82 protein-coding genes are annotated in these 89,176 nt (G+C 37.7%); 36 read left to right on the forward strand and 46 right to left on the reverse strand.

Features of this window, described 5'->3' with window-relative positions:
* Positions 1-288: 288 nt before the first annotated feature.
* The 3 genes from I6F47_RS18310 (at position 289) to I6F47_RS18320 (ending at position 1,872) form a co-directional block, all read left to right on the forward strand.
* A complete protein-coding gene (locus tag I6F47_RS18310; RefSeq protein ID WP_039487800.1) occupies positions 289-804 on the forward strand; it encodes a hypothetical protein in 516 nt (171 codons plus the stop codon).
* Positions 805-967: 163 nt separating this feature from the next.
* Positions 968-1,348, forward strand: a complete 381-nt coding sequence (locus I6F47_RS18315; protein ID WP_197184318.1) for a hypothetical protein — start codon at positions 968-970, stop codon at positions 1,346-1,348.
* Between the two features lie 101 nt (positions 1,349-1,449).
* On the forward strand, positions 1,450-1,872 hold the full coding sequence (locus I6F47_RS18320) for a retropepsin-like aspartic protease (RefSeq protein WP_197184319.1): 423 nt from the start codon (positions 1,450-1,452) through the stop codon (positions 1,870-1,872).
* 116 nt (positions 1,873-1,988) lie between these two features.
* On the opposite strand, the gene I6F47_RS18325 is transcribed toward I6F47_RS18320, so the two are convergent.
* Positions 1,989-3,023 (reverse strand): methionine synthase, encoded by a 1,035-nt coding sequence (locus I6F47_RS18325; protein WP_165721868.1) that lies wholly within the window; start codon positions 3,021-3,023, stop codon positions 1,989-1,991.
* A 78-nt stretch (positions 3,024-3,101) separates the two neighbouring features.
* Positions 3,102-4,079, reverse strand: a complete 978-nt coding sequence (locus I6F47_RS18330) for a DUF1852 domain-containing protein (protein WP_165721869.1) — start codon at positions 4,077-4,079, stop codon at positions 3,102-3,104.
* Positions 4,080-4,701: 622 nt separating this feature from the next.
* Between I6F47_RS18330 and I6F47_RS18335 the strand changes: the two genes are divergently transcribed.
* From I6F47_RS18335 to I6F47_RS18365, 7 genes are all read left to right on the forward strand, one after another.
* Complete coding sequence (locus tag I6F47_RS18335; protein ID WP_165721870.1) at positions 4,702-5,451, forward strand: ATP-binding protein; 750 nt, start codon at positions 4,702-4,704, stop codon at positions 5,449-5,451.
* Between the two features lie 135 nt (positions 5,452-5,586).
* Positions 5,587-6,600: a DUF5924 family protein gene (locus tag I6F47_RS18340; protein ID WP_165721871.1), complete on the forward strand. Its 1,014-nt coding sequence runs from the start codon at positions 5,587-5,589 to the stop codon at positions 6,598-6,600.
* A gap of 72 nt (positions 6,601-6,672) precedes the next feature.
* Entirely contained in the window at positions 6,673-6,909 is a 237-nt protein-coding gene (locus tag I6F47_RS18345) for a hypothetical protein (RefSeq protein ID WP_165721872.1), read from the forward strand.
* Positions 6,910-7,302: 393 nt separating this feature from the next.
* Positions 7,303-8,106 carry a hypothetical protein gene (locus tag I6F47_RS18350; protein ID WP_165721873.1) on the forward strand — a complete coding sequence of 268 codons (804 nt, stop codon included), beginning with the start codon at positions 7,303-7,305 and terminating at the stop codon, positions 8,104-8,106.
* Between the two features lie 143 nt (positions 8,107-8,249).
* On the forward strand, positions 8,250-8,909 hold the full coding sequence (locus I6F47_RS18355) for an NADPH-dependent FMN reductase (protein WP_007377135.1): 660 nt from the start codon (positions 8,250-8,252) through the stop codon (positions 8,907-8,909).
* A gap of 267 nt (positions 8,910-9,176) precedes the next feature.
* On the forward strand, positions 9,177-9,626 hold the full coding sequence (locus I6F47_RS18360) for a hypothetical protein (RefSeq protein WP_165721874.1): 450 nt from the start codon (positions 9,177-9,179) through the stop codon (positions 9,624-9,626).
* A 198-nt stretch (positions 9,627-9,824) separates the two neighbouring features.
* A complete protein-coding gene (locus I6F47_RS18365; RefSeq protein WP_165721875.1) occupies positions 9,825-11,642 on the forward strand; it encodes a protein kinase domain-containing protein in 1,818 nt (605 codons plus the stop codon).
* Between the two features lie 112 nt (positions 11,643-11,754).
* On the opposite strand, the gene I6F47_RS18370 is transcribed toward I6F47_RS18365, so the two are convergent.
* Together I6F47_RS18370 and I6F47_RS18375 are read right to left on the reverse strand one after the other, a co-directional pair.
* Positions 11,755-12,279 (reverse strand): hypothetical protein, encoded by a 525-nt coding sequence (locus I6F47_RS18370; protein WP_165721876.1) that lies wholly within the window; start codon positions 12,277-12,279, stop codon positions 11,755-11,757.
* 13 nt (positions 12,280-12,292) lie between these two features.
* Complete coding sequence (locus I6F47_RS18375; protein WP_197184320.1) at positions 12,293-13,300, reverse strand: YHYH protein; 1,008 nt, start codon at positions 13,298-13,300, stop codon at positions 12,293-12,295.
* 206 nt (positions 13,301-13,506) lie between these two features.
* Between I6F47_RS18375 and I6F47_RS18380 the strand changes: the two genes are divergently transcribed.
* Positions 13,507-13,938: a DUF3859 domain-containing protein gene (locus I6F47_RS18380; RefSeq protein WP_007582762.1), complete on the forward strand. Its 432-nt coding sequence runs from the start codon at positions 13,507-13,509 to the stop codon at positions 13,936-13,938.
* Positions 13,939-14,040: 102 nt separating this feature from the next.
* Here I6F47_RS18380 and I6F47_RS18385 read toward each other — a convergent pair whose 3' ends face one another.
* Positions 14,041-14,457 carry a VF530 family DNA-binding protein gene (locus I6F47_RS18385; RefSeq protein WP_007582761.1) on the reverse strand — a complete coding sequence of 139 codons (417 nt, stop codon included), beginning with the start codon at positions 14,455-14,457 and terminating at the stop codon, positions 14,041-14,043.
* Between the two features lie 194 nt (positions 14,458-14,651).
* Between I6F47_RS18385 and I6F47_RS18390 the strand changes: the two genes are divergently transcribed.
* On the forward strand, positions 14,652-15,218 hold the full coding sequence (locus I6F47_RS18390; protein WP_024593630.1) for a hypothetical protein: 567 nt from the start codon (positions 14,652-14,654) through the stop codon (positions 15,216-15,218).
* A gap of 43 nt (positions 15,219-15,261) precedes the next feature.
* Here I6F47_RS18390 and acuI read toward each other — a convergent pair whose 3' ends face one another.
* Both acuI and acuR read right to left on the reverse strand, forming a co-directional pair.
* A complete protein-coding gene (gene acuI, locus I6F47_RS18395) occupies positions 15,262-16,254 on the reverse strand; it encodes an acrylyl-CoA reductase (NADPH) (protein WP_197184321.1) in 993 nt (330 codons plus the stop codon).
* A 49-nt stretch (positions 16,255-16,303) separates the two neighbouring features.
* A complete protein-coding gene (gene acuR / locus I6F47_RS18400; protein ID WP_197184322.1) occupies positions 16,304-16,939 on the reverse strand; it encodes an acrylate utilization transcriptional regulator AcuR in 636 nt (211 codons plus the stop codon).
* 409 nt (positions 16,940-17,348) lie between these two features.
* On the opposite strand from acuR, the gene rmf reads away from it, so the two are divergent.
* On the forward strand, positions 17,349-17,519 hold the full coding sequence (rmf, locus tag I6F47_RS18405) for a ribosome modulation factor (RefSeq protein ID WP_002960897.1): 171 nt from the start codon (positions 17,349-17,351) through the stop codon (positions 17,517-17,519).
* A 67-nt stretch (positions 17,520-17,586) separates the two neighbouring features.
* Here rmf and fabA read toward each other — a convergent pair whose 3' ends face one another.
* Complete coding sequence (fabA, locus tag I6F47_RS18410) at positions 17,587-18,102, reverse strand: bifunctional 3-hydroxydecanoyl-ACP dehydratase/trans-2-decenoyl-ACP isomerase (RefSeq protein ID WP_007582756.1); 516 nt, start codon at positions 18,100-18,102, stop codon at positions 17,587-17,589.
* 203 nt (positions 18,103-18,305) lie between these two features.
* Between fabA and I6F47_RS18415 the strand changes: the two genes are divergently transcribed.
* From I6F47_RS18415 to I6F47_RS18425, 3 genes are read left to right on the forward strand one after another with little or no spacing between them, the layout of a single operon-like run.
* Complete coding sequence (locus tag I6F47_RS18415) at positions 18,306-19,163, forward strand: 6-carboxytetrahydropterin synthase (RefSeq protein WP_007582754.1); 858 nt, start codon at positions 18,306-18,308, stop codon at positions 19,161-19,163.
* Entirely contained in the window at positions 19,156-19,974 is an 819-nt protein-coding gene (locus I6F47_RS18420; RefSeq protein ID WP_024606894.1) for a M23 family metallopeptidase, read from the forward strand. The genes I6F47_RS18415 and I6F47_RS18420 overlap by 8 nt, the downstream gene beginning before the upstream one ends.
* A 5-nt stretch (positions 19,975-19,979) precedes the next feature.
* On the forward strand, positions 19,980-20,411 hold the full coding sequence (locus I6F47_RS18425; RefSeq protein WP_007582749.1) for an acyl-CoA thioesterase: 432 nt from the start codon (positions 19,980-19,982) through the stop codon (positions 20,409-20,411).
* Between the two features lie 273 nt (positions 20,412-20,684).
* Here I6F47_RS18425 and I6F47_RS18430 read toward each other — a convergent pair whose 3' ends face one another.
* The 5 genes from I6F47_RS18430 to I6F47_RS18450 are packed head-to-tail and all read right to left on the reverse strand — an operon-like array spanning position 20,685 to position 26,281.
* On the reverse strand, positions 20,685-22,007 hold the full coding sequence (locus I6F47_RS18430; protein ID WP_010552808.1) for a Na+/H+ antiporter family protein: 1,323 nt from the start codon (positions 22,005-22,007) through the stop codon (positions 20,685-20,687).
* A gap of 8 nt (positions 22,008-22,015) precedes the next feature.
* The gene (locus I6F47_RS18435) at positions 22,016-23,986 is read right to left on the reverse strand and encodes a transglutaminase family protein (protein WP_197184323.1); all 1,971 of its coding nucleotides are present in this window, start codon (positions 23,984-23,986) and stop codon (positions 22,016-22,018) included.
* Positions 23,986-24,972, reverse strand: a complete 987-nt coding sequence (locus I6F47_RS18440) for a DUF58 domain-containing protein (RefSeq protein WP_197103551.1) — start codon at positions 24,970-24,972, stop codon at positions 23,986-23,988. The genes I6F47_RS18435 and I6F47_RS18440 overlap by 1 nt, the downstream gene beginning before the upstream one ends.
* Positions 24,973-24,978: 6 nt before the next feature.
* Positions 24,979-25,884, reverse strand: a complete 906-nt coding sequence (locus tag I6F47_RS18445; RefSeq protein WP_197184324.1) for an AAA family ATPase — start codon at positions 25,882-25,884, stop codon at positions 24,979-24,981.
* Between the two features lie 13 nt (positions 25,885-25,897).
* On the reverse strand, positions 25,898-26,281 hold the full coding sequence (locus I6F47_RS18450) for a response regulator (RefSeq protein ID WP_007582739.1): 384 nt from the start codon (positions 26,279-26,281) through the stop codon (positions 25,898-25,900).
* Positions 26,282-26,810: 529 nt separating this feature from the next.
* Here I6F47_RS18450 and I6F47_RS18455 point away from each other — a divergent pair.
* The 7 genes from I6F47_RS18455 to I6F47_RS18485 all read left to right on the forward strand — a co-directional run bounded on the left by I6F47_RS18455 (position 26,811) and on the right by I6F47_RS18485 (position 34,715).
* Complete coding sequence (locus tag I6F47_RS18455) at positions 26,811-28,139, forward strand: hypothetical protein (RefSeq protein ID WP_197184325.1); 1,329 nt, start codon at positions 26,811-26,813, stop codon at positions 28,137-28,139.
* Between the two features lie 152 nt (positions 28,140-28,291).
* Entirely contained in the window at positions 28,292-29,596 is a 1,305-nt protein-coding gene (locus I6F47_RS18460; protein ID WP_197184326.1) for an ABC transporter substrate-binding protein, read from the forward strand.
* 146 nt (positions 29,597-29,742) lie between these two features.
* On the forward strand, positions 29,743-30,615 hold the full coding sequence (locus I6F47_RS18465) for a carbohydrate ABC transporter permease (protein WP_002960879.1): 873 nt from the start codon (positions 29,743-29,745) through the stop codon (positions 30,613-30,615).
* Positions 30,616-30,617: 2 nt separating this feature from the next.
* On the forward strand, positions 30,618-31,448 hold the full coding sequence (locus tag I6F47_RS18470; protein WP_197184327.1) for a carbohydrate ABC transporter permease: 831 nt from the start codon (positions 30,618-30,620) through the stop codon (positions 31,446-31,448).
* A 10-nt stretch (positions 31,449-31,458) separates the two neighbouring features.
* The gene (locus tag I6F47_RS18475) at positions 31,459-32,460 is read left to right on the forward strand and encodes an ABC transporter ATP-binding protein (RefSeq protein ID WP_197184328.1); all 1,002 of its coding nucleotides are present in this window, start codon (positions 31,459-31,461) and stop codon (positions 32,458-32,460) included.
* Between the two features lie 248 nt (positions 32,461-32,708).
* Positions 32,709-33,668 (forward strand): sugar-binding transcriptional regulator, encoded by a 960-nt coding sequence (locus I6F47_RS18480; protein WP_002960874.1) that lies wholly within the window; start codon positions 32,709-32,711, stop codon positions 33,666-33,668.
* A gap of 264 nt (positions 33,669-33,932) precedes the next feature.
* The gene (locus I6F47_RS18485) at positions 33,933-34,715 is read left to right on the forward strand and encodes a hypothetical protein (RefSeq protein WP_169043645.1); all 783 of its coding nucleotides are present in this window, start codon (positions 33,933-33,935) and stop codon (positions 34,713-34,715) included.
* 535 nt (positions 34,716-35,250) lie between these two features.
* Here I6F47_RS18485 and I6F47_RS18490 read toward each other — a convergent pair.
* The 14 genes from I6F47_RS18490 to I6F47_RS18555 form a co-directional block, all read right to left on the reverse strand.
* Positions 35,251-36,075: an alpha/beta fold hydrolase gene (locus I6F47_RS18490; protein WP_197184329.1), complete on the reverse strand. Its 825-nt coding sequence runs from the start codon at positions 36,073-36,075 to the stop codon at positions 35,251-35,253.
* A 460-nt stretch (positions 36,076-36,535) separates the two neighbouring features.
* Positions 36,536-36,961 (reverse strand): response regulator, encoded by a 426-nt coding sequence (locus I6F47_RS18495; RefSeq protein WP_024589369.1) that lies wholly within the window; start codon positions 36,959-36,961, stop codon positions 36,536-36,538.
* Between the two features lie 37 nt (positions 36,962-36,998).
* The gene (locus I6F47_RS18500; RefSeq protein ID WP_197184330.1) at positions 36,999-39,869 is read right to left on the reverse strand and encodes an ATP-binding response regulator; all 2,871 of its coding nucleotides are present in this window, start codon (positions 39,867-39,869) and stop codon (positions 36,999-37,001) included.
* Positions 39,866-41,032, reverse strand: coding sequence for a hypothetical protein (locus tag I6F47_RS18505; RefSeq protein WP_024589371.1), 1,167 nt, complete (start codon positions 41,030-41,032; stop codon positions 39,866-39,868). Before I6F47_RS18505 ends, I6F47_RS18500 begins: the two co-directional genes overlap by 4 nt.
* A 9-nt stretch (positions 41,033-41,041) precedes the next feature.
* On the reverse strand, positions 41,042-41,857 hold the full coding sequence (locus tag I6F47_RS18510; protein WP_197184331.1) for a type II secretion system F family protein: 816 nt from the start codon (positions 41,855-41,857) through the stop codon (positions 41,042-41,044).
* Positions 41,854-42,729 (reverse strand): type II secretion system F family protein, encoded by an 876-nt coding sequence (locus I6F47_RS18515; protein ID WP_024589373.1) that lies wholly within the window; start codon positions 42,727-42,729, stop codon positions 41,854-41,856. Before I6F47_RS18515 ends, I6F47_RS18510 begins: the two co-directional genes overlap by 4 nt.
* A complete protein-coding gene (locus I6F47_RS18520) occupies positions 42,722-44,020 on the reverse strand; it encodes a CpaF family protein (RefSeq protein ID WP_197184332.1) in 1,299 nt (432 codons plus the stop codon). The genes I6F47_RS18515 and I6F47_RS18520 overlap by 8 nt, the downstream gene beginning before the upstream one ends.
* A 6-nt stretch (positions 44,021-44,026) precedes the next feature.
* Positions 44,027-44,794 (reverse strand): hypothetical protein, encoded by a 768-nt coding sequence (locus tag I6F47_RS18525; RefSeq protein WP_007586678.1) that lies wholly within the window; start codon positions 44,792-44,794, stop codon positions 44,027-44,029.
* 97 nt (positions 44,795-44,891) lie between these two features.
* Positions 44,892-45,281 carry a hypothetical protein gene (locus I6F47_RS18530; RefSeq protein WP_010552792.1) on the reverse strand — a complete coding sequence of 130 codons (390 nt, stop codon included), beginning with the start codon at positions 45,279-45,281 and terminating at the stop codon, positions 44,892-44,894.
* 372 nt (positions 45,282-45,653) lie between these two features.
* Entirely contained in the window at positions 45,654-46,331 is a 678-nt protein-coding gene (locus tag I6F47_RS18535) for a tetratricopeptide repeat protein (protein ID WP_024609062.1), read from the reverse strand.
* A complete protein-coding gene (locus I6F47_RS18540; protein ID WP_197184333.1) occupies positions 46,328-48,247 on the reverse strand; it encodes a pilus assembly protein N-terminal domain-containing protein in 1,920 nt (639 codons plus the stop codon). Before I6F47_RS18540 ends, I6F47_RS18535 begins: the two co-directional genes overlap by 4 nt.
* 212 nt (positions 48,248-48,459) lie before the next feature.
* Positions 48,460-49,032, reverse strand: a complete 573-nt coding sequence (locus tag I6F47_RS18545; RefSeq protein WP_007586685.1) for a tRNA-(ms[2]io[6]A)-hydroxylase — start codon at positions 49,030-49,032, stop codon at positions 48,460-48,462.
* A 47-nt stretch (positions 49,033-49,079) separates the two neighbouring features.
* Positions 49,080-49,712: a sulfotransferase gene (locus I6F47_RS18550; protein WP_024609060.1), complete on the reverse strand. Its 633-nt coding sequence runs from the start codon at positions 49,710-49,712 to the stop codon at positions 49,080-49,082.
* A gap of 14 nt (positions 49,713-49,726) precedes the next feature.
* Entirely contained in the window at positions 49,727-50,098 is a 372-nt protein-coding gene (locus tag I6F47_RS18555) for an MAPEG family protein (protein ID WP_024609059.1), read from the reverse strand.
* 153 nt (positions 50,099-50,251) lie between these two features.
* On the opposite strand from I6F47_RS18555, the gene I6F47_RS18560 reads away from it, so the two are divergent.
* A complete protein-coding gene (locus tag I6F47_RS18560) occupies positions 50,252-51,598 on the forward strand; it encodes a DUF2254 domain-containing protein (protein ID WP_010552788.1) in 1,347 nt (448 codons plus the stop codon).
* A gap of 134 nt (positions 51,599-51,732) precedes the next feature.
* Here the strand turns inward: I6F47_RS18560 and I6F47_RS18565 are convergent, their stop codons facing one another.
* From I6F47_RS18565 to ggt, 3 genes are all read right to left on the reverse strand, one after another.
* Entirely contained in the window at positions 51,733-52,458 is a 726-nt protein-coding gene (locus tag I6F47_RS18565; protein WP_024589382.1) for an SIMPL domain-containing protein, read from the reverse strand.
* A gap of 154 nt (positions 52,459-52,612) precedes the next feature.
* Complete coding sequence (locus I6F47_RS18570; RefSeq protein ID WP_024589383.1) at positions 52,613-54,307, reverse strand: NAD-dependent malic enzyme; 1,695 nt, start codon at positions 54,305-54,307, stop codon at positions 52,613-52,615.
* Positions 54,308-54,449: 142 nt separating this feature from the next.
* A complete protein-coding gene (gene ggt, locus I6F47_RS18575) occupies positions 54,450-56,228 on the reverse strand; it encodes a gamma-glutamyltransferase (RefSeq protein ID WP_197184334.1) in 1,779 nt (592 codons plus the stop codon).
* 97 nt (positions 56,229-56,325) lie between these two features.
* Here ggt and rrtA point away from each other — a divergent pair, with 97 nt between their 5' ends.
* Positions 56,326-56,934 (forward strand): rhombosortase, encoded by a 609-nt coding sequence (rrtA, locus tag I6F47_RS18580; protein ID WP_197184335.1) that lies wholly within the window; start codon positions 56,326-56,328, stop codon positions 56,932-56,934.
* Between the two features lie 84 nt (positions 56,935-57,018).
* Here the strand turns inward: rrtA and I6F47_RS18585 are convergent, their stop codons facing one another.
* From I6F47_RS18585 to I6F47_RS18605, 5 genes are all read right to left on the reverse strand, one after another.
* On the reverse strand, positions 57,019-59,523 hold the full coding sequence (locus I6F47_RS18585; RefSeq protein ID WP_197184336.1) for a S9 family peptidase: 2,505 nt from the start codon (positions 59,521-59,523) through the stop codon (positions 57,019-57,021).
* A gap of 132 nt (positions 59,524-59,655) precedes the next feature.
* Positions 59,656-60,831, reverse strand: coding sequence for an endonuclease/exonuclease/phosphatase family protein (locus I6F47_RS18590; protein WP_197173959.1), 1,176 nt, complete (start codon positions 60,829-60,831; stop codon positions 59,656-59,658).
* Between the two features lie 122 nt (positions 60,832-60,953).
* Positions 60,954-62,102: a 5-(carboxyamino)imidazole ribonucleotide synthase gene (locus I6F47_RS18595; protein ID WP_165721898.1), complete on the reverse strand. Its 1,149-nt coding sequence runs from the start codon at positions 62,100-62,102 to the stop codon at positions 60,954-60,956.
* Positions 62,103-62,104: 2 nt separating this feature from the next.
* On the reverse strand, positions 62,105-62,587 hold the full coding sequence (gene purE / locus I6F47_RS18600) for a 5-(carboxyamino)imidazole ribonucleotide mutase (protein ID WP_002962540.1): 483 nt from the start codon (positions 62,585-62,587) through the stop codon (positions 62,105-62,107).
* Positions 62,588-62,748: 161 nt separating this feature from the next.
* Complete coding sequence (locus I6F47_RS18605; protein ID WP_076915491.1) at positions 62,749-64,338, reverse strand: ABC-F family ATPase; 1,590 nt, start codon at positions 64,336-64,338, stop codon at positions 62,749-62,751.
* Between the two features lie 639 nt (positions 64,339-64,977).
* Between I6F47_RS18605 and I6F47_RS18610 the strand changes: the two genes are divergently transcribed.
* Positions 64,978-66,186: a porin gene (locus I6F47_RS18610; protein WP_197184337.1), complete on the forward strand. Its 1,209-nt coding sequence runs from the start codon at positions 64,978-64,980 to the stop codon at positions 66,184-66,186.
* A gap of 90 nt (positions 66,187-66,276) precedes the next feature.
* Here the strand turns inward: I6F47_RS18610 and I6F47_RS18615 are convergent, their stop codons facing one another.
* Positions 66,277-67,188 carry a LysR family transcriptional regulator gene (locus I6F47_RS18615; RefSeq protein ID WP_197184338.1) on the reverse strand — a complete coding sequence of 304 codons (912 nt, stop codon included), beginning with the start codon at positions 67,186-67,188 and terminating at the stop codon, positions 66,277-66,279.
* Positions 67,189-67,294: 106 nt separating this feature from the next.
* Here I6F47_RS18615 and I6F47_RS18620 point away from each other — a divergent pair, with 106 nt between their 5' ends.
* Positions 67,295-68,467 (forward strand): MFS transporter, encoded by a 1,173-nt coding sequence (locus I6F47_RS18620; RefSeq protein ID WP_197184339.1) that lies wholly within the window; start codon positions 67,295-67,297, stop codon positions 68,465-68,467.
* A gap of 23 nt (positions 68,468-68,490) precedes the next feature.
* The gene (locus tag I6F47_RS18625) at positions 68,491-69,630 is read left to right on the forward strand and encodes an MFS transporter (RefSeq protein WP_197184340.1); all 1,140 of its coding nucleotides are present in this window, start codon (positions 68,491-68,493) and stop codon (positions 69,628-69,630) included.
* A 512-nt stretch (positions 69,631-70,142) separates the two neighbouring features.
* Here the strand turns inward: I6F47_RS18625 and I6F47_RS18630 are convergent.
* The 3 genes from I6F47_RS18630 to I6F47_RS18640 form a co-directional block, all read right to left on the reverse strand.
* Positions 70,143-71,024: an alpha/beta hydrolase gene (locus I6F47_RS18630; RefSeq protein WP_197184341.1), complete on the reverse strand. Its 882-nt coding sequence runs from the start codon at positions 71,022-71,024 to the stop codon at positions 70,143-70,145.
* A gap of 30 nt (positions 71,025-71,054) precedes the next feature.
* Positions 71,055-71,666: a MarC family protein gene (locus I6F47_RS18635; protein ID WP_010552776.1), complete on the reverse strand. Its 612-nt coding sequence runs from the start codon at positions 71,664-71,666 to the stop codon at positions 71,055-71,057.
* 167 nt (positions 71,667-71,833) lie between these two features.
* Positions 71,834-72,316, reverse strand: a complete 483-nt coding sequence (locus I6F47_RS18640; RefSeq protein ID WP_197184342.1) for a GNAT family N-acetyltransferase — start codon at positions 72,314-72,316, stop codon at positions 71,834-71,836.
* 107 nt (positions 72,317-72,423) lie between these two features.
* Between I6F47_RS18640 and I6F47_RS18645 the strand changes: the two genes are divergently transcribed.
* Positions 72,424-72,624: a hypothetical protein gene (locus I6F47_RS18645; protein ID WP_007586727.1), complete on the forward strand. Its 201-nt coding sequence runs from the start codon at positions 72,424-72,426 to the stop codon at positions 72,622-72,624.
* A 58-nt stretch (positions 72,625-72,682) separates the two neighbouring features.
* On the opposite strand, the gene I6F47_RS18650 is transcribed toward I6F47_RS18645, so the two are convergent.
* Positions 72,683-72,877, reverse strand: coding sequence for a CPXCG motif-containing cysteine-rich protein (locus I6F47_RS18650; protein ID WP_169060935.1), 195 nt, complete (start codon positions 72,875-72,877; stop codon positions 72,683-72,685).
* 287 nt (positions 72,878-73,164) lie between these two features.
* Here I6F47_RS18650 and msrA point away from each other — a divergent pair, with 287 nt between their 5' ends.
* Together msrA and I6F47_RS18660 are read left to right on the forward strand one after the other, a co-directional pair.
* On the forward strand, positions 73,165-73,764 hold the full coding sequence (gene msrA, locus I6F47_RS18655) for a peptide-methionine (S)-S-oxide reductase MsrA (protein WP_166379321.1): 600 nt from the start codon (positions 73,165-73,167) through the stop codon (positions 73,762-73,764).
* A gap of 226 nt (positions 73,765-73,990) precedes the next feature.
* A complete protein-coding gene (locus I6F47_RS18660; RefSeq protein WP_197184343.1) occupies positions 73,991-74,905 on the forward strand; it encodes a 2OG-Fe(II) oxygenase family protein in 915 nt (304 codons plus the stop codon).
* 132 nt (positions 74,906-75,037) lie between these two features.
* On the opposite strand, the gene I6F47_RS18665 is transcribed toward I6F47_RS18660, so the two are convergent.
* The 4 genes from I6F47_RS18665 to I6F47_RS18680 are packed head-to-tail and all read right to left on the reverse strand — an operon-like array spanning position 75,038 to position 80,648.
* Positions 75,038-77,149 carry a TonB-dependent siderophore receptor gene (locus tag I6F47_RS18665; protein ID WP_197184344.1) on the reverse strand — a complete coding sequence of 704 codons (2,112 nt, stop codon included), beginning with the start codon at positions 77,147-77,149 and terminating at the stop codon, positions 75,038-75,040.
* A gap of 15 nt (positions 77,150-77,164) precedes the next feature.
* The gene (locus I6F47_RS18670; RefSeq protein WP_197184345.1) at positions 77,165-78,487 is read right to left on the reverse strand and encodes a DUF3526 domain-containing protein; all 1,323 of its coding nucleotides are present in this window, start codon (positions 78,485-78,487) and stop codon (positions 77,165-77,167) included.
* Positions 78,484-79,932: an ABC transporter permease gene (locus I6F47_RS18675; RefSeq protein ID WP_197184346.1), complete on the reverse strand. Its 1,449-nt coding sequence runs from the start codon at positions 79,930-79,932 to the stop codon at positions 78,484-78,486. The genes I6F47_RS18670 and I6F47_RS18675 overlap by 4 nt, the downstream gene beginning before the upstream one ends.
* Positions 79,932-80,648: an ABC transporter ATP-binding protein gene (locus I6F47_RS18680; protein WP_231609257.1), complete on the reverse strand. Its 717-nt coding sequence runs from the start codon at positions 80,646-80,648 to the stop codon at positions 79,932-79,934. Before I6F47_RS18680 ends, I6F47_RS18675 begins: the two co-directional genes overlap by 1 nt.
* Positions 80,649-81,107: 459 nt before the next feature.
* On the opposite strand from I6F47_RS18680, the gene I6F47_RS18685 reads away from it, so the two are divergent.
* From I6F47_RS18685 to I6F47_RS18705, 5 genes are all read left to right on the forward strand, one after another.
* Positions 81,108-82,370, forward strand: a complete 1,263-nt coding sequence (locus I6F47_RS18685) for a hypothetical protein (RefSeq protein WP_197184348.1) — start codon at positions 81,108-81,110, stop codon at positions 82,368-82,370.
* Between the two features lie 2 nt (positions 82,371-82,372).
* Positions 82,373-82,819 carry a hypothetical protein gene (locus I6F47_RS18690; protein WP_024593760.1) on the forward strand — a complete coding sequence of 149 codons (447 nt, stop codon included), beginning with the start codon at positions 82,373-82,375 and terminating at the stop codon, positions 82,817-82,819.
* A complete protein-coding gene (locus I6F47_RS18695) occupies positions 82,806-84,434 on the forward strand; it encodes a sensor domain-containing diguanylate cyclase (protein ID WP_197184349.1) in 1,629 nt (542 codons plus the stop codon). Before I6F47_RS18690 ends, I6F47_RS18695 begins: the two co-directional genes overlap by 14 nt.
* Positions 84,435-84,596: 162 nt before the next feature.
* On the forward strand, positions 84,597-85,298 hold the full coding sequence (locus I6F47_RS18700; RefSeq protein WP_197184350.1) for a metal-dependent hydrolase: 702 nt from the start codon (positions 84,597-84,599) through the stop codon (positions 85,296-85,298).
* Positions 85,299-85,647: 349 nt separating this feature from the next.
* Positions 85,648-86,250, forward strand: a complete 603-nt coding sequence (locus I6F47_RS18705) for a hypothetical protein (protein WP_024598370.1) — start codon at positions 85,648-85,650, stop codon at positions 86,248-86,250.
* Positions 86,251-87,474: 1,224 nt separating this feature from the next.
* Here I6F47_RS18705 and I6F47_RS18710 read toward each other — a convergent pair.
* Positions 87,475-88,518 carry a transposase gene (locus I6F47_RS18710; RefSeq protein ID WP_197184351.1) on the reverse strand — a complete coding sequence of 348 codons (1,044 nt, stop codon included), beginning with the start codon at positions 88,516-88,518 and terminating at the stop codon, positions 87,475-87,477.
* An 82-nt stretch (positions 88,519-88,600) separates the two neighbouring features.
* On the reverse strand, positions 88,601-88,864 hold the full coding sequence (locus I6F47_RS18715) for a hypothetical protein (RefSeq protein ID WP_231609255.1): 264 nt from the start codon (positions 88,862-88,864) through the stop codon (positions 88,601-88,603).
* Positions 88,865-89,176 lie beyond the last annotated feature (312 nt).

Below are 89,176 nucleotides of genomic sequence, written 5' to 3' on the forward strand. Positions count from 1 at the left end.
ATTCAGTAAACATTAAAACTGCAATTATGTAGTTATTATCATGCGTGTAATTCAGGTTTTAACGTGCTAATGACTTATTTAATGGATGAAATAAAAGTAACCCAATATTAAAAGATAAATTCTCAACCTAAAAGTGAATAGCCAGATTAAAAATAGAGTGGCTGTCTTGTTTAGTTTTATAAAAGATAAATTTTGAATCTGAAGAGCTAATTTTGTGGCACAGTTTTGTTTGTTCAATTAAAGTGTCTGTCTGGTTTGGTCGGTATTAATCGATCCCTTGGAGGGGTAATGGAAGCAATAACAATTACGAGTGTTTTTAGTGCGGTAGTCGGTGCATTAACAGGTAGTCTTGGGGCTGCACTCCTGGGAGCGGGTATTGGTGCAGGGCTTTCTGCAACTTTAATAGTTATCCATGAAACTAATCGTGAAAGAAAAAATAGAGCTCTTGATCTGATACAAGAATACAGTTCTCCGGATTACATTCAGATTCGTAATGATGCAAGTAAAGCACTTAAAAAGTCGATGCTAGAAATTGAAAGCCCATCTTGGGATAGTCTTTACCGAAAACTATCTACGGAAGAGTGGCAAAAAATATCTAAAATTGAACATTTCTATAAAAAGTTAAATTTTATGGTAGATATTAAAGAGGCGGATTCTAGATATTTAGCAAAATATTTTGAAGTTGAATTTTGGCATTGGCAAGCAAGGTATTTTAGTCGGATTAATATTGAATCTGGTGAGCCTGAAATGGTATTTCAAGCTCTTGCGGATGCTTTCGAAAACCCTAATAATAAAAAGACTTAGGGAAATAATAAAAGCGTATCCCCATTCTTAAATAAACTAGACAACCATTCTAAATTTTATGAAAACACTAATAGATTGAAGCAAAATAGGAACTCAGCTATGGTTTGTTTATTAATAAAAACAAATAAAAACGAGTTAATCAGCTGGCTCGTTAGGTAATTCAATGAATACTGCCATCGATGAAGTCACAAATAATTACCAAGACTGGAGCTTAGACAAATTATCGTATGTTGATGGGTTACTAACACTGAACCTTAAAACTTATATAAAAGACGATGATCCCGTAAGGTTTATGGTTGTGTTTACAAATACCGTTTTATTCGAAACTTATGATGAAAGTAGCCATTTTCATGACTATCATCAAAACCGTGATTCGGGCGTCATTGGCGTATATTCTGATTCAAGCTTATTGGAGTATGCTCAAACTAAAACGAATACTTTCAGTTTAAACAACAATAAGCTGTTTCATTATTCTGTAATGACTACAAATGAAATTATTCATGTTTTAACAAATATTGAGCCTCAGGTGATAAACGTTACCTAACAACACGCCTTGAGATGGGCGACTAGTAAAATTTGGCTATTAATTGTGGGAAGCTGAAAATAGTAAGTAAGATTTTAAAAACTTTATAACAAGGAACGTATATGAATTTATCTGAAGGCAAAACTGTAATTGAGTTTGAAATATCAGAAACAGGCCACCAAATTGTTGAAGCTAAAATTAACGGTAAATTGTTACGTTTTATTTTAGATACTGGCGCTGGAACATCTGTTTTAGACAGGGGATGCCTAAGTGAGCTAGGCATTGAAGAGACACTAAATGTTGAGAATGCAGCAGGCTTGGGCACTTCTGATCACGCAATGGGGGATGTAGAGGTTCATTCAATAGAGTTTGGAAATGCCTTGTTTGAAAGTCCTGGCTTTGTGTCACTTAATCTTGACCATGTACAGGTGGCGGGTGGTGAAAAGGGAGTACATGGCTTGTTAGGCTCTCCTTTTTTTACTCAATACCAAGCAGTTATCGATTTTTCAAAAAATAGGTTAGAGCTTTTTAATAAAAAAAATTAAATATCTAACCTAAACTTTGTTAGTAGATTTTAACTAACGCACCATGTTTATGAATTTTACTATGGCATGGTGCGACAGCTGTTATTGTTTACAATTTGTATTTTAAAGCTACTTTTCTAATTCTCTTCTAGTAATTCTTTTCTTATAATTTCTGCCCCTGCGCTCAAGGCATTTAATTTGCCGTTAGCTATATGGTGAGGTAGTGGAGCCATGCCGCAGTTTGTACATGGGTAGAGTTTGTCGGCATCTACAAATTGGAGTGCTTTACGTAGCGTATTAGCTACTTCTTCTGGCGTTTCGATAGTATGATTTGCTACATCAATAGCGCCTACCATTACTTTTTTACCGCGAATGAGTTCTAGTAAATCCATTGGTACATGTGAGTTATGGCACTCTAATGAGATAATATTGATATTAGATTGCTGAAGCTTAGGGAATGCTTCTTCGTACTGGCGCCATTCGCTTCCTAGTGTTTTTTTCCAATCTGTATTGGCTTTAATGCCGTAGCCATAGCAAATATGCACGGCGGTTTCGCATTTGAGCCCTTCAATTGCGCGCTCTAAACAGGCAATTCCCCAGTCGTTTACTTCATCAAAAAATACATTAAACGCGGGCTCGTCAAATTGAATAATATCAACGCCTGCGGCTTCTAACTCTTTTGCTTCTTGATTGAGAATTATGGCAAATTCCCACGCTAGTTTTTCGCGGCTTTTATAATGGTCATCGTAAAGCGTGTCAATCATTGTCATTGGGCCTGGCAATGCCCATTTTATTGGTTGCTTGGTTTGCTTGCGTAAAAACTTGGCGTCTTCAACAAACACAGACTTTTGACGGCTAACAGGGCCCACAACGGTAGGTACACTTGCGTCGTATCGGTCACGAATTTTTACTGTTTTGCGCTTTTCAAAATCAACGCCATTTAGGTGCTCTATAAATGTAGTTACAAAATGCTGCCTTGTTTGCTCGCCATCGCTAACAATATCAATGCCTGCTTGTTGCTGGTCGAATAATGACAAGCGTAGGGCGTCGTGTTTGCCTTGAGTTAATTCATCACCTTGTAATTTCCAAGGTGACCAAAGTGTTTCTGGCTCTGCAAGCCATAAAGGCTTAGGTAAACTGCCAGCGGTAGATGTAGGTAGTAATTTTTTCATAATAAATAATGCCGTATATTTTAGTTAATTATTAAACGTAGCGTTAAGCGCGTTATTACTGGTTGTTACTATTAGTTGTTATGACAGATAGCGAGTAGAGAATTGCTCAAGAACCGTTTGGTACGGCTTGATAAAATGCTCTTGTGCAAACTTGCCTTGCTCATTCGCTAACTTGCCGCGCTCTTCTCGGTCATACACAATTTGCGTTAGTGAGTGATCCAAGTTTTTTAAGTTTGGTTTATATGATTTACCCGCTGTTGCATTGGCATTATAAATTTCTGGTCTGTAGATTTTTTGAAACGTTTCCATCGTACTAATGGTGCTTATAAGCTCAAGATTGCTGTAATCATTAAGTAAATCACCAAAGAAAAACAATGCTAAAGGCGCGGCGCTATTTTGTGGCATAAAATAACGTACCTGTAAGCCCATTTTTTTGAAGTATTGCTCAGTTAAAGACGATTCATTTGGTTCGTATTCAACGCCAAGTACCGGGTGCTGGTTTTCGGTGCGGTTGTAGGTTTTGTTATCTGACACACTTAGGCATATAACCGGTGGTTTTTTAAAGTTTTGTTTGTATGTATCCGAATTTACGAATGACTGAAATAGCTTGCCATGTAAAACCCCAAAGTCATCTGGAATGCTAAATTGAGGCTTGCCTTTATTGTGCTCTTGTAGGAGAACGCTAAAATCGTAGTCGCGTACATACGATGAAAAGTTGTTTCCTACAATGCCTTCAATACGCTTATTAGTTTTATGGTCAACAATATTTGTTTTTAATATTTCGATAGAGGGGAAGCTTTCGCCGCCATCTTCAATACCTATTTCAACAGAGATAATTTCAAGCTCAACAGCATAACGCTCACCTTTGGTGTTATCCCAGTGGGCTAGGGCATTAAAACGGTTGTTAATCATGTTTAAGGCGTTACGTAAGTTTGCTTTGCGGTACTCACCTCTGGCTAAATTAGCAAAGTTGGTTGTGATACGCGTATTAGTTGATGGATGATAATTTTCGTCGAGTGAAACGCTCTTAATATTAAATGTAAAATCTTTTTTCATCGTGTTTATATCCAATTTTATAATTTAAACCTGATTGATGCTCTGCGCTCTATTAGCCTTGCAACTTACTTAGCTGGCTTAGCTGGTTTAGGTATTCAGCAGCTTTAAGTTGTTAGTAATAGTGTTTAGCGCTAAGGGATGAGTAATTTATACGTTGATTGGTATATGAAGAAAAACGGTTTAATTTCACATAAAACATGAGTCATATTCATTAATCACTATTGTTAGATTCGATTACGTAGCAATTGGCGAGAAAAAGGCATAAATCGGTAAAAATAAAGGATGGATGTTTAGCCGTTTAGACTTCCTTGTCGTTGGTGTGTACTTTATTCATGTTGAACATGAGGAATATTCAAATAGTTTTTTTGTAGCTATATCAGTATGTTAGTTAAGTTTTTAGCATATTGCGTCGCTGTTTATAATAAATGTCGTCACGGGTAAGTTCCATCTAGCTATATAAGTAGATACCTTAGCTAATCTAATCTCAAAAGATAAACCGACTTTTCTGAGTACGTATATAAATGCTTGTAAATTAATAAAAGGCTATAAACCATATTAATGGCAATGCCAGTGCGTTAAGTAAGTTATACTCGTTTTTCATCACCTCACCTATTGAGTATTCGTGGATATCAAAGGCACTTGTATTGCATCAACTATTGATGAGCATGGCCCTGTTTATGTATATGAAACAAAAAAGAATCTTATTCTCAGCTTTGACGGAAAAATTTATCAAAGCTGTATTAAATTAAATAATATTAACGGGTTAAGCTTAGCTTATACGCAAGCTATGATGGCTGCGCTTTTTTTTATTCCGCACTTAAAAACCGCGATGATAATGGGACTTGGGGCGGGCTCTATAGCAAAAAGTCTTTATCATGCGTTTCCTGCACTGACTATACATACCGTTGAATACCGCAAAGCCGTTGCTGATATGGCTATAAAATATTTTGAAGTCCCTGTGTCAGAACGTTTGTTTATTCATATTGATGATGCGGCAAACTACATGAAAAAAACGCAGATAAAAACGGACGTTATTTTTTCTGATTTATATAGCTCAGAAGGGATGGAGTCAGATCAGGTGCAATCATCCTACTTACGTGATTGTAAAAATGCGCTCACTTTAGATGGTGTTTTAGTACTTAATATTTGCCATACCAAAATTGGGCAAAGGGAAGTGTTTGATCAACTACTTGAGAAAGAATTTGCAGGAAAGGTTCTTAGTTTTATTATTGAAGGCGGTAATAAAATTGTGTTCGCTTTTAACAATAAAATGCCTGCACTTAGTGAAGACGAATTACTTGCTAAGGCTCACGCGTTACAAAAATTAATAAACGTACCAATGACGCGCTATGCCGGGCTTTTATTTAATTAAAATGGTTAGTTTGATTTACTGGTAAATGACGCGTTTGAATCCATCCATCTATCTGTTGTTCATTTAAACTTAGTTAAACTAATCATACTCTGAATAAAAATAATAAAGTACGAACCCGTACGGAAACACTCATACATGGATTACTGTAAAAATATAATCGCTAAATTTATAAGCGCGATGCAAAAGCGGCCTGGATTATTGGCTGTGTTGGCGTTTTTGTCGGGCGTTGCTAGCTTTGCACTTGTAGACAGAAAAGAGTCTTTTTCGCAATTTATTGCGATATTTTTACTTATTAGTTGGTTGTGGCTAATTATTGATAATTGGCTGCGTGATAAAGTAGAAGAAAAGTTTGGTGTAGCGGTATCGCCTAATGTAATGCGTTTTGCGCTACAAATGGTGCAGCAAGAAAGCCTATTTTTTGCGTTGCCATTTTTTTTAGCGGTTACGCAGTGGAATCATCCTCAAGCAATTTTTACTTCCCTTATTGCTTTGTGTGCAGTTATATCGGTTATCGATCCCTTTTATTATAAAAAACTTGCTAGAAACCGCACGCTATTTAGCGTGTTTCATAACTTTGCTTTATTTGTTGTTTTGCTTGTTACGTTACCTATTTTGTTAAACCTTACAACGAGCCAAAGTTTAGCTGCCGCACTTGTAACTGCTGTAGTGGTTACTCTTCCGAGTTTAAACAATTTAATGCCTAATGCTCGCTGGTGGCGTTTTCCTATTCTTGTATTGATTTTATGTGCTTTAAGCACAGCAGTGTGGCAATTAAGAAGCTATGTGCCTCCTGCAGCACTGCGATTAACCGATATTACGTTAGCTCATGAAGTTGATTTACAGCATAAAAAGCCAGTAGGGAGTATTAAACATTTAGATTCTTATACGCTGCACCATCAAGGTTTATATAGTTGGACTGCTGTTAAAGCACCAAGAGGCTTAAACGAAAAAATATTTCATGTGTGGCTTCATAATAAAAAAGAAGTTGATCGGATCACGTTAAATATAAACGGTGGGAGAGAACTAGGTTATAGAGCGTGGACACACAAAGTAAATTTCCCTAGTGACTCTGTTGGTAAGTGGCAAGTAAAAGTAGTCACCGAATCAGGTCAGTTAATAGGTTTAACGAAATTTACTGTTACACCTTAATTAACTTAGCTGGCTGTATTTTAAACACATAGCTGATATAGTTTTTGCATTCCAAACTAATGGACATAGTTAATGAGTATTGCATTTGATATTTTTATTTGGCTAATAGTTGATACTGGTTTGAGCTTTTTATTTTACTCGACCGGCTGGCTGCTATTAAAAGTGGTAACGTTTGGGCAGTATAAAAGCGAGTTTAAGGATTTTGCATCTTATAAAGCGAGTAAAGCTAGAAGAGTCGACTTAATCTTCTTACTCGGTTTTTGTTTTTATGTTGCACTCTTTGCCGTTATGGCTTATTTAAGTCACTAAACTGGCCAACAAATTAGGTTAATAATTTTAAGAATAATAAGCAGCTTAATGAGTTATTGCTGCTTATAGTTTTCCCCTTTACCGCACTTTTTTACACTTCCTTCTTATACTTTTCCTGTTTTTGCAATAGGGAACACCTCACCGTGAGTACTATAACTATCATTTTACTATTAAATTAAGTACCTGCTAGAGCATTGCTCGGTGCGTATATAGCTTTGGTTTGTTGGTTGAAATCCGAGCTAATTGCAACTTGTAGTTTATGGGTAATACTTAGTAAATACTTCAAATCTAATAAATAAAACAATATATATGCATCCATTTATTGCGCTAACACGTTTTATAACAATACTATGCGCCACTTTTTACCATTTATGATGGTTTTGGACTTAATAAATGACTCACTATTTAAAATATGTATTTGTTATTACGACTCTAGCGGGAGTAAATACAGCTTACGCACAAGCAAAAACACAAGAGCACTATCAAGAGCTTGAAGTGGGCGTAGGCGGAAATATTAAGCATACCAATACTGACGTAAATTACAAAAATAAAGAGTTTGATTTACATATTCACCCATTATGGGAAAGCCGATATGTAACCGAAGGTCGGGATAACCTTGCCGGTAATGGTATTGCATCAATTGCTACTGAGTTTAATTATAAAAACTTTGCGGTGATCCCTTGGGCCGCAAAAGGTATTAGTAGTGATTATTCAGAGCTTAATTTAAATGCCATTTATACCGCTCACTTATCTGAGCGAGTAGAGATGTATGTAGGTTATAACTATATTAAAGCTCGCGAAGATGGCATTGATGCTCACGATAATGAGCTAAGCCTCGACTTTGCTTATCTCTATGCAGACGATATTCAGTTGTTAAGTAGTGTTTATCATTCATTTGATGCCAGCGGTACATTTTTGGAGTTGGCAGTAAAAAAAGATTTTTATATTAACGATTTATTATCAGTAGATATTCAATCAGGCGTGGGGTTTAACGCGGGGTATGTTAGTGATGGGCACAACGGAGTAAACAACGTTAAGTTTACTGCAAACTTGTCGTATCAGCTTTTTAATCAGTTAGCCTTATACACATATACAAGCTATAGCATTGCAGTTAATAAAGATGAAAAACGCTTTGTAGGTGACGAGACACTTCGAAATATATTTTGGGGTGGTGTAGGGCTAAGTTATCAATACTAGGGCGTGTTTGCTTTTCGAGGGTGAGTTTACAGCTTTTAAATTATTCGTATGTTTTGAATCAATAAACCATGCGTATGTGTAATACACAATAACTAAAAAATGTTAGTGTTTAGCTATCGTTTAAACACAGTTGAGAATTACATATGAAGTTTTTAGTATTTTTAGGCACAGTACGCGATAGTACACCACCAAAGCCAGCTCGCTTAGGTTTAAGGGTTTCTAGGGCTTGTATAGAATGCTTAACAGAGCATTTTGGCGATCATGAGTTTGAGCTAATTGATGCGTTGGATTTTCCTAGCGAAAACGTATTTAAACCACATTTTGCATACGCTAAAAGTAATGCACCTACAGAGCTCACTCTTTTAGCTGATAAAATTAAAGCCGCAGATGGTTATATAATGATTAGTCCTGAGTACAATCACAGCATGAGTCCAGCCCTCGCTGACTTACTTAATCATTTTGGTAGCTCACTATTTTCGTATAAACCAAGTGCAATAGTAACTTACTCAGCAGGACAGTGGGGTGGCGTAAGAGCGGCCATTAGCATGCGTACTTTTTTATCTGAACTTGGCTGTTTACCGGTATCGGCGATGATCCACGTGCCAAAAGCGCAAGATGTGTTTAGTGAGGATGGCAAACCTGTTGCAGGAGAGAGTCAATCATCGTGGTTTAATTATTTCTCACGTACGTTTGGCCAACTAATATGGTGGGCGCAGGCTGCTAAAGAGCATACCGAGGTGGTTGACCCGCAAAGTTTGCTAAAAAGCTTTAAAACAGATCCTTCTCAGCGCAATGCGCCTTAATACCCGCTAACTAATTGTTTGGATTGATTATAGAAACATGGCTGCATATAGTGGTATCATTAACGCTACATATTTTTAATAATGCATAATACCAATTCGCAATAATAGTTAATCAATTTAAGGGATTAAATCGCTAACTGCATTAAAAGTTTCTGATATAGAACAGCTCAATAACGAAATTTTTGCTTTGTTATCGACACGATTTTCTTGTTTCAAAATAGATTACTGAATTATGCGAATTGGTGTAAGAAACAAGGAAATTGTGTCTTGAAATATCTAGCCTTACTAAGTGTGCTAACGCTTAGTGCATGTAGTTCTGTTCCCCATAAAATTGAAATGAGCCAAAGTACGGCTGCAAATATGAACCTTATCGCTTTAACTGAGCAAAGTGCACCAAAGGGTGTTGCTGGTACTTATCAGTTTCATATTAAAGCGGCGGGAGCTCAGGGTAGTTGGTTGTATTTAAATACCGAAACTGATTATCGCGACAGGCGTTCTATTACGGTATCAATACAGCCTAATGTGGTAGCAGAGCTTCAAAGTAAATACGGGCAACCAGCAGACACCTTTTTTATTGATAAAACAATAGAAGTAACAGGCGAAGCTAAACGAGTAACTATCGATTTTATGAGCCGTGGTAGAGCTACTAATAAATATTATTATCAAACGCACATAGATGTGTCATTACTTAAGCAGCTTCGTGTTATTGAAAGTTAGCAAAAAGCAATGCACTGTATTTATATACAGTGCATTGCAAAAGCTTACTGTGAGCTTTAACGTTTACACTTAAATTTACTGTTCTGGCGCTACTTTAGCGCTGTTTTATTCAACGATTTCAAAACTCTTATTTAACCTATTGTAATCTCATTACATAAAACTAATAATTGGTTAGTTTTATAAGTTTGAGTACCTGTATTGAAAGCCAAAGAAATCCGCAATTTTTATATCAACGAAGAGCAATCTGTTTATTTGCTTTCGCACCGCGATGCTAAAAAACACCGCCAGTGGCTTAATATTTGTATTAAGCAGCTAACACTGCTGGGCTACAAAAACGTTGAAATGATTGGTTCAGGTGCTTTTGGTTTTGTGTTTGCAGGTGATGACGATAACGGCTTACCTTGGGTATTTAAGTTTTCGCGTATTACGCTTGCCCAAAGTGTACGCGACCGCCTAGAAGACGAAGCGTATATGCTTTCGCAAATTAATAACCCCTTAGTGCCTACCTTTTATGCTTTTGAGCGAATTAAAAAACAAGGGATTTTAATGATGGCGCGCGCCATTGGAGAGGACCTTGAAAAAGTATCGCTTAAAACAGGGCGCTTTAGTGCCGCGCAAATAATGGCGCTAGCTGTTAGGTTACGTAATGTATTAATTGATTTACGTAGTCACAAAAACGGCGTTAGCCCACAACCTATAGTGCATGGCGATATAAAACCTTCAAACCTTGTTTGGGATGCAAACACTAATGCGCTTTCGTTAGTGGATTGGGGCAGCTCTGTGTATGCACAGCTCGATAGTGATGGTAACCCTGTTGCGAGTAACTTTATGGATTTAATGTCGGGCGATTTAAGTACAACTAATGCGCGTATGGGCGATGTGTACTTTATTGGTGAAGCGCAAATGTCGGGGGAGCAATCATCCCCACGATTTGACGAACAAGGTGTAGCCGCTACGTTGTATGCGCTAGCGTCGGCGCAATCGTGTCGCTTTGGTGCACAAGCCATCCCTGCAAGCAGCTTAGGGCTCCCAAAAGAGCTGGCTAAAGTGATTGATGGCATGCTTTCTAAAAGTAAGGCACAACGTGATGGTGCCGGTGATTACTTTATGCGTAATATTACAACTATGGCTAAAGCGTATTTACCTGAGCTTGATAAAAAACAAAAAAAAGCAGATATTCCTTTTTGGTATGGCAAGGCCGAGCAACCCGACACGGTTGTATATAGTTCACGAAAACAGTTTTTACGCCAGGCCGATCATAATCAGCAATTACTAGATATAAACGACGCGCAACTTGACCGTTATTATAAAGAGTTTTTGTTTGATACCGGCGATAACGAAAAAGCATTTTTAGCATCAATAAGCCGATTAGCTAAATACCCTGTTGTTGGTGGGCTTAGTTTTCATTGGAAGGATGAGTCGATGTTTGTTGAATCGTCTTTAATTATGCATGACGAATCATTGGGTGATGCCTTTAGTGATGCGATTAATAACACGGTGATGCTTGCGCAAGCGATTAATCAAAAAGGGTTATTTAAGTGTTGTTTGTTTGATGCCCGTAAAACCATTCAGCTAGAGCGAGATGGCACGGGTGCATTTAAGTTTGATAGCCTACCAGAGCTTGAATACGAAGTAGTCAGCATGAAGGCAAACGACATAACTCGCCCGCATTCATACTTTGAAGACGGTAAAGACCCTGATGAGCAACTACAGCTACCTAAAAAAGTTATTAAGTGCGTATTTGAGCTTAACCAAATTCATCATACGGGGTGTATTATTTTTGAAGCACTGCCCGACAGAATGAAGATTCACCATTACTACCGCTTACTCGATTCGAGTAAAGAGGTTGAGTTTAAACGCCTTCTTAATAAACTAATGCAATACGCGGTAAATATTACGGACGTTGGTGTTGCGGGCTTTATGAAACTCCCATATAAAAACACCCGTGAGTTTAGTTTATGTGAGCAGCAAGAAGAGCATTACTTTCCTAAAAACCCCAAGCTTGTACCTTTATAGAAAGAGCCCTTCACTAAAGAGTATTAAATAAGAAGTAAAATATAAAAAAGAGCATAAGTTTGTTTAACTTGTACTCTTTGTCACTTAATTATTAGGTAAGTATTACTAATTATTAAAACACCTTACTAAAGGGCGACGTTGGTGTTAGCTCAAATTGATGAGTTAGCTTTTGCGTTTTATTAGTCGCTGTTATTTGATAATGCTGCTTGTGCTCATTGTTACTAAATAGCTTAACGTTAAAGTTAACTTTGGTTAATTTACTGGGCAAAGAGTAGCGCCCAGTAATGGTTACTTGGTCTATATTGTCGCTTTTATGTGTATGCGACGCTTCTGGGTTTAGTAAAAGTCCGTCAATAGTAAATTTATACTGATGATCTGCTAAATAAACGTTCTTTTTAACTCGCTTACTTATTTGTTTTTTATGAGCATTAAACTCAACTATTGATACTTTGCCATCCTTATCTTCATCAACCCCTTTAAAAGCCGACATAGGGATTGAAAGCACAATAAACACGTTATTATCAACAAAATTCAGCGTACCGTGATCTGCAACCATTAAATGCGCGTTTGCTAAATTTGGCATAATCAACAAACCCAAAGTAGTCATACTCAGTAGACCTCTTTTTATATAAGGCATAGCTTACTCCTAACTAAACTTCGCCTTTAACACAGCGTTGAAAAAACGGGTAAGTGTCTGTTGCGTAGTAGTGGTATATCCCATCAGGAAACTCAGGCGTTACACCAACGCGGCCATTACATTCATCTAAATCACCAGAGCCTGCTACGTATTCCCAATCTTGTGCAAATGTACCTAATGGGTATATATCGGTAGAAGGGCGGTTTGCGCTTACGGTTGTTATGTGTTGGTAGCTACCGGTCATTGCGGTTAGGGCTGAAGTTGCATCACTTGAGTCTGAATAGCCGTAACGTGCATATATAGGAAAGCCATCTGCTGCCCAGCCTATTAGAGTCATAGTGGTGCTATTGCCACCTCGCATTGCTACAAAGCCTTCTGGCATACCATGATAGTGATATGTGCCATCGGGTTGTACATGTGCATTGTTGTCGTCTGTTCCAAAACTAAACGTGTCTTGGCTTAGGGCTTCTATATTCCAGTTGCCGCTGTTGTCGCCTAAATCGCAATCGGTGCCAGAATCATCACAACTTCCGCCTGTGCCTGCGTCTATTTTAATGCCATTAAGTACAACGCCTATCATTCCACGAGGACCACCAAGCATAGTTGCTTGTGTTGTTTCTATAGGCTCAAGTGTGTAGCTTTCATTTACTGATTGTTCAGAAATAGTATTTGGGTTATCAGCATTAGGGAATGTACCTACTTCGTGATCGGGTATGCCATTAGCTGCTAAGTCGCGTGTAGTTCCTGTGCATGACCAATCTGCAGCGCTGGTGGCTTGTACTGACTCTGACTCGTTATATTCACTGTAGCTATATTCACAAAGTACACTTTGGGTTGAACTGCTGGTACCTGTGCCATTATCTGTGGAGGTTTGTGATGAGCTTTCTGTAGTTTCTGAGCTATCAGCTATGCCTTCTCCACCTCCACATGCAACTAACGATGAAACAATTAAAGCAAGAGAAGTGAGCTTTAAAGCATTTATCCTATTTCGATTTTTATTATTAAGTGCGTATTGTTTCATTGCTGCCTACCTGATCAATTAAGTTACTCTAACAATAATCAGCAATTGTGCAAATAGTGTGTAAACAATGATGACAAATTAGCAATTATGTAAATAGGCGGAGTATTAAAGCTAAGTTGAGATTTAACTTTATGAGATTGTGTTTTATTTTAAAATTTCAAAAAGTTAAACTAATGCCAAAATAGCTAACATAAAAGGCTACCTTAATGGCTAAAACAAAACCTGTAGTGACGTTACAAAGTCACGGTATTTACTCTAAGTGGGATAGTGAAAGTAAAGCGTTGCCACAAATAGAGCAATTTACAACAAATGTAATAGCTGAGGTAGATATTGAGTTTGGCTTAATCGTAAATATCAAAAAAGGTAAAGGCGAAAAGCTTCATTATTGTATTTACCATCCTGATATTCCAGGTAGTAACGGTGATGTGATGGATCCTTTTGAAGGCGATGTATACGTTAAAAACAGTGATTGGAACTTTTATTTAGGCGATACGCTTTGGCTGCCAATAGAAAATAAATTGGGTGATTGGCGAATGACGATTGAATTAAATGGAAAAATCATTGCTGATAAAACTTTTAATGTGGCATTAGAGGCAGAGCGCACCGAAACAGATTTTTGGAAAAACCGAGGGTACTAATTGTTATTTATTGGCTATGTAAGGCGGATATAATTGAAGTTAATGAGAAAATAGTCGAAGAGCTATTTATAAACAGCTCTTCAACCTTAAATTAGTAAGTTTTTAGTTACCCCAAGGGTTACTAGAATTAGAACGCTGCTTACGATCGCGAGCACGTTGCTTAGATTCTTTTTTCTCTACAATACGTTTAGCATCAACAAAACTAAGTTCACACGGCTCACCCGGTTTATGATCAGCTGGGATCACACGATCTCGTGGTGGTAGTTCGTATTGAACATCATCAGGCTTAGGTAAGTTTTTAAGGCGGTAAAGGTAAAAGTTATCTACTTTTTCTTGTGCCCATTGTGTTTTACGTAAAAATTTAACCGCAGACTTAACATCAGGATTATTTTTAAAGCAGTTAAGTTGTAAATAAGCGTGTAGGAGTTCCCACCCGTATTGTTCAACCAGCTCTTCAACCACTTGTTCTAATTTTACGCCTTGCAGTGGGTTATTACTGAAAAGTTCTTGGTTGCTCATAGGTGTTGCCTCATTATTAAAATTCAAATTGCATTATAAGTTTTATCTATAAGTTTTGATACTCTAAAATCTACACATACAATGAATTGAAAGATAAAATTTACACGTGTTTAAATAATCGGTAATATTAAAAAGCTTTATAAAATACGGCAAGATGCCAATTTATAGTATTAAAGATTAAGGAATATTACGAAATGGGACTTTTTAATAAGATCAAAACTCAAGCAAGCACTATTGGCTCAAATATTAGTGACTCTACATCAAAACTAAGTAGTGATATTGCTACTTCAGCAAAAGAAAACGCAAAACTTTCAGCGATTCGTTCAGAAATCACTTCAATCGAAGGTCAGCTTAATATTGGTTACAAAGATATTGGTAAAAAATATGTTGAGAACCTTTTAGCTAACCAAGGTGAAAATGTTGAAGTTGCTTTACAAGAGCCTTTATCAAGAATAGAACCTCTTTTAGAGAAAAAGATTGAGCTTGAAGATGAAGCCATTGAAATCGAAAAGAAAATAAAAGATCAAATTATAATTCAAGAAAAAGCAATTTTTCAAAAAGAATATGATCAAGAAAAAGAGAAGTTAGAAAAAGCAGTAAAACTTGATGTTTTATCTAAAGAAGAAATGGAAGAAAAGTTAGCTAAAGCACGTTTAAAACTAGATAACTTTGACAACATTCGCAAGCTTAAAAAGCAAGAAGAAATGGGTTTGATTACTAAAACAGAATTAGCTGAAAAATTAGCTGCATTCGGTGCCTAGTTAAACGTTTAAGCCACATATTACTATGTGGCTTATTATTTAATTAACTTTGGCAATTAACTACAACACGACCACGAATTTTACCTTCCATAAGTTGCTCTGCGTTATCGATTACGTGTTCGAGTGATATTTCTGTCGAAATTTTATCTAAATAATCGGCGCTTACTAATTTAGCTAAACGATCCCATGCTTCAATTCTGTCGGCTTTAGGGCGCATTACGCTATCAATTCCTATAAGAGATACACCACGTAATATAAAGGGTGCCACCGATGCTGGTAAATCCATACCTTGTGCAAGTCCGCAGGCGGTTACTACGCCACCATATTTTAATGATGCACAAATATTGGCAAGTGTATGGCTACCTACTGAATCTATTGCCGCTGCAAATCGCTCTTTTTGCAAAGGCTTACCCGGGTTTGAAAGCTCATTTCGGTCAATTATTTGTGAAGCGCCTAACTCTTTTAAATACTCACTTTGATCTAATCGACCCGTTGCCGCTGTTACGTTAAACCCAAGTTGGTTTAATAAATAAATAGCAAAGCTGCCTACGCCACCATTGGCACCTGTTACCAGTATTTCGCCAGATTCAGGCGTAATACCTTGTTTTTGAAGCGCTATAACACTTAGCATGGCGGTATAACCGGCTGTACCTATTTGCATCGCTTGCTTTGGTGAAATACCAGTAGGTAAGGGGATTAACCAATCGCTATTAAGTGCTGCTTTTTGAGCAAGCCCGCCCCAATGTTTTTCACCTACACCAAAGCCATTTAATATTACGTTATCGCCGTTTTTAAATTCATCGCTGGTGGAATTTGTAACCGTACCCACTAAATCAATACCTGGCACCATAGGAAAACTGCGTACAACGTGGCCTTTGCCAGTAATTGCTAAACCATCTTTATAGTTAAGTGTGCTGTATAGCACGTCGATAGATACGTTTTCGTTTGGTAAATCACTATTTTCGATAGTTGATAATGAAGCGCTATAGTTATTATCTTCTTTATTAATAACAATGGCTTTAATTGGGTTACTCATGGGATATCCTTTTAGACCGATCGTCTTTTAATTGGTAAATAAAAACGCATTAGGTTAATAATGCGCGTAAAAACATTTCTGTATACAAAGTAAGTGGAGTATTTGATTTTGTGAGCTTGGCGCGCATAACAGCACCTTCCCAACCAATCCAAAAGTACTCACTCATCAATTTTGTATTTACATGGCTTGCAATAGTGCCTTGTTGCTTAGCTTGGTTTAAGCAAACCTCTACATAGTTTTGCCAAGCTGTGTAGCTTTGCATTAATCTGGTTTTAAACTCATCACTTAAATGGTTAAGCTCTTGATTTAAGTTACCGACTAAACAGCCACGTTTGTAATCGTATTTTTTCATCCCTTTAATTGCGCTTTGAGTAAAATTAACGATTCGCTCAAGTGGGGGGACATCTTCTTGCTGTAGGTAATGGGTAAGCTTGGCAATAAAATAACTGTCGTATGCATCAACTAACGCAATACCGTAGGCTTCTTTACTTTTAAAGTAATGATAAAAAGAGCCTTTAGGTACAGCCGCTTTTTTTAAAATAGTATCGAGCCCCGTGGCGCTAAAACCAAATTCAGTTAGGGTTTCTAGGCCCGTGCGAATAAGTAACGCTTTTGTATCGGCGTTTTCTCTGGCTATTTTAGGTGGGCGACCACGGCGTATTGGTGTTGATGTGTTTTTGTTCATGAACTCATATTAGACCGATCGACTTTAAATAATCAAGTATAAATTTAAATTGTTTAAAAATAGTTCAAATTTAGGAGCGGGCTACTAATTTAAGATTAATGAAATAAAAGCGTCACGATTACATTTTTGTTTGGAACTTAGTCAATATTAGTCGGTCACAATTAAAGCACACAAGTGCTTTTTAGCGATTATTAAATCGCCAATTTGTTATTACGAACCGGTCAAATTAAATGTTGTATGACCACTTACTTTTTTAAATGTTAATTCATTTTTGCATCAGCAGCTTAGTTAAAGTCAAACAATTTAATTGCTTTTACAATTTGAATTTTACATTTTTATTAACTATTCATTAAATGTAGATTTCACTAATGCTACACAATATATAAATAAAAAGGTGAGGATATTACCGATGAAGAGACAGAAAAGAGATCGTTTAGAAAGAGCTCATTCTCAAGGTTTTAAAGCAGGTTTAGCAGGTCGCTCAAAAGAGCTATGCCCTTATCAACAAGTAGATCCAAAATCAGAGTGGTTAGGAGGTTGGCGTGAAGCGATTGAAAACCGCAACATGTACAAAACCTAAAATCAATAATCGAATTTAAGCAAAAAGGCCTCCAAATTGGAGGCCTTTTTGTTTGTGCGTTTAAAAATTAAAATGCACTAGTGTCTTGGAACAAGCCCACTTTTAAATCTTTTGCTTCGTAGATTACTCGGCCATCTACTTCTACAGTGCCATCGGCAACGCCCATAAACAATTTACGTTTAATTACGCGTTTCATTACAAGACGGTAAGTTACTTTTTTATTAGTTGGTAAAATTTGGCCAGTAAATTTAACTTCACCCACACCTAGCGCACGACCAAGACCAGGGCCACCAGACCAACCTAAGTAAAAGCCAACTAGTTGCCACATAGCATCTAATCCTAAACAACCTGGCATTACTGGGTCGCCTTTAAAATGGCAATCGAAAAACCACAGGCTAGGGTCAATATCAAGCTCAGCAACAATTTCGCCTTTACCATGAATTCCGCCATCAGCAGTAATAGAGGTAATGCGGTCCATCATTAACATGTTGTCACTTGGTAAACGGCAGTTGCCTTCACCAAACATTTCACCTTGACCACACAGGATCAAATCTTCTTTTGTATAGCTATTTTTAGGTTCCATAACACTTATCTTCGCTTAGAAATTGCCAAGTACTTTAGCGTACACTTGTACGCTAAACAACTCGGAGCAGTTAAAAAATCAAAATATTGCACATAAAATCACCAATCAATCAGCGCGATTGGTTTTTGCACTATAAAACCGCGCAATTACAATCAGAAATCATTATAATTAGCGCTGTCTTATAACCAGTCTAAAGGAAGTTTATGATCCTTTTTGTTAACTCACTAACTGTGATTGATTTTTCTTACTTATGTAACAAACGCGGCGCCGTTGGCGAGAGCTGGATTGTTGATTTAACTTTGCACGGTAAACTTAACGAAGAGTCTATGGTTTTAGACTTTGGTTTAGTTAAAAAGCAAATTAAAGGCATTATAGATGAGTGTATTGATCACCGATTAGCAATTCCTACGGGCCTTAATGGCACTGTATCTGAATTTGACGAGCATAAAACACTCGACTGTACATTTGGTGAAAACAACCACTTAGCTATGAGTGCTCCTCATCAAGCTTATTGCATGATTAACGCAGACGAAGTAACGGTTGAATCGGTTACTGAATTTTTAATTGCGACTATTTTACCGAAGCTACCAGATAACATTGAAAAAATTGAGCTGTCTCTTAAGCCTGAGCACAGCCAAAGCTTTTACTATCATTACAGCCATGGCCTTAAAAAGCATGACGGTAATTGCCAACGTATTATTCATGGGCATCGTTCTCAAATTGGTATTAGCCTAGATGGCATCTCTATGCCGCGCTTGCAAAAAGAATGGTCTCAAAAGTGGGAAGATATTTACTTAGCCACCAGCGAAGATCAAATTAACGCACCTGATTTAAAACACATAACAGCCAAAGCGGGTGATGTATGTTTTGCTTACACGTCGGCACAAGGCTATTTTGAAATGGCGATTAGCGAATCCCGTTGCGACATTTTACCAGTAGACACCACTGTTGAATGTATTGCTGAACATGTAGCTGGCCAAATTAAAGCCCAATATCCAGAAAAAGCAGTGAAAGTGACTGCTTATGAAGGTGTTGGAAAAGGATCGATTAGCTATGTTTAAAACACTTTTAGCAACAGCGCTTGTTGCCTCTGCTAGCTTTAGTGCTATGGCGCTTGAGTTAAAAGGGCATTTAACACAAGGCGGTTTAGTTACTGGAAAGCTAGAAAACGCTAAATCAGTAAGCTTAGATGGTAAAAGCTTAAAACTTTCGCCAAATGGTGACTTTGTATTTGGTTTTGGGCGTGACGCTGAAACGACTCATACTTTAAAGTGGGTAGATAACACGGGTAAATCGCATTCTCAGCCGCTAGCCATAACTAAGCGTGAATATGAAATTGATAAAATTACCGGCGTGGCTAAGAAGTATGTTTCACCGGCAAAAGAAGTCAGTGCACGTATAAGCCGCGAAGCAGTTGCTGTTCGTAAAGCGAGAGAAGTTGACTCTGATTTACTGTACTTTTTAGACCCTGTGTTAAAGCCTGCAGAAGGGCGTATATCGGGTGTTTATGGTAGTCAGCGCTATTTTAATGGCGAGCCTCGTCGTCCGCATTTTGGCTTAGACATCGCTAATAAAACAGGTTCTCCTGTTTACGCGCCAATTAGTGGTACCGTGGTATTTTCTGAACCTGATTTATACTACTCAGGCGGTACATTAATTATTGATCATGGCCATGGTATTACCTCAACTTACATTCATTTAAGTAAGCTTGATGTCAAAGTGGGTGACAAAATTAAGCAAGGTAACAAAGTGGCTGAAATTGGTGCAACAGGGCGTGTAACGGGTCCTCACCTAGATTGGCGCTTTAACTGGAAAGGCGAACGCCTTGATCCTGCATTACTAATGCAAGATACATTAGCAAACAAAAAGTAGAGATTATGACTGACGTAAATCGCGATGCAATAATTGCTCAGCGTATTGAAGACTCAACCACATCGGTAACTAAAACTGTATTTCCTGGGCGTACTAATCATCACAATACTTTATTTGGTGGTGATGCACTGGCGTGGATGGATGAAGTGGCATTTATAGCAGCTACTCGTTTTTGTCGTAAACCTTTGGTTACCATATCTTCCGATAGAGTTGATTTTAAAGAAGCCATACCAGCAGGTACTTTTGCAGAGTTAATAGCTAAAGTAGTGCATGTAGGTAACACCAGCTTAAAAGTTGATGTAGATATATTATTAGAAACTATGCACAGAGATGATAAGCACTCTGCCATTAGTGGTAGCTTTACGTTTGTTGCAGTCGATGATAACCACAGACCGACTCCGGTAGTATGCGACAAAATGATTTATGGTTTTGATTAATTTAAAGCTTTAAATATGCGGTAAAGTAAATTTATATAAGCACCTTAATTGGTGCTTATATAAAACCCCTGAAAGAACACATCATACTAAATATTCATTAAATATAACCTCGACAACAGAGTTAATATTAACTAAAAAAAGTAATCAAACTGGGGGGGAATTGATAGGGGTGAGAGTTGTTGGATTTGGATACTAAAAAGGCATGCTTTAAACATACCTTTTTAGTTACATTTAGCTTTTAATTAAATTTACGAATACTTACATGCATACTACTTAAAGCACCATTGCTGCAATCCAGCCAAATATAAGCAGTGGAATGTTAAAGTGAATAAACGTTGGAATAACAGAGTCTCTAATATGGTCGTGCTGCCCATCGGCATTTAAACCTGATGTTGGGCCAAGCGTTGAGTCTGAAGCAGGGGAGCCTGCATCACCTAAAGCGCCCGCAGTACCAACAAGTGCAGCGGTAGCCATAACAGAAAACCCGAGGTCTAAACACAAAGGAACAAACAAAGTTGCAATAATAGGCACTGTTGAAAACGAGCTACCAATTCCCATTGTAATTAATAACCCGACTAACAAAATAACACCGGCGGCCAAAGGTTTATTACCATCAAAAAGTGCCGCTGTGCTGTGTACTAAGCTCGCTACGTCGCCAGTGGCCTGCATAACTGATGCAAAGCCTTGTGCCGATATCATAATAAAACCAATCATCGCCATCATCGCAACGCCTTTACTAAATACGTCGCCGTTTTCTTCCCACTTAACTACACCAAATACACTAAATATCATTACACCTACTAAACCCCCTAAAATCATTGAGCCACTTAGGTTTTGTGCAACAAGTGAGGCAAGTACCGCACATAGCCCTACAATCATTACTTTTTTAGGGTTTTCTACCTCGGCCGATTTACTCTGAGTTGTTAATGGGAGCTCGGTGTATTCGCGGCGTTTTTTGTAGGTAATAAATACCGCAATAAGTAATCCTATAAACATGCCTAATGCAGGAATAATCATCGCCATAGGGACTTGTGTATTTACAATGTCTAAGCCGTTATCGACTAGATTTTTATGCAAAATAGAATACAAGTAAATACCACCAAAACCATAAGGCAGCACCATGTAAGAGGTTGCTAATCCAAATGTTAAAATACACGCTATAGCACGCCTGTCTAGTCTTAACTGATTAAAAACCACGAGTAACGGCGGGATTAAAATAGGAATAAACGCTATGTGTACAGGTACTAAGTTTTGCGAAGAAATTGCACAACCTAAAATAATTAATAAAATGAAGTAACTTAAAAACGTTTCATTCCCGCTGCCTTTAGCATTTACTTTAGCAAGTAACTTATCAGCGAGAATACGTGTTAAACCCGACTTAGAAATAGCAACGGCAAATGCACCGAGCATGGCATAACTTAGTGCAATTTCAGCTCCGGCAGAAAGGCCAGAATTAAATGCATCAACACTTTCTTTTATACCCAAGCCTGCGGTTAAACCAGCAACTAAAGCACTTATGATCATGGCAACAATGACGTTAACGCGAGCCAGAGATAGCCCGAGCATTAAAATAACGCCTATAACAACAGCATTCATAGTATTCTCTATTTGGAAATTTTGATTAATTTTATCAGATCTTTAGCCTGAGTTTTACGCTCTTTCGTAAAAGGTTTTTTACCATAGCGTACTTGGTTAAATAACTGACTAAATGTGTTTATAGATTGTGCAGAACGAGGGAATTTGTCAGCAAAAAAATGTAACTGCTGACTCGGTGTTAAATTATCGGGTGTATTTATTTTTTGTTTTTTCGCCCATGCTTTTACTTCATAAAATTCTTTAACCATAGGCGCTAATTTAGCCGGGCGTTTTGGTAAGTTTAAAAAAACAAAATAACCTACAAAACAAAAACCAGCTGTTAATAAAACCATTAATGGTACAAGCCAAATGTTTTTACTACCAAAAATTGATTTTAAAAAATCATTTTGTTTTTCTTCGTCAAAACCAAGTACCCAGCTAGACCATTGATAATCGAGATTTTCAAGTTCCAACCTTAACCAATTAATAGCGGGGAAATTACTTAAACTCACTAAACCAAAATCAAGATTACTTTTAAATTCATCATTCAGCTCTTCGTTTTGCGAAAGTGAGCCATTTAAACGCTCCGGTGCTACAACAGCGGTTGCATCAAAAATAACCCAACCTTCGTTTTGTAAATATACTTCTACCCATGCATGTGCGTCGTACTGGCGAACTGTTAGCGTATTATTATCTTGGTTTAATTCACCGCCTAAATAACCACTTACTAATCGAGCGGGTATACCTGCGGTTCTAAAAATATACGCAGCGGCGCTTGCATAATGACCACAAAATCCACGTTGGTTTTCAAATAAAAATTGATCAATTGTATTATCACCGCTCATAGGAGTGGGTGTTAACGTATAAGTAAATCCCGTACCTGCAAAGTATTGTAATAAGCTATTGTAAAAATCGCGGTCAGAGTATGTATTTTGCTTTAAGTTTTTAGCAAGTGATGATGTTTTTACATTCTTTTTATAAGCGAGGTATTTGTAGCGTTTTTCTTCAAATTCGCCAAGCGGTAAAGCTGTGAAGTTAAAGCTATTTACATCGTATTGTAAGTTTTTAGCTTGACGACTTTTTTTACGCAATAAACCTAGCGAATTACCTTCAACATTTTGTGAGTTACTACTGGAATACGCTAAACCATAGAGCCATTTTTGTGTAGCAGGCTCTGTAATAACTGAGTAGCTTGCGATAAGTTGCTCATCATTTTCGCTCTGGGTATTTGTTTTTACATTATTATATTTTAAAAAGTCAGACGTAAGCCACGCATTGCCATTAAACTCATCATGAACTATTGCTCGCCAATAATAAGGCGCTACAGGTTTTTCTTCATTAAATTTAGCTCTAAACACAAGCTCGTCAGAATTTGAAAGCTTTGCAATATCGAAAGGGTCGACTTGTTCAGAAAGCCCAGTTTTTGCAAGCTTAGGCCCAGGAAGCTGCCAAAATGCGGGCATTTTTGGTAAAAAAAGCAGTAAAAATACAGCTAAAGGAAGCGCTAAAAGTAGTAATTTACCACTTTGCTTAGAGGCTATTTTTAAATTATGTTTGGATTCGAGTAAGCCAAGTACTGCAAAGTTTAATATGTATAAACCACTTACAGTTAAAGTCGTTAAAATGCTTTGGTTAAATAAATACACCGATGAGAGTGAAAAAAACGTAAGCGTTGTAATTACATGATAGTGTTTTTTGGTTTTAGCCTGCAGCAGCTTAAATAAACTAGCAAGTAGCAGCATGGCCACAAATAAAATAACCGTATCCGACATGCCTACTGTGTAGAGCATTAAACCTAGTGACACACCTGCGAGTATATTTGCCAGCCAAGCATTTGGCTTTGGTTTATTACTCAGCGTTATGTAAAAGTTCCATGCACAAATGAGTGTAAGTACACCAACAAAAACAAGCGGTAAATGTGATACAAAAAATACAATTAAACATGCATATATAAAAGACAGCGAATAATTTATTACTTTTTCGTTTTTAATTATATCCATTACTCACCACCATTAAATGAGCACAATAACGCTAAACACTGCTGCTTATGTTGCTGTCCGGTATTTGTATTTATTGTTTTATTCGGTAGTTTTAACATAAAAGGGGTATTTTTTTCGGTTGCTTCACACACTAAAAAGCATAACTGGCTTAAACGTTGTTCTGTATCCCCATTCATTAACGTAAAATCGAAGAGCGCATTCGCTGTTTTAAAGTCTACAAACTCTTTTACTAACAACTGCTGTGTTTTTGCGTAATGCTTCCACGACACTCTTTGCAAGCCCATCTCTGGTAAATGTGGGATTAACGACTCAAACTCTTCGCTACCAGATTGTGTAGAAATACCTTTATCGGCTTGCTCATCAAGCACAGAAACATGCGCATCACTGTGTACTTGTTCAAGCGACGGGTATACAAATACATCTTCTTGTAATTGAATGTAGCTCCAAACAGTTATTAAACCAAAGGGATAGTTACTCGCTATTTTAATACGTTGCACTGAGTACTTACCGCGTGAGCTGTAGGGTAAGTTGAGTGTAAGTAACTGAGTCTTACTATCAACTTCGTCGGTATGTTTGTGAGTTTGCTCACTACCTTGATATGTTAAATTAATAGATTGGGTTACTGAAGGGCTTTGTAATTCAAATACAATACTCGGTTTTTGAGGTGCGTAACTGTTAAATGCATCTTTAAATTTAACCGTTAAGCCTTTAGCGTTACTGTAGCCCATTAATACAGCAATAATCATCACCACAAACATAAGATAAGACATTATTAAAATTAAATTATTTTGATAATTAATGCCCATTACAAAGTTTAAAATAGCCACAATTACAAAGTACCAACCTAGGGACGATGGCAATACATAAATTGTTCTGTGTTCAAGTGTAATTGAGTTTTTTAAATGCTTATTTTTTAATAACTTATTAAATACACTTCGCTTAAATGACTTAAATAAGGAAGGGCGCTTAGCTGTTTTTTTTGGCATAAAAGTTTATACCGGAACTAAAACGTTTTTTAAAATATCGTTTACTTGCGCTTCACCTGACTCATTATGCAAACCTAAACGATGCTGACACACACTTGCAAATACGGCTTGAACATCTTCTGGCATTACAAAATTACGACCATCAATAAATGCCCACGACCTAGCCGCTTTAGCAAGAGCCATACTGGCACGCGGTGATAACGAAGATGCAAAAGCGTTGCTTGTGCGTGTGTAATTAACAAGCTCTATAATGTAATCAATAACCGGGCTACTTAAAGTAATTTGGCTTATCTGGGTTTGAATTGCCGCTAACTCTTGTTGGTTAATACGCTTAGGTAACTGACTGTAATCTCGTTTTTGCATATTCAAAATTAAGCGTTTTTCGGCTTCTTTAGGTGGAAAACCTAAGCTAATACGCATTAAAAAACGGTCTAATTGCGACTCAGGTAACGGGTAAGTACCTGATTGGTAGAGCGGGTTTTGTGTTGCAATCACAAAAAATGGATTTGGCAGCGTATATTTTTTTCCATCGACTGTTACTTGTTGCTCTTCCATTGCTTCAAGCAACGCACTTTGTGTTTTAGGCCCTGCGCGGTTTATTTCATCAGCTAAAACAACTTGGCTAAAAATAGGGCCTTTATGAAACGTAAAACTGTGCTCGGTAGAGTTAAATACATTAGTACCCAGAATATCAGCAGGCAGAAGATCACTGGTAAATTGAATACGCTGATACGATAAACCTAACACAGCTGACAATGCATGAGAAAGAGTGGTTTTTCCCATACCAGGCAAATCTTCAATGAGTAAATGCCCTTCGCTAAATAAGCATGTAAGTGCCAGTTTTATTTGTTGTTGTTTACCAAATATAACACTCGAAAGATCTTCTATAATCGCAGTAACAGTACTATGCATGCTAACCTTATTATTATTCTATTATTTCAAGACGCTTCATTACAGTGTCTACTTTTTTTGTGTTGAAAGGTTTTGCAATAAAGCCTTTAGCGCCCATTTCCCACGTGTTTTGTACGTTTTCGAGACTATTGTGGCCAGAGCACATAACAACATGAGTGTGCGGGTAAGCACTATTAATGTATTCCAATATATCTGCACCGTTAGAGTCAGGTAAATCTACATCTACAAATATAACGCCTGGCGGTTTATTGTTCATAATAGGTTTAGCAGAGCTAAAATCAGCGCTTTCTAATATATCTTCAAACCCTAAGTCAGTTAAAATTTGGTTTAGATAATCACGAATTTCCTTAACGTCATCAATAATGAGGATGGGCTCTAGCGGGCGAACAAATTCCATATGTAGGTTACTTCTATTTTGAATACATCTAAGTGCTTTAATACTAAGCTAACCCCATCATAAGCTCAAGAACGTTACTTAAAAAACACTAATAAATAAACTGTTTATAGGTTTGCCCAACAACCTATTTTTAAAGGATTACCTGCTTTCATATCTTCTACTAACTTATATTTTCATTAATTGTATTGAACAATAATGACGTATATACGATAAATCCCTTAATCCTACACTTTATTTCCTCAAAATTTGATGTAACAAATTTGCTACTTAACTTATTGATTCAAAAATATTTACATATAAATTCGATTTTTTGTAAACGTTTTGTAATAAAAAATCGTTGACCTTCTAAATTCATTCTGTGATTATGCTCAGCAGATGGGCTTATGCTCACAAGTGCGATTTCATTAACTATTTAATGCTTTGCTCAGCCAGCCTCATCTATACACACTGAATTAATACCAATTTCATTAAATGAATATGCAATTTAATAAAGTTGGCATCACACACCACACTAAATAAAGAGCTTATTATGTTGAATAATAAAAAGACTAAATTTGCAATTTCTCTCATAGCGGCAGCTATGGCTACATCGGCTCCAGCACAGGCTGATATTTCTGAATATTTAGATCGCGTTGACGTAGACTTTTTACTAATGCAAAACTTTCAGTCAATTCAAGCTAAAGACGGCGCATTTCGCCCAGAAGATGAAGAACAAGAGTCAGGATTTGGCCGTATTAGAGCTAATCTAATGCTTAAATTTCATATTAACGAGTTCATCACTGCCGATATAGATATTGCAGAAGAGCCTAATGACTTTGGTGGCGAAGATCGTGACTTTTCATTTCACAACGATTTTGCAGGTGTTGAATTTGACTTACTAGGTCTTTATGGCACACCAAAAGAAAACGCAAATTTAACACTGCGTTTGGGTAATATTGGTGGCTCACCATTTCAATTTAAAGGTTTTCAAGACGGCGCAGATAACCAAAATAATGCACTTATTGGTAATGGTATTACCGATTACGCAACCGCCGAAAACGGCGCACAGCTAAGTTACAGCGAAACTTTCGATAGTGGTGTAGTACGTGCTTATAATGTTACAGGTCACATTACGACTTCTAGTTTCGGTGAAGCCTTTCAAGAAGACAGAGGTTATAACTACCGACTTCAAGGTACTCTAGAATTTGAAGGTGGCTTTAAAGCAGGCTTAAACTTATTAAAAGCGAATCAAGGCGACCAGTTACGTTTTGAAAACGGCGTAGCCAGTCTTGATGGTGTAACCACAACAAACTATCGCTTTGGCGATGGTGAAAACTATAACTTCTCAGCGTCACCTTCAAACGAGCGTGACACTCACGTTGGCGCAATGCCAGGGCTTGAGCAATCAATCATCCAGCTTAATTTAGCTTATCAACCATCTGACGAAACAAGCCTAATCTTTATGGTTGGTAAATCATCTGATGATTACACATTTGCAGATGCCGCTGGTAATGCAGTTGCCGGTATTACCTACTTTGGTACAAACGGCATAGCTGATGAAAATGGCACTACTTTTGATTCAAACAGTGTAATAGAAGGCGACTCATCGGTTGAGTACTTCGTGTTTGAAGCACAACAATATCTAATCCCTAAAAAGTTATATGTAGCGGCTCGTTATGCAGAAGCCGAAAACACTTCCGACTTAATTGAACAAACAGACAACACAGTAGAGCGTATTCAAGTAGCCGCAGGTTACTGGTTTAACGATAAAACGCTTTTAAAAGTTGAGTATGTTAACCAAGAAGAAGGTGTTAATTCGGGCGGCCAAATCGGTAAAGGATTTGACGGCTTCACTTCTGAAATATCTGTTAAATTTTAAATCATTATCCAACTAGTCTAACTATTTAAACAAAGGACCTAAAAAGGCACTTTGCGGGCAGTTTTATGCGTTAAAACTGCCATAAATAGAATTGGAAATAGATTGAAATTTAATAGCACTTGTTAAAACATAACGTGTATGGGGAATACCCGATGAAAAATAAATTAATTATGCTCGCGTGTGGCTTTATAAGCATGGGCGCTGCGGCAAAAGAAACAATTACAATAGCGACTGTTAACAATGGTGACATGATCACCATGAAAGAATTAAGCAATGACTTTACCAGCCAAAACCCTGATATAGATCTAAAATGGGTCACCCTAGAAGAAAACATTCTTCGCCAACGTGTCACTACCGATGTAGCAACAAAAGGCGGCCAATATGATGTTATGACCATAGGTACTTATGAAGTACCAATTTGGGGCAAACAAAATTGGTTAAAAGAGTTAAATAATTTAGGTGAAAATTACGATTTAGACGATTTAATCCCAGCAATCCGAAGCGGTTTAACGATTAACGACAAACTTTATGCTGCCCCATTTTATGGCGAAAGCTCAATGGTTATGTACCGCACCGATTTAATGGATAAAGCGGGGCTGACAATGCCTAAAGCCCCAACATGGGACTTTATACGCAAAGCTGCTAAAGCGATGACAGATAAAAAAGAAGGTGTTTACGGCCTTTGTTTACGTGGTAAAGCAGGTTGGGGCGAAAACGTTGCGCTTATTACATCAATGGCTAATTCGTTTGGTGCTCGTTGGTTTGATGAGAATTGGAAGCCACAGTTTAATACTCCAGAGTGGGAAAATACCCTTCAGTATTATGTCGATGTAATGAAAGAGTCAGGACCTGCTGGTTCATCTGCAAACGGGTTTAACGAAAACCTTGCACTATTCCAAACAGGAAAATGTGGTATTTGGATTGATGCAACCGTTGCAGGCGCATTTGTTACTAATAAAAAAGACTCAGAAGTTGCCGATAAAGTAGGGTTTGCACTTGCGCCAGATAATGGTCTAGGTAAACGCGGTAACTGGTTATGGTCTTGGACTTTAGCCGTACCGGCAAGCAGCAAAAAACCAGATGCCGCAATGAAATTTATTAGCTGGGCGACATCAAAAGAATACACTCAACTTGTAGCTGACAAAAAAGGTTGGGCAAAAGTACCGCCAGGTACACGTAAATCACTTTACAGTAATCAAAAGTACATGGACGCAGCACCGTTTGCGCAAATTACCTTAGATTCTATCCAATCTGCAGATCCTAAAAATCCAACCGTTAAACCGGTGCCTTATGTAGGTATTCAGTTTGTTGCTATTCCTGAGTTTCAAGGAATTGGTACAGCTGTTGGGCAACAATTTTCAGCAGCATTAACTGGCCAAATGACCGTTAAGCAAGCGCTTAGTACGTCTCAGCACCTCGTTGAGCGAACAATGCGTAAAGCTCGCTATCCTAAATAGCATGTAATGGGCGGGTAAGTACTCAAACTTACCCAATATTTTATGTCAATTCTATTTACTTGTTAGTTATAAACACTATCAAGGGTTTCTGATTTTCACTTGATAGTTAACAAGTAAATAGAATTGGCTTTTTTAAGGTCACCTTTATGGCAACAACTAACTCGCGCACGCTTGCTCGGTTTATGCTTCTTCCTAGTGTAATTTTATTACTTGCTTGGATGATAGTTCCGCTGTGTATGACACTGTATTTTTCATTTATTGATTACAACTTACTCGTTCCTGGGGATAAAGAGTTTGTAGGCTTTTTAAACTATGAATTTTTCCTGACTGATCCGGCTTTTTTTGAATCATTTTTTAACACGCTTTACTTAGTAACTGGGGTTTTACTTATCACTATTTGTGGTGGTATTGGCTTAGCTATTTTACTAGACCAAGCAATATGGGGACGAAACTATGTTCGCATTATGGTGCTAGCCCCATTTTTTGTAATGCCAACTGTGTCGGCATTGGTATGGAAAAACATGCTAATGAACCCAGTTAATGGCTTATTTGCACATTTCGCGATTTGGCTTGGCTTTGAACCTATCGACTTTTTTGCTCAAATGCCGTTATTTTCAATCATCATAATTGTGTCTTGGCAGTGGTTACCGTTTGCAGCATTAATACTACTAACAGCTATACAATCTTTAGACCGCGAGCAATTAGAAGCGGCTGATTTGGACGGAGCAGGCCCATTTAGTAAGTTTTTTTACATCGTTTTACCGCATTTATCGCGTGCTGTAACTGCGGTTATTTTAATCGAAACTATATTTTTACTGTCAATTTTTGCTGAAATATTAGTTACAACTAGTGGCGGCCCTGGTTATTCGTCGACCAATATAACGTACTTAATTTACACGCAATCACTACTTCAATTTGACGTAGGTGGCGGTTCGGCAGGGGGCATAGTTGCAGTTATTATTGCAAATATAGTCGCTATATTTTTAATGCGCTTAATTGGCAAAAACTTGGAGGGTTAATTATGACTATAAAAGATAGCCGTCGTTCCAAACTAATTTATACCATTGCTGCATGGACAATAAGCGGCATGATTTTCTTTCCAATTTTATGGACGTTAATCACCAGCTTTAAAACGGAAGCTGAAGCAATTTCAGCAAGTCCAAGCTTATATGCATTCGATTGGACACTCGAAAACTACCGCGATGTACTGTCACGTTCGCCATACTTTACCCATTTTTGGAACTCTGTGGTTATATCGCTAGGTTCAAGTTTACTGGGCTTATTAATTGCGGTACCTGCTGCTTGGTCTATGGCTTTTGTACAAACTAAAAAAACAAAGCATTTATTAATGTGGATGCTTTCAACCAAAATGTTACCGCCAGTAGGCGTACTTATTCCGATTTATTTATTGTTTCGTGACTTTGCGTTACTCGATACAAAATTAGGTTTAGTGATTGTAATGACACTCATTAACTTACCAATAATGGTATGGATGCTTTACACCTACTTTAGAGAAATACCAAACGAAATACTTGAAGCTTCACGTATGGATGGCGCAACAATTGGTGAAGAAATATTTCATGTTTTATTGCCAATAGCCTTACCAGGTATAGCCTCAACGTTATTGCTCAATGTTATTTTGTCGTGGAACGAAGCGTTTTGGACACTTATTTTAACCGCTGCAAATGCTGCACCTTTAACGGCATTTATTGCCAGTTACTCAAGCCCTGAGGGGTTATTTTACTCTAAGTTATCGGCAGCATCTGCCATGGCGATTGTGCCAATTTTAATACTTGGTTGGTTTAGTCAAAAACAATTAGTGCGTGGATTAAGTTTCGGCGCAGTAAAATAGGAGAATACACATGGGCAGCATCACACTAAAACAAGTCACTAAAAACTTTGATGAAGTTAACGTAATTAAACCGCTCGACTTAGAAATTAAAGACGGTGAGTTTATCGTTTTTGTCGGTCCATCGGGCTGTGGTAAATCTACATTACTTCGTATGATCGCAGGTCTTGAAGATACCACCAGTGGTAATATAGAAATTGATGGCATTGACGCTACAACAACACCGCCTGCAAAAAGAGGCTTAGCAATGGTGTTTCAATCCTATGCGTTATATCCGCATATGACAGTGCGTAACAATATTGCTTTTCCTTTAAAAAGAGCCAAGGTAAGCCCTGCAGAAATCGAAAGTAAAATTGCTAACGCCGCTAAAATTCTAAATTTAACTGATTATTTAGACCGAAAGCCTGGGCAATTATCGGGCGGTCAGCGCCAGCGTGTAGCGATAGGGCGCGCAATTGTTCGTCAGCCTTCGGCATTTTTATTTGACGAACCACTTTCAAATCTTGATGCGTCACTACGTGTAAATATGCGTTTAGAAATATCTGAATTACATAAAAGTTTAGCTACAACAATGATTTATGTTACACACGATCAGGTTGAAGCCATGACAATGGCAGATAGAATCGCGGTATTTAATGCCGGTATTATTGAACAAGTAGGCACACCTTTAGAGCTTTATAAAAACCCTGTAAACAAATTTGTAGCTGGTTTTATTGGTTCGCCAAAAATGAATTTTATAGATGCTCCACAAAGTGAAGATGCGAATGTTAGCTGTATTGGTATACGACCAGAGCATATAACACTCTCTACTGAGCAAGGTACTTGGACTGGAACTGTAGGTGTAATTGAGCATTTAGGATCGGAGAGCTTTTTACATATAAATATTGAAGGCAAAGGGACCGTAACAGTAAAAGCGGATGGTGATTGCCCATTAAAATATGGCGACAGTATTTACCTAAGCGCACCGGCAGATAAAGTATTAAAGTTTGATAATAACGGTTTAACTATTCGCTAAAGCCAATTTTTAATTACCTTAAATAGCACCTTTATAAGGGTGCTATTAACTAAATTCTAATTACATAATCCTATGAAACCTAGGTATTTTTTATTAAGGAATGGTATATTTACAATTATAAATAACAAAAACGTTATTGATAAATAGATATTCCAAAATTAATAAAATAATTTATATAGCAGCACATATAATTAAAATTATGTAATGAAAATAAGGATTTAGTTTTCCTTATATTTTAAGAGGTTTACGTGGTAAAGCTATCAAATACAGAAATTAGAAAGCTAGATGATGCAGCCAGAGCAGGGTGGTTATATTATGTTGGCGGTAACACACAAGATGAAATTGCTAAAAAGCTAAATATATCTCGTCAATCTGCACAAAGAATGGTCGCATTATCTGTGAGCCAAGGTCTAATTAAAGTTAGACTTGACCACCCGATTGCTAAATGTATGGACTTGGCCGAAAAATTAAAAAGCCGTTTTGGGTTAGATTCGTGTGAAGTTGTACCGAGCGATCCATCTGAACCATCGTCCACGCTTGGTTTGGCTCAAGCTGGCGCGGCTGAAATAGAACGTCATTTAAAATCAGAACAACCCAAAGTACTTGCTATGGGAACCGGTCGAGTTTTACGTTCATGTGTAGATGAGCTAAGAACTGTTGATTGTCCGCAACATAAAATTGTAGCAATGCTAGGTAATATGGCTTTGGATGGATCGGCTTCACCTTATGATGTTGTAGTAAGAATGGCCGAACACACCAATGCAAAACATTACCCAATGCCATTGCCAGTTTTACCAAGAAGTATTGAAGAAAAAGAACAGTTACATGCACAACAAAATATTACCGGTAATTTAAAACTCGCTAAAGATGCCGATGTAACATTTGTGGGTATTGGTAGCTTAGGTGAAAAGTCGCCATTACATATAGATGGTTTTATTGATGCGCAAGAACTTAAAGAGTTACAAGATCTTGGTGCCGTTGGTGAAATGATTAGTTGGGTGTTTGATAAAAACGGTAAGCTTTTAGATTGCACAGTTAATCAGCGTGTAGCAAGTACGCCATTAAAAACAAATGCTAACAAACAGATTTATGCGATAGCTGCTGGTGAAGAAAAAGTGTTAGCCATTTTGGGCGCAGTAAGGTCAAACATGATCAGCGGATTAATTACTAACGAATATACAGCTGAGCGTTTATTAAGTATTGATTAAACAAATTGATAAATAAAGTATCTGTATTAGTAATACCTGTTATTGTAATAAAATCACTTAATGTCCGATACCGTCTAGTATTGGACATAGTAAGGGTGCATTTAAGCGCTCTTTCTATATATGCATTAATTACCCATAATTTATATTATGTTAAATAGCGTAAATAAATACATAACGAAGTTACTCACCTTCATTAATCAATGTATAAAAGCCCTTTTTGGTATAAAATAGGAAATTCTGGAATGTATATTAAGGATAATCTATATGGGTAAAAGTAAAAACTATACGGTGATTACAATCGTATCTATATCGACAGTAGTATCTTCCATATTTATCTTATTTTTCTTCTATAGATTCAATTTCAATTTAAATACGCCTATAAAAAATTGGATCGATACCGCTACATATTTTAATAATCTATTGTCACCACTTTTTCTTTTTGTCACTATTATGCTCTTATATTGGACTTGGCGTGATACAAAAAATGGATTAGAACTTCAAAGACAAGATTCTTTATATAATTCAACCATTGGTATATTTTCTCGATATGTGAATGATTATTTCATTAAGCTTGAAAAACCTTTAAGTGATGAGCCAGAATTATGTCATTGGGAAATTGGTAAAAGCTTGCAGTTAATTGGAGGGTCTTACCTTGCTTATGCAGAAAGTAACGAGAATTTAAGTGAAGATGACTTTGAGTTTATTAATAGAATTACATTCTTGGAACTCGTTCATAAAAGCACAGCTAGCCCTAGTGTTTTTGCTACGTATATATTTCAGCTTTACAGTGAGCTTTCTGATGATGCCCATAAAAAAGGCTATTTACTTAATTTATATGGGAAATTAGGGATAGAAATGTTAATTGCTATTTTTTTGATAAAAATACATGTTAAAAGAACTCTCGAAGGTATAACTTCAGATACTAAAGCGGTAGATTTAGAAATCAATTTTTTAAAAAAAGCGGCACTAATTGCTCATTCACAAGATAATTTAGAGTCAAAATTATTTAGTGATGAACTAATAATTAAGTACTTTAATGATAATTAAACATAAAGGTAATAATTTAAATGTTGGTGGAAATTTAAAATTATCATCATCTAGATTAGTGAATTAATTATACAGAGAAATAAATACAGGAAGCTCACTGCCCTAACCTCATATAATGCCCTAACCTCATATAATTTTAATTAATACATTTAATCTTAATAGTATTTTATAACAAGCTGTTAAGCTGAAATTTGATTCAGTGTATGAACTATCTCTAGAGTTGTAAAGGCACCTACTTTAATTCCGGCTTTTTATAATAGTAGTGATGACGAAGGAAGTTTAAAATAGGTTGAAGCAACCTCATTATGTTAAATTGGTGGTTTTTAAAAAAAAGCAGCATAATGTGCTTCAATACTCTATGTAACGCCTTTATTTTTGAGTGTTTATTACTCATTAATATTTGAAATTAACGCGTGTACCTACTTTTAAATATACCGTTTAATAATTATAACAACAAAACGGTATATTTATTCAATGCGTTAATCTAATAAACTAAAGTAATTACTATTTGAATCAGTGATGTAAAACGTTAACATTAAAACATTTTATCATTCATATATTCACTAATAAGATCAGACACTTTATCTGGATGTTCATCAACAACCCAATGAGCGGCTCTATCTATCCAAATCAATGATGAATTTGGAATTGCTTCTTCTAACATTGGTGCATACTTTGGCTTTTGAAACTTGTCTTCTTTACCCCATATTATGAGTGTTTCATGAGGTAAGCTTTTAAGATCGCCTGTAATAGCTTCGGTATATTCTTTATTGAGCCTGCGCATGTTACTAAATAAAGCGGCTTTTCCTTTTTCATTACTCCATGGTGCTAAGTATATTTTCATCAACTCTTCAGTCATTACGCTCGAATCGTAAACACCTTTGGGCATGAAATCTCTTAATGTATCCACAAATTCAGCTACAGTTGTTTTTTCTTCTACACCTGGTTCTAGCAAAGGTTCAAATTCTGGTATTGGCCAAGAATCAAAACATACACTATCAATTAAAACCAACCCGTTTACTTTATCCGGATGATTTACAGCCATTAATTGAGCAACACCACCACCAATATCATGTGCAGCAATATTAACTTTAGAAATACCGAGTTCTTCCATAAACTTACACATTATTCTACATTGCGCATTTATAGATACATCAGTGTTACTTAGCATATCTGATTCACCAAAGTTAAGTAAATCTGGTGCTATTACTCGATATTTTGATGCAAGTTTTGGCATCACATTTCGCCATAAAAATTTATTAGTCGGAATACCATGTATCAATAATAAAGGTGTTCCTTGTCCCATTTCTTGATAAGCAATTTGATGACCTTCTACTGTAACGTACTGTGTCTTGTTCATAATTTTGCCTCTTTAACTTTAAAAATTATAATATTTAGTAAACTATAAAATTAGAATATAGCCTTATAAAGCAAATTCCGTCCCAATATGAGTATTTATTAGTTTTTAAAAAATCTTAATGTTTTAAAAGTTAAACCCTTGCGATACGTGGGCTCTAGGCTAAATAAATTTACTGACTTTATAATATTACAGCGTTTAACAATTGTGTTTATCAAACCGCTTTAAGAAGTGTGAAACGATGACTTGAATACATGCAACAATTACAAAAGCGAAGTTTGTAATACTTTGAAGGAATAATTTGAAGTAATTATTCTTATTAAAGGACTTTTACAAATTTAAATAAATTAAAGGTTCATATACACAAAAGCACTAATAAATATTAGTGCTTTCAAAAGTTATAATTTAATTTTTTAGTAAGCTATAAATAAAAAATAGTTAACCGCCCTACTGTTTCTATTTATCATTCCAAGAAAGATCTAATATTTTCTATTAATACACTTTGCTTAACTGGCTTCAATAACAGACCGTTAAACCCAAGCTTCACATACTTGTTATCACTATTTTCGTTTTCACTAAATGTATGAGCGATAATTTTTGTTGCTGATGCGTCAGCATGCTTTCTTATTTTTAGCATTGCGTCGGTACCTGTAAATTGCGGCATTACTATATCCATTAAAATAATATCGTAAATATTTTGAGAAACCATAAGTAGTGCCTCTATAGCACTTGATGCAAAATCTATTAAAATATTTTCTTCGTTAAGCATTTTCCTAATTACTATTTCTATTAGCAAGTCATCATCTACTAAAAGCAGTCGTTTAGTTTTATTTATTGGCGTTACTTTAAACTCGATAACTTCAGTCATATTTTCAATAGTGTTTTTCATTTTTTACCTCATTACTGTTCCAGTAATATACGCTAACTTATAACGACTTATCTTTTAAAATGCGTGTTATTTGGTTTATTAATACACCTTGTTTTACTGGTTTTAATAGCATGTCATCAAAGCCCTGGTTAACGTATTTTGAATCTGTATCGGGTGTCGATGTATGCGCAATTATTTTAGTTTTCAAATTGTCACTGTGTTTTTTAATTTTTAACATAGCGTCAGTTCCCGACAATTCTGGCATTACTATGTCCATTAAAATAATGTCGTAACTGTTTTGCGATACCATCAACATTGCTTCTATTGCACTGCGCGCGTAATCTATTTTAATATTCTCATTTTTTAGCATTGCTCTAATTACAATCTCAACAAGAGGATCGTCATCAACCAGTAATAGCGTGTTTTGGTGTTTGTTAGTTACTAAATCAGTATTTGTTAACGAGCTACTTGGTGCTTCTTGCTCGTTGTCTTTACCCTTACCTTGTTTGGTTGCTATGTTTACCAACATAGAAAGTGATATCGTTGATTTATTCGCGTTACTACTTACAGTTATCGCTTTACCACCTAACATTTTAAATATTGAAATAAAAAACTTTAACTCTAATGACACGTCTTTATCATCTATAAAGCGCGTTATATCATCACCCGATATACTTTTAAGCTCAGTTATAAAGTTACTACTGTCGATCAAATTACTTAATGAAAAATCGAGGTGTAAGTAATTACGTTTACTTTCATTTTTAATCTGAGCGTTAATTGAAAGCGTTGTATTATTTGATGAATCCAAAACCTCAGTCACTAACTGAATAACCAATTGAGAAATTAACTTTTCATCGCTTGCGACCGTTAATTCAGGCGTAATATTATTTTTAAGAACGATTCTTTTATTTTCAGCCTCTTTAGCTAAAATCGATATATTATTATTGATCATTTGATTTAGGTTTACGTTTTTGGCCTGAAGCTTTAACTTACCTATCTCTGATTTATTTATATTTACGAGCTGTTGAATCACACTTTCAAGCTGGTCGCACACATCAGAAATATTCCCCACATTGTTTTTAAATTCGTTAAAGCTTATTGGATCTTTAGATATTTCAATTAATGACTTTAAAGATGATAAAGGCGTTTTCAACTGACGGCTAAGCCTTGTAACAAATTTTTCTTTTAATTGATTTGTCTGTTTTGATTTTTCGAGAACATCAGCGAGTAAACATTCTTTTTGATGTGCCTCTGTATCATCTCTAAAGTAGCAAACGAAACCATTAAAATCTGTATGTCTTTGTAATACAGTTATCCACTTCCCGTCTGTAAAACCTATATCTATTAATTGGTTACGATCATCATCAAGCTTATGATGTTCATGGTAATGATTTATAATATTATGCTGCTGCGCAATACTTATCAGCTGGCTATACGATAGCTGACTGTTTTGTTTATTCACCTGTGCAAATAAAAGATTAAAAGCATTGTTGGTAATCACAGGAAATTCGTGGCTATTAAAAATAGCAAACCCATGCGGCAGTGCATCCAGAGAACTTGAAAAAAGCTCCTCTCTATTGAGTATTAACTGATTTTTTTGTTTTATTTCACTGTGTAAACGCCTTGGCAAACGTAAAAAATAATACACAAACGCGAATACACAAAAAGAGATTAACCCTAATCTAATTAAACTGTATTTAGTTATTTGTGGTCGTACTATTTTATTCATTGGTTGCACATGCAAGCGCCAAGTAGGTGGAAAACGACTGCTTAAAGCGCTAATACTATTTTTAATTATACTCGGGTTTACTTCTCCTTGTTTTCCTAAAGTAAACTGTGGTGTTGCTATAAAAACGTTATAATTTTCAGTGTTTAATTTGCCAATAACGGCTTTTAAAAACTTACTTAAATCAAATGCTGTAAGAGTATAAATAGAGCCTTGTTTTATTTTTATTTCAGAAATTAAGAAGGCCGTATCAGCAACCGTAAATACTTCTACTGCTTGTTTATTTGCTCTTTTATTGAATTTTTCTAACCAGTTTGTAAACCCATACGCGGCTAAATCAAAATTATTTTTTGACCAAAGTGCAAGCTGGTTATACTCAGAATCAAACACAACATACCCTTTATAAGTTAAACTTTGTGAAACCTGACTCTGTACTAAATTATTAAGTTGTTCTTTTGTATAGCTATTTTGGCTTTGTAAAAAACCTGCGATAACTAAATCTTTTTGCGATATATATAATCCTTGATTATCAAATCGCTCTAAAGCATTAAATAACGTTTTACGTAATTGCTGAGTTTGTTCATTGTAATTACTTTGCAGCTCCTTTTTTTCTATAGTATAAAGAAGTAATGCAGTGAATGAGCATAATACTAATGCAATTAAGAATGCGACGGGCGCTAAACTAAATACATGAATATACTTTTCCCCATAATTCTTTTTCTCAGGATTAGTACTTTGATTACTTACTGAATCTGAATTTTTATTTAACTGTGTCTGCAATAATTGAGCAAATGAAATAAACTGATCTTTTTGTGAACCTATTAATGTTTTAGGTGCTAAATCGGCCATCAGCACTACGCCTATCAATTTATTAGTGACACTATAAATTGGATATTGTGCATAAAAACGAATTAATTTGTGAGTGTTGTTTGATACATCATCAAAAAAAGTATCTTCAAATAAATATAGTTTTTCTTGTGTGCAGCGTTGTTGATAGCTTAATAACTCATTTTCGACGCTTTCTTTATCGTTGCAGGTTATTAACTGCTCTGAATAAACTTCTCTAAAATCGATAAATTTAACAATTGCAACGTCATAAAACTGTTTTAGTAGCGTTAGCGTTTCTTTAATTTCTGTTGATATTTCATCAGTTGGTGTATCTGCTAAATTAGCATGTGAGGTAAATATATTTGAGGCGTTCATTGACGTTCTCCTTCCCCTTTTGGGGGAGTATGTATCCACGTTGTACTGTTTTGGCCGCTATGTACGGGCAGTAAAACTTTAAATGGTGGTGTTAAGCTACTAAGTGCAGGTTCGCCTGTGGTGATATTAATTACTTGTTCTGCATTAACTAAATTAAGTGATGTTTTGCAATATGTAATGCCTGGCTCAATTCCTATTAAGCTCAGTGTTTCACTAATGATAAGGTTATTTACTAAATCGATCCCGACCAGCTCAAATGTAGTTTGTAAAATAGTGAAGACGAGTGTCTCTACAATGTTTTCATCTTCTTCTAAGCGTGTACCTTCTGGGCAGCATATTGTACCAAGCTCTATATCAACGTTTGTGCCTATACCTACTAATGAAAGCGCATTAAGGGCTGTATTTAAAAGCGGTTCTACCTGAGGTAAATATAAATCAAGTATGTCACCTTGCGATTCGTACCCTGTTTGGCATGTATCACACGATTGCGATAAACCTTGATCGCTTGTACCTAAAAGTGGATTTCCTAAAGCTGTTACTCCAACTAAACAACTGCTGTCGGCCGGTTGTTTATCTATTTCAAAGCTTTCACAAGGTGAGCCTGTTACTACTTTTTGCGATACATAACGAGATAGAATTTGTTCACTATTAGCAGGGCATTGTTGTGGCGTACTTTTTAATAACTGACCAATAACGGTGTTACCTAACTGCCCTATTGCATAATTTGGACCTTGCTGCAGCGCATTTATATAACTTACATTACCGGTATTATTTAACTTGCTGACACCTTGGCTGTCGGTTGCTTCATCGCTTAAGCCCTTTAAACACGGGTTACCTTGGCAATTTGGAGCATCGTAATAAACAGCTTCTCGCGAGGTAAACCTATCATCTCTTATGCCTATTAATGCCCTGTACGTGTTGTTTGCTCCACGATCTGTATAAAAAATGAGTGGTGCTTGATGCTCATCAAAACTTACTGCAATACCGAGTGGTCTATTATTAGCATCAACGACAGTAATTTGATTATCTACCTTAGTTTGGTGGCGCTTAATAAGGGCATCCCTTACTAAAATCACCCCACCAATTGAGCCAATAATTAAAATAGTTATAATTAATATAAGCTCAATAGTAAGTATGTACCCTTGTTGATAATGCTTTTTCATATCAGGCTCCTATAACACTTCTACAAGCATTTTAAGTACGTTCATTACTTGTAATGCTGCGGGAAAAAACACCAATACCAAAAACATCGGAAAACAAATTAAGATAATGGGAAAGGTTGTGTGCATCGCTTTTTTGTTTACCTTTTTAGCGAGTAAAATGTTCTTTTTTAAAGCTAGGCCTTCAAGTTGAGCCTCTACTGCTTGGATAAGTGGCGTACCAAGTTTTGACCCTATTAACATTAAGTTGGCGAGTTTTTTAATTCCTAATACGCCGGTTCTTTCAAAAAGTGAATTAAATGCAAATTCACGATCTTTACCTGCGCTTAGTTCGAATAAAAATAACTTTAGCTCTTTGTATAATGGGTGTTTCTGACTTAATCCATGATCAACCGCCAATGCAAATGAGCGCTCTAGTGAAAATCCAGCGCGCATGTAAACCAGTAACACCCGTAAAAAAAACTCTAAGCTATTATTAATAGTGGTTTTGCGTTGATTTTTACGTAATAAAAACCAGCATTCGGGTGCAAAAAAACACATAAAACACAGTAATAATTTAATCGATTGGCTCAGCTCATAACCTGTTAGTTCTATAACCGTAAATGCACTAAAAGTAGCAGCCACTTTGAAGCAGTACAGGCTTATTAATATTTTATTAATTTGAATCCCTGCTTGTCTTAGTTGACGTTTAGAGATGATGATTAGCGGATACCAATTAATGTTTTTAGTACCGGGTTTATCTAATTCGACTTTAAGAGATTGCCTATGAATATGGATAAATGAGCCCATACTTACTAAAAGTCCGATAAGTAAAAGTATATCAATCATAATGTTACCCTTAAGCTAAGGCGTAGCCATAAAAAACCAAATAGCTGACAAAGAAGCGCAACCGTTATAAATGCAATCCCATTAGGATCGTTTAATAATGGTTCAAACCAGGTTGGATCGGTATAGCTAAATAAAGGAATTAGTGCGTAAGGTAAAAAACCACTAAATACAGCAGCGTACTTAGTACCCGAAAGCTTAGCTTTTAGCTGTTGGCGGTCGAGGGTCCGAAGCGACATCATGTTGCATACGCTTTTTAGCATATCGGTTAAATCACACTGGCTTTGTGTATGTGTAATGATGCTATGAGCAAACAATCTTACGGTTTCGCAGTTGTATCTTTCAATTAAAGGGGCAAACGACGTTTCGGCATCACTACCCATGCTCATGCGTTGTATTAGTAAGGTGCTTTGTTTTTTTATATATGGGTCTGCATGTTCATCAGCAAACTGCATTGATTGCTGTAGCGATAACCCTGTGCTTAAACACGATTGTACGGTTTCAATAAATTCTAAAAAATGATGCTCAAATTTTGCTAATTTATAATGAGCCAAGTCAATCACAGTTATAAAACAGGTTACAAAAACCACGATTGAAATAATAAACGCGCTGGTTGATGCCTCTGGGTAATATAATTTAGCTAAAAACCATGAGCTACTAGAGAGCGAGCACGCCATGCTTATAAACCAGGCGTTACTTATGTTTAAGCCTAGCACTCGTAGTGACAAAGTAAGGACGTCTTTTTCTTCTAAAATATCTACTTTTTTAGTGCCTTGGCTGCTTTTATTTTTAGCATACAAAGAAACCAACACACTAGTTGCAAGTACAAAGGTTATAACCGCCGCTATAGCTAATAAATAATCAAGTTTAGTCATTGTTAGCCTCCGGGTTATTGTGCAGTAATGCTTTTAATTCTTGTGCATTTGCCCCTTGACCTTTCATAAACTCAATAACACTCGAGGTATTTATTAACTCACTTTGTACAGGCTCTGCTTCGTTAATACTATATAGCGGGCTAAAATGTGCGCCGCCATTAACACGCTTAATTTCACCAATACTTTTTAGAGTTCGGGTGCCATTAGTTGAGCGAGAAACATGCACTATAAGTTGAATACTCGACGCGATTAGCGAACTTGTATGGGTATCGCTCAGTTGTGCATTGTGTAATTGCACTAAGGTAGATAAACGAATAACGGCATCATTTGCGCTGTTAGCATGTATGGTCGTCATCGAACCTTGGTGACCACAGTTCATTGCTTGGAGCATATCGATTACTTCGCCAGAGCGTACCTCTCCAACAAGTATTCTATCTGCGCGCATTCTAAGGGCTGCTTTTACTAAATCTCTTAGGCTTACTGCACCTTTACCATCGCTGTTTGTGTCGTGGGCTTCCAATTGCACAACATGGTTGTGATGCAAATTAAGCTCAGCGCTTTCTTCAATGGTTACAACACGTTCATTTGGATTAATTGAGTTGGCAAGTACGTTTAATAATGACGTTTTACCAGCCCCCGCATTGCCACACACTAAAATATTAACGCCTGTTTTAACTGCACTTTTTAAAAACAATAAGATGTTTTTATCTAAAAAATGATTATTAACTAAAAAGTCATCGTTTATTTTTTTATGATTAAACTTACGAATCGATACAATCGCGGCGCTGGTACACGCAGGCGGTACAATAATATGAACACGGCTACCATCTTTTAGTTTGCCATCAACAATTGGCATAAGCGCATTGACTTGTCGACCACAGCCATCAAGTAAGCGATCAACAAATCGGCGTAAATGGCGTTCGTCATCAAACTTACTGGCAGTGCAAAGTAGTTTGCCTTGTTTATCAATCCATATATCTTGCGTGTCGTTTATTAAAATATCACTTACCTGATCGTCCAGCATAAACTGTGCAATAGGACCCAGGCCCTGAATTTCATCAAATACAGCCTGAACAACCTGCTCTTGTTGATGTTGGTTAAATGAAGATTGATTAAATTGTGGAATTTCACTGCACAAAGCAGAGATTTTTTCGAGAACATTACTTGATAAAAGCGCGGTTGGTTCTTGTTCGTACTCTTCGATAACGGCATCGTGCAATAGCTTTTTAAGCTCTTCAAAGGTACTTAAACTGGTTTGAACTTCTTCATGTTTGCTTGATAAATTAAACATAAAAACTCACTTAGCTACATATACAGCTTCATTTTTAACGCCTTTAACCACTTCGATTGTGCGACTGGTTTGTAAGCGTGAAAAGTTTTGCAAACGACCTTGTTCAATGTCATAAGCGCTATGCACAATAATTGAAACTTTGTCGGCGTTATCTATACCCGCCAACGAATAAACATCTTTTGGAAGTACCGCAAGGACTAACGAAACACCGCCCGCAGCGGAGTTAGACTCTTTAGCTAAATTATCCATTACGCCACTTTTAGCGGCTTGCGATTTAGGACCTTTTGAAACACCAATAAGCTGTACATCACGGGCAACTGTTCTTACTAAGCGATTAGTTTTAGCGACTATGTCGAGTCGGTCACCTTTGTGTATGCGCGAAAGCGGAATATCTAAGGTGTTTAGTTTTAAAGTATATAAAACACGCCCTGCCGGTATGGCTTCTGATAAATTTTGGCTTTTCGCTCTAATAAAATCGGTGTCGAACAAGGGTTGTTCAACCATTTTGTTAGTTGCTAATTTTTGACCAATTAATGCACGCGGATTTTGAACGCTCAGTGCAATATTTGAATAGTTACTTGGATCTATACTTTTTTGTTCTACATCGTGAACGGTTACTGTTTGACCGGCCGACATATTTTTGTTTACTACCCAAGCTGTTACGCTATTTTCATCGTTTACCTGTCTAATGCCCAAAGCCGAAGCTAACATGCCAGAGGTGATGAGTAATGTGAGAGCCGCAGTGGTTGCGCCTTTGTTACTTTTACTTTTCATAATATTCCTCCAGAGTAACTTTCACTGCCACACTTTTGTGGCAGTGAGCCTTAAGCTTGGTATTCAAACCTGGTTGCCTTATATTGGGTACCTTGCGTTAGTTACCTTGTGAACCGCCTGCTGCTGTACGTGTTGCAGCATCGCCGCTTGGTGTTGCATTAACAAGTGCGGCACTTTCACTAAAGTCTGATGCAACAAAAGTGAATGAACTGCCATCGCCTGCGTACACATCAACTGAATCCACAAACCCAGAGCCAGACACTTCAGCAGTGCCTTCGGCGTTAATCATGCCGTCAAATACATAGCTTTGGTCAAGTGAGCCAATTGCTTCAGCTACATCTTCAAGTTCGCTGGTTACCGAGTCACGTAATGTAGATAAACCAATTACAAGTGCTGCTACCATTGAAGTAGAAAGAATGATTAGCTCTGACGTTAGTACAAAACCTTTTTGCTTTTTGCTATTTAAGTTATGTTTAATAGTTTTCATAATCGTAGCCTTTAAATTAGAAGAGCTTATGCTCACTTTACATATTGCGAGGACCATGCCAGCTATAAATAACCATTAAATACAGTTAGTTATGTTTTTAATGGTTATTGTTTATTAGATGTTTTCATTTTTGATTTGCAAAATGCAAATCAATATTAAAAATATTTTAGATAAATAATGCTAGGTTTACGTTATTGAAAGTATTATTAAAACTGATGGATAGTGTAAGGGGGAAATATTAAAAGCAATCTTGTGAGGTTATGTATAAAACGTAGGATGAGCGTAAGCTTTACTCCTATTTTTGATAAATAATAAAGTGGTTTTGGCTCCTTAATAATGCCAAATTTTAGGTATAAAAAAGGCCCGAAGGCCTTAAGAATAACAATTACCTAAAACGGAGAGTTTACCGCGCCTAGCAAGTGCTTTTTTATGCGTGGGTTCTGCACGTAAAACTTGCTCATAGTAGCCACAGGCCAATAAATTATTGGTATTCGCTTCTTCAATTAACCCTTTATGGTAAAAATAGGCGGTGCTATTTAAACCAAACTTAACCGAAAGCTCTAAGTAGTTTGAAGCTATAACGTAACTGCCCTGAGCATAATGTATAGAGGCCATTTGCAGGTATGGTGAAGCATGTGTACCAAAAACATCAACGCCGTATTGAGCAATGCTTTTTGCTTTAGCTAAATTACCTTGCTCTATTGCTAACGTAACCCCTAAAGTAATTGCGTTTAACGGCGGGTTAGCTTTATTAAGCAGAGTGTTTATAACCTGTTGAGACTGATTAGCACGGCCACTTTTATAAAGTACATATGCCGATATTGAAAGTATTGCCGTGTTATCGGGGTGTTCAAGCATTAATTGATTCACCTCATGCACTAGGTTCAAACAGTTACTTGCATTAATACCTTCGCACTTTAATGGTTGGGCGTTTAATTGGTATTTTTTAACTATGTCACCCAACGCGTTGTAAGGATTTACTGTTGGCTTGTAATCAATATGAGCGCAACCCGATAAAGTAAGAAGTAAAATAATATAAAATATTTTCATAGCCCTTGCTCCTGTATATAGCTAAGTACCTGGGTGTCTATATTTGCCTGCTCCCACGAACGTAATGTATTAATTGGCTCACGCACCAGGTTTGGAGTTACAACAATTATAAGCTCGCGGTTGTTTTCACTTTTGCTGGTTGTTTCGCTTAACTTTCCTAGCATGCTATTGCCGTTGCCATCAGGTACAAAGTCGTGGCTTGCATTGTTATCAGTGCTAATTAAGCCACCAATAATAAGAGGTTGTCCGTCTTTTAAACGCGTTGATGTTTGCATGCTGCGTGTATTAAATGCACTGCTGTTTAAACTGCTGCCTGTACTTTGTGCAATTTCGGCGGTTAACGTGGTATCGGGTAATGAAATTACTGGGTTTAGATCAAGTGTTATTCTGTCTTTGTCGTCAACCATGGCGCGTACATTTAATTCAACTCCAAATGATTTAAATTCTGTACCGCTAAACACCGACCCACTACTACCTTGCTGCCCGCTTGTAATTCCAGATGGGCTATAACTTGTAGGTACAGGTACTTCACCACCGACTTTAAACACGGCACTTTCACCGGCTAAAACCGTGATTGTAGGGCGAGAAAGCGTTCGAGAAATACCTTCTTGTTCAAGTAATGAAAACAACATATCAATGGCAAACTGTGAGCTTGAAAGCTGTAAGTTATTAGTTAATTGACCACCAATTAATTGCAGCGCATTTTCTATTGTTGCAGAGCCAGATTCGCGATTAGTCATACCGTCACGACCAAACAAGCCCGCTTCTTTTTCATATCCATTAGAGAGCACGCTAATATCTGGGCGCCATTGCTTTAACCTACGTTGATTTACTTCGTATAGCTGCACCGATACACGCACTTGCGGTAAATCTTCAACTTCAATGCTCGACAAAACTTTACCGCCAGCCACTGAAAGCAACGTTGCTCTTGCAATGTTTGAACTTACATTACTTAAATTTAATCCTGAGGTAGCATCATTTATTAAACCGCCCGACTCGTTGGCAAGTACTTCAATACCTGAACTTTTATCCTGCGTTGCGCCGCCCATTAAATTATTAGGATCAAGAGGAGATCCCTGAGTTTGTAATGCTTGCTCTGGTTCGAATAATTTATTAATTGTATTTAATAAGCGCACTAGCTCTATCTGGTTTTTTACAGAGCCAGAAAGTAAAAACACATCGTTGTCGTCATTTGATAACTCATCAACCGAGATGCGTTTAATGGTCACTTTATCTGCGCCCATTGATTTAATCACTTCGCTAATACGTTCTTCTTTTGGCTTAGGTGCTTGAGTTACTTTTATTAAATTAATAATAGCGACTTTGCTCGAATTTTGAGAGCTACCGCCGTTTGCGTTACCCAATCCTTGCAAGCGTTGAGCAAGTGAATTAAACATACCTTGGTTAGGATTTGAGGTAATAACGGGTTGTGATGCTTGTGAGCTACTGGCATAAAGGTAGTTTTTTGCAGCTTCATAAGCGGCATGACGATAATTTATAGTAGGTACTTCACCGCGTAATACAACAGCATGGCGATCAGGTGCTATGGTTAACTGCACGTCAGGGTGAATATCGTTTAAGGCATTTTCTAGTACGCTATAGTCTTCGGTTACGCCAAGTAAAAATGTTTCCGAGCTTTTATCGTCGTACCACACCATCATAGATGTACGGCCTAACTTTTTAGCTAAAATTAGTAGCTCGCGACCATTAACCACGTTCACATCAAGCGTTGTTTCGTGGCCTAGTGCTATACGCGAAATATCACGGGTAAACACAAAGCGAGTATGCGTCCATTTAACCAAGTGCGATACTTTTTGTACCCGCTCACCATTTGCATTTTCTATATAATCTAAATGACTTTCACTGCCCATAGCGGTAAAAGATATTAGTAATAGTATAAAAATAAATTTTAACATAAGCCTTTCCCTCAATTTGCTTACTATATAGATAGCAAGTATGAGGCCAATGGTTTTTGTTTTTATAATCAATGGATTAAGATGTATGAACGTGTTTTTTATTATTTTGATTCGCAAATTGCAAATCAATGATTCATGAAGAGATTAACAAAGAAATAAGAGCAGAAGTGTATGGCGCAAAGCGAGTAAAATAAGCTCTGCGCTAGTTTTAATTAATGCAAAGCGGCTGTAAACGGAATGCTTTCACAAATTTTAGCTTCAGCTATAAGCAGCTCTTCTAGACGAACATCAACTTCTTCTTTTTCAAAGTATTCGTAAGCTAGTTCTACAAATAGGTTTTTATGTTTTTCTTCTGACTTGGCAATCGCAACATAAAAGTCTTTTTCTTTACCCTCAGGAAGCGCTTGTGCAACTAAAGAAAAACGTTCGTGGCCACGTGCTTCAATTACACCGCCAACCAGTAATCGGTCCATTAAAAAACCATCACGACCGTGTCTAAATAGTGCACGTATTTGTTTTATGTACGGATCTTTTTTGTCGTCACCTAGGTTTACATCGCGCTCTAAAAGCAATTTAAGTACTTGTTTAAAATGTATTAATTCTTCTAGCGCTAAGTCGGTCATAGCTTTTACTAATTTACGTTTGTCTGGGTAATGCGAAAGCATAGACATAGCCATACCCGATGCTTTTTTTTCTGCAGCGGCGTGATCTTGTAAAAAAGTATTAAAGTCAGCAAGGACAACTTCGGTCCATTCAAATGGGGTGTGGTATTTTAATTCAAACATGTTCTGTACAACTTAAATAATAATGTGGGGATTTTAACGTATTTGATTTAAAAAATCTTGTAAGGCAGTAATTTATCTATGCGCCCTTTAGCCGTAGATTCAACTTTTAACGGGTGTTTAATATCGTTCCACGCGGTAACTTTGCCGCCCATATTCATTTTTTCAAAATCAGTTTTATCACTTTTTAACGCTAAAAAATCGCATAGCTTTTTGTAGCTATCAGGTTTTGCTATATCAATGGATAAAAAATCGTTGTCACGGTTCTTAAAGTACGTTTGAGCATCATTAAAATGTTTTTTATAACAGTCTGCTAAGTAACTATCGTCGCTAATATTATTAAGCGAAAGCTCACTAAACGTATTTAAATAACAACGTTTTATATGAATATTAAAGCCCCCGTCTGCACGGGTTAAATTAGTGTGCATACGCGTTAAAAGCTGTTTTATTGATACAAGCCATGCACCAAGTTCGCGCTCTAAATAAATAAACTTAGAGTCTGGGTAATGAATATCAAGCGCTTTAAAGTCATTAAATATGGGAGTGTCGGCAATCGCGTTAGCATTTTCAAAACAAGCATTAGTATATGCGGTATGCGCTGTTGTAATACCAAGCTCTAAAAATGCGTGGCACACACTAGTAGTGCCGGTACGCGGTAAACCTATTATAAATATTTTGCTCATTAACTTTTCTTTAATTAGCCACGTGTCACTAGCAATACAAAGGCGCTAACAATAATCACTAAAAATGTAGTAATAGTACCAATTTGGCGATATTTCAGGCTTTTTTCTACTATGCCTATATTTTGAAACACACGCCCTATTAATAACGCACCACCTAATATATGACAGTAATGGCTAGCAAGCCCTTGGTATTCTGCCAAAAAAAGTAAAATTAAAGCAATTGGCACGTACTCCATAAAGTTAGCGTGGGCACGCACAGCACGTTGCAGCGTTGCGTTACCATTATCACCAAGTGATATCTGCTCCGCGCGGCGCACTTTTATTACGTTAAAGCTCAAATAAATGTAAAAGAATGCAAGTAATGCAGCATAAGTTGAAATGATCACGGCGTTTTCCTGTTATTTTTATCGCATAAGCATGCGCTTTATTATTGTGGGCGTGATAATAACATATAAATTTGAGCAGCATTATCAGAAGTTTAATAAATGCCTATGCTAAGCTAAGGGTATTAAGTAAGTAGAAAAATACATAAGGATTTTATGTTTGTACCTCGCAAAGTAGCCGACAGTTACCGTGAAATGATTAACAGTATTGGCTTTTACCCTTCTATGCTTTCAGTGGGCTTTTTAGTATTTGCCATTATAACTATGTCGGTTGAATATTTAGCCCCTATTGAGCAGCTAAAATCGTTTATATCGGTTGTACTTGTTGATAGCGCCGAAAACGCGCGTACTATTTTAAGCACCTTAGCAGGGAGTATTATTTCGCTTACTGTTTTTAGTTTTTCTATGGTTATGGTTGTTTTAAATTCGGCCAGTGCGAGTTTATCGCCCCGCGTAGTGCCTGGGCTTATTACGCGTAAATCACACCAAATGGTTTTGGGGTTTTATTTAGGCAGCATAATTTACTCTATTATTATGCTTATAAATATTAATAAACTTGAAGGTGGCAGTACGGCTATTCCTTCAATTGGTGTGTTGTTTGCACTTATTTTTGGCTTGATTTCATTAGGTTTGTTTGTATTTTTTATACATTCAATCTCTCGCGCCATTCAGGTTGATAACGTATTAAATGGCTTGTTTAGCCAAACTAAAAACGAAATTAAAACAATAATACAAAGACAACAAGAGAACCCAGTAGAAGACTTTCCAGACTTTAGCAAATGGCATTCGGTTAGCAGTAAAACAGAAGGGTATTATAAAGGCGTACATACCGATAAGCTGTGTGCCATTTTGGCAGAGCAAGATATAAAGGTGTATATATCTGTAAACCAGGGCTATTTTACAGTTAAAGGCTATCCGTTTTTAAAATGTAATAAAGATATAGCGAACGATGAAGAGCTGATAAATAAAATTCTCGACTGCTTTATTTTTTATATAGAAGAGTACATTAGCGATCATTACCGTTATGGGTTAACGCAAATATCAGAAATTGCAGTTAAGGCAATGAGCCCGGGCATAAACGATCCAGGTACTGCGGTTAAATCAATTGATATGCTGAGTATTTTACTTATCCAAAGGCTTTCAATTAACGATATTAACTACTCGTTTAAGCACAGTGATAATGCCCCATTGTTGTACCTTCATGAAACAAGCTTTGATGAGTTATTACACGACAACTTTACACCGCTGCGTAATTACGCCAAAGGCGATGCATACGTAATGACAAACGTGCTTGAGGCATTTAAAAATATTTTGTTTGTTGCCCATAAAGATACCGATGCACGCAACAGTTTATTTAATTATTTAAATGCGATTGTTGATGACATAAATGAACATGTAACTAATGAATACGACAGACGCGAAGTGACTAATATGCTCAACTCAATAGCGCGTATTAGCCAAGAGCAAGGTGAGAAGTTGGTGGCACGTTTTGAGCACCACTAGGGCGTGTTGAATTATTTGAATTGAAATTTGTTCAATCTAGGGGCGATTAAATCGCGGCGCGAGGTTTGTAACCTAGTGGGCTAAGTAAAAACCGAGCAACATAGAGTTAATCGTCCCTAGGAAGAACCTATATTTTAATCTATGTAGTACACAGCATAGCTTGAGGCAGTAACTTTAATCTCTCCAGCATGGTAGGCATCAGGTACATAGTTACTTGGTGCGCTATCAGCCATCATTACTTTTTCTGTGCGCATATAAGGTTGCGACTGCACATTGAGTGGACTTAGTGACGCGCTGTATAATCCTTTTAAATCAACGCCATAATCTTCACTAAACTCTTTTGCTGCATCCCGTGCGTCTTTAATTGCTAACTTTTGCGCTTTTTTATGCAGCTCGTTGTAGTTACTTGCTAAAAATTGCGTTTGATTAATTTCGTTAATACCGTTGTTAACTAAGCTTTGTAGTAACTCAGGGTATTTATTTATATCGCTAAGTTTTACAGTTAATGTACGAGAAACCTTAAAGCCTTTAAATTCTTGATTACCGGTAGTGCGGTTGTATTGGCTATCACGGTTTATTGAAATTTGTCCGGCGTTTATATCTCCCTCTTTAACACCAATTTCTTTTACGAGCTTAATTGCCTTGGCGATGGTTAAGTCGGTTTTATTTTTAGCAGCAATTAAGTCTTTATCAACTTCAGTAATACCTACGCTAAGCTGTACGTAATCTGGCATTGTAGTAAGAGTCGCTTCGCCCTTAACATAAATATGAGGAGCATCGGGAGTCGCTGCCGCGAGTGCATCAAAACTAAGTACGTTTAAAGCCAGTGCACCACCTAAAACAAAAGTCAGTGTTTTCATTAAGTCGATCCTTTAATTATGTAAAAACAAGTAAACACCGTACGTGGTTAATTAAATATGAACAAGCACAAAAAAACAGGCCATTGCCTGTTTTTTGTTAAGCGTTGTAATTAATGCTATTACACCATTTACTTTTAATTACGTATAAACGTTATTAAACACTACAACGTTTATAGTTACGGTATTTTGGTAACCAGTAATTTTTGTCGATTGCTGCCCATAACGCATCATCAGTAATCTCAAGAGCAACGCCCTCTTCGATTGCTTTTTTAGCAATGGCAAATGCAATACGCTTACTTAGCGTTTCAATTTCAGTTAGGGCTGGTAATAAACTACCTTTACCTGTGTTTGCACGCGGCGACGACTCTGCAAGCATTTCGCTAGACACACTTAACATAGCATCTGTAATGCGTGTCGCTTTAGCGGCAATAACCCCTAAACCAATACCAGGAAAAATATAGCTATTGTTACATTGTGGGATTGGGAAAATCTCACCGTTGTGTTCAACCGGATCAAACGGGCTACCTGTTGCAACAAGTGCCTTGCCATCTGTCCATTTAATAACATCAGCAGGATGCGCTTCTACCTGCTTAGATGGATTACTCAATGGGAAAATAATTGGCTGTTCACAACCTGCGTGCATTGCACGAATAGCTTGCTCAGTAAATAAACCAGGTTGGCCTGAAACACCAATTAAAATGTCTGGTTGTGCACAGTTCATAACATCAAGAAGTGATGCGTATTCACCGCTGTAAGTCCAATCACTTAACGAGCCTTGCGGTTGTGCAAGTGCTTGTTGGAAATCGCGTAAGCCTTCCATACCCTCACTAAGCAAACCAAAACGATCAACCATAAATACTTGGCTACGCGCTTGAGCTTCTGTAATACCTTCAAAAACCATTTGGCTAATAATTTGCTCAGCAATACCACAACCAGCAGATCCTGCACCCACAAAAACTACTTTTTGTTGGCTTAGGGTTGAATTTTTAACGCGACACGCAGCAAGTAAAGAACCGACCGTTACAGCCGCAGTACCTTGAATGTCATCGTTAAAGCTACAAATTTCATTGCGGTAGCGCTTAAGTAACGGCATTGCATTTGGTTGTGCAAAATCTTCAAACTGAAGTAATACATTTGGCCAGCGACGTTTAACCGCTTTAATGAATAAATCTAAAAACTCATCGTATTCGTCTTGAGCAATACGCTTATGGCGTGCACCCATGTACATAGGATCGTTTAAAAGCTTTTCGTTATTAGTACCCACATCAAGCATTACAGGCAATGTGTATGCTGGGCTTATACCACCACACGCAGTGTAAAGTGACAATTTACCAATTGGGATACCCATGCCACCAATACCCTGATCGCCTAGGCCTAAAATACGCTCGCCATCAGTTACAACAATAACTTTTACTTTACCTTTGGTAGCGTTGCGTAAAATGTCGTCAATTTGGTAACGATCTTCATACGAAATAAATAAGCCACGTGCGCTGCGATAAATGTCTGAGAATTTTTCACAAGCGTCGCCAACTGTTGGCGTGTAAATGATTGGCATCATTTCTTCAAGATGATCACGCACTAAACGGTAGTAAAGTGTTTCGTTGTTATCTTGAATCGCACGTAAGTAAATATGCTTATTAAGGTTGTCGGTAAAGCTAGAATACTGCTGATAACAACGCTCAACTTGCTCTTCTATTGTTTCAAAGCGAGGAGGAAGTAAACCAGCAAGATTGAAATTTTCGCGTTCTTTTTTACTAAAGGCGCTGCCTTTATTTAATAGCGGTGTTTCAATTAGGCCAGGGCCAGAATGATGAATATATAGGTAGTTAGGATCAGTATTAGTTGTCATATTTCCAAGCTTTAACGGAGTCTTAAGTTATGATCTGTCATTATCAGTGTTAAAGGTTTAATTGCAACGACAATTAAGCTAGTCAGACCATTGAGAGAAAATACATGCGGGCTTCACTGCCCACATGCATATTATACATAATTTAAAATTGTATAGTGGCGTTATTATCAGTTAAATCAGATAACGCAACACCTTCACGGCGAGGGTCCGCACCACCATATAAGGTATTATTTTTAACTTCAACTGCGTGTAAGCCTGAGTTTAAATCAATAATACGTACATTGTGGCCGCGTTTAGTAAGCGCAGGCGCAATGGCTTCAATGGTTGTGCCTTTTTCAAGGCTGGTGTAATCGTTACGATTTGTTGTACGCGGTAAGTTAATAGCGTCTTGTGCTGATAAATTCCAGTCAATAACACCCACAACAACTTGTGCAACGTAATCTATGATACGACTACCACCAGGTGAGCCTACAATTAAACGTAAGCTGCCATCTTTATTAAATACCATTACCGGTGACATAGAGCTACGCGGGCGTTTACCAGCCTCTACACGGTTTGCTACAAGCTTGCCGTTTTTACGTGGCGATAACGAAAAGTCAGTTAGTTGGTTATTTAAAATAAAGCCATTAACCATAACCGTAGAGCCAAACGCCATTTCAATTGAACTGGTCATTGATACGGCATTACCTTTACTATCTACAATAGAGACATGCGAAGTAGAAGGTAACTCGTATGAATCATCCATTGCATAACTTAAGTACCCTACAGGATTACCTGCTACGGCTTTTTGGTCTGTTTCGGTAATTAATTTAGCGCGTGAGGCAATGTAATCTTTGTTTAAAAGCTCTTTGGTAGGTACTTGAGTGAAATCGGGATCGCCCATGTACATATCGCGATCGGCAAATGCAATACGCGAAGCTTGGCTAAAGTAATGAATCGCTTTTTCGCCATTTGGTTTAAGTGCACTCATATCTTTATGCTCAAGTAGGCCAAGCATTTGTAGTACTGCTACACCGCCACTACTTGGTGGCGCCATAGAACACACGTTATAAGCACGGTATTGTATACATACCGCATCGCGTTCTTTACTTTTGTAATCTGCTAAATCTTGCACACTTAATTTACCAGGAGCAACTTTAGAGTGCTGTACAGCATTAACCATTTGTTTAGCGTTTTCGCCTTTGTAAAATGCATCAATGCCCTGCTTTGCAATGTCTTTGTATAAATCAGCAAGTGGTTGATTCTTTTTAACGCTACCCGCTTCGATTAATTTACCATTTGGGTAAAAGTATTCGTTAATAATCGGCATACTCAATACGCCTGGGTTTAACTGGCGTGCTAATAAGCCATGTAAACGCGGAGAAATTACAAAGCCTTGCTCTGCAAGTTCAATAGCCGGTTTAAAAAGCGCTTCCCACGGCAATGTACCGTATTGTTTATGCGCGCTTGCAAAGGCATGTAAAATACCAGGCACACCAACAGAGCGTCCGCCTACTACAGCTTCAATCCATTTAACGGCTTTACCATGCTTATCTAAAAACAGCGTTTCGTCTGCATTTGCAGGTGCTGTTTCGCGGCCATCAAAACTAGTCAGCTTATTGTTTGCTTTGTTGTAGTACATCATAAATGTACCACCGCCAATACCTGACGATTGCGGTTCAACTAAAGTAAGCACTAGTTGAGTAGCAATGGCAGCATCTACGGCACTGCCGCCTTGGGCTAAAATTTGTTGACCGGCTCTTGAGGCATATGGATTTGCCGCAGCAACCATGTATTTATCACCTTGCACTACTTTTTTATGAATTAATCCAGTAGCGGCTTCAGGTTCGCGAGTTTCAATTTGAGTTGCTTGCTGTGCAAATGAAGGCAGTGATACTGCGCACAGCCCAATGGCAAATAATGAGTTAAGTTTAAAATGCATAAAAATACTAAAAACACTTAATTACGTAGTTGTATTTGGCATCTTAAAGTTAAACGTGCACAATATGCAAAAATTTTGACTAAAAAAATATAATAAAATGCTTAATTTACCTATTCAACCTCGTTATATATTACCGCCTATTATTCTGCTGCTATTTAGTACCATTTTTGCTGCATTTGATTTAAATAATTTACTTGAATTTAACCGAAGCCTAATTGATGAAGGCGAACTGTGGCGAATTTTTTCTAGCCAATTTGTTCATGCTAATTGGGCTCATTTGGGACTAAATGCCAGTGGTGTTTTACTAATATGGCTTTTACATGGCGAATACACATCACCTACTCGCTACGCTTTTAATACAACTGCGCTAGCACTGTGGTGTGGACTCGGCGTGTATTGGTTTTGCCCAAGCATACATATTTACACCGGATTAAGTGCTCTACTGCATGGTGTAATTATTTGGGGGGCAGTTAAAGACATAACTGTAGGGCTTAAGTCGGGTTATTTATTATTTGTAGGCGTATGGATTAAAATAGCGTTTGAGCAATTTAGCGGCCCTAATGCTGATATTGGAAAGCTTATTAACTCCACTGTGGCTATTGACGCACATTTAATTGGTGTAATTGGCGGGACTCTGCTTGCCATACCACTGGTTATAGAACTCTTTAATAAGAACTTTAAAAAGAACTTTAAAAATAAAAAATAAAGTTAGATTTTGTTCAACCCAATAAAAACGCCGAATTAGTTAACTAATGCGGCATTTTTGTTTTTATACTTTAAGAATTAAAGATTAAAGCGTTTCTTTAAATAACTTATGAATACGGCGGTATTCGTCTAACCAACTTGAAGGCTGTACAAAACCATGTGGTTCCACAGGAAATATAGCTGTTTCAAAGTTTTGTTTTTCAAGCTCTATTAAGCGCTGTACTAAACGCACTGAGTCTTGAAAAAACACATTATCGTCAACCATGGGTGCGTTAATTAATAAACGTTTGTTTAAACCCTCAGCGTAATAAATTGGCGAGCTGCGCTCATATGCAATCGGGTCAACATCAGGATGGTTTAATATATTAGCCGTATAACCTGTGTTGTAATGTGCCCAGTCGGTAACAGGTCGTAGTGCTGCACCCGATTGAAATAACTCAGGCGCGGTAAACAATGCCATAAAGGTCATAAAGCCGCCGTAAGAGCCACCATAAGTACCGACCGCTTTGGTATCAACGTTGGCATTTTGCACCATCCATTTAACGCCATCGGCTAAATCTTGTGTTTCAGGTGTTCCCATTTGACGATAAATCGCGGTGCGCCAATCACGGCCGTAACCTTTAGATGCGCGGTAATCCATATCCATTACTATGTAACCTTCATCAGCGAGCAATGAATGGAACATAAATTCACGAAAATAAACCGAAAACCCCATATGTGAGTTTTGTAAGTAACCCGCGCCGTGGTTAAAAATAACCGCTTTGCGGTTTTTACCTACTTCACCTTCTACGTAATCAGCTGGGTAATACACTTTTGCGTATATTGGTTGATCAGTATGGCTCGATGGCACAGCAACAATTTTAGGTGCAGTTAGCTTTTTAGCTAAAAACTCATCCGACACAGTATGCGTTAATCGCGTTGCTTTTGTATTGGCTTGAGCATCAGCTACATAAAGCTCATTAGGCATGGTAATTGTAGAGTGCTTAAGGAGTAACTTGCTTTCATCTGGGCTTAACGTGTAATCAGTCATGCCATTTAAGTCAGTAACTTGCTCGCTATTACCTGTTTGTGGGTTAACACGATAAATTTCGTAAAGGCCTGGATGCTCAACATTCGCTTTGTAATAAATTGCGCTGTCGTCGCTGGTAAGCGTTAAGTTAGAAACCTCAAATTGGCCTTGTGTAAGCGCGGTTGCTTTACCGTTAATTGGTTTTTTATAAAGCTGGCTATAACCTGACTCTTCCGATAGGTAATAAAGCGTGTTTGAGTTATGTAACCAACCAAAGTCGTTAAACGCGTAAGCAATCCATGCATCGTCATGCAGGCGATGTTGCGAGACAAGTTTGTTGTTTTTAAAATCAACGTTAGCAAGCCAGCGGTCTTTGTTGTCCCATGCTTCAAGCATGACAGCTACTTGCGAGCCGTCATCGCTCCATACTATTGGGCTTTGCTCAAAACCCCAGTCCATAATAAGGTTAATGCCACGAGGCGCCTTTTTAGACTTATATGTTTTACCTTTGCGTGCATAATTTTCTTTTTTAACTGCGGCTAAAACATCTTCATCAAAGCCCGGTAAGGTATTAAAGCTAAGTGATGTTTGCTCTTTGTTAGTTAAATTGATGTACACAAGCTTTGAGGTTTCTTCTTTAGCATCGGCTACACGGCGGCGTGCTTTTTTAGGTTCTATAGTGGCGTCATTTGTAATGTAGTTAGGCATAATATCGCCATCACCGCGCCAATCTGTTTGCTTTTGTACAACGACTAACAGCGCATCACCATTTGGCGAAAGCTGTGCTTCTGCAACTTTATTACCATCACCTAAGTAGTAAGCCGTGTTAGCAATTGAATTGTTTTGTTCATTAATTTGCTCATTACGTGCTTGCTTATCTTTTTTATTTTTTTGTTGAAGCGCCACAAACTTAATCAATTTATGCTGCTCTTTAGCAATATACGTGCTTGGCTCTTCAATCCCTTTTGGCTCATCAGCAAGTTTTAAGTTAGCAAGCTCGCTCGTTAAGCCTGTTTTTAAATCAACTTTAAAAAATACATTGCCTTGGCGGTAAACTAAATCGCCATTATTTAAAAATTGTGGTTTAGATTCGCTTGCTGATGTCGCTGTAATTTGTTTAAGTTCACCGGTTTTTAGGTTTTTAACAAACACATTGCCTTTAAACGTGTAGGCCGCCATTGTTTTATTTTTTGAATAAACAGCTTTATTTGAACCCACAGTATGAAGTTTATTAAGTGCTACCTGCTCTGCTGTTTGGCTAGTAACCGATTGGCTAAATAAATCGCGTAGTGTATTACCTTGCTCTTTTTGAGCATAAATAATAGTAGCCGAATCGCTAGCCCAATAAGCGCTCTCTGGCTGATTGCCCATCCAATCCGGATCGGCCATTGCTTGTTCTAGCGTTATTTTTTGTGAGCCGATATCTGCTGGCGTGTTTACAACCGCAGCAACCGATGTTGCTGGTAAAGCACTTTGCTGTGTTGATGAGGTGTTAGCGGTCGCGCTACAACCTGCAAGCATGACACTTGAGGCAACAGCTAAGGCCACTAACGTTTTAGATGAAGAAAAATTAAAAATCATAGTGCTTCTATACGGTTATTATAATTAAGCCGTATTTAAGCAGAAGCACTCAAGTTATTGCAATTTTTTAAGATAAATAGCCATTAAACAGGGTAAAGCTCAGTTTACTAGCGCATCCCCTGTTAATAGGCGTTATTCAACTATTAAATCAAGCCACACCAGTCGATGATCGCTCGATGCGTTTCTGTCTTTAATTAAACGATATTCATTGCTCGTTTTAGTTGGCCAAAACACACCACCGTCTTTAACTTTTAAGCCGTAGTTTGACGGTAAAACGTAATCAACACGCGCTTGCCAATTAGCACTGTAATTTTGTGCATAAGGCACAGCATACTGCTCTTTAGCGCCCTCACTTTTTGGAACAAAGTGAGCGTTTATCAATGGGTTTTTAAGTAGTTGGTCGGTGGTATTTGTGCGGGCTTTATCGCCCTCTGGTGCGGCATTTAAATCGCCTAAAATAACAAACCGAGAGTAAGTTTTTAAACCGCCCTTTTCGCCTTTATCATCGTAAATATACTTAGCGTTTGAAACGTAATCGGCAATTAACCTTACTTCATCGTGGTTACGTTTGCCGTTTCTATCCTCTTCACCGTCAAATACAGGGGGTGTTGGGTGAGATGCAATAACATGAATGGTTTTATCATTTACGTTAATAGGTAAATCCCAAAACGATTTAGAGCTAAGTCTAAGTGCTTGCCATTCTTGTACGTTATACCAGTTTTCGCCTGTTTTAGGCATTACGGGCATTTGTGCATTTGGCATGTCTTTATATTTAAAGGTTTGAAGGGTTCTTACTTTATCAAAATCGATTGGGTATTTTGACAAAATAGCCATACCGTAATGCCCTTCAAAAAAACCAAAACCTTGTGCATCGCCCATCACGCCATTTTTCTTGCCATCGTTATCTAAATCAAACTCGGTAGCTAGGCCTGTATTTACAGGGGCAATATAAGAGTAAGGGTAATTAATAGCGGCTTGTTTTTGCTGACCTACATTTAAATAATGCTTATTAAAGTATTCAATTCCCTGCTCTTTTGGGATGTAATCAAATTCGTTAAGTAAAATAATGTCAGGGCGAACACGTTGAATAATTTCCGCTATATTTTTAATTTGCTGGTGGTTTGCTTTAAGTGCATTAACTAAAGCATCACTTTTAACTTGCTCACCTTTAGGTGTGTGATTAGTTGCATCCATACTTACATTAAAAGTAGCAACACGAAGAGAGTCTGATGCAAATGCACTGTTACTAAAAAAAGGACTAAAAGAAGCGGCAACAAGTAGTGCGCTATAAATTGCTTTAAGTTTCATTAAATAATTTCACTGTAAAATTTTAGACTCAATCATTATTTCACAATCTAGGTAACCTTGCGCTTTTTTTAAGTACAAAAAAATGCCGAGCAAGCTCGGCATTTAATAAAACGGTTAGCCATTTAATGAAGGATTAAATTTGCCGCCGCTTTTAAAATACCAGGGTAGTCTTGCTCAGGTAAATATTCAGTAAGCTCACCTAATTTATCTGCTAGGTCGTTCATGCTAGTGGCCGATACGTTTATATGGCCCATTTTACGACCTGGTTTTGCAGTTTTACCGTACCAATGGCTAGTCACATCTGCATATTTAAGTACGTCAGCTGGAATATTAGGTTGCCCTAGTACGTTTATCATCGCGGTAATGTGTTTAAGCTCTGTATTGCCAAGCGGCAAACCTGCAACAGCACGCATGTGGTTTTCAAACTGTGAGCAATGGCAGCCTTGTTGCGTCCAGTGGCCTGAGTTATGTACACGCGGTGCAATTTCGTTAACGAGTAACGTGCCTTGTACATCAAAAAACTCAATTGCTAATACGCCAACGTAGTTAAGCTCGTTTGCTATTTTTGTAAATGCATCGTTTGCTTGCGCTTCAACGCAGTGATTATTTTTACCGGCAATAGAAAGCGTTAACACACCATTTGTGTGCTCGTTTTCTGTTAGCGGATAAATAGCAACATTACCGTGTTTATCGCGCGCACCAATAATAGATACTTCACGATCAAACGGGATCATTTTTTCAGCAATAATTGTATGTGGCGCAAGCTCGGTGCCCGATGCAATAAAATCAGACATTTGTGACCAAATTTCGTCTATTTGACTATCCGATTTTAAACGCCATTGGCCTTTTCCATCGTAACCCGCTTGGCATGTTTTAATAACAAGTGGCTTTCCTAGGGTTTTAACTGCGTGTTCAAGATGCGCTTTTTCAGTAATTAATTGATACGGCGCACAAGTTACGTTTGTTTTATCAAGCAATGCTTTTTCAAGCGAGCGATCGCCACCGGTTTTAATAGCGGCTTTCCCTGGGTAGAACTTATTGCTGTTACAGCAAAGTGTTAGTACGTCATCAGGAATGTGCTCAAACTCTGCAGTAATTGCATCAGCGTTTAATATTGCTTGCTCAAGTGACGTGCTATAAACCTCACCAGTTAGCGGATGCTTAATTTGCTTGCTGCCTACATCGTATGCAACCACGTTTAAATTAAGCGGCGCGCCTGCAAGGCTCATCATACGTGCAAGTTGCCCTGCACCTAATATTAAAATATTCATTATTACTCTGCAGGGTTTGGATTAGCTAATATAGTGTCGGTTTGAGCTTTACGAAACGCTTCAATTTTTGCAAAAATTTCTGGATTTTGACACCCTAAAATTTGTGCGGCTAGTAAACCTGCGTTTGCTGCGCCCGGCTCACCAATTGCAAGTGTGCCCACTGCAACGCCTTTAGGCATTTGGCAAATAGATAAAAGTGAATCAACACCATTTAATGCTTTTGATTTTACAGGCACGCCCAGTACAGGAAGCGATGTAAAAGCAGCAGCCATACCTGGTAAATGAGCCGCGCCGCCAGCGCCAGCAATAATAACTTTAATACCGCGTTCTGCGGCTGAACTTGCGTAATCAGCAAGTAATTGAGGAGTGCGGTGTGCAGACACGACTTTAGTTTCGTACTTAATGCCAAAATGCTCAAGCATAAGTGCTGCATGTTCCATGGTTGGCCAATCTGATTTAGAACCCATAATAATGCCAACAGTCATAAATACTCCTCAGTAATGTATTTTTAAAATAGCGGACTTATGTCCTGTTTAAGCCGGGTATTATACCCAAAGCCATATTAATTGCGACTAATACAAAGCCACAAAAACAAAAAAAGCCATGTTTAAACATGGCTTTTTAGGGTTAACGTGTAAATAGCTAATTAAGCTTCTTTACTCGCTAGGTATTCTGCGTAGTTGCCTCTAAAGTCAATGATTTTACCATCTTTAACTTCCCAAATTCGGGTAGCTACCGATGATACAAATTGACGATCGTGCGATACAAACATTAATGTACCTTCGTAGGCTTCAAGTGCTAAGTTAAGCGCTTCAATAGATTCCATATCCATGTGGTTAGTTGGCTCATCCATTAACAATATGTTTGGTTTATGCATCATAATTTTACCAAACAGCATGCGGCCTTGCTCACCACCTGAAATTACTTTAACTGACTTTTTAATATCGTTTTGAGAGAACAACATACGACCTAAGAAGCTTCGAACTACTTGTTCGTCGTCGCCTTCTTGTTGCCATTGCTCCATCCACTGAAACAAGTTCATGTCGGTTGCAAACTCATCTGCGTGATCTTGCGCGTAGTAACCAATGTTCGCGTTTTCAGAAAACTTAAACTCACCGGCTTTAGGAGCTAAGCGCCCTGCTAATGTATTAAGTAATGTTGTTTTACCAACACCATTTTCACCAATAATAGCAATACGCTCGCCAACTTCTACTAAACCCTCAAGCCCAGAAAACAACGTGTTGTCGTCAAAACCTTGCGTTAGGTTATTCATTTCAAGCGCGTTTCTGAATAACTGCTTTTCTTGGTCGAAACGAATAAACGGCGTTTGACGTGAAGACGCTTTAACTTCGTCTAACTGAATTTTGTCGATACGTTTAGCGCGCGATGTTGCTTGCTTAGCTTTAGATGCGTTAGCAGAGAAACGTGATACAAACTGTTGAAGTTCAGCAATTTGGTTTTTCTTCTTCGCGTTTTCGCTAAGTAGTTGCTCACGTGCTTGCGTTGCTGCAAACATGTATTCGTCGTAGTTACCTGAGTAAATACGTAGCTCACCGTAGTCAATATCGGCCATGTGAGTACACACAGAGTTTAAAAAGTGACGGTCATGCGAGATGATTATCATGGTACAGTCGCGTTGGTTTAACACGTCTTCTAACCACTTGATGGTGTAAATATCCAAGTTATTGGTAGGCTCATCAAGTAGCATTATATCTGGGTCTGAAAACAACACCTGTGCAAGTAGCACACGTAGTTTAAAACCTGGTGCAATTTCTGACATTGGGCCAAAGTGTTGGTCTGTGCCAATACCTACGCCTAATAGAAGCTCGCCTGCTTTAGATTCAGCAGAGTAACCATCCATTTCAGCAAACTCAGTTTCAAGATCGGCTACTTTCATACCGTCGTCTTCACTCATTTCTGGTAAAGAGTAAATACGGTCGCGTTCTTGTTTTATTTTCCACAGCTCTTTGTGACCCATGATCACAGTATCAATTACTGAGTATTCTTCGTAGGCAAACTGGTCTTGGTTTAGTTTAGCAACACGTTCATTTGGATCAGTACTTACATTACCTGAAGACGCTTCGAGCTCACCACTTAGAATCTTCATAAATGTTGATTTACCACAACCATTTGCACCGATTAAACCGTAACGGTTTCCGTCGCCAAATTTTGCTGAGATATTTTCAAATAATGGTTTAGCACCAAATTGCATGGTGACATTAGCTGTACTAATAATAGCGCTACCCTCCAAGGGAGTATGGATGTAATTAAATTGCGCGCAGTTTAAACCAAAATGGCCTGTTTTTCTATGAAAGTTTAAAGGCAAGCTAACGCGTTTTAGCCATTTATTAGCACTGTATAGTGGGTAACTCAAATAACAGATTAAATTAAATGGTTTTGTAAATTTTTATTCAGCTTACACAAGTAAAAATTCATCAATATATTCACTTTAATACGTCCAGGGAGTTTAGAATTACGTATACTGAATTAGAGTAAAAACAATTTTAACGTGTTTGTGTGTTTACTTAACTCATTTTTGTACATGCAGTAACAATAAAAAGTTATATTTATGAAAGTAAAGCACTTTTAGAGCTTTTGCACTAGTTGCTATTTTTTGAACAAGATGAAATTAATTCAAATTAAATTTTTAACACACCACAAATTTACCATCCTATTTACCTATATATTCAATATAAAAACAAACTTCTGCAACACCTGAAAAACAAAATTAACCTCTAGTGAATATCAATAGAATTTGCCTGTCAATTTTGTTGAGTATTTTTCACTTTTGAGCTCTTTATTGCTTTGTTAGTCTTCAAATCTGAATTTTTACCTACGTAAAAACACTAAAAATTTACACAGGGCAACACACAAGATGAGCAAAAAATTAGCGACACTGATTAGCGCAAGTATTGTATTCGCACCCGCTGTCTCGGCGGTAGAGTTATACAAAGATGAAAAAAACACTCTTGAAGTAGGTGGATATCTTGATGTGCGTGTAATTAACACACAAAACGAAACCGAAGTTGTTAACGGTACGTCGCGCATTAACTTTGGTTTTACTAGAGAGCTAAAGAAAGATTGGACTGCCCTTGCTCTTGTAGAATGGGGAGTAAACCCTGTTGGTAGTAGCGATATTATTTATAACAATCGTTTTGAGTCAATTCAGGACGAATTTTTGTATAACCGTTTAGGTTACGCAGGCCTTTCACACGAAAAGTACGGTCAACTTACCATTGGTAAACAATGGGGTGCATGGTACGACGTAGTTTATGGAACAAATAATAGCTTTGTATGGGATGGTAATGCAGCAGGTGTTTACACCTATAACAAAGACGATGGCGCTGTAAATGGCACTGGCCGTGGTGATAAGTTAGTCCAGTACCGCAATAGCTATAACGATTTTAGCTTTGCAGTACAAGCGCAGCTTAAAAACAGCGAGTTTTATACCTGTGACGTAAGCGATATTTCAGAAGAAGAATGCGAAACGCTTTGGAACTCTGGCGATAGTGCAGCTCAAGAAGTTGAATTTAACTACACATTTGGTGCGTCTGTTACTTATACCCCTACCGATATGCTAACGCTTACTGCAGGTGTTAACCGAGGTGAGTTTGATTTAACGTTTGGCGATGGCTCTACTCGTAATGTTGAAGATCTTATTTACGGTGCCGGTATTATGTGGGGCAGCATTGATAAGCGCGGCCTTTACGTTGCTGCCAACGTAAATAAAAACAAAAACCACGACACAGATAACATTGGTCGCTTAATTAAAGACGCAATTGGTATAGAAACATTCGCATCATACCGTTTTGATAACGACTTTCGCCCTTTTATTGCCTACAACGTGTTTGATGCCGGCGATGATTACGTAATTCAGCCAAACTTTAACGCCGATCCAGACGATGTATTTAAGCGTCAGTTTGCTGTTATTGGCCTTCACTACTTAATTGACGAAGACACTATTGCCTACGTAGAAGCGCGTAAAGACTTTAGCGACTTTGAAAGTGATAACGACGATCAACAAGCACAAATGGAGCAGTCGGAAGATGACGGTATAGCATTTGGTTTTAGATATAAGTTCTAAATATAAGCTCTAAATATAAGTTTAAAAACGACTACAACTTCCCTAAGCACAACCCTTTTAGCCCTTTTAACTTTTTTAACTGGGCTTTTTTTATTCCGCCATACTTTTTTGAATACTCGATTTTGCGTTTAAAGCTATTTTAACAAATGCCTTAACAGCGGCATTGGTATCGGCTTTTTTAAATTGTAATAGCACCGGAATTTGCGTGAGTACGTCGCTCAGTTTTATAAAATGACACCCTTCACTATATAATTTACGTACGCAATAAGGCGCAATTGCCACACCAAGGCCAGCAGCTACTTCAGTAACTAATGTTTGCATATGCCTAGGTTGGCTAATAATGTTCGGTGAAAAATGAGCTTGTTTGCATTGCAAAATGGTTTCATCAAAAAGACCAAGTGCTTCCTCTCTATTAAAAATAATAAATGGCTCATTTTTTAGTTTAGCTAAATCAATATTTTTATAATTTGCCAGCGCATGGTTTTGATTAACGATGGCCACCAATGAATCTACATAAATAGTATGACTTACAAATTCATCATTAATGGAATTTGGTAAAGGCCGTGAAAAACCAACATCAATTAAATCGTTTTTAAACGCATGTATTTGCTCAGTTGCAGTCATTTCAAACAATGTAACGTGCACGCTTGGGTATTGCTGTTTATATTCTCGAACCAGTGCTGCCATAAAGGTTAAACATGCCGAGCTTAAGTGCGCAATATTAAGTGTACCTACCTGCCCGTTGTGGGCACGTTTAACCTGAGTTTTAGCTTTGTCAGCTAGAGCCAAAATAGCGCGTGCATCTTTTAATAGCTGCTCACCCGCTTGAGTTATTGCAACATCGCGTGAGTTTCTTATAAACAGCACAACATCAAGCTCGCTTTCGAGCTGTGCAATATGCCTACTTATTGCAGGTTGCACGGTGTGTAGCTCTTTGGCCGCTTCTGAAAAACTCTGATGCTTAGCCACGCTGACAAAACTTTTTAATGTTTTAATATCCATCATGCACCTTAAATACATTATCTGTATAGATTCTATAAAATAATATCATTTTTGTTATAGGTAAAGAACTCATACCATAGCTATATGTTAACAACACAAGACAGCTATGACCAAACCCAAACAAAATCAGTCATTAAGTCGATTTATTTTATTACTAATGACCACTGCAATTGCAGCAACAGCAGCAAACTTGTACTACAACCAGCCTATTTTACCGCTTATAGCGAACGAATTTAATTTAACTGATTCGCAGCTTGGGAGTATTCCCGCGCTTACACAAATTGGTTACGCGTTTGCGTTATTATTTATTTCTCCGTTGGGTGACTCGATTGCTCGCAGGCGTTTAATTACTATTTTGTCGAGCTTATTAGTAGTGGCTTGTAGTGCAGCAATGCTTGCACCTAACTTACCTTTATTACTTATATCGGTATTTTTAATTGGTGTAAGCGCCAATATAACCCAGCAATTAATACCCTTTGCAGCATCGCTTGTATCGAGCGAGCAAAAAGGTGCCACATTAGGCACATTAATGATGGGCTTAACCATCGGTATTTTACTTTCAAGAACGTTAAGTGGGTTTGTAGGTGAGCAATTTGGTTGGCGAAGTGTATTTTTAATGTCGGCAGTACTCGCAGCATTATTTGGTATATTACTGCGCGTGTTTTTACCTAGCAATAAGCCACACACTAATTTGCGTTACTGGCCTCTCATTAAAAGTACGTTGGCGTTGTTTATTAAACATAAATCACTGCAGCACTTTACACTTTCGGGTGCATTTTGGTTTGCATCATTTAATGTGCTTTGGGCAACACTTGCAATTTATGTAAGTAACGAGCCATTTAACTACAACGCTCAACAAGCCGGTTTATTTGGTGTAATAGCATTGGCTGGCGTAATTGGCGCTAAGTCGTCGGGTAAATGGGTCAGCAAACTGGGATCTAAAGCTCTAATTATGATTGCACTTACGCTTGCGGCAATCGGCTTTGCTATTACAGGTTTGTTTAATGGCAGTTTAGCGTCGTTAGTTATTGGCATTATTCTAATCGACTTCGCCATATTTAGTGCACAAGTGGCTAACCAGGTGCGTGTTTTTAGTATTGACCCCACTGCGCAAAGTCGCATAAATGGAATTTACATGCTGGGTTATTACATTGGAGGCGCTGTTGGCTCAATGGTTGGTGTTAAAGCATTTGCACTTTATCAATGGCCTGGCGTTGTTGCTGTAAGCATTATATTTATTTTGCTAAGTGGCATTTTTAATTCATTTGCTAAAAAGTAATCGCTTAAAACTTAAGGAGTAAAATGGGTATGTTAAAAACAGCGGGTAGCTTTACATTACTGTGTATTGCCAGCTTAACTATTATGGTGGGAACCCTACTTGCGCCAGGTTTAGTAAGTATTTCACAAGGATTAGGTATAACCGATAACACCGTACTTTTAATTACGTTGCCATCGTTAGGCGCTGTGGTTTTTGCGCCGCTAGCAGGAAAATTAATAGATAAATACGGAGCTTATAAACTTTTAGTAATTGGGTTATTTTTATATGGGTTTGCAGGTGCCAGTGCTTACTTTTTAAAAGGCCCAACGCTTGTATTTGCTAATCGATTTTTACTCGGCGGTATAACTGCTGTGGTAATGGCAAGTTGTACGGTTTTAATTTCTGCTTGGTACACAGGCGAAGCACGCCTTGGCATGATTGCAAAACAAGGCATGGCGATAGAGTTAGGCGGTGTTATATTTTTATTTTTAGGCGGATTATTAGCGTCGCAATTTTGGGCACTGCCATTTTTACTTTATTTAATAGCGTGGGTATTTTTGGCTATGCTTTTATTGTTTGTGCCAAGTAAAAACTCACTGGCTAGTAATAGCGATGAAGTGTCAGAACATATACACCACAAAGCTAACAATGGCCTCTCGTTAAAAAGCGTTTATGTAATTTCAACACTCGCGATGACCATATTTTTTACGTCTACTGTGTTACTGCCCATTACAATGAACGAGGAAAACTTTAATGAGTCACAAATAGGCCAACTACTCGCATTTATATCTTTAGTGGCTGTAGTTACCGCAGGCTTTATGCCTAAAATAACAAAGAAGCTTGGTGAGCCCAAGGTTTTGGCATTTGCCTTTTTAGCGTTTAGTTTATCGTATATTTGTTTTACACAAGTAAGCACCCTACTTTTAATTTTAGGCGCAATATTAATAGGTATAGGATTTGGTTTTAGTATCCCGCTTTTAAACCATATGACGGTAGAGCTCAGTGATGTGAAAGTACGCGGCCGTAACTTATCGTACTTTACGATGGCTGTATTTTCGGGTCAGTTTTTTACCTCATTTATGCAGTACATACCTGGTGGTGAAAAAAACGTATTTATAATTTGTAGCGTTTCAGCATTTATAATTGCACTGGTATTGTTTTTTAAACCTATCAAAGCAAAATAGTAGTAACTTAAAAAAGAGCATTTTTATAAATGCTCTTTTTTACCTAAACCTCCCGCTTTATTATTTGCACTACCTTACTGATTACTTTTTTTTAATTTGACTCTATTGCTAAGTTTAGCATTATAATAACATTTAGTATGATGTGTTCTTTTACTATAAAGCCACCAGCTAATTTATATTAACTGCATTAAGAGTGTAAAAAGATGGTGAAATTATATTGAAATTGCAAAGTACTTACACTGCTTATCACTGATCACAAAGCTGATTAAAAGCAGTAACAAATAGATGTGTATATGCTCATAGGTACTGACTGGATTCTAACTCAATAGCTTCGTACTGTATATAAACACAGTGAATATATTTCCTGTCAAAAATAACTTAAACCAACTTCCCTTTGTAAGTCGTTAATAATATTAAACTAAGTAAAGTGCTATAAAGCTGATTGAGCATTCTAAATACACAAAACAGCGGCAACTGTATATACATACAGTTGCCGCTTAAACCTATCTAACCTACTTTTTAATAAACGCACTATAACCAGCTAATGCCTTTGATACACTAAGTGGTGGATTATCTGAATGCTCAGCACCTTCGTTTATAGCGCTTTGCCACGCAAGGTTATTATTAGGGTTTGCTTTTAAAGCAGACTCTAAATTATTAAACGCTTTTAACATTAACGGATGCTCTGCCCCACCCACCGATAGATATAAATAAGTAGGCGCCTTAACTTTGTTAGCTTGAGTAGTTAAAAACGCTTCTACATTATTAACCACTGTCATGTCGTCATACCAAGCCGCAGGGCTAAAAGCAAAATAGCCATTAAACAGTTCAGGCTTTGTATGCAGTGTATAAAGTACAAAGCTGCCACCGGCCGAAAAACCACTTAATACACGGTTATTACTAAGCTTATATTTTGCCGATAAATACGGGAATAACTCAGTTTCAATAAACGCTAAAAACTTGTCGGCTTCACCATTAGGCTCTATAAGTGTTTCGCCCTCCGGGCGCGCTTGTGTATTTACATCTTGGCGAGCATAAGGAGGCACTAAATCGCGATTACGTGTATCTGTAAAAAACAAATTAGGAATAGACACCAATATAGCCTTCTCCCCTTTTTCGCTCTTAGCTTGTTTTGTAAGTGCTTTGTCCCATGTATCTAAATTAAAGTTACCATCGGTTTTAATAATTAACGGATACGCTTTTTTAGGATTGTAATTAGCGGGTAATCTTATAAACACTTTGCGCGACTCATTAAGCACGCTTGAGTTAATTGTTACATCTGTATAGGCCGATACATAATGGTTGTAATAACGTATGGCTAAAATACCTATAGCAAAAATGACTACGGCTAAACTTAAATTAATAAAATAGTGTTTTGTTATTTTTATTGCCATGCGGCATTCCTTTAAATGTTTAGGAGTTATTTAATCGAGCTTAACCCATTGTTTTATTTCAAGCGCGGTCATAATAAGCTCAACCGAAAACGCGGCTAAAATCATCCCCATCACACGCGTTAAAATAGACGCGCCGCCAGTACCAATAAGCTTAATTATTTTACCCGAAAGCAACAACAGTATTAAAGTAATACCCAACACACCAATTGTAACAAGCGCTGTGCCTATCTGAGTAGTAATTGGGTGTATGTGGTTGTCGGTAAGTAGTATCACCGCCAAAATAGCGCCAGGAGTCGCAGTTGCAGGTATAGCTAGCGGAAACACTGCTATATCGTGATCGGGGTCTTGTTTAGCTTTGTTAGAATCGTTTCCAAATATCATTTGCAGGCCAAACAAAAACAATATAATTCCGCCTCCTAACTGAAACGACACCAACCTAATTCCCATCGCATTAAGTATTAGCTGCCCTATTAAAATAGAACCTAATAGTACGCAACCAGCGTAAAGCACCGTTTTAAAGGCTGTTTTACGACGTTGTTGATCTGTTAAATGAGAAGTAAGCGCAGCAAATAGCGCCATAGTGCCTATTGGGTCAATGGTAGCCCAAATAACAAGCGCATCTTGAGATAGTTTTTCTAGCATATAAAATCCTTGTTAAGCGTAAATATTTAATAAAACACGGGTAACAAATTCATTTGCTTACGCTTAACTATAATAGAAAGCCGTTATTTTTTGTATTTTATTTACACTTGGAGACGTTGACCTTTCAGGATTGAAAAAAGATAAGCACTTATAATTGCCGTCATTCGTTAAAGTGATTTATGCCAAATAGAATTTTCTCTTAAGCTAAAACCTAACTTAATAAGTAAATTATGGGAACGTGCATTGTGTGCACTCACCTCAGCCGATAAATGTTTAAGCGCAATTTCCTTAAGTAGCGCTTCAATAAAACCAGTGACTACTTCAAACATTACGCCTTTATCCCAAAAGTCGGGGTGCAGCTCAAATCCTATAAACGCATTACTTTTACACGGCGTTAAATTATAAAGCCCACAAGTACCCATTAACTCCCCAGATATATTATGTTCAATTGCAACTCTAATCACTTCGCCTTCGTAGTAGGCACTAATATCATCTTGTATTAATTGTTTGATTTGTGTTTTGCTGAGCGGTGTTTCGTAGTCGTTAAATTCTGACACATGCGGGTGGTTTAAAATATTAAATAAACACGCAGCGTGTTTGTGGGTAATTAAACGCAGCGTAACGCGTTCAAGCTTTGTGGTATTAAACATTTTATTTAAGTGGTTAGTTAAATTAGCTCTTTATGGGCAGGCATTATTAACTTACCATACCCCATTAACAAGCATTATCTTTAAAGCAAAAAGAGTAAGAGAACGTAATGAGTGACGATTTTCAAGTAATACAACCCACTACCACAGTATATTGCCCAAAGCGCGGCGAAGGCTGGACCTTAACAGGCATTACTAATATTAACGAGTTTACCTCAGTAATGTTTGACGGCACACGCTATACACTTCCAGCACGCGAAATAGTAGAAGAACTTCTTCCTAACCAATTAGCGCGTGAGCAAAATAGCTAACCAAACACATACACAATAAAAAGGCTGCAATTTTGCAGCCTAATATCTAATTAACTAGTTAAAATGCATCGTCTTCACTGTAAACATTAACGTTTAACTCGTCCTCATCTTCAAATACTACAAACGAAATAGGCTTACAGCATACTTGGCAGTCTTCTATGTATTGCTCATCAATATCTGCTGCATCAAGTAATACTTCTATACTTTCTCCACAATAAGGGCAGCTTATTGATTTTTCAGTTAACTGGTTCATTTATCACCTGCTAATTTATATCTCGAATGTTGTCACTTTAATGAACAAGCCAGCATAATTCAACACCCCATTAAATAACGCTTATTTGGCTAAACTAATTAAACAATGCTGCTAACTAAAAAGTGATCTAAATAGCAGCTTTACGTTTATAAAACATCATATGCACATTAGTTTGCACTATATATAAGTTAGCCAGCTAAAACTATGCCTCTTCAATGAAATAGTATTAGCACTTAGCGGGTCTAACTTCATAAGTATTTAAACTCACACTTTAGGTGGATAATTTTATGAAAAAATCACTCGCACTCGCCTTAACATCTGCCGCAATATTGTTTAGCACATTTACTCATGCAGCTAAAACCGAAAAAGCCGTTCTAGCTGGAGGTTGTTTTTGGTGTATGGAAAGTGACTTTGAAAAGCTAGAAGGCGTAACCGATGTAATATCGGGCTTTACTGGCGGCAAACTTAAAAACCCGACATACAATGGTAATCATAAAGGCCATTACGAGGCTGTAGAAATTACTTACGACCCAGCCATAGTAAGCTATCAAGGTATACTTGATCATTACTGGGTAAATATTGATCCTTTTGATGCCAAAGGCCAATTTTGCGATAAAGGCCCTAGTTACTTAAGCGCTATATTTGCACAAAACGACGAACAACGTAAATTAGCTGAAAAAACAAAAGCAGCAGTAGTAGCAGAGTTTCCTAATCAAACTGTGGTTACACCTATACTAAACGCAAGTACCTTTTACCCTATTAAAGGGAGGGAAAGCTTTCACCAAGATTATTACAAAAACAACCCAATCCGATACAACACTTATCGTTGGCGTTGTGGTCGCGACAGCCGCCTAGAAGATATTTGGGGCGACAGAGCAACTCACTAGTATTTATTAAACAACTTAAATTACACCAACAAAAGGCTGCATATTGTGCAGCCTTTTACATATCTACAAAGCTAGCTTTCTCTGCTTCAAAAAGTATACAAACCTTCATTATCAATAAATAGTATATTCTGTTTCCTAAAGCAGGCTGTTTATCTACTAAATCAAATACAATAAATTGCACTCCTAGATTGATATAAACCAAATTCAACAACTGGAGTTACACAAAATGTTTGCCAATCAATTACAGCTAGCGCGTGCTCTAGAGTTACCTACACGCCAAGCCATGCTTTACCGTGAACCAGCAGTACAACACTTTTGGAATAGTAACACCGACCTAATTACAAACGCGTGGAGCGAATGGGAAACAACATCAATAGATGGCTCAACGTTTACGCTTGACGATACACTACTTGATAAAAACCTACGCGAAGCAGTAAAGCAAGCATGGGAAGATCCATCAAAAGAGCTGGCCGTAAAAGCGTTATTACACGAAGTAGCGCCTGATGTATTTCAATTTCAATTTTTTGATCCAGAGCGCCTTGCTGTATTACGCGGGTATTTAGAACAAGTATGGAATTCGCAAATTCCTATGCGCCCACCATATGGCATAGTGTTAAATCGCCGTGGTGCCATGCTTGATAGCCGATCAGAAGGTTATTTAGCAGCGCCAAGCTTTCAAGCGTTTTATAACGACATACTAAACACTTATATGCGCCCTATTTCGCGTATGTTGTTCCCTGAGGTTACGGGGTTTGATACACAAACGTTTGGCTTTTCAATTTATTATGAGCCAAACACAGATTCATCAATTCGCCCACATACCGATGCATCGGCCGTAACGCTTAATATTAACTTAAACTTACCAGGCGAAGAGTTTACAGGGTCAGAAGTTGACTTTTATCACCCGTACACAGGCGACATTAAATCACTTACGTTTAAGCCCGGCACTGCCATGTTACATCGTGGCAATATTGCACACGCAGCAAAGCCTATTACCAGTGGTGAGCGAACTAATTTTGTTTTGTGGTTGTATGGAGAACGCGGGCGATTACCAGCACAAGGTGCACCACGCATTCCTATTAATGCTAAACAGCGCTGGATTAACCCTAAAAAGACGAACGACGGCTATGCACCATTTTAATCGAGTTTTTAACTAAGCTTTTAACTAAGCTTTTAACTAAGCTTTTAACTAAGCTTTTAACTAAGCTTTTAACTAAGCAAAAAGGCTGCTTAATTTAAGCAGCCTTTTCGTTAGTATCGTTTTAGTTTACGTTTAAAATTTATACGTTGCAGATAGTCTTACACTTCTGGGTGTGCCCGGTTGAACCCAGGCATCAGCAAATGAGTTAGTGTAATAGGTTTCATCAAACAGATTGTCTACCTCTGCACGTAAACCAAATGCTTCAGTTACGTCAACATCAACAAATGTACGCGCTGTTGTATAACTTGGCAGCTCAAAATCGGTACCAAAAAAGCCGTTTCGTGAGCCTACATAAACTAAGCCTCCACCAAATTTAACGGCTTTACCATATAACTCAGACGATTTAACTAGCTGTAAACTAAATTGATGCTCGGGAATGTTTAATAAAGAGCTTCCCGCTTCTACTGTATAACCAAAGTTCGCATCAAAAAATGAGTTTTCAATAGTTGCATCAACATACGCATACGATAACCATAGGCTTACATCATCAGTAAGATCACCGTTTATATCAATTTCTATGCCTTTGCTTTGTGCTTCGCCAATTGCAGCAAAAGTAAATGCAGTAGGATCGTCAACTACCAGCATGTTGTCTTGTTCTACTTTAAATACAGCAACGGTGCCAAACAGTGCGCCATCGTTTAAAGTAAATTTAACGCCTACCTCTGATGACGTTGATTGATTTGGCTCAAAACCATCGCCATTTGTATCAGTGCCTGATAAAGGCCTAAAATTTTCGCCATAAGCAGCATAAACAGATACAAACTCACTCGCCTCATACACAACACCAAACTGCGGGCTAACACGCGATTCGTTTTGCTTTGATTGAGTATCAGCTAAACGGTTATTAAGTGTTTGTTCGTAGTCATCAAAACGTGCACCAATACGTATATCAAGCTTATCGGTGAGGCTTATTTGGTCTTGTATAAATATACCTAACGACTCTTGCACTTCTAACTTATCGGTATTGGTCGTTGGCGTAGGTAAATCATACGCACCATACACGGGGTTAAATACATTAATAAACTGATCGCCACGCACGCGAAGAACAAATTGATCATTTTCGAATTTATCAGAGTCCACACCAATTATTAAGCGGTGCTCTAACCCAGCAACCTCTAAATTACCGGTTACTTCAGCTCTAAACACCTGGTATTTAGCATCGTAATCACGATAACGCCTAAAGCGATTTACCTCACCATCAACTACACCTGCAAAACCGGTTTCGGTAGCAAAACCCTCAAGTGATGTATCTCGATAGTTAGCGCCCAGCAACACGCTCCAGTTATCATTAAAGTCATGAACAAACTCTAATTGATGACCAAGTACATCTGCCTCTATTGGGCCATCACCTGGTTCTCCTAAAAAGCGACTTTCTGGTATTAAACCAAGTTCACCATCAATAGCTAATACACCTCTATCAAAAGGGACTTCTTGGTCGCTGTATTCAAGCTCATATATTAGCTGGCTGTTGTCATTAATGTTCCATGTTATTGATGGGCTAAAGCCTTGTTTAGTTGTTTCTATTGTATCGCGAAAGCTTTTTGCGTCTTCATAAAAACCAACCAGTCTAATTGCTACGTCGTCGCTAAGGGGCGTGGTGTAATCTACATCAGCGCGGTAGGTGTCAAAGCTGCCTACGCTTAGCTTTAGCTCGCCACTTGTATCAAATGTTGGGCGTTTAGTAACAAGGTTTACAGTTCCACCAGGCTCTCCACGGCCAAATAGTGCAGCTCGTGGGCCTTTTAACACCTCAACCGACTCAATACCCGACAAATCGCGCGAGCCACCAAAACCACGCCCGGCATTAAACCCATTTACAAGGTAATTACTTGGTAAGTTTTCATCGCCTACAAAACCACGTAGTGCAAAGCTATTCCAAAGCCCACCAAAGTTATTTTGACGAGCAACCGAAGCCGATAAATCAAGTGCTTGGTTTAAATCTATCGCACCTGCGTTTTCAAGGGCTTCTAAATCTATTTTCAGTTCTGATTGCGGTGTTTCTAACGCACTAAATTTACCTTGATACGCTTGGCGCGAGCCGATTACAGCCAATCTTTCTATAGGGCTATTATTTGCGTTGTCATCTTTTTGGTTTTGCTCAACTGCCATAGCATGGCTGCTAAATAAACTGACTAAGCATGCGCTTAAATAGGTTAGCTTTAGCCCTTTATTATTGGTATTCATTATAAACCTTGTTAATTAGTTAACTGATAAATTTTCTTTTAGCTTAACGCCTGTAACTTCAGGCTCATCCATTTCATTAAGCATTGTTTTTTTAAAGCTAGGCATATTCTTAAGCGCCGCTTTAGGTGGGTTACCCTTTATAAAGAGCCAAGGGTAGTAAAACTCCCTTAAACTTTTATGAAATCCTCGCATACGGTATTCGTATCTAAATGCAGCTAAAGCATCAGTGCTCGCCAATCGGGTAAAACTGCGTTGTAGCAATAGTGGTGGTGAAAACCACGATACAATTCCCGCTAATTGATACTTTGTATGCGCTGCATCACGATACGCATGTGAAAGTTCACCTGCTTTTTCGTCTCCAACTTGCTGAAATGCGTAATACCATTTCCACTCAAACTCGCTTTGCATATCAACGTGATCTTTCCACTGTGGATTTGATGTAACAAAAGCATCCATTGTGGTTTTCTTTGGTAAGTCCCATGCATCGTTAACGGCCTCTCTTTGAGTAAGCACAATGTCGCCGCCCTTTGGTGAGTGCACCGTTTTGTTTATAACTAAATCGCCTAAAATAGGAATAATAAAAGCAACTAACAACCAAAAACCAATTAAAGTTGAAGCAACACGCGGCGCACTGCTGGCGTTTTTACCCCACCACACACTGAGCGCAGTCCAAAACGCAATGTAAATTACACAAATAAAAGTAACAAACCCCACATCAGCAATGGCCGAATGACTAAGCAATGTACCTATATAAAATGGCAGCATTAAACACACTATTACTGCAATCAACCTCACTGCTATTCGTGCCCCCCATAATGCAAAGTAAGACCTAGCAGTAGTTACTAATAAATCATGCCTACCGCTTGTTCGCTCATTAGCAAATAAATCATGAAATAGTAAAATAACTATCAGCGGTGCTAATGCACTTACTACAAATACAAAATCAATTTTACCCGCCTGCGCTAGCTCTGCGTTTTGCGCATCGCTTTCGTAAATTTGTCCCTCTAGCGCAAGTAGGTTTAAGCGGTGTTTCCATGGGTAAATATCGCGCTCGCCTAAAGCAGCAAACGCTAAATTTGAAGGCGATGAATACGTTAAGTGAAAACTGTAATAGGCAAGCGAGCCTGGGTCTTCGTATTTATGTTGAACGTTAGTTAAGTCTGTTAAATCGGCGGCTTTTAAGCGCTCAATAGTTTGCTTTTGCTGTGTTACTTCACTAAGCCCGCTGAAAACTGCAAACCCCGACATTACAAACGTACACACCAGTAATACCACTAAGTATTTTTGGCGAAGTAAAAAACGCCATTCACGCGCAAGCTGTTTTAATAGGTAACTCATATCAAACGCCTCCCTACAAATTTAATACCGCCTAACAGCACCGCAATCCAAAGTAGTAGCTGTAAAAAAGCAGGGATACTTCGCTGCGCTCTCGCTTTTGAGCTGTCTACATTAAAAGTAAAGTCCTGCAGTATTTGCCAATTTTGAGCACTTACACGTGCCTTTTGGGTTGCAGCAGTATCAGCATTGCGGTTCATGTCGTCTTGGTAGCTAAGCTTTTCTACATGAACTTTGTTAAGCCCTTGCACAAAATCAAAACGTAACTGCTCGGTTTCGCGTAAAAAGCGATGATGGGTTTCAATACTCGTGCCTACCACAATCATCGATAACGACCGAATAGCCACCATAGGTGAAACCCAACCAAAATAACGTGATACCTTTGTTTGTTTAAGCTCAGCTTGCATACGCTGCTCAGCAAACTTATTGAGTACGCTTGTGAGTTTAGCCTCAGACTCGCTTGCCACTAGCCCTCTAAAATTAACGGGTAACTCATCAATACTGCTAACGTTATATTTATTAAGGAGCGATTGTTTAAATTGCTTAAATGCGGGGTCGTTTGTGTTGTGGCCGTCGCCTAGTTTTCTAAGTTCGGCTTTTACAGCAAAGTCGGTTTCTATTTTGCCTGCTGATGGCACTGCCGTGGAGGCTGTTGTACTTGCTACACGTGGCATTACAATACACAGTAAAATCCAAACAAAGGCAAGTGCTGTAAAGCTGCCGCTGTTTTTACTAAACACACTCGATGCCAGTAAAATAAGCAGCACCCACACAATTAAATATAAAGCGTAGCCAAGCACAAAGCTTGCAACCGCAAGTAAGCCTTCGCCTGAGTCAAGTGTAAATAAAGCCGATATCGTCAGCGGAGTTAAAATTAAAGCCACAACAGAAAGTAGCGCCAATCCTTTACCTGCAATAAGCGTTGCGCCCGATGTACCTTGCGATAACAAATACGAGAGTGTTTGTGACTCACGCTCGCGGCTAATACCGCTGTAGCCAATTAATATCAGTAATAAAGGTGCGAGTGTTTGTACAATAAATGCAGGCGTTAAACTACCTAATTTAGTTAATGCAGTACCTTGGCGGCTATCTGCAAACATTGCGCTATTTTGTCTGTGCCCTTCTAAAAATATTGAGTTGCCAGTGTAAGCGTCAATACCAGGGTCAAGCGTACTAAGTGGTGAAGGCGTTCTAAATGCATAATGCCCATAATGCACCATTCTGTGTGGATGACGGTCGGGTTGATCAACAAAGCTTTTATCGCTAGTTGCCTGTAATTCATGCCGTGAGTGGCTTAACTCCATCATGGTAATAGCCGTTACAATCACCGAGGCAACCGTGAGCACCAAACCAATAGCAAGCACGGTCATTGCTAATTTTGAGCGAAGCCAATAACGCCACTCATCTTTGGCAACAATCACCACCTTAGAAAAGTTATTTATACTCATTAAGCACCTCTATTAGCGTGATGCCCAAATGCAGCGTGTACTTGCTCGGTATCAATACGCCCACTTTGGGGCGCATCATACTCTCCCACCAGCTCACCGTTTTTAAGTAAACCAATACGATTTGCCACTTGGCACGCGCCATATACATCGTGGGTAACCATTAAAATAGTCGCACCAGTTAATGCAAGCTCGCGTACAAGTTGATTAAATTCATCAATGGCAACAGGGTCTAGGCCCGATGTAGGCTCATCTAGTAAAAATATCGGAGCTTCACGCAGTATCGCAAGTGCAATTGCTGTTTTTTGCCTCATGCCTTTTGAATAAGTTTGCATGTGGCGGTCCCACGCATCGCGCTGTAATGCAACACGATTAAAAGCCGCGCTAATTTGTTCATCTGATTTTTTAATATCAGCAAGTGATAAAAAATATTCAACATTTTCGCGAGCAGTTAAATGCGGGTAAAGTGTTGCCGACTCTGGCAAATACGCGGTTTTGCCACGTACAAAATCAAGCGCTTGTGTAACCTCTTTACCGGCTACTTTTACAGAGCCTTGAGTTGGTTTATTAAATCCGAGTAACGTTTTTAATGTAGTTGATTTACCTGCACCATTACCACCGAGTAGCGCATACACCTCGCCTGCAGCCACACTAAAGCTTAAGTTTTTTAAAATAGTGTTATTTTTAATACTAAAATTTAAAGAGCTCACTTCAATCATCGTATCGTTTAAAGCGGCGCCTGTGTTGCTAACGTGTTTATCAAACGTTTTTTGTTCAATTGGTGGTGTTTTATTAATCGCGGTAGGTGTTGTCACACTCAAACTCTATTTAGGGAAATTAGACAGGCGTGAATGTTATACTATATCAAATGCTAATTGCAACAATATAACATCCCAACAATTAACAAATAAGATAATTATGGTTACTTAGTTAATAAATTATTACTTTAGGAGGTAAAAATTAAAGCAACTTAAAATAACCCCTTTTATGAGGAATTTATGATGGTGTTATGTGTATTTATTTGCGATTTAACGTAAATTAAAAACCAAGCATAAAGAGTGTAATTTTTTTAGCTTTATCATGCTAACGCCTTTGGTAAAATCTTATGTTGAGTAAGTTGGTAATTTTAAAAAATGTGCTATCTTTTTATTATCTATATCATAAAAATAAGCGCTAACATGTTGTTCCGAGGTACAATTGCCATAGCTATATTGGTAATTTCTGCTGCTAATAAAAGCTATGCAAATGAAATAGACGTGCAATTTAGCGGTTTTGCATCCTTAACACTCAGTTACACTGACGATTCAGATATCGCCTTTGCATCTAATTATTTAAACGAAAACGATACAGGTTTTTCAGCAACACGTGATTCAATTTTAGGTGGGCAAGCTAATATCTCACTCTCAAAAAACTGGGACTCCGTGGTACAAGTCGTTTTACAAGATCATACCTTTAAAAGTCTTGATAATTTTTTAGAGCTCGCCTTTGTACGTTACCGCCCCTCGCGCCATTGGGCTATCCGTGCTGGCCGGCTAAATAGCGATCTTTACTTACTCTCTGAATATCCTTATGTAGGATACGCCTACTTATGGATACGCCCTCCTCACGAATACTACTCTTTTGCAAACATTGCAGGAAATTACGACGGTGTGGATATTGAATACAGTAAAGCCATTGATGAAGGGTTTTTACGCTTAAAGCTCGCTTATGGGAGCTCTACTGCAAAGCTGCAAGCATACAACAAAGACTTTTTTATAGATTTTGATAATTTAACAACCTTAAGTGCTACCTATTCACTGGATTCTTGGACAGTGCGCTTTTCACTTTCAAAGTCTGATTTTGGTGACTATAAGCTGGACTCACTAGATGAGTTTTTAGCTTTACTAGACGCAGTACCACAAAGTATATGGCCACAAGCACAAACGATATCTAACAAATTTAATACCAAAGGCCACAGTATAGAATACGCGGCGTTTGGACTAACCTACGATCATAATAATTGGCTTATTCAATCTGAAGTAGGTATTTCGGAATCCGATTGGATAATTGCTCCATCAGTACTCAATACTTATATTAGCGCTGGTTATAGGGTAAACAATGCAATATTTTACACGAGCTTTTCAGCAGCAAAAAATCGTCACGATGTTATACAAGTAAACGAACCTGTTTTTTCACCAGGCATACCCGATCAAATTTCAGAGCCAATACAACAGCTAGCACTTGCAACACAGGCTGCTATTAAGGTGCCTTATGTTCATCAGCATTCAATTAACATAGGTGTAAAATGGCAACTGTCGGAGCGATTAGCGCTAAAAGCTCAACTAGACCGCTTTGATATAAAGCCCGAAGGCGCGGGTTTATGGAGTCTTAGTAATCCTGCCGATGTAGACAAAGGCCACAAAGTACATATGCTAAGTTTGAACGCTAGTATGGTGTTTTAACAATGATGAGCTATCGTAACTCACTCCTTTATGTGTTGCTGCCGCTTTGCCTGCTTCTTGTTAGTGTTAATGCCAAATCTACAGAGTTTGTAGTGGTGGTAAATAAAAACAATACAATTAATGCTTTATCCAAACGCGAAGTTATTGATATTTATATGGGTCGCTATTTAACGTTTCCTGATGGTGAAACCTCTAAGCCACTTGATTTACCGGCGCAATCAACATTAAAAAATGATTTTTACCTGCAACTGGTCAACAAAAATGAGCAAAAAATTAATGCTTATTGGGCAAGGTTATTATTTTCAGGGCGCGCAAAGCCCCCATCACCGTCAACATCCGTTGAAGATGCGTTAAACAAAATAGCTGCATCACAATTTGCAATTGGCTATATTCCTCAATCGCAAGTTACAGACGCAGTAAAAGTGGTATACACATTTGATAAAAATTAGCCAAGCACTCTACGTACGCGTTGCTCTATCAATCGCAATTGTCGCCATTGTAGTCACGTTAGTATCGTCAACACTTTCTTATTACTCGGGCCTTAAAGAAAAGAAAAACACCAATTACCTACTCGTGCAGCAGTTAGCACAAACAATGGGAAAAACAGCCGCCATAGCAGCCTACCTAAACGATCGTGAATTAAGCCAAGAAATTATTAATGGCTTGCTAAGTAATGATCTAGTGCAAGGTGCAAGCTTAGAAGGAGAAGTAAACCCAAAAGGAGAAATGGATTTATTTATTGCAAGTGGCTCTACTAACAAAAAAAATGAAGCTGTTTTAATTAAATTAATTCACCCCTTTATAGAAGGCTCCTTTATAGGTGTACTCGCCATATACCCCGACGATAACTTTATTGAACAACAAGCACAGTCATCACTTATAAAAGAATTTATTTTAATGCTGATTCAATCAATCGTCATCGCTTTTTTTGTGTCGCTGGTTGTACGCAAATGGCTCACTCAGCCTATTCAAAACCTAACAGACAGCTTTGCGACAATTGATCCTACCAATCCCGAAACCATGACAATGCTAGAGTTTAAGCAAGGTAAGCGAGACGAAATAAGCAGGCTAACGCAAGGTATAAATGCCTTAATGCATGAGTTAAAGTTAACCATTAGTAATGAGCAATCCCTTCGTAAAAAAACTCAAGAACTAGAAGCTAAATTTAGACTTATTTTTGAACAAGCCAGCGCCGGTATTTGTTTATTAGATGACAAAAATATTATCACCACCTTTAATCCCGCGTTTAAACATTACTTTACCGTACCCGGCGAAGAAGAGTTATCAACCTTGCACTTTCCTGCTCTATTAAATAACGTTGATGAATTACAAAACCTGCTTGCAGATATACGTTGTGATAAAAACCCACCACAAGCAACCTTAGATATAGAGTGCAAAGTGGGCCATAAAACCATTTGGTTGCACTGCTTATTTGTTAGATTAACAGAGCAACGTGAAACAAAGCGAAGCGTTCAACAAGAACACTTAGTTGAAGTAATTTTACATGATGTAACTGAGCGCGCCGAACGCGAATTTCAAACCCGCTTTGAAGCCGATCACGACCCACTTACTGACCTACTTAATCGCCGAGCCGGTGAAAAACGCCTTAAAAAAGCGCTGCGCGAGTGCATTAAACACAATCAGCACCTAGTACTAATGATGATTGATTTAGATAAGTTTAAACCCATTAACGACAACTACGGCCACGAAGCCGGTGATAAAGTACTTATTGAAATAGCACACCGATTTAAAAAGCACTTTAACCAAGAAACCGACATATGCATCCGCCTAGGCGGTGACGAGTTTATTGTTGCAAGGCAGGTTAATACCTACAACAAAGCAGCAACGCGTGAGCAATCAATCGCTATGCTAAATGAGCTACAACAAGACATTTATATTTCACAAAATAAAACATGCACCGTGGGGGCAAGCATTGGTATTGCAGTCGGCCCTAATGATGGTGATGAACTACTCGAATTAATGATCAATGGTGACAAAATGCTCTACCACGTAAAAGAAACAGGCCGCGGGCAAATTGCATTTTATGACGAGTTTAAAAAGTAAGAGGGTTAATTGAGCTCTTTCAACGCAGTTAGCACTAAAAGTGGCTGCTAGAGAGTGATTTATAAGCAGAGCCCAGGTTATTTAAGCCCAATTTTTAAAGAACATTGAACAATAAACTTTTCAATTGATAGAATGCCCTACTTTTTCCCATCAAGAGATACAATGGCAAACTTCAATACTCATCTTAATACTGCCGTAATCATCACAGGCTTAGCCTCAGCCACCTTATTATCTGCAGGACATATTGAATTAAAGGGCGCACTCTGGTTATGGTTTTTAGGCTCAATCGGCGGCTTATTACCCGACATAGATTCAGATAACTCAACATCACTCGATACTATTTTTAACTTATTCGCACTCAGCGCTGTATTACTGGTACTGCATTACATAACCACCGAGCTCATTATTGAAATTAGCTTTATCGAGTTAATCGTAGTGCCATTATTGGTTTACGGATTTATGAAATATATTATTAGACCAATTTTTGAATGGATCACAGTACATAGAGGTAGTTGCCACTCTTTACTATTTATACTGTTATGCGCGTTATTAACGACCCAAGTAGTATGGAAACTGAATGACCAATCAACCACACAAGCAGCCGTTTTTGCCTGGTTAACGGGTGGGTTTATTTTATTAGGCGGGTTAATTCATTTATTGCTAGATGAAATTTATAGTGTAGATTTAAGCAATGTCACCATTAAACGCTCTTTCGGGACAGCTTTAAAAATAGCCGACTTCGATAATAAGCTAATTACGCTAGCATCAGCTATTGCCATTGCAGGTTTAATCTATGTTGCGCCCCCTACAAAGCAAACTATTACAGCGTTAAGTGACTGGTCTCATTTTACGTTTTTATCTTAACTCCGTAAGTATTAAGCCGTTTAACCACATATTCAAAATTAATGCCCTCTTGATAATTAAGATAGTTAAACATTGATTTACTAAGAGGGTATGAGGCGCTGCGCTTTTAGAGGGCATAAATGGCTTGAATCAAAACAGTTTTACAATTTAAGTTTTGAATAAAACCAAAATTTGAGCCTATTTGTAATTAATTATTATTTTTATAGGTTTAAGTGAAATAATTAAATAGCTTTACCTGTCTTATATCGGCAAGTAGGAACGCTAATTAGCTAAAAAGCTTCCTGTTTGACGTATTCAAACCTGTCGAATCTTTTTAAAGCATTAAATATAAAATTATAAGAGGTAAATAATGGAATTTACGAATAAACGCACCATGCTAATTACAGCATCGTTATTATTGGTATTGGCGATATCACAGGGTATTTATTCTGTCCTTTATAGTGCAGAAATTAGTTTTTCAAGGCAGGTGGCTTGGGGGCTAGAAGCGCTGGTATTTACTTTACTTGTTGCCTTTGCAGGGACATCTATGGTGCAAGCAAAAAACGCCCAACTAGGCTGGTCGGCTATCGCGTTTAGCGCAGTACTTAACATAGTACAGGTGAGTATTGGCCTTACTTTGTTTTCTACATTTGGAAAAGTTGCGGGCACAGTAGAAGGCGCACAACCTTTAATTGGTGGCGTGGTTTCTTTGTCATTCATGATTTACTACGCAGCTAAATTATTATTGGGATTAGCAGCTCTTGTTTTTGGCCTGTCTTTTATAGCTAAAGGCGGCAAAGCAATTGGCGGACTTACAGCCTTAGCTGGCGGAGTTGCAATGCTTGCCAATGGTATTTTAATTACCTTTGGCCGTGATGGATTCCTTCCATCAGCTGTTGCTGGCGCGTCAGGTATGATTGCAACGTTACTTTTAGCAATATGTTTAATAAGCCTTTACCGTAAAGCAGACTGAGGCTTAATACCTTACAAGTAATGTGCTTACTTAAATAAGTTATAAACATCGGCGTGTATTAGAGTGCTAATTCGCCGATGTTTTACGTTTAAAGTATACGCTCAGCGCATTCCTAGTTTGTTCCCTCTTAGTAACCTAAAGACTAACTCACAAAGAGGATATGAGGCGCTTCGCTTTTAGAGGGTAAAATAGCTTATATCAAAGCAATTCGACTAATTTAAGTTTTGATGTGTGAAGTCAAGATTTGACTTCATTTATTCTCGTAAATTCTTGTTACTTACGCTTTTTAATAAATCGAATTTCGTAATGATATAAACAGGTTCTTTTTTACATTCGACTTTATAAAGATATTGATTTTTAAGAAAATTAGTTTTTTCTTTTATTAAACTAATTTGCTCCCATGGTATTAAAAAACTCCTGGGAAATAGTAGAATCAACATCCGTTTTTGGCTTATAAATATACCTTGCTGAAATGATTTAATATTTAGCCAAGTCCGATATTCACTGTTTTTCTCACAAGAAATATCTGCCACATTCGTCAAGTACATACTGCTTGATTTTAAAAGTGAGGAATCAGAAATAATTAAATCCGTTTTATATTCTCTAGCTAGTTTAGGGTAATACCCAATAATGCTTTGGATATAATTGACTAAAATATAGAACAATAAAAATAAAATTAAGCATATAACAAAGTCCATTTTTTAATACTCCGAAAACTTGCCCTGCACTGCTGACTAAGCTGAAATTTAAGATGGGTGTCTTATTAATTGTGCTTTCTTGCAATTGCCATAAGACACCCTGCTCTTTTTTTGAACTAACTAAAACGTAGTCCTAAATTTTGAAAAGAGCAAAATTTAGGATGGGTGTCACTGTTAATCCTCTTCAGTACCTTGCTCATATATCAAACGAAGTTTTCTTGCTAAATCATCAATTTCACTTTTCATTGAAACTCCATATTATCCAGAAATCATAAACGCATAAGGCGAGCAATTTTCCCACAAGACCAAACCACGACTAAACTAGACAGCCACTTTAATTGAACAAACAAAACTATACCAAAAAATTCGCTCTTCAAGTTCAAAATTTATCTTTTATGAGTGGGTCACTTTATTTCATCCGTTAAATAAGTAATTAGCCCTATTAAAGCTAAATTACACGCATGAAAATAACAGCATAATGCAGTTGTGATTTATTACTGAATAGTTTTACTGAGTAGCTTAAGTTCTATGCGAGTAGCTTTTCGCAATTGCTAATATTTGATCGCCGTTTACGCTTTAAATTTTCACAGTAACTTGCTTGTGAAGTGGGTCTGCCTACTGCACCATGAAATACGCGCGTAAATTGCGTAGTCAGTTTTAGCCAGTTCTCTGGGGATATATTAAGCCTTTCTAACAAAGGAAGGTTCATATTATCAATATGCCCACGCTTATCCTCTCGTATTATTCGCCCTGTTAGCTCAACAAGTTCAAGGTACGATTTAAGCTCAAACGGCAGCCCTTTGGGCATAATCTGACGAGGCAGACCAGCAAAACGTAGTAACTGTTTTGGTTGTTTACCTTCTGCTGCGCATGTTAAACGCTTTTGTACACTGGTATGGTCTGACTCTTCTGGTGTGTTAGCCATTTTTGCTCTAATGGGATTTAAATCAACATAGGCCATACAGGCCGCAAGTGCTGCTTCATCTAGTAATGCCTGCGATTTGAATCGGCCCTCCCAGAACCTACCAGTGCAGTTATCTTCTTTATTTGCTCTGCGCGCAATGTCTTCATTTAAGAGCCGCATAAACCAGCTGATACTTGATAAGCGTTCGCGGTATTGTTTAACCGTTTGGTTGAAAAAGATGAGCTCAACTTTANAGCTGATACTTGATAAGCGTTCGCGGTATTGTTTAACCGTTTGGTTGAAAAAGATGAGCTCAACTTTACTTAACTTTTCACCTTGTACATATTTCTGCGTTAACACTGTGCCTTTACACAGTTTATGCCAGCGAATAACAATCGCTTTATCATTCAGTCTGTTTGCTTGATTATCATCTACATACAGGACTAAATGAGTGTGATTACTCATAACAGCATAAGCCCACACATCAATACAAAATACCTTTGCTAATTCAAGCAGCTCATCTTCAACCCACCCTCGTCGATGCTCGTAAGATTGACCAGTAAAACGGTCTTCTCCACATAAAAATGCACGACGAACACAGCGTGAAATACAGTGATAGTATTTTGTATCAACCAAACTTACTTGACGCTTTCTTGAAATTGCCATAAGACACCCTGCTCGTTTTTTGCACTAACTAAAACGTAGTCCTAAATTTTGAAAAGAGCAAAATTTAGGGTGGGTGTCACTGTTAATTTGCATACTCCAATAAGCATGAATCAGAATACACGCCGATTACGCCCGAATCACGGTTTTGATGATAGTCATGAAAATGGCTACTTTCATCATAAGTTTCAAATAAAACGGTATTTGTAAACACAACCATAAACCTTACGGGATCATCGCCTTTTATATAAGTTTTAAGGTTCAGTGTTAGTAACCCATCAACATACGATAATTTGTCCAAGCTCCAGTTTTGGTAATTATTTGTGACTTCATCGATGGCAGTATTCATTTAATTACCTAACGAGTCTGTAGATTAACTCGTTTCTATTTGTTTTTATTGATAAACAAACCATAGCTGAGTTCCTATTTTGGTTCAATCGATTAGTGTTTTCATAAAATTTAGAATGGGTGTCTAGTTTATTTAAGAATGGGGATACGCTTTTATTATTTCCCTAAGTCTTTTTATTATTAGGGTTTTCAAAAGCATCCGCAAGAGCTTGAAATACCATTTCAGGCTCACCAGATTCAATATTAATCCGACTAAAATACCTTGCTTGCCAATGCCAAAATTCAACTTCAAAATATTTTGCTAAATATCTAG

This window comes from Pseudoalteromonas sp. NZS37 (genome assembly GCF_015864265.1).
GTDB lineage: Bacteria > Pseudomonadota > Gammaproteobacteria > Enterobacterales > Alteromonadaceae > Pseudoalteromonas > Pseudoalteromonas arctica.

Excerpts from the sequence above, each read along its gene's own strand:
- I6F47_RS18310 (WP_039487800.1), top strand. The coding sequence starts at position 289 with ATGGAAGCAATAACAATTACGAGTGTTTTTAGTGCGGTAGTCGGTGCA.
- I6F47_RS18315 (WP_197184318.1), top strand. The coding sequence starts at position 968 with ATGAATACTGCCATCGATGAAGTCACAAATAATTACCAAGACTGGAGC.
- I6F47_RS18320 (WP_197184319.1), top strand. The coding sequence starts at position 1,450 with ATGAATTTATCTGAAGGCAAAACTGTAATTGAGTTTGAAATATCAGAA.
- I6F47_RS18325 (WP_165721868.1), bottom strand. The coding sequence starts at position 3,023 with ATGAAAAAATTACTACCTACATCTACCGCTGGCAGTTTACCTAAGCCT.
- I6F47_RS18330 (WP_165721869.1), bottom strand. The coding sequence starts at position 4,079 with ATGAAAAAAGATTTTACATTTAATATTAAGAGCGTTTCACTCGACGAA.
- I6F47_RS18340 (WP_165721871.1), top strand. The coding sequence starts at position 5,587 with ATGGATTACTGTAAAAATATAATCGCTAAATTTATAAGCGCGATGCAA.
- I6F47_RS18345 (WP_165721872.1), top strand. The coding sequence starts at position 6,673 with ATGAGTATTGCATTTGATATTTTTATTTGGCTAATAGTTGATACTGGT.
- I6F47_RS18350 (WP_165721873.1), top strand. The coding sequence starts at position 7,303 with ATGACTCACTATTTAAAATATGTATTTGTTATTACGACTCTAGCGGGA.
- I6F47_RS18355 (WP_007377135.1), top strand. The coding sequence starts at position 8,250 with ATGAAGTTTTTAGTATTTTTAGGCACAGTACGCGATAGTACACCACCA.
- I6F47_RS18370 (WP_165721876.1), bottom strand. The coding sequence starts at position 12,279 with ATGCCTTATATAAAAAGAGGTCTACTGAGTATGACTACTTTGGGTTTG.
- I6F47_RS18375 (WP_197184320.1), bottom strand. The coding sequence starts at position 13,300 with ATGAAACAATACGCACTTAATAATAAAAATCGAAATAGGATAAATGCT.
- I6F47_RS18380 (WP_007582762.1), top strand. The coding sequence starts at position 13,507 with ATGGCTAAAACAAAACCTGTAGTGACGTTACAAAGTCACGGTATTTAC.
- I6F47_RS18385 (WP_007582761.1), bottom strand. The coding sequence starts at position 14,457 with ATGAGCAACCAAGAACTTTTCAGTAATAACCCACTGCAAGGCGTAAAA.
- I6F47_RS18390 (WP_024593630.1), top strand. The coding sequence starts at position 14,652 with ATGGGACTTTTTAATAAGATCAAAACTCAAGCAAGCACTATTGGCTCA.
- acuI (WP_197184321.1), bottom strand. The coding sequence starts at position 16,254 with ATGAGTAACCCAATTAAAGCCATTGTTATTAATAAAGAAGATAATAAC.
- acuR (WP_197184322.1), bottom strand. The coding sequence starts at position 16,939 with ATGAACAAAAACACATCAACACCAATACGCCGTGGTCGCCCACCTAAA.
- rmf (WP_002960897.1), top strand. The coding sequence starts at position 17,349 with ATGAAGAGACAGAAAAGAGATCGTTTAGAAAGAGCTCATTCTCAAGGT.
- fabA (WP_007582756.1), bottom strand. The coding sequence starts at position 18,102 with ATGGAACCTAAAAATAGCTATACAAAAGAAGATTTGATCCTGTGTGGT.
- I6F47_RS18415 (WP_007582754.1), top strand. The coding sequence starts at position 18,306 with ATGATCCTTTTTGTTAACTCACTAACTGTGATTGATTTTTCTTACTTA.
- I6F47_RS18420 (WP_024606894.1), top strand. The coding sequence starts at position 19,156 with ATGTTTAAAACACTTTTAGCAACAGCGCTTGTTGCCTCTGCTAGCTTT.
- I6F47_RS18425 (WP_007582749.1), top strand. The coding sequence starts at position 19,980 with ATGACTGACGTAAATCGCGATGCAATAATTGCTCAGCGTATTGAAGAC.
- I6F47_RS18430 (WP_010552808.1), bottom strand. The coding sequence starts at position 22,007 with ATGAATGCTGTTGTTATAGGCGTTATTTTAATGCTCGGGCTATCTCTG.
- I6F47_RS18435 (WP_197184323.1), bottom strand. The coding sequence starts at position 23,986 with ATGGATATAATTAAAAACGAAAAAGTAATAAATTATTCGCTGTCTTTT.
- I6F47_RS18440 (WP_197103551.1), bottom strand. The coding sequence starts at position 24,972 with ATGCCAAAAAAAACAGCTAAGCGCCCTTCCTTATTTAAGTCATTTAAG.
- I6F47_RS18445 (WP_197184324.1), bottom strand. The coding sequence starts at position 25,884 with ATGCATAGTACTGTTACTGCGATTATAGAAGATCTTTCGAGTGTTATA.
- I6F47_RS18450 (WP_007582739.1), bottom strand. The coding sequence starts at position 26,281 with ATGGAATTTGTTCGCCCGCTAGAGCCCATCCTCATTATTGATGACGTT.
- I6F47_RS18455 (WP_197184325.1), top strand. The coding sequence starts at position 26,811 with ATGTTGAATAATAAAAAGACTAAATTTGCAATTTCTCTCATAGCGGCA.
- I6F47_RS18460 (WP_197184326.1), top strand. The coding sequence starts at position 28,292 with ATGAAAAATAAATTAATTATGCTCGCGTGTGGCTTTATAAGCATGGGC.
- I6F47_RS18465 (WP_002960879.1), top strand. The coding sequence starts at position 29,743 with ATGGCAACAACTAACTCGCGCACGCTTGCTCGGTTTATGCTTCTTCCT.
- I6F47_RS18470 (WP_197184327.1), top strand. The coding sequence starts at position 30,618 with ATGACTATAAAAGATAGCCGTCGTTCCAAACTAATTTATACCATTGCT.
- I6F47_RS18475 (WP_197184328.1), top strand. The coding sequence starts at position 31,459 with ATGGGCAGCATCACACTAAAACAAGTCACTAAAAACTTTGATGAAGTT.
- I6F47_RS18485 (WP_169043645.1), top strand. The coding sequence starts at position 33,933 with ATGGGTAAAAGTAAAAACTATACGGTGATTACAATCGTATCTATATCG.
- I6F47_RS18490 (WP_197184329.1), bottom strand. The coding sequence starts at position 36,075 with ATGAACAAGACACAGTACGTTACAGTAGAAGGTCATCAAATTGCTTAT.
- I6F47_RS18495 (WP_024589369.1), bottom strand. The coding sequence starts at position 36,961 with ATGAAAAACACTATTGAAAATATGACTGAAGTTATCGAGTTTAAAGTA.
- I6F47_RS18500 (WP_197184330.1), bottom strand. The coding sequence starts at position 39,869 with ATGAACGCCTCAAATATATTTACCTCACATGCTAATTTAGCAGATACA.
- I6F47_RS18505 (WP_024589371.1), bottom strand. The coding sequence starts at position 41,032 with ATGAAAAAGCATTATCAACAAGGGTACATACTTACTATTGAGCTTATA.
- I6F47_RS18510 (WP_197184331.1), bottom strand. The coding sequence starts at position 41,857 with ATGATTGATATACTTTTACTTATCGGACTTTTAGTAAGTATGGGCTCA.
- I6F47_RS18515 (WP_024589373.1), bottom strand. The coding sequence starts at position 42,729 with ATGACTAAACTTGATTATTTATTAGCTATAGCGGCGGTTATAACCTTT.
- I6F47_RS18520 (WP_197184332.1), bottom strand. The coding sequence starts at position 44,020 with ATGTTTAATTTATCAAGCAAACATGAAGAAGTTCAAACCAGTTTAAGT.
- I6F47_RS18525 (WP_007586678.1), bottom strand. The coding sequence starts at position 44,794 with ATGAAAAGTAAAAGTAACAAAGGCGCAACCACTGCGGCTCTCACATTA.
- I6F47_RS18530 (WP_010552792.1), bottom strand. The coding sequence starts at position 45,281 with ATGAAAACTATTAAACATAACTTAAATAGCAAAAAGCAAAAAGGTTTT.
- I6F47_RS18535 (WP_024609062.1), bottom strand. The coding sequence starts at position 46,331 with ATGAAAATATTTTATATTATTTTACTTCTTACTTTATCGGGTTGCGCT.
- I6F47_RS18540 (WP_197184333.1), bottom strand. The coding sequence starts at position 48,247 with ATGTTAAAATTTATTTTTATACTATTACTAATATCTTTTACCGCTATG.
- I6F47_RS18545 (WP_007586685.1), bottom strand. The coding sequence starts at position 49,032 with ATGTTTGAATTAAAATACCACACCCCATTTGAATGGACCGAAGTTGTC.
- I6F47_RS18550 (WP_024609060.1), bottom strand. The coding sequence starts at position 49,712 with ATGAGCAAAATATTTATAATAGGTTTACCGCGTACCGGCACTACTAGT.
- I6F47_RS18560 (WP_010552788.1), top strand. The coding sequence starts at position 50,252 with ATGTTTGTACCTCGCAAAGTAGCCGACAGTTACCGTGAAATGATTAAC.
- I6F47_RS18565 (WP_024589382.1), bottom strand. The coding sequence starts at position 52,458 with ATGAAAACACTGACTTTTGTTTTAGGTGGTGCACTGGCTTTAAACGTA.
- I6F47_RS18570 (WP_024589383.1), bottom strand. The coding sequence starts at position 54,307 with ATGACAACTAATACTGATCCTAACTACCTATATATTCATCATTCTGGC.
- ggt (WP_197184334.1), bottom strand. The coding sequence starts at position 56,228 with ATGCATTTTAAACTTAACTCATTATTTGCCATTGGGCTGTGCGCAGTA.
- rrtA (WP_197184335.1), top strand. The coding sequence starts at position 56,326 with ATGCTTAATTTACCTATTCAACCTCGTTATATATTACCGCCTATTATT.
- I6F47_RS18585 (WP_197184336.1), bottom strand. The coding sequence starts at position 59,523 with ATGATTTTTAATTTTTCTTCATCTAAAACGTTAGTGGCCTTAGCTGTT.
- I6F47_RS18590 (WP_197173959.1), bottom strand. The coding sequence starts at position 60,831 with ATGAAACTTAAAGCAATTTATAGCGCACTACTTGTTGCCGCTTCTTTT.
- I6F47_RS18595 (WP_165721898.1), bottom strand. The coding sequence starts at position 62,102 with ATGAATATTTTAATATTAGGTGCAGGGCAACTTGCACGTATGATGAGC.
- purE (WP_002962540.1), bottom strand. The coding sequence starts at position 62,587 with ATGACTGTTGGCATTATTATGGGTTCTAAATCAGATTGGCCAACCATG.
- I6F47_RS18610 (WP_197184337.1), top strand. The coding sequence starts at position 64,978 with ATGAGCAAAAAATTAGCGACACTGATTAGCGCAAGTATTGTATTCGCA.
- I6F47_RS18615 (WP_197184338.1), bottom strand. The coding sequence starts at position 67,188 with ATGGATATTAAAACATTAAAAAGTTTTGTCAGCGTGGCTAAGCATCAG.
- I6F47_RS18620 (WP_197184339.1), top strand. The coding sequence starts at position 67,295 with ATGACCAAACCCAAACAAAATCAGTCATTAAGTCGATTTATTTTATTA.
- I6F47_RS18625 (WP_197184340.1), top strand. The coding sequence starts at position 68,491 with ATGGGTATGTTAAAAACAGCGGGTAGCTTTACATTACTGTGTATTGCC.
- I6F47_RS18630 (WP_197184341.1), bottom strand. The coding sequence starts at position 71,024 with ATGGCAATAAAAATAACAAAACACTATTTTATTAATTTAAGTTTAGCC.
- I6F47_RS18635 (WP_010552776.1), bottom strand. The coding sequence starts at position 71,666 with ATGCTAGAAAAACTATCTCAAGATGCGCTTGTTATTTGGGCTACCATT.
- I6F47_RS18640 (WP_197184342.1), bottom strand. The coding sequence starts at position 72,316 with ATGTTTAATACCACAAAGCTTGAACGCGTTACGCTGCGTTTAATTACC.
- I6F47_RS18645 (WP_007586727.1), top strand. The coding sequence starts at position 72,424 with ATGAGTGACGATTTTCAAGTAATACAACCCACTACCACAGTATATTGC.
- I6F47_RS18650 (WP_169060935.1), bottom strand. The coding sequence starts at position 72,877 with ATGAACCAGTTAACTGAAAAATCAATAAGCTGCCCTTATTGTGGAGAA.
- msrA (WP_166379321.1), top strand. The coding sequence starts at position 73,165 with ATGAAAAAATCACTCGCACTCGCCTTAACATCTGCCGCAATATTGTTT.
- I6F47_RS18660 (WP_197184343.1), top strand. The coding sequence starts at position 73,991 with ATGTTTGCCAATCAATTACAGCTAGCGCGTGCTCTAGAGTTACCTACA.
- I6F47_RS18665 (WP_197184344.1), bottom strand. The coding sequence starts at position 77,149 with ATGAATACCAATAATAAAGGGCTAAAGCTAACCTATTTAAGCGCATGC.
- I6F47_RS18670 (WP_197184345.1), bottom strand. The coding sequence starts at position 78,487 with ATGAGTTACCTATTAAAACAGCTTGCGCGTGAATGGCGTTTTTTACTT.
- I6F47_RS18675 (WP_197184346.1), bottom strand. The coding sequence starts at position 79,932 with ATGAGTATAAATAACTTTTCTAAGGTGGTGATTGTTGCCAAAGATGAG.
- I6F47_RS18680 (WP_231609257.1), bottom strand. The coding sequence starts at position 80,648 with ATGATTGAAGTGAGCTCTTTAAATTTTAGTATTAAAAATAACACTATT.
- I6F47_RS18685 (WP_197184348.1), top strand. The coding sequence starts at position 81,108 with ATGTTGTTCCGAGGTACAATTGCCATAGCTATATTGGTAATTTCTGCT.
- I6F47_RS18690 (WP_024593760.1), top strand. The coding sequence starts at position 82,373 with ATGATGAGCTATCGTAACTCACTCCTTTATGTGTTGCTGCCGCTTTGC.
- I6F47_RS18700 (WP_197184350.1), top strand. The coding sequence starts at position 84,597 with ATGGCAAACTTCAATACTCATCTTAATACTGCCGTAATCATCACAGGC.
- I6F47_RS18705 (WP_024598370.1), top strand. The coding sequence starts at position 85,648 with ATGGAATTTACGAATAAACGCACCATGCTAATTACAGCATCGTTATTA.
- I6F47_RS18715 (WP_231609255.1), bottom strand. The coding sequence starts at position 88,864 with ATGAATACTGCCATCGATGAAGTCACAAATAATTACCAAAACTGGAGC.